Here is a 113,221-nt window from a genome sequence, read left to right as displayed (position 1 = left end):
ATACGGAGGAGCAGGTGATCGAAATGGCAAACGCCACCGAATTTGGTCTGGCGTCCTATTTCTACTCGAAGGACGTGGCGAAGGTTTTCCGGGTCGCAGAAGCGCTCGAATACGGAATGGTAGGCATCAATACCGGCCTGATCTCGACAGAAGTCGCGCCCTTCGGTGGCATCAAGCAGTCCGGGCTGGGCCGCGAAGGCTCCAAATACGGCATCGATGACTACACCGAGATCAAGTACATGTGCCTCGGCGGAATCGCATGAGCATTTGAGGCCCCCGATGAACCGGGGGCCTCGCCTTGCCGATCGTCAAGACGCGGGTAACGTATCCGCTATCTGTTGCCCAAGATCGGCGAGTGTTCGGAAATGGGCGGCCCGCGCGCTGGAATTACGCCAGAAGAAGCCAATGTCGCGCTCGCCCTGCCAATCCTCGAGATCGATCAGAGCCACCCCTTCGTCCTTGGCAAATTCCGAACGAACGTAGAGTTCCGGAAATAGGGAAATTCCCATCTCGATCGACACCATCTGGCGCAGAGCGTCCAGACTTGAGCCTTCGTAGTCCTCGGCGATGAAGGCCCCGGAAATGACCGCGAGATTTCGGGCATCGTCCAAGAGCCGGTGACCGGGTCCGAGACTGAGAAGCTTCTGCCCCTTGAGTTCCGAGACCCTCACGCCCGAGCGCGAGGCAAGATGATGTCCTCTCGGCACGCCGACAAAGATCCGCTCTCGGTGAATGATCTTGAAGTCAAGCCCGCTTTCCAGTCCCTGCACCGGTCCCAGGCCACAATCGATCTCTCCTTGGAGGACCGCCTTCTCCAGGAGGCGAGGCCGCTCTTCCCGGATGTAGATTTTCAGATCCTTGTAGCGTGCATGCAAGCGCGGTAGCAGATAAGGCAGGAAATACGGACCGAAGGAAGGCGCGACGCCAAGTCGAACAGCGCCCCCAAGATTGTTCTTTGAACTGGACGCCAGCGCCCGAAGCTCGTCCAGGCCGTTCAATATGACCTTGGCCGCGGCGATCACCTCCGCGCCAACAGGAGTGGGCATCATTTGCCCCGGCAACCTCTCGATCAATGTCACCCCCAGTTGCTTTTCGAGCTGAGCGACCTGAACCGACAATGTGGGCTGTGAAACGTGGCATTTGCGCGCCGCGTCACCAAAGTGCCCGGTCTCGCCGAGGGCTACCAGATATTCAAGCTGCCGAGGCGTGGGTCGGTAAACCATGATAGATGAAAGCTATCACAATGGTTAAATCAATCAATTGGAACAATACGCCGAATCTCCCCATGTTGGAGGAACAAGAAAGGAGCTAGGCATGAAACCACTTCTAAAGGCTCTGATGAGCCGCCACGCAATTCTCGCAACCAAGATCGCCGAAGAGCAGCGACGCCCCCTGCCGGACACGATCCGCATTCAGTCGCTCAAGCGGATGAAGTTGCGCCTCAAGGAGCAGATCGCGATGCTCGAGCGTGCTGGCGACTTCGGCGCCTCGTCCAGAGCCGTTTCATCGGTGCGATAAAGCAACGAGGTCGGCCTGTCGTCATTCCGCCGCAGAGATCAGGCCTGACCATCCAAAGCCGGTGGCCATGACGGTCACCGGCTTCATCTCTTACCTTCGGACCGAGACGACAAAGCCCGCCACCGGGACGGGCCTTGCTGAAACTGAACTGCTGATGTCAGTTCTTGGCGCGCTCGACGTACGAGTTGTCCTCGGTCGCGATCACCACACGTGTTCCGGCATCGATATGCGGCGGAACCATCGTACGGATACCATTGGAGAGGATCGCGGGCTTGTAGGACGAGGATGCCGTCTGACCCTTGACGACGGGTTCTGTCTCGACGATTTCCAGCGTTACGTGGCGCGGCAGTTCGATCGCCAGCGGAACGCCCTCGTGGATGGAAAGCACGCAGGTCATGCCTTCCTGGAGATAGGCCTTCTGGTCCCCCATCGTTTCCACGTCAACGACCACCTGATCGTAGCTTTCGGGGTTCATGAAGTGGAAGCCTTCACCGTCTTCGTAGAGGAACTGGAAATTGAGGTCCTCGACAAAGGCGCGTTCGACCTGTTCGGTCGTGCGCCAGCGTTCGGACACCTTCACGCCATCGACGATGCGACGCATGTCGACCTGGGTCACAGGCGTACCCTTGCCTGGATGAAAGTTCTGGGCGGTGAGAACGACGTAAAGCTTGCCCTCGACTTCGAGAACATTGCCCTTGCGGACCGACGAGGCGATGACCTTGACCATTGGAATTCCTTGTATATGTGCAAAAGCCGTCGTAAAGGACGACCCACCGCCCCAGACGTCTGAGATTTTCATGGGCGCACCTAACCTAAATTTGTCGAAATAGCCAGCCCCGAAGCTGTTTGCGCCCGGAGAGCCGTCGCCATGAACTCAGCCCAGCCCGCTTCGCCCTGGTGGTCACCTGAGGTTCACGCCGATCGACGCCCGTTCCTTCTCGGCAGAAATGCGATCAAGGCTGAATTTCGCGCCTATTTCGCCAGGAGGGACTTTATCGAGGTCGAGACGGCAGCGCTTCAGATATCTCCGGGCAACGAAGCGCATCTGCACGGCTTTGCCACCAAACTGATAGGCAACGACGCGGTACCACATGCTCTCTATCTGCACACCTCTCCGGAATTTGCCTGCAAGAAGCTTCTCGCCGCCGGCGAAACGCGCATCTCGTGCTTTGCTCAGGTTTACCGCAATCGCGAACGCGGCCCACTGCATCATCCAGAATTCACGATGCTGGAGTGGTATCGCACCAGGGAGAGCTACGAACGCCTGATGAAAGATTGCGCCGAGCTGTTGGGACTCGCCGCGGAAACCGCTGGCGCCAAGACCTTCGTTTTTCGTGGGAAATCGATCGATCCGTTCGCCGAGCCCGAACGCGTTGCTGTCGCCGAGGCATTCGAGCGTTTCGCCGGCATCGACCTGCTGTCATCCATCAGCAGGGACGGCTCGACGGACCGGGATCGGCTGGCCGATGATCTACTGCGCGCCGGCATACGTCTGGCGGACGACGATAGCTGGGCGGATCTCTTCAGCCGTGTCATGGTGGAGAAGATAGAGCCGCGTCTGGGACAAGGTCGCGCCACGATCCTCGATGAATATCCTGTAAGCGAAGCAGCTCTAGCGCGGCCGTCGTCGGCCGACCCGCGTGTTGCGGAACGCTTCGAGCTCTATGCGTGCGGCGTCGAACTGGCCAACGCGTTTGGCGAGCTTACAAACCCGGATGAACAGAGGCGTCGATTCAAGGTCGAGATGGCCGAGAAACTGCGTATCTACGGCGAAAGCTATCCCATAGACGAGGATTTGCTGACGGCACTGTCGCTGATGCCGGAAACATCCGGCATTGCACTAGGCTTCGACCGGCTGGTGATGCTGGCGACAGGCGCCCGCCGTATCGACGAGGTCATATGGACGCCGGTTGCGGAGATCGGCGTTTGAAACGTGATCTTAAATCGGTGGAAGATCTGGTTTCCGCGGGCTTGGTGCATGCCGAACGCAGCGAGGTGTTGCAGGCCGTTGCCCGACGTTATGCGGTCGCAATAACGGCAACCGTGGCGTCGCAGATAAGTGGCGATGATCCCTCCGATCCGATCGCTGCTCAATATATACCATCGGATCTCGAGCTTCGGGAGATGCCTGACGAGTTGACCGATCCCATCGGCGATCATGCCCATAGCCCGGTTCCGGGAATCGTCCATCGCTATCCGGATCGCGTTCTGCTGAAGATCGTCGGCGTTTGCCCGGTCTACTGCCGCTTCTGCTTCAGGCGCGAAATGGTCGGGCCACAGGGCGATGGAAATCTGTCAGGGCACGAACTCGCTGACGCCATCGCCTATATCGCGGAAACACCGGAAATCTGGGAAGTCATCCTGACCGGCGGCGATCCGCTGATCCTTTCGCCCCGACGGCTGAGGGAAGTTGCTGTCGCGCTGTCCGGGATAGCGCATGTCAAAATCCTTCGAATTCACACCCGCGTGCCGGTGGTCGATCCCGACCGCATTACGCTGGAACTGATCGAAGCCCTCAAGGCGTCCGGAAAGACGATCTATGTCGCGCTTCATGCCAATCATCCGCGCGAGATGACGTCCGACGCCATGACCGCTCTTGCTCGGCTAGCGGATGCCGGCATTGTGCTGGTGAGCCAGTCTGTGCTTCTGAAAGGCGTGAACGACAATGCCGAGATACTGGCGGACCTCATGCGAGCCTTCGTCGCAGCGAGGGTCAAACCCTACTATCTGCATCATCCAGATCTTGCGCCGGGTACGAGCCATTTTCGCCTGAGCATCGCCGAAGGCCAGGCGATCATGCGTTCGCTGCGCAGTCAGCTATCCGGGCTATGTCTGCCGTCCTATATTCTCGATCTGCCTGGAGGGCACGGCAAAGTTGCTCTCGGCGAAGATAACGTGCTCAGGCAAGAGGATGGGACCTATCGCATCCTCGATCGTGCCGGAACTGAACACCGTTACCGTGACTCATAAGCTGAAGTGGGTCTCACTACTCTGGCCGCGCCAGCCTTGCCACGGGAGGTCATGCTTATTTAACTAAGCCATTTAGCTCAATCTTATGTTTTCCGGACTACCTATCGAAGAAATTCGAATGAAGAAGTTGGGATGGAAACCATGAACGACACAATTCGTACCCTGCTCGCCAAGCTCGGTGGTTTACCAGTTTCGGTCGATACACTCAGCGACGAGAGCGACCTTTACGTCGCTGGCCTTTCGTCTTTCGCATCGGTTCAATTGATGCTGGGTCTTGAGGACGCATTCGACATCGAGTTTCCGGATCACCTGCTGAACCGCAAGTCATTCCAGAGCGTCGCCGCGATAGAAGCCGCATTGAAATCGATCCTGGATGCCAGAAAGGTCGCGTAATGGACCTTTCCGCCGAAGCCCTCGATAAATCGCTGAAAGCACGCGTCACGCGCGTCGCGACCAAAGCCGCGGCCTATGCGGACGAGGTCGACAGGGTCGGCCGCTTCCCACGCGAGGCGGTTGACGCGATGAAAGCGGAGCGTCTGCTCTCGCTTATGATTCCGAAGAAATTTGGTGGCGAAGGTTTGTCCTATTCCGAAATCGCCGAAGTCTGCACCTTGCTCGGGCAAGCCTGTGCGGCGAGCGCGATGATCTTCGCCATGCACCAGATCAAGGTATCGAGCCTTGTCGAGCACGGCGAAGACGCGGCATGGCACGAAGACTTCATGCGTCGCGTTGCCGCCGCGCAGCTGCTTCTGGGCTCCGCGACGACCGAAGGCGGTATCGGCGGCAATCTACGCAACTCAATCTGCGCGATCGAAGTCAAGGACGGCGTCTGCCGACTGGAGAAGGACGCGACGGTAATCTCCTATGCGCGGGAATCCGACGCGATCCTGATCACATCGCGCAGCCATAAGGACGCGGCGTCTTCGGACCAGGTTATGACCGTTTTCCTGAAGGACCAGTACACGCTCGAACAGACTCATGTTTGGGATACGCTCGGAATGCGCGGAACCTGTTCCGACGGTTTCCTATTTCGCGGCGAAGCACCAGCGGAGCAGATCCTGCCGCACCCGTTCGCCGAAATTGCAGCGCAATCGATGCTGGCCGCATCTCACCTTCTCTGGAGCGCTCTCTGGTACGGCATCGCTGTCGATGCCTTCACGCGGTCGCAAAACTTTCTCCGGGCCGCGGCCCGCAAGGCGCCGGGCACACAGCCGCCCGGCCTCGTCCAACTCGCGGAAATCTCTTCCGAACTACAAACGATACGGTCTACCATTCTGACCGGGCTTTCGACCTTCGAGGACGCGCGTAAAAATTCGGATCGTCTGTCGTCTATGGGTTTTGCCGTCGCGATGAACAACATAAAGGTTGCCGCGTCGGAAAAGATCCTGACCGTCATCAATCAGGCGATGCGCATTTGCGGCATCATGGGCTACAAGAACGGCACACCCTACAGTCTTGGCCGCCATCTGCGAGATGCACATTCTGCGGAGTTGATGATCTCCAACGATCGCATTCTCGCAAACACGTCACAAATGCTCCTGGTACATAAACAGGATACGAGCTTGCTGGGGTAAGACCATGGATATGCAACGGACGTTTCTCGACCGCCTGTTCGAATCGGGCCTTCTCATCGACACCGGCGTCGAAGGGCTCTATGGCCGGAGCGGCCAGTTCGAAGATGTCATCTCCGCCTTCGAGCGCCTGATCGACGGTTTCGGTGGCGCGGACGGCGCCGAAGCGATCCGCTTTCCGCCCGGCATGAACCGCGCTTACTTCGAAAAGAGCGGTTACATGAAGAGCTTCCCTCAGCTTGCCGGTACTGTTCACAGCTTCTGTGGCTGCGAACTGGACCATGTAAGCCTGCTGAAATGTATGGAAGAAGGCGGAGACTGGACGGGCGAGCAGAAGGCGACCGACATCGTGTTGACGCCGGCAGCCTGCTACCCGCTCTATCCCACGGTCGCCAAACGCGGAGCCCTTCCGGCAAACGGCGGACTCTATGATCTCCAATCCTACTGCTTCCGGCACGAGCCATCGAACGACCCGGCCCGTCAGCAGCTGTTCCGCATGCGCGAATACGTCCGCATGGGCACACAGGCAGACGTCACCGAGTTCCGCCAGCTCTGGATGGACCGCGGCGTGAAGATGATGGCGGAAGTCGGCCTGGAAGTAACGATTGACATCGCCAACGACCCGTTCTTCGGCCGCGCCGGAAAGATGCTCGCCAACAATCAGCGGGATCAGAATCTGAAGTTTGAATTGCTGATACCGATCACCTCAACGACCAATCCGACAGCCTGCATGAGCTTCAACTATCATCAGGACGCCTTTGGACTGAAATGGGGGCTGACCTTCGAAGACGGCTCGACGGCTCACACCGCGTGCGTCGGCTTCGGCCTCGAGCGTATTGCTCTGGCACTCTTTCACCATCACGGTCTCGACGTGAATGATTGGCCGGAAAAAGTGCGTTCCGCGCTCTGGACCTGAGCGATGTCGTCAGTATTCGGCGATCTCGACCCCGCTGCCCACCAGCCGCATGCGCTTCACGCGGCTGACCGGATGTGGCCGGAGACCAACTGCTATGTAGACCTCTGGATTGAGGTGCTGGCCGCCCATGGCGTCGCCCCAGAGGCGATGCTTGCCTTCGCCCTGACACAGGACTTCGAAGGCGACCAGATGACCTTCTTCAAGGTCCCGCTCGAGGACCTTGAAGCGCTGTACGACATCCGGGTCACCGAACTTGCGATCTTCGACCGGGTGGAGTCGCATGTCCTGGAGCAGATCGGCCGGGGTCGCCTCTGCCTGGTGGAGATGGACAGCTATTTCATGCCCGACACGCGCGGCGTCGGTTATCGACAGGAGCATGGCAAGACAACGGTGGCCATCAACCGGCTGGACCTCGTATCGAAGTCGATGGATTACTTCCACAATGGCGGCTTCTTCCGCGTCGAAGGGAAGGATTTCGAAGGCCTGTTTCAGACGGACGGTCCTGACGACGGACTGCCGTTCCTGCCATACACCGAATTCGCAAAGTTTCCCGCGGCGCCTGCTTCGGCCGCGCGACAGCATTCGATCGCAGAGCGCTTGCTGGCGCATCACTACGCCAGGCGCCCGAAGAACAACCCCCTCGTCTCCTTCGCAACGGTATTTCCGGCACAGGTTGAAACCGTGGCAGAGCGACCATTCGGCTTTTTTCACAAATACGCATTCAATACGCTGCGCCAGTTCGGTGCAAACTTCGAATTGCTAGCAAGCCACCTGCTGTGGCTTGACGCGGTGAGGTACGAAGTTGAGGCACAGCAAGCGCTGAAGATATCCGAGATCGCGAAATCCTCCCAGTTTCAGCTTGCTCGCGCCGTGACACGGAAGAAGTTCGAACCGCTGGCAACGGTTCTGGACCCGGCGGCCGAAGCGTGGGAAAAGCTGATGAACGGGTTGGGCGAGAAGATCGCTTGAGGGGACGCGATGGGGGTCAGAACGATCCAGCTCGGAGCCGATGAGCGGCCGCTTGAAGGTGGCTGGGAATTGCTTGTGACCGAAGGGGGCCGCTATCAGCGACCGTCGGACATCCCACGGTCCGCAATACGCTTGGCGGCTCTGGTCCCCGGAACCGCCGCTGGCGCCCTCTCGGCAGCCGGGCTTTACGACCTCAATGAACCTGAGGGTCTTCTCGAAAAGGACATCTGGTATTTCCGCTCTCTTGAAGGAGAGGCGCCGGGGGCGGCCGTTCTTCGTTTCGAGGGACTGGCGACGGTCACGGAAATCTATGTGAACGGAGAATTGGCGCTGACATCGACAAGCATGTTTGAATGCCGCGAGTTGGCCCTTCAGCTGACCGGTCGGGACGAACTGGTTCTGTGTTTTCGCGCCCTGGCCCCGCATCTGGAGCGTCGCGGCCCGAGGGCCCGCTGGCGCCCGCAGCTGTTCGACAATCAGGGCCTCAGATCTGTGAGGACGACGCTGCTCGGCCATATGCCGGGCTGGTGTCCATCCATTCATGCAGTCGGCCCGTGGAGACCGATCAGTCTCGTGCGACCCGGCAAAAATTTCGCATCGAATTTACGCCTGTCGGCGTCCTTGGGCGACGGCGGCACTGGGCAGCTGTCGGCGTCCTTCCGACTTGCGACGCCAGCCTCATCGGTCAGGTTGACATGCGACGGCCATTCCTCGGCTCTCTCAAGCGATGACGGAACCCACTTCTCCGGTAGCCTTCTCATTCCCGACATCGAGCCGTGGTGGCCGCATACTCACGGCAAACCGGCACTCCACGACGTGCAGCTGACGATCGATGGCCAAACCCATGGCCTTGGGCTCGTCGGATTCCGAACCATCGCCGTGGAGCATGGTCCCGACGGTCGCGACTTCCGACTTTTCGTAAACGGAGAACGCATTTTTTGCCGGGGAGCGGTATGGACGACTGCGGATCTTCTGAACCTGTCGGGCTCGGCGGAAACCTACGCTCCTTGGCTCATGCAGGCTGCGGACGCTGGCATGAACATGATCCGCATCGGCGGTACGATGACATATGAGAGCGCCGACTTCTTTCGGCTTTGCGACAGGCTGGGAATCCTGATCTGGCAGGACTTCATGTTCGCCAACTTCGACTATCCCGTGGGAGAGGAAGGCTTCGCCGACCAGATCCGTCGCGAGATCGAAACCCTTCTGTTGCCGGTCCAGGTATCGCCCTCGCTGGCAGTGCTGTGTGGCGGCAGCGAGGTCTACCAGCAGGCGGCAATGCTCGGGCTTCCCGAACCAACATGGCGCGGCGCATTTTTCACTGAGACCCTGGCATCTGCTGCGAGCGAGTTCCGGCCCGACGTCATCTATGTGGAAAACTCACCAAGCGGCGGCGCCATGCCGTTCTCGCCCAACCAAGGCGTGACGCATTACTACGGCGTCGGCGCCTATTGCAGGCCTCTGGAAGACGCCCGCCGGGCAGAAGTTCGATTTGCGGCGGAGTGCCTCGCATTCGCCCACGTACCCACGCAGGCAACACTGGACGAACATCTCGCAGTGCCGGCGGTCCATGATCCACGCTGGAAATCCCGCGTCCCCCGCGACCGGAATGCATCGTGGGACTTCGAGGATGTCCGCGACCACTACCTTCAACTGCTTTATGGCTTCGACCCGACACGTCTCCGCCGCGAGGATCAGGGGCGCTATCTCGATCTCTCGCGCGCGGTCACTGCGGAGGTTGTCACCGAGACCTTCGCGGAGTGGCGCCGTCCGGGCTCCTCCTGCAATGGTGCCCTGGTCTGGACGTATCAGGATATTCTTCCAGGCGCCGGCTGGGGTGTCATCGACTCCACCGGCGAACCGAAGCCTGTCTGGTATGCGCTGAAGCGCGCCTTCAGGCCTCTGCAGCTTGTCGTCTCCGACGAGGGCACCAACGGCCTCTACGTGCACGCCCTCAACGAAAGCAGTCGCACGAGGAATGTGATCATCAGGCTTACCTGCCTCCGCGACGGGCGTCAGAAGGTCGTATCGGGCGAAAGCAGCACTGCCCTCGCACCGCGATCGACATATTCGATCGCTGCAACCGACATGTTTGGGGCGTTCTTCGACACGACCTACGCATTCCGGTTCGGTCCTGTTCCGCATCACGTAACGGTGGCAACGATGCACGACGCCGAAACCGGCGAGATGCTTTCCGATGCATTCCACTTCCCGCAAGGACGGGAAACGGCGTTCTTCGATCCCGAGATATCGATCAGCCTGCGGAAGGATGACGTCTGGACAATGACAATTGAGGCGGATCGCTTCGCGCAATCCGTCAGCGTCGATGCGCAAGGCTTCTCCATGTCTGACGATTGGTTTCATATGGGACCGGGACAAAGGACGATCCGCCTGACGCCGCGACCGGGAACATCGTCCGACCTGCTGCCGACCGGGACCCTCACAACCCTTGGGTCGCGTCGAGTATGGCGCTTCTAGCGCTTGCCGAGAGCGGCCCGATAGACCCCGGCATATTTTGCCGCCACGCCATCCCATGAGTACATCGCGGCTTCCGCCTTGAGGGTTGCCCGCACCTCGTCGGGGGCAACCGAAAGTCTCTCGAAGGCCGCGCCGATACGTGATGCCGCATCTTCAGGCTGGGAAAAGTCGGCCAGTGTGATGTCGGGGTGCTTGTCCGAAAGCGACCGATAGGCCGCGTTGGGGTGAAGCACAGGAAGAAGTCCGGCAGCCATCGCCTCGACCGCCACCAGACCGAACCCCTCATAGTCCGAGGCGGACACAAAGATGGAAGCGCGGGCAAGAAGCTCTCTTATGCGTTCGTTTTCGGGCGACAGATGGACGGCAATATGATCGGTGAGCCCGCGGCTTGCGATCAGAGCATTTATGTCTTCCGACGAAAGATCAGAGGGACTTCCGACAATGTCAAGGCGCCAGTCATCGTTCATCGCCACTAGCGATCTCATCGTGTCGAGCAGCCTGTCCAGTCGCTTGTTGACGGAGAAGCGACCGATCGTCGCCAGTCGCCGGGCCGGTTGATCAGACCTCTCGACCGCAAACTTCTGGATATCCACGCCGTTTTCCACCAGCATGCTTCTTCGCGGGGCGATCTTTCTGAACAAATCAAGATCGGACTGGCTGCAGCATACAAGCGACTGATATGCGACGGCGGACATTCGGGTCACGGTCCGAAACCACAGTTCCTTGATCGTCCGGTACTTCGGCGTGTGGAAGAATCCGCCGTGCGTCGTCGCAACCATCGGCTTCCCGTGAAACGGCCGGCTCCACGCGAGCGCATCGAAAAAGAAGTCGACGGCATGTACATGTATCAGGTCTGCATCGCCAATCTCGCCGACAATCGATGGCGCAACCGGATAGCGGCGACTGCCGTACCATGGGATGCGAACCACCTCTACTCCACCCAGGATTTCTCGCGGTGGCAGCGTCCGGTCTGGATCGGAGAAAAGTCGGTCGCATGTCACCACCCGGGTCCTGAACCCTTGGGCCGGTAGTGACGCGGCAAGGTTGGCAACGACATCCTCCAATCCGCCACGGGCCGGAGCGTACTGTCGGACAACCTGCACGACCAGAGGCAGACCGGGATCTTGTGTCGATGCAGACAACGGATTCCTCCGAACGTTCTCGCGCGCTCCGTTAACGGAGGGCGGTGAGCCTTACGTGTACTCAACTATCTCTTAAGATGGTGTGAGATTGCCAAAGCGGTTTACATCCTCCTTCCTTCAGAAGTCGTTAACCATGTTTTGCCACTGTTGACGATAAACGGACCCCTCCGTTTTGAGCCGTTCTCTCGGCCCAACTGAAATGAATGCCGCGCAGGCGGTCCTGGCGAGACTATGGACATCGACATCGTACAGCTACCGGGCATCCTGAGGCGCCGCTGGAGTTACATCGCTATTTTGGCGGGCGTTGGATTTCTGTTCGCCCTGCTCTACGCGCTGCAAATCACCCCCCTCTATTCCTCATCGACGCAACTCATCATCGACACGCGCGACCTGACGGTCGACAATACGAATGGCGCATCGGCCGCGACATCATCGCAGCAGGAGCTGTCAAACCTCGACACCCAGCTTTATGTCGTGGTGTCGAGAGCCGTGCTCGACCGGGTCGTCAACGATCTCGACCTGACAGCGGACGATTTCCTGCTTCCCCCGGCGAGCCGACAAAAACTATCGGCCGAGGAGGTGCTGGCAGCGGCGTCTGGCGCATTGAAACAGCATCTCACGGCCGAACGGGCTGGCCAGTCCCAGGTTATCGTCGTGACGGCCCAGCATCCTGTCGCGGAGAAGGCCGCCAGGATCGCGAATTCGGTCGCTGACAATTATCTGAAGCAGATTGAGGAGACACGCGCTGACGCCGCTCGGCGTGCGAGTTCCGCCTTCCAGGTGCAGGCGGATGAACTGCGTGATCGCGTCCTGAAGGCAGAAGCAGCCGTCGAACGATTCAAGGCGGAGAACGATCTCGCGAGCACCGGAGAAGGCCGGTTGGTGATCGACCAGCAACTGGCAGGCCTCAACGAACAGCTCATCACCGCCCGCGGCCTCGAGGAACAGCAGCTCACGATATACGAACAGGCAAAGCGTCTGACGATGGAGGGTATCAAATCCGGCGGAATTCCGGAGGCTCTCCAATCCCAGACCATCGAGGTCTTGCGCGATCGCTATGTCCAGTTGCTCGATCGCCAGACCCAACTTGAAGCCAATCTAGGCGCCAATCATCCGCAACTGCGCGCGATCCGCTCGCAGGTCGCCAACATGCAGAGAGCGATCGAACTTGAACTGGCGCGGCTTCGGCAGTCCATGGAAAGCAGCTACCAGCGGGCGGCCGCAAACACGGAGGCTCTGCAGCGACGACTTGAGAACCTGACGAAAAGCAGTTTCGACTCCGGGAACTCGCAGATCCGGCTGCGCCAGCTGGAGAGCGAAGCCGAAACCGTCCAGGTACTCTACAAGTCCTTCCTCAACAGGGCGGAGTCACTGGGCCAGCAGCAGAGCCTTAAGACCAACAATTCGAGGGTGATCACCGTCGCGACGCCCGGAGCGGGCACGTCCAGGCTCGTGCTTTTGATTATTGTGGTCGCGGGGCTCACGTTCGGCATCATCCTCGGCTCCGTTGTTGCGGTCGCTCATGAAATCGTGGTGCGCACTTTCGCGGACAGCAAAGACGGCGCGGAAGAAGAGGATATCCCCATCCTGGCGCAGCTTCCCGATCACAGGCCCCCATCGCAAAACGGCTTATGGTCACGAATGGTGTCGTCTCGAAGCCGGACAGAGGCGGATCGTGCAGCCGAGTGGAATAAGAAGATAACCGTGCTGGCACGCCAGCTGGCGGACGAGGTCGGGGAAGAACCGTCACCGTCGCTGGTGTTCGTTTCGAAAGACAAGCCAAGGGGCGCAGCGGCTGATCTCGTCCCCGATCTTGTCCAGGCACTCGTCGATCTGGGCTATGACGTCCGCTATGCGGCTGGCAGCTGGGAGCGTGCCGAAACGCGGCACAGGGCGGGGCGCCCGAGCTTGGTCAATGCTATCGGCAGGGATCAAATCAATATGGGAAGAAATCCTGATCAATTGAAATATCAGTACTTTTCAAGTGGCACCCAGGGCCGTCGGGTGGCTGGCCGACCGAGCGTGTCCCGCTACATAGGTGCGCCTCCAGAAGGCCCTTTCCTGACGATCGTGAATGCCTGCGGAACCGACGCCATGGCGGGTCTGGACGCTCTTTTGCCGATAGCGAGCGCGGCCATAGTCGTCCAGGAAGACCGTACGGACATCGCGCCTGTCCTCGATCGTCTTGACGGTTGGCACGACATAATCATGGGACGTATCGTCGTCGAGAACGGGGACTAACTCGGTGGCGGCGACCAAAATGGAAACTGTAAACGGAAGATCGGGCGTCGCATGGAAGGGTCGACGCGCATCGTCTACCCCGGATCATGTTTCATATACATCCCAAACAACCGCGCCCGCCTATGTGTCTCCCCTGGCGATAATGGCGGTAATGGGCTCGCTGACGCTCAACCTCTTCCTCTGTTTCGTAAACACGCGGGTCTTCGGGATCGGCCAAAGCCATCTGATGCTGGCCGAAATGGCAGTGGTGGGTACCGCTCTCGTAGCGGCCATGAGCAGGCAGATCGGACTGTATGCGGTTGCTGCTCTCTTCTGCAGCTATATCGTCTTTCTATCGGCTCTGAGGCAGGAGAATGACCTGAAGGTGCTGCGCGATGTATTGATCGCAATCGCCTTCTATTTCATGGGCCTCCGTTCGGCCAATCTGAAACTTGCGGACCGGCTTGTCGCGGCGAGCGCGGTTCTCGTGCTGCTCGTGGGCTTCTTCGAGTATTTCGCGACGGACGTCTATCTCCAGTATTTCAACATCCTCGGCTATTACATTGCCCGCGGGACCATCAAGGTTGAAGAAGCGTTCGGGGCCACGACCGGGCTTTTCGGCAGCGGAATGCGCCCCGAGGCGCGAACATTGCTGCCCTTTCTCGGCGAACACCGGGTCTCCTCCGTCTTTCTTGAACCGGTGTCGGCCGGAAACTACGGTGCGCTGATCTATTGCTGGGCTCTGACGCGCGCCGGCATGAGGTGGCGACGCTTTGTGGTCATGGCGGCTCTTGCGGTGATCATCATGGCCGACGCCCGGTTCGGCTTTTTCACCTGTATCCTGGTCACGTTGCTGCTGCCATTCTTTCGGATAATTCCCAAACTGGTCTGGTTCGTAGCACCGTTTCTTCTCCTCGCCGCCCTGGCATCCTACGGGATTATCAGTCAGACGGACGGTGGCGCCAATGACATAGCCGGGCGCTTCAATGTGACGGCACACCTGCTGGCCCAACTGTCCCCCTCCGTCGTTTTCGGATGGCAGACAACGGATCAGTTTACGGCGGACTCCGGCTTCGCCTATACCTTGACGCAATTCGGAATTGTCGGGTTCATCATGCTGTGGGGCGCAGCGGTTTATGCCCCCGCCAGGACTGCGGGCGGCTGGCGATTTCACGCAGCGGTGCTAGTCTATCTGTTGCTTCTGATGCTGATCAGTAATTCGTTCTACTCGATCAAGACCGCCGGCTTGATGTGGTTCCTCGTCGGCGTGATGGACAAGGTCGATCTCGCTGCACTGGGGCAGCGACCTAGAGCCGCCAAGGGCACCTACGGTGAGAGCTCCTTGCCTGGAACTAATGCTCCAGCGCCGCACAGATCTTTCCGGAGGAATCGGAAAGGAATGGCTGAAGCGCCGAAAGTTGGGGCCGGTCGCCTTTCCCGGTCGGCTGGATATTGAGCGGTTCGCTTTCCGGCCACCAGTCACCTGCAACCCAATAAGCCCACCCGACCCAGACATCGTCGGCGGTCTCGACGACCGCGGTGGCCTCCTCCAGCCCCGTGCGGCAGGAGGCGTCGGTCGGAACACCAAATTCTCCGAGATAGCCGCGCTTGCCGTTCTCCCGAAGCCAGGTCGTAAAGGTCTGCAAGGCAGCGATGGCGTCGTCCGCTCGGCTGCAATTGCCCTTTGTTCCGGAAAAGTCGTCGTCGAAGTACTGATGAACCTCATAGGCAAAATTGTCAGCCGGATCGACGACACCGAGCATGACCGTTGCGTGGTTCCCGCCGTCTTCATCCCGTTGCCACGCGTGTGCGCCGGTCCAATGCGTACCCGGAACCAAGACCAGATTGTTCGCATCGACGGCGCGAATGGCTGCGATCGCAGCGTTTGTCGCTGACACCCATTGGTGTGTCGGAATGTCGAATGGCTCGTTCATCAAACCGAAAGAGATGTCGTTGGCGTTGGCGAAACGCTCCGCCAGTCGCCCCCAAAAGTCCGCGAAGGCTGCATCATCAGGCAGGTCCGGCGAGCCGACCACTTTATCGCGGTATCGGGCGTAATTGTGCGGATCGAGAACGACGCTCATTCCGAACTGTCGGGCGAGCACAACCGCTTCCTCGATGAGGCGCAAATGATCGGGATCGAGCTCCTTGAACAGCTCTGGCTGCAGTCGCTCCCACCGGAACGGGAGCCGGATCGAGGTAAAACCCTTTTCGGCGAAATAGGCGACCGTGTGCTCCGACGGATAGACGTAGTCCTGGAAAACGTTGCCGCCGTCTCCTCCGAACTCGGCCCCGGAAAGGTTTATTCCCCGAAGACAGCCACTGGCGTTTGCTGGCGTCTGGCCTGCGAGGCCAAGCACGAGGAGCCCGGAAGCCAAAATCCTGTTGACCGCGTTGCCGTCTCTTCCGATCATGACCGCCCTGTCCTCTTTCCGGAAGACTAGATACCGGGCTATCACCGGTCAATGCCGCGTCGCCTTTATGGTTGACGACCGACCAACCAGATCGAGAGTTTGGCGTTCATGACCACACCGCTTGCGACGTCGCCGGAGAGCGTCGGTATCGTGCTCATCCCTGGCTTCGCGCTGATGTGCTATGCGTCCGCCGTGGAACCGCTTAGAGCCGCCAATCTGTTGGCGGGTCGGGAACTCTACCATGTCACCACGTTCGCGCCGGAGGGCGTTTCTGTCACATCCTCTTCGGGCGCGGTGGTTCCCTGCGTACCGATGGGATCGGCAAAGCAGAGGGTCGACAGCCTCTTCGTCATCGCCGGAGGGCATCCTTCCGGATGGAATTGGCCCGTCGTTCACAAGGTCTTGCGTGGAGCGGCGCGCGAAGGCGTCACCTTGGGGGGTATATCGGGAGGCCCGTATCTGCTTGCCGCGGCCGGTCTTCTGGCCGGCTATCGGTTCACGATCCATTGGGAGCATACGCCGGCGCTTCGTGAAGCCTTCCCCGATTTAAGGCCGGTCCCGGCTCGCTACGTGGTCGACCGGAACCGGTTGACATGCGGAGGCGGTATCGCCCCTCTCGACATGATGCACGCCCTGATCGCGCAGCGACACGGTGCGGCATTCGCGACGAAAATCAGCGACTGGTATCTTCATACGCACGTGGGTTCGTCCGCCGCTCCCCAGCGTGCATCGGCCGCCGAGCGTCATGGTCTGCACCATGAAGGCCTGCTTTCCGTTTTGGAGAAGATGGAGACGACGCTTGAGGCTCCACTCGACCGCTCGGCGATGGCCCGCTTTGCCGGCGTCAGCGAACGCCACCTCGACAGGCTGTTTGCGACGCACCTGTCCTCGACATTCACGGCAGAATATCGGCGATTGAGGCTTGAGCAGGCCCGAACACTGCTTCAGCAGAGTGCGCTGACGATATCGGAAATCGCGGTGGCATGCGGGTATTCTACGCCGGCCCACTTCGCGCGGTCTTATCGTCAGCAGTACGGTACCGCCCCAAGTGCGACCAGACAACGTTGAGGGGGCACTTACCGCCATTCAAGTTTAGTTTCCCCAAATGAAATTTTTTTTCCCTTAATTGATCGCGCCTACGTCGTCTGCTAAGTCGTAGAGCAAGGTTGCCGGTCCGGAACGGGAGAAGACGCGATGTGCGGAATCGTCGGGTTGTTTTTGAAGGATGAGGCGCTCGAGCCGCTTCTTGGCACGCTGCTGTCGGACATGCTGGTGACCATGACCGACCGCGGCCCCGACAGCGCAGGCATCGCCATCTATGGCAACCATTCCACAGGCAACGCCAAACTTACCGTTCAGTCTTCCAAACCTGCCGAGGACTTCGTCGGGCTCGCGGATCAGCTGTCGGTCCAGCTCGGCGTCGCCGTTGGGATTGAGCAAAAAAGCACACACGCCGTTCTCGGTCTGCCTGGGGCAAACCTGGAGGCTGCGCGCGACTGGATCACCGCAAACCGTTCTGGGATCCGGATCATGAGCGCTGGTGAAACCATAGAGATCTATAAGGAGACCGGGCTTCCGCGGGACGTCGTATCCCGCTTCGGCATCCGCGCCATGAGCGGTTCCCACGGGATAGGCCACACTCGAATGGCGACGGAGTCAGCTGTGACGACGCTCGGTGCCCACCCGTTTTCAACTGGCGCCGACCAGTGCCTGGTCCACAACGGCTCGCTGTCCAATCACAACAACCTGCGGAGGGAACTGCGAAGGATCGGGATGACCTTCGAAACGGAAAACGATTCCGAAGTCGCCGCCGCCTACCTGACGGCAGAAATGGCGCGCGGAAAGAACCTCGGCGAGGCGCTCGGGGGCGCCGTGGAGGACCTTGATGGTTTCTTCACCTTTGTCGTCGGAACCAAATCGGGTTTCGGGGTCTTGCGCGACCCGATCGCCTGCAAGCCGGCCGTGATGGCGGAAACCGACCAGTATGTTGCTTTCGGCTCGGAGTACCGCGCCCTGGTCGGTCTGCCCGGCATAGAGACAGCCCGCATATGGGAGCCGGAGCCCGCGACCGTCTATTTCTGGGACCACGAGAAGACCGCCTGAGGACATCATGCAGACATTTGATCTCGCCACGAGCCCGCTTCGTGAACTGAACGAGGCCCTCCACGCCGTGGCCAGCGGCAGCAACCATACCCACTTCGAAGTGTTGAACCCACGCGGCAGCCATTCGGTCGCCGTCGGTGTCGATGCCCCTGTCACGGTCGATGTGCAGGGCAATGTCGGCTACTATTGCGCCGGCATGAACGCCCAGGCGACCATCAATGTTCATGGCTCCGCCGGGCCGGGTGTCGCCGAAAACATGATGTCGGGCACCGTGGTTATCGACGGTGACGCAAGCCAGTACGCCGGCGCCACCGGCCGCGGCGGGCTCCTCGTAATCAAGGGCAATGCCGCCTCCCGCTGCGGCATCTCGATGAAGGGGATCGACATCGTCGTGCGCGGCAATATCGGCCACATGTCGGCCTTCATGGCACAGTCGGGTAACCTCGTGGTCTTGGGTGACGCCGGCGAAGCTTTGGGCGACAGCCTCTACGAGGCGAGGCTTTTCGTTCGCGGCAATGTCAGGAGCCTCGGCGCGGACTGCATCGAAAAGGAAATGAGACCGGAGCATCTCGATCTGCTGCGCTCGCTTTTGCAGCGGGCCGAAATCACGGACGCCGATCCGGCCGACTTCAAACGCTATGGCTCTGCTCGCAAGCTCTACAATTTCAACATCGACAACGCCGACGCCTATTGAGCGGGGAGAGATCAGATGAGCTATCGCAACCCGACCACCACGCCGCGCAAGTCAGCCACCTTCGATGACTATACCCTTTCCGAAATCCGGCGCGCTGCGGCAACCGGCATTTACGACATTCGCGGCGGCGGCGCCAAGCGCAAGGTCCCGCACTTCGACGACCTTTTGTTTCTCGGCGCCTCGATTTCGCGCTATCCGCTGGAAGGCTACCGCGAACGATGCGACACCAACGTCGTGCTGGGCTCTCGCTTCGCGAAAAAACCGATCGAACTGAAAATCCCGATCACCATTGCCGGCATGAGTTTCGGCTCCCTCTCGGGCCAGGCCAAGGAGGCTTTGGGCCGCGGTGCCAGCCTTTCGGGGACTTCGACGACCACTGGCGACGGCGGCATGACGGAAGAAGAACGCGGTCATTCCTCGATCCTCGTCTACCAGTATCTCCCCTCCCGCTACGGCATGAATCCGCGCGACCTGCGCCGCGCCGATGCGATCGAGGTGGTCGTCGGCCAAGGCGCGAAACCTGGCGGTGGCGGCATGCTGCTGGGCCAAAAGATTTCCGACCGCGTCGCGGAGATGCGAACCCTCCCCAAGGGCATCGACCAGCGCTCGGCCTGCCGGCATCCCGACTGGACCGGGCCGGATGATTTGGAGATCAAGATCAATGAACTGCGTGAGATAACCGACTGGGAAAAGCCGATCTATGTGAAGGTCGGCGGCGCCCGCCCCTATTATGACACGGCTCTCGCCGTGAAGTCGGGTGCCGACGTCGTTGTTCTCGACGGCATGCAGGGCGGCACGGCCGCGACCCAGGAAGTGTTTATCGAGCATGTCGGCATGCCGACCCTCGCCTGCATACGCCCGGCCGTGCAGGCGCTGCAGGACCTCGGCATGCACCGGAAAGTCCAGCTCATCGTCTCCGGCGGCATCCGCAACGGTGCCGATGTCGCGAAGGCGCTGGCGCTCGGCGCGGACGCAGTCTCGATCGGCACCGCTGCGCTTGTCGCGATCGGCGACAACGATCCTCGCTGGGAGGCGGACTACAACGCCCTTGGCACCACCGCCGGCGCCTATGACGATTGGCATGAGGGCAAGGATCCCGCCGGCATCACGACGCAGGATCCTGAACTCTCCAAACGTCTCGATCCTGTCGCCGCCGGTCGTCGCCTCGCAAACTATCTCAAGGTCATGACGCTGGAGGCGCAGACGATCGCGCGCGCCTGCGGCAAGAACCACGTTCACAATCTCGAACCGGAAGATCTCTGCGCCCTTACCATCGAGGCCGCCGCGATGGCCCAGGTACCGCTTGCCGGCACCGGCTGGATACCCGGCAAGGGAGGCTTCTGACCAATCTTCAGTCTCACCATCAAAGTGTCGTCCATAAAATCCATAAGGGGAACGAAATGACACTGGATCTCGAAAGCTATGCAAAGGCGCATGGCGTCAAATATTTTATGATCAGTTACACGGATCTCTTCGGCGGACAGCGCGCCAAGCTTGTACCCGCCGCAGCGATCAAGGCCATGCAGGAGGAAGGCGCGGGTTTCGCGGGTTTTGCGACATGGCTCGACATGACGCCGGCTCACCCGGATCTCTTCGCCTTGCCGGACGCGTCGTCCGTCATCCAGCTTCCGTGGAAGAAGGAGGTCGCCTGGGTCGCCGCCGACTGCTGGATGGAGGGAAAACCGGTGGAACAGGCTCCGCGCAACGTGCTGAAGAAGCTGATAGCGGAAGCAGCCGAAAACGGAATGCGTGTGAAGACCGGCGTCGAAGCGGAATTCTTCCTGATCTCGGCCGACGGCAGCGAGATTTCCGACGGTGCCGATACGGCTGAGAAACCCTGCTACGACCAGCAAGCCCTCCTGCGACGCTATGACGTGATTTCCGAAATCTGCGACTACATGCTGGAACTCGGCTGGCGCCCGTATCAAAACGATCACGAGGACGCCAACGGCCAGTTCGAAATGAACTGGGAATTCGACGACGCGTTGAAGACGGCGGACAAGCACTCCTTTTTCAAATTCATGGTGAAGTCGGTCGCGGAAAAGCACGGATTGCGGGCGACATTCATGCCGAAGCCCTTCAAGGGCCTGACGGGCAACGGCTGCCACTGCCACATCTCTGTCTGGGACAACGACGGCAAGATCAACGTCTTCGCCGACGACGGCGCGGAATTCGGGCTTTCCGAAAAGGGGAGAAACTTCCTCGGCGGCATTATGGCCCATGCCTCGGCGATCGCCGCGATCACCAATCCGACCGTCAATTCCTACAAGCGCATCAACGCCCCCCGGACCATATCCGGTGCGACCTGGTCCCCGAACACCGTTACCTGGACAGGCAACAACCGCACCCACATGGTTCGCGTGCCGGGTCCAGGGCGGTTCGAACTGCGTTTGCCGGATGGTGCCGTCAACCCCTACTTGCTCCAGGCGGTGATCATCGCCTGCGGTCTGAATGGCGTGAGAACCGTGGCGGATCCCGGACCGCACCACGACATCGACATGTACCAGGAAGGTCATCTGGTGAAGGACGCTCCCCGTCTTCCGCTCAATCTTCTCGACGCCTTGCGTGCCTACGACGGGGATACGCTGCTGAAGGACGCAATGGGAACGGAGTTTTCCGCCGCCTATCTTAAGCTCAAGCACAACGAATGGAACGCCTATGCCGGCCATTTCACCGAGTGGGAGCGTCTGACGACGCTCGACATCTAGGACGGCAACGGACGCATCCCTTCGCAACGGGCGACATCTCATCCTCGTCGGCGCCGGACCTTTCCGGCGCCTTTTGATTGGGATAGACACGGCCAGCGAGTTTTTGCGCGAGGAGAAAGCATACCGATGACCAGTTATGTATTGACGGTTTCCTGCAAGTCGACCCGGGGCATAGTCGCCGCCATTTCCGGCTATCTGGCGGAGCAGGGTTGCAACATCGTCGACTCCTCCCAGTTCGATGACCTCGACACCGGCAAGTTCTTCATGCGCGTCAGCTTCATCTCGGAGCAGGGCATCAAGCGCGACAAGCTGGACGCGGGTTTTGCACCGGTGGCGGAAAAGTTCGCCATGACCTGGGAACTCCATGACGCCGCACAGCGCATGAAAGTCCTGTTGATGGTGTCACGCTTCGGCCATTGCCTCAACGACCTGCTCTACCGCTGGAAGATCGGCGCGCTGCCGATCGACATCGTCGGTGTCGTCTCCAACCACTTCGAATACCAGAAGGTCGTCGTCAACCACGACATCCCCTTCCACCACATCAAGGTCACCAAAGACAACAAGCCGCAGGCCGAGGCGCAGCTCCTCGATCTCGTCGACCAGACCGGAACCGAGCTCATTGTGCTCGCCCGCTACATGCAGGTTCTCTCCGACAGCCTTTGTGCGAAGATGTCCGGCAAGATCATCAACATCCACCACTCCTTCCTGCCAAGCTTCAAGGGTGCAAACCCCTACAAGCAGGCCTTTGAGCGCGGCGTGAAGCTGATCGGCGCGACGGCTCACTATGTCACGGCCGATCTCGACGAAGGCCCGATCATCGAGCAGGATACGGTGCGAGTGACCCACGCGCAGTCGCCAGACGACTACGTCTCTCTGGGCCGCGATGTCGAAAGCCAGGTTCTTGCCCGCGCCATCCACGCGCATATCCATCACCGGACCTTCATTAACGGAAACCGCACCGTTGTCTTCCCGGCGAGCCCCGGCTCCTACGCATCCGAGAGAATGGGCTGAGCAGTCCCGGCCGAGGGATCGGCTTCTGCGAGGAACACCAATACATTAGCCGTGCGTTCAGCGGATGGACGCACGGCTTTCCTCTGATAATCTGGCGCGAATCGATTTCGGGAGAGATGGGTCATGCCGGATACCGCACTGCTTGAGCGAACGGCGCTGCCGCGACCATCCATCTCAGCGGACCACGCGGCGGAGATTGTCGAGCGGCATTACGGTATCCAGGGGACTATCCGGGAACTCGGCAGCCAGCAGGATCGCAACTACCTCGTCGACACCGGTGAAGACAGGTTCGTTCTCAAGATTTGTCATTCGGAATACGCGACGAGGGAACTTGAGGCGCAGAACCATGCCATGCGCCACCTCGCGCGACAAGAAAACATGCCCCGGGTGCCGCAGCCGGTGGCAAACGGCGCTGGGGCGGAAATCTTCCGCGAAACTGTCGACGGGCGTGATTATCAGTTCCGGCTGCTGACCTTCCTCGATGGTGAACCGCTGACGAGGCGCAAACACCTCGCAGAACCCGTCGTCCGGCAACTCGGCACGCTGTCCGCTCGCGTGGCGACCGGATTGGCGGAATTCCGGCATCCCGGACTGGAGAGAGACCTGCAATGGGACCTGAGAAAGGCCGGACCCATTGCGCTTTCGCTTCTTGCCGGATTAAGCGATCACCAGAAACGCGACCGCATCGCCAAGGCCATGATCGCAGCCATGCGCCGTCTGAAGCCACTGACGTCGGACCTTCGCACGCAGGCGATTCATCACGATATAACCGACGACAACGTGGTCGGGATGCTTCAAAGAGATGGGCGTGTGCATCCCGATGGGGTCATCGACTTTGGCGACGTGCTGAATGGGTGGCTCGTAGCCGATCTCGCCGTGACCTGCGCATCGCTGCTGCACCATGCCGATGGCGATCCTTTCTACATTCTTCCTGCAATCGAGGCCTATCACGCCATCTATCCTCTGAAAGAGAGCGAACTCAGGGCCTTGTGGCCGCTGGTCGTGGCGCGCGCCGGCATCCTCGTCGCAAGCAGCGAGAAGCAGCTGTCGATCGAACCGGACAACGACTATGTGCTCGGCAACATCGAGCACGAATGGACGATTTTCGATATAGCCACCTCCGTCCCATTATCGCTGATGGAAACTGCGATCCTCCGGCGCCTGGGTCTCGGGCGGGACATGACATTGCCAGCCATCGGCCGGCTGTTGCCGGATTTGCCGCCGGAGCAGTTCGGGCTCACGGATCTGTCGGTGCAAAGTCTCGACTTCATTGCGGACAATTGGGCGGACCAGGAAATCGACTGGAAGCTCCTGGCGAAGGCCGCCGCTTCGACGGGGGTCGCAACCACGCGCTATGGCGAACATAGACTCTCCTATACGAAGGTGAGAAGCGAGCGCGAACCCGCTACGTTCGCCCTGCACGTCGACGTCTGCCTGCCGGCTGCCTCGCGCGCGATTGCACCATTCGCCGCCGTTATCAGCCGCAATGGTCATCGCCTCATGCTGCGGTCGGACGACCTCGTCCTGCACGTGGACGGCCTGGATTGCCCCCTTGATGAGGGTATGACGGTCGACGCTGGACAAGACATCGGCTTGATCGCCGGCGAGCCTGGGTCCGTTGGCGGACTTCGTCTGCAGTTGTGCCGGGATCCCGACCTTGTTCCACCCTTGTTCTCGCGCCCCAGCCATGCCGGCGCATGGTCGGACCTTTGCCCCTCTCCATCCGCCCTCCTCGGGCTAGACATTGAGGCACCGCGTCTGCGTCAAGAGGAGCTGCTTGCACTGCGCCACCGGCATTTCGCGAAGCCGCAAAAGAACTATTACGCCCACCCGCCCGAGATCGAGCGCGGCTGGAAGGAGCATATGTTTGCCATCGACGGCCGGTCCTATCTTGACATGGTCAACAACGTGGCGATCCTGGGCCACGCCGACCCGAGACTCGCCCGCGCCGTGGGTCGGCAATGGGCGATGCTGAACACAAACTCCCGTTTCCACTACGCTGCCGTAGCAGAATTTTCAGCCAGGCTTGCTCAGTTGGCGCCGGACCCGCTGGATACCGTATTCCTGGTCAACAGCGGTTCGGAAGCCGTGGATCTGGCTCTGCGTCTTGCATGGGCCCATACCGGCTCACGCAACACGATCAGTCTGCTGGAGGCCTACCACGGCTGGACCGTCGCCAGCGATGCGGTATCGACTTCCATTGCCGACAACCCGCGGGCGCTCGAAACGCGACCGGACTGGGTTCATCCGGTCACGGCACCAAACACGTATCGCGGACCCTTCCGGGGGCCGCAGTCGACACGTCACTATCTCGAATCGGTCCGCGCCAAATTGGAGGAAATCGACGAGAGCGGCGGGGGTTTGGCAGGTTTCATCTGCGAAAGCGTCTATGGCAATGCCGGTGGCATACCTCTTCCGCCCGGATATCTGAAGGAAGTCTATGTCCTCGTTCGCGAGCGGGGCGGCGTCTGCATAGCCGACGAGGTACAGGTCGGATACGGTCGGCTCGGCCACCACTTCTGGGGATTCGAGCAGCAGGCAGTGGTTCCCGATATCATCACCGTCGCGAAGGGCATGGGCAATGGCCAGCCGCTCGGCGCCGTCATTACCACACGGGCGATCGCCGACAGCCTCGAACGGGAGGGCTATTTTTTCTCTTCCGCGGGAGGAAGCCCTGTCAGTTGTGTCGTGGGGATGACAATTCTCGACATCATGCGCGACGACCGCCTCCAGGAAAATGCACGGATCGTTGGCGATCACCTGAAGGCGCGACTCGAGGCCATCGTCCAGCGTTTCCCCCTCGCCGGCGCCGTTCACGGGATGGGACTGTATCTCGGACTGGAATTCGTCCGTGATCGCGAGACGCTCGAACCGGCTACGGAGGAGACAGCAGGAATCTGCGATCGTCTGCTCTCTCTCGGCGTCATCATGCAGCCCACCGGAGATCACCTGAACGTCTTGAAGATAAAACCACCGCTTTGCCTGTCGCGCGAAAGCGCCGACTTCTTCGCTGACATGCTCGAAAAGGTTCTTTCGGAGGGCTGGTAGGATATGTACGTCGCCAACCACCCACCCATTTCTTTGAGATGACATAGAATTACGGTAGCCTCGGCTATGGCCAAAATACTTTCCATCGCACTGAACCCAGCAATCGACATTTCTGGCGAGGCCGAAAAGGTCCAGCACACCCACAAGACCCGCACCCATAACCAACAGCAACATCCCGGTGGCGGTGGCGTCAATGTCGCGCGCGTGATCGCGGAACTGGGCGGCACCTGTGATCTGCTCTACCTGTCCGGAGGTGCCACGGGAACATTGTTGAATGCGATGCTCGAACCACTACCGATCGGGCTGAAGCCGCTCCCGATGCACGATCCTGTCCGTGTCGCCTACAATGTCCGCGACATGTCGACCAATCTCGAATACCGCTTCGTACCGGAAGGCCCGCTGGTCACCCAAGAGGAACTGGCGTCCGTCTTCGATGCGGTGGAGACGAGCGAGGCCGACTATGTCGTTGCCAGTGGCAGCCTGCCGCGCGGCGCGCATGAAGATACCTATGCGCGCATGGCCGACATCGTGAGTCGGCGCGGCGGACGCTTCATCCTGGATACCTCGGGAGAGGCTTTGAAGGCCACTCTACGGCAGTCTCACGTCTTCCTGGTCAAGCCAAGTTTCGGCGAACTCCAGAGTTTCGTCGGGCGCAAGTTGCACCACGGCAATTTAGGTCCCGTAGCGCAAACGCTGACCAGGGATGGCGTTGCCGACTATATTGCGGTTACCCTCGGAGGCGATGGTGCGATCCTGGCCACTGCCGACGAGATCATCCATCTGCCCGCGATCGAAGTAGCGGTGCAGTCTGCCGTCGGTGCCGGCGACAGTTTTGTCGCCGCGATGACCTGGGCGATCTCGCAAGGCTGGAATGTCGAACAGGCCTTCCGCTTCGGAGTGGCGGCTGGCGCTGCTACCGTTATGACGTCAGGCACGGAACTCTGCCGCCGTCAGGACGTCAATGACCTCTACGCGAGCCATACCGGCTGCTGACCGACACTGGATGGCATGTCCATCGGCCTGCGACGCTCGGCGGCCAAGTTATTACTTGTCATTTCAACTCAAGTTTATTATCGGAGAACCATCGCCGCATTGCTTGGCGCGCGCTGCCATGCCGCGTGTCGAACGTATCAATTTTTTGAAAGGGCGTCCCGATGATCGATCGCCGGATGGGACAGACCATCGCGTTTCTTTTCGTTCTGTGTGCCGCAGTCGCCGGACCGCGCGCTGCGTTTTCCCAGGCGGCACAGACACCCGCCACAAGTCCCGCACCGACGGAGGCAATGTCGCCACCTCAACCGATGTCCGTCGAGCAGTCGACTCCAGCCACGACCATTCCTTCCCCCACGCCGGAAAAACCGTCCGTCGCGACGGATGTGGAAGCCACCGAAGCCGGACCGGCGATCTCCACTGCGCGGGCAGACATCCCGCATGATCTGTCTCCCATGGGCATGTTTCTCGCCGCCGACTGGGTCGTGAAGTCGGTGATGATCTCGCTTGCCTTCGCATCGCTGGTCACCTGGACTGTATGGCTGGCAAAATCGCTGCAGATGGCCGGTGCGCGTGGCCGGGCGACGGGAGCGCTGAAGCGGATCGGCAGCGCCCGCACCCTCGACGCGGCACTTCAGGCGGTTGGCAAACGTCGTGGCGTCGTCCCGACAATGCTTCAGGCCGCTCACGAAGAACTCAGATACTCCGACGCCGCTATCGATCACTCTGGCAATTCCGGCGCCAAGGAGCGTGTGGGTTCGGCATTATCGCGCATAGAAATCCGCGCCGGCCGCCGCATGGCCAAGGGAACCGGCGTACTGGCAACGATCGGCTCGACCGCACCCTTTGTCGGCCTGTTCGGTACCGTCTGGGGGATCATGAACTCCTTCATCGGGATTTCCGAATCCAACACCACGAACCTCGCGGTGGTCGCACCGGGTATCGCCGAAGCTCTCCTCGCCACAGCCATCGGCCTCGTCGCGGCCATTCCGGCCGTCATCATCTACAACGTCTTCGCCCGTTCGATCACCGGGTATCGGCAACTGCTCGGCGATGCTGCCGCCGAAATCGAACGCCTGGTCAGCCGCGACCTCGATTTCCGTAAAGTTCCGGGGACGGCAGCGGCCGCCAAGATAAAACTTGTGACGGAGTAGGAGCATGGCCGGCGGAATCCGTGAAAACAATGGCGCCGACGAGCTGGTCGAGAACCATGAGATAAACGTCACACCGTTCATCGACGTCATGCTCGTTCTCCTGATCATCTTCATGGTCGCGGCACCGCTGGCGACAGTCGATGTCAACGTCGACCTGCCGGCATCGACCGCGACCCCGGCAGAGAGACCGGACGAACCCGTTTATGTCACCTTGCAGGCGGACCGGACGTTGAACCTGAACAACGATCTTGTCGCCTCCGAGGGACTGGCCCGCGAACTAGACCGGGTAACCTCCGGTAACAAGGAAACGCGTATATTCCTGCGAGCCGACAAGACGGTCGGCTACGGGGAGTTCATGGATGTGATGAACCTTCTCCGCGACGCCGGATACCTCAAGATCGCCCTGGTCGGTCTGGAAGCGATCCCGCAGCCGGTCTCGCCGGCGGAGGAGACGCCGCAGGAGGAACCGCGCTAATGCCGTCAGGTCACCTGCGTAAAAGCGCGTCATTCGGCGAACTGGCCCTGTGGACCGCCGCCGGGCTGGTGGTGTTTGCGGCGCATGCGGGTGCTGTCATGGCGGTGCTGCGTGAGCCGCCTCCGGCTGCGGCCGATTCCGCGCCTCCGGCAGCGATCATGATCGAGCTGGCAGCCGAACCGGAAGCGATCGAAACGGACGAAACCCAGCTCGTTCCGGATGAGGTCGACGCCGAAGAGATCAAGACGGAAACGATAGAGCCCCCGAAGGAACCGGTGGAAGAACCGCAGCCGGAACCGCAGCCTCTGCCCGAGCCAGTAGAGGAGCCGATACCGGAAGCGACGCCCGAACCTGAACCCGAGGTCGTCGAAAAAGTGGAAGAACCGCTGCCTGAGCCCCCAGACGAGCTTGAGCCGCTTCCGGAACCGGTGGAGGAAATCGATCCGATCGAAGAGATGGCACTCGCGCAACTCGAAAACGTCGAGGTGCCACTCCCGATGGCGCGGCCGCCGCTTCCCGAAAAGCCGAAGGACAAGCCGAAGAAGGTTGAAAAACCCGCTCCGGCAGCCTCACAGGCTGCCCGCAAGGCGAAGGCTGAGGTTAAGCAGTCAAATCGCGTGGCTGCCTCACAGACCAGCAGCACCGCAGGCAATGCGTCCGTGTCGCCGGCGAAATGGCAGTCTCGGCTGATGTCCCACCTGGAACGGCGCAAGCGGTATCCGTCCGAGGCTCGGAAGAAGAAAGAAGAAGGAACGGCCTACGTCCGCTTCACCATCGACACGTCTGGAAATGTTCTGTCGGTCTCCCTGTCTCGATCATCGGGATACCCGTCGCTGGATCAGGCCGTTGTCGACATGGTGCGGCGTGCATCCCCCGTGCCCGCCCCACCTCCGGGTGCCAACAGGACGATCGTGGCGCCGGTGCGATTTAACCTGCGCTGAGCTCCAACACCGCGTTCACAACCTGATCGATCGGACGGCTGGTATCGATACGATGCCAGCGAAGATCGCCCGGATCCCTCAGCAACTGGCGATGCAGGACGTCAAGGTTGGCATCAGACGGCCCCTTGGGACGGGAGATGACGCGGGACGCAAGCGTCTCCGCATCCGCTTCCAGCCATATACCGGTGAACGGCACGCCAAGCTTCGCCGCAAGAGCTTCCGTCGCGCTGCGCTCCTCTTCCCGATCGAAGACCGCATTGATGATCACGGTTCCGCCCGCCATCAGAAGCCGCTCCGCTTTCTCGCGCAGCGCGTCGTAGACTTTCTGCGAAACATTCTCCTGGTAGGCCGCCGACGGTAGGCGCTCGTTCGGACTTACGCCAAACATCGCCTTGCGGATGCGATCGCTTTCCTCGATCCGGACACCAGGCGCACCGCTGACAAGAGGCGCCAGCCTCTCGGAAACAGTCGATTTCCCCGTACCGCTGAGGCCACCGACCACAACGAAGTGCGGCTTCCGCGGTGCCAGTAGGCATTCGGCCAACGCGAAATAGGACCGCGCCAACCTGGCGAGTTCGCCGAGATCTCCGGCACCTTCCTCGACCTGGGTTGCCGTCACGTGGGCGCGGACGGCCGCCCGGACCGCCATGAAGAAAGGCAGCAACGGGTAGCCCACCTCGTCGGCTGTCTGGTCAAGATACCGGTTCATGACGATGCTGGCGAGGTCGGCATGTCCGCGATGCCAGAGATCCATCAGCAAGAACGCGAGGTCATAGAGAACATCGACTGTGGCGATCTGGTCGTTGAAATCAATGCAGTCGAAAAGCCGCGGCCCGGCCGGGCTCATCACGATGTTTCTGAGATGCAGATCGCCATGACACAGCCTGACCTTGCCCGTTTTTTCGCGTTCATCGAGCGTCCGGGCATGGTCTGCCCACACGCGCCTGAATGTTCCGGTCAGTTCGGTGACACTGTCGATGTCGAACACATGGGAGGTGGCGAAACCGGCCTCGTTGATCGTCAACACGCCGGCCATATTTTGCGAGCCGCTTGTCTCCCGAACGACCGGAGCCTTTGCATGAAACCCCGCGATGATGGTCGCCGTCTCCTCCATCAGGGCAGGAGTAAGTTTGCCGTCCGCAACCATCCGGTCAAAAAGATCGTGCTGGGAAAACCGGACCATCTCGACCACGACCTCCACTGGTTCTCCTGGCCCATCAAAGGCGAGACTGCCATCCGCTTGGCGCGTGATGACGCGCACGCCCCGATAAAGCTCGGGCGTCGCGCGGCGGTTCAGTTCCACCTCACGGTCGCAGTAGGTCCGGCGCAGTGCGAGGCTTGAGAAGTCGACATAGGGCAGCCTGATCGCACGTTTCAGCTTGTAGGCCCGGTCTCCTGCAAGAAACACGATCGAGATATGGGTTTCGATCCGCCTGATGTCTTCGGAAAGACCATAGGTTTCAGGCGATTGTAGAAAGGCGATGGCGTCAGACTGGTCCTCAATGTGCATTGGACGGTCCAGAAATTGCTGGGGCATCCGATACTGGCGCAAAGAATGGGCACTGACCAGAGTGGCAAACGCCGCAGGTGTGAAAAGGCCACGACCGACTGGGCGTGGCCTTTTCTTATTGCATGATCAGTCGATGTCGAACTGGACGCCCTGCGCGAGCGGCAGCGTACGACCGTAATTCAGCGTATTGGTCGCCCGGCGCATATAGGCACGCCACGCATCCGATCCGGACTCGCGCCCGCCGCCGGTTTCCTTCTCACCGCCGAAGGCGCCACCGATTTCCGCCCCGGATGGGCCGATGTTCACATTGGCAATGCCGCAGTCCGACCCCCGCGCCGATAGGAAGGTCTCAGCCTCGCGCATGTCGTTCGTGAAGATCGATGACGAAAGCCCCTGCGGCACATCATTGTTCATCGCCAGCGCCTGGTCGAATTCCGAGTACTTCACGACATAGAGGATCGGCGCGAAGGTTTCGTCCAGCATGGGACCGGCCTGCGATGGCATCTCGACGATCGCGGGGCGAACATAATAGGCATCACCCGCATCATTTTGCAGCAGACGTTCTCCACCGGAGACCTTTCCTCCGGTAGCCCGTGCCGCCTCGAGAGCGTGCTGCATGCGATCGAACGCACCCTGGTCGATCAGAGGGCCGACAAGCGTCCCGTTTTCCAGCGGATTGCCCACCGTCACCGAACCATAGGCCTGCACCAGCCTCGGCACGAGCTTGTCATAGACATCCGCATGCACGAAGAGCCGGCGCAACGTCGTGCAACGCTGTCCCGCGGTACCCATGGCCGCGAAGGCTACGCCGCGCAGCGTCAGGTCGATATCGGCACTGGAGCCGACGATCGCCGCGTTGTTGCCACCGAGCTCGAGCAGCGAACGGCCAAACCGCGCCGCCACCTTCGGCCCGACAGCGCGACCCATGGCGGTCGAACCCGTTGCCGAGACCAGCGCTACCTTCGGGTTGTCGACCAGAGCCTCGCCGACCGTTCGTCCGCCGATCAGCAGGGTCGAGAGATGCGCGGGCGCCTTGCCGCCTTCGGCGACGAAGCGGGAGATCGCTTTGTCCAGGATGGCGTGGGTTGCAATCGCAGTGAGCGGGGTCTTTTCCGAGGGCTTCCACACGATCGAGTTGCCGCAGACAAGCGCAAGCGCTGCGTTCCACGACCAGACCGCGACGGGAAAGTTGAACGCGGAGATGATGCCCGTGACGCCGAGCGGATGCCAGGTCTCCATCATCCGGTGGTCGGCGCGCTCGGTCGCGATCGTCAGGCCGTAGAGCTGCCGGGAAAGGCCAACGGCAAAGTCGCAGATGTCGATCATTTCCTGGACTTCGCCGAGGCCCTCGGACGTGACCTTGCCGACCTCGATGGAAACGAGACGCCCGAGCTCCTGCTTATGGGCGCGAAGCTCCTCGCCGAGAAGACGAACCAGTTCGCCCCGCTTCGGCGCCGGCACCATGCGCCATTCGATGAATGCCCGGTGAGCCGCTTCGATGGCCGCGTTCGTGTCGGCGGACCCGACCTCCGCGACCTTGGCGATCTGCTCGCCATTGATGGGCGACCGCACGACCAGCGTGCCACCTGTTGATGTTTCGGCCGATACGCCGAGCTTTGACAGGATCGCGCTCGCTTCAGAGGCGAGTTTCAGGTTGGCGAGGGTCATGATGTTCCTTCTGATCTTTCTTGTCTATTTTTGACGGGCCTGCCGGCTAAAGCCGGGCCCCGGTGAAATGGGCGATCTGCGCCCCGGCCTCGTAATAGGCGCCCTTGAGCTGGCGGTATTTCGCTTCGACCACATCGCTCACGGGCAGTGGAAGATCGTCCTCCCCAATCTCTCCCAGGATGAGGCGAGCAAGCGTTTTCCCGAACACTGTTCCGGGAGCGATACCACGACCGTTGTAACCCGAAAAGCCGACGACATTCCGCCCGAACCTGTGGAAGCGCGGCACCGCATCCGGCGTCATGCCGATCTGCCCATACCACTCGGACTCGAAGGAAACCTCCCCAAGCTCGGGGAAAAGCTTCCGGATCGCGCGCCTTGCCCAGTCGCGGTGGATCGTCCGGCCCGTATTGCGAAGCGCACCGACGCTGCCGAACACCAGACGACCGGCCTTATCCATCCGGAAGGAGGAAAGGACTTCGCGTGTGTCCCAGCAGCCTTCGCGCCCTGGAAGGATACGCTTCAGCTGGCTGTCGGAAAGCGGCGCTGTTGCGAAATTGAAGTAGGGAAGCAGGACCTGCTCATTGCGAACCGCCTCCCAGGGACCGGCCGAATAGTATTCGGACGCGACGATGATCCAGTTCGCCGATACGGAGCCGGCGGCGGTCTTGACTGTCCAGCGACTGCCTTTCCGCTCGGTATGGACCGCGGCACTTCCCGTATAAATCTCGGCGCCGGCGGCGATGGCAGCCCTCGCGAGACCGCGCACATAGGCGAGCGGCTGCAGCGTGCCGGCACGCATGTCGAGCAACGAACCGGCATAGGCGTTGGTCCCTATGCGCGCTGCCGTTTCGTCCGCTGACAGCAAGCGGACGTCGGCGCCTCGCGCCGACCATTCCCTGAAACGCTGCTCAAGCTCTCTCAATCCGGACGCCCCAACCGCGCAGTGCAGCGTACCGTTCGTCTCCAGCTCGCAGTCGATACCGTGCTTGCCGATGACTTCTCGCACGAGATAAGGCGCGTTGCCCAGAAGATCGAGCGCGCGCTCGCCATGAACCGGACCGAGAACGTTCGGGATTTCGGACGGCAGCACCCACATGCCGGCGTTGATCAGGCCCACATTCCGGCCGGCGCCGCCAAAGCCGATTTCGGTCGCCTCCAGCACCACCGCCTTCACGCCGCCTTGGGCGAGATGCAGGGCCGCAGATATGCCGGTATAGCCGCCCCCGACGATGACGACGTCGGCATCCACATCTGTCTTCAGCACCGCGGTTTCCGGAGCGGGTGGGGCCGTCTTTTCCCAAAGCCCGTGAGAAAGCGGATCGTTCAGCATGGCTGTCTTCCAATGAACAGGACTGCCGGATTAGGGCAGCGAAGCTGGGCCGGATCGTGGGCCATTCCGGTTCGGTCTCAGGGCGAACCCGAAATAACCTCTGGAACCCCCGGTAGGTTGAATTTAGGAGAGGATTTTTCGGGGCTCCAGCGATATTTTCTCAAGAGTTCATTCCAGTGGGGTATAACATGTTGCCTGCCCGGCGCTTCCTTCCGTCGCTTTCGCTTCTCGCCGCCTTCGAAGCTGCGGCAAGGACCGGCAGCATCACGGCGGCAGCGAAGGAACTGGATCTCACGCAAAGCGCGGTCAGTCGTCAGATAAAGGCGCTTGAGAACCAGCTCGGCATCGAACTTTTCCTGCGCGAACGACAGACGATACGCCTGACGATCGCTGGAGAGAGCTATGCCCGCGAAATCCGCGATGCGCTCCAGAGAATATCGACCGCCTCGCTCAACCTTCGCGCCAATCCGAAAGGCGGTACGCTCAACCTCGCGATCCTGCCGACCTTTGGAACGCGCTGGCTGGCACCGAGGCTCGGAGCATTTTTGTCTGCCAATCCGGGGATCACGATCAACCTCGTCACTCGTCTACGCCCCTTCGACTTCCGTCTGGAATCGATCGATGCGGCAATCCATTTCGGCCAGCCTTCGTGGCCAGGTGGCGAATTGAGCTTTCTGATGAAGGAGACCACCCTCCCTTGCTGCAGCCCCGCGTTCAAGGCAATGCACAAACTCGATCAACCGGCCGACGTGCTCGATGTCCCGCTCCTGCATCTCGCAACACGTCCCGATGCCTGGGAGCGCTGGCTGACACATTGCAACGTTCCGTTCGAAAGCGTCACGGGCATGCTCTTCGACCAGTTCGCCACCGCCGCGCAGGCTGCGATCGGCGGCATCGGCGTGGCGCTTCTGCCGGTGTTCCTCATTCAGGAGGAGCTGCGGCGCGGCCAATTGGTCCCTGCGATCGATCGGGAAATCGAGAGCCGCGAGTGTTATTACCTTGCCTACCCCAAGGAACGCATGGATTACCCGCCACTCGCGGCCTTCCGGGAATGGATCACCGCGGAAATCGGGAGCACGGAGACCGGCCGACCCGATCTCGTTTCAACGGGCTGAACTGGGTTCGCAGGCTCAGGCCCCGCTCCCGGACAGCCAGCGCGCCATGCCCTCGGCCGCAGCGCGCCCCGTAGCGAGACAGGCAGTCAGCAGGTAACCCCCCGTCGGGGCCTCCCAGTCGAGCATTTCCCCGGCAGCGAAGACGCCGGGCCACCCCTTCAGCATGAAATTCCCGTCAACGGCCTCCCAAGCCACGCCACCGGCCGTGGAAATCGCTTCGTCGATCGGCCGAGGCCTGACAAGCGGCAGGCGCAGCGATTTGATCGCGGTCGCGAGATGCTCCGGATCCCGGCGAACGTCGTCGTCGACGAACTCCCGTACCAGAGCGGCTTTTACGCCGTCGAGACCAGTCGCTTTTCGCAGCCGATTGGAGAAGCTCGCTTTGGGATCAGTCCGTCGAAGTGCGGCAGCCAGGGCGTCCGCGCTGCGATCCGGAACAAGATCGAGCACGAACTCGCCCCTCCTCCCCGCCAGAAGATCGTCCCGGAGCGCCGACGCGTGACCGTAAACAAGGCTTCCTTCGATACCGTGACGCGTGATGACGAATTCCCCCCGGCTCGTCCCCGCGCTCGACGTCGCGACCACCGATTTGACCGGCGCGCCGGCAAAGCGATCGGAGAAGTAGGGTGTCCAGTTCATATCGAAACCACAATTGGCCGGAAGCAACGGCTTCAGGACGACCCCGCGATCCGCCAGGAGCGGCACCCATGATCCATCGGAGCCAAGCTTCGGCCAACTCGCCCCACCCAGAGCAAGAAGCAGCGCGTCATGCTCCACCGCAAGCGGACCGTCAGGCGTATCGAAAACGGCAAGCCGATCGCGGAAGCCGGTCCAGCGATGTCGCACGTGAATCCGCACGCCTTGCGCCTCGAGTCTCGCCCGCCAGGCCCGAAGAAGCGGTGATGCCTTCATTGCTTTGGGAAAGACACGGCCGGACGTGCCGACAAAGGTTTCCGCGCCCAGTCCGTCGGCCCATCTTCGAACCTGGTCTGACCCGAACCGGTCAAGCGCCATCCGCAACCTTTGAGCCGACGCTCCGTATCGCTGTTCGAAACGCTCGTGGGGTTCAGAATGGGTGAGGTTCAAGCCGGATTTCCCTGCGAGCAGGAATTTCCGTCCTATCGTCGGCATCGCCTCGTGGATATCCACGTCATATCCTGACCCCGAGAGCCATTCGGCGGCCGCAAGCCCGGCAGGTCCTCCACCAACGATAACGATTTTCCGTTTCGACATCGCTCGGCTTTAGCGCAAGCCACCACCCAAACCAAGCCTATGCGTTGCAAGGACTTTCGACTATAGAAGGCCCGAAGGAGATTGACGGGATGCCGGATGCCAGTTTCGATGTGGGAGCGCGCCTGAAGGAATTGCGCCTGTCGGCAAAGCTGTCGCAGCGAGATCTCGCCGGACGCGCCGGCGTGCCGCACGCGCAGATTTCCAATATCGAGCAGAACAAGACGAGCCCGTCCGTCTCCACGCTCCGCAAGATCCTGACAGGCCTCGACATGGGGCTCGCCGATTTCTTCGAGGAAGACAGAGTCCGTCGCGAAGGCCCCTTTTTCACCGAGGATGACCTTCTGGACCTGACGTCGCGCGTACCCGCCAATGCCGAGGGTCAGGGTATGCTGCTTCTGCGGCAGATCGGCGACGCGCGCGCCTACAATCTTCAGGTATTGCACGAGCAATACGCCCCGGGCGCCGATACCGGCGAAACACGCCTCCAGCATTTCTCGACCGAGGGCGGCTTCGTCGTCGAGGGCGAAATCGAGATCACTGTCGGGGACGAGGTGCGACTCCTGAAGGCAGGGGAAGCCTATCTGTTCGACAGCCGCATCCCGCACAGGTTCCGCAATGTCTCCGACCGCAAGGCCGTGGTCATATCGGCCTGCACACCACCCTATCTCTGACGCGAAGCATCGCGTTCAACTGTGCAGCCCCGGTGCCTCGTGGCCGGTGCGCTCGACATATTCCGTGTAACCACCGCCATACTGATGGATGCCCTCAGGCGTGAGCTCCAGCACCCGATTGGACAGCGCGGCCAGGAAATGCCGGTCGTGTGACACGAAGAGCATCGTACCCTCGAAGGCCGACAGGGCCTTGATCAACATTTCCTTCGTATCGAGATCGAGGTGGTTGGTCGGCTCGTCGAGAACCAGGAAATTCGGCGGGTCGAACAGCATGGCCGCCATCACAAGCCGTGCCTTTTCGCCACCTGAAAGCACCCTGCAACGCTTCTCGACATCGTCACCGGAAAAGCCGAAGCATCCGGAGAGCGCCCGCAGGGGCGCCTGTCCCGCCTTCGGAAAGCGCTCCTCCAGCCATTCCAAGACTGTGCTGTCACCATCCAGCAGGTCCATGGAGTGCTGCGCGAAATAGCCAAGCTTGACGCTCGCACCGATATTCACGGAACCCTTGTCCGGCTCGGCCGCCCCCGCAACCAGTTTTAGGAGCGTCGACTTGCCCGCACCGTTCACGCCGAGAATGCACCACCGCTCCTTCCGGCGCACCATGAAGTCGAGCCCCTCATAGATCGTGCGGCTGCCATAGGCTTTGTGCACACCCTTGAAGCTGGCGACATCTTCACCGGACCGCGGCGCGGGAAGAAAATCGAATGCCACCGTCTGGCGCCGACGGGGCGGCTCCACCCGCTCGATCTTGTCGAGCTTCTTGACCCTGCTCTGCACCTGCGCCGCATGCGAGGCGCGCGCCTTGAACCGCTCGATGAACTTGAGTTCCTTGGCCAGCATGGCCTGCTGGCGCTCGAACTGCGCCTGTTGCTGCTTCTCGTTTTGCGCCCGCTGTCCTTCGTAGAAGGTGTAGTCACCGGAATAGCTGGTGAGCGATCCGCCGTCGATTTCAATGATCTTCGTGACGATGCGGTTCATGAACTCGCGGTCGTGCGAGGTCATCAGCAGCGCACCGTCATAGTTTTTCAGAAAATCCTCAAGCCAGATCAGGCTTTCGAGATCGAGATGGTTGCTGGGCTCGTCCAGCAGCATTACGTCCGGTCGCATCAGCAGGATGCGCGCCAGCGCCACGCGCATCTTCCAGCCGCCCGAAAGCCGGCCGACATCGCCATCCATCATCTCGGGTGAAAATGACAGGCCCGCCAGCACCTCGCGCGCACGGCCCTCGAGCCCATAACCGTCGAGTTCCTCGTAGCGCGCCTGCACTTCGCCATAGCGCTCGATGATCGCGTCCATCTCGTCCATGCGGTCCGGATCGGACATCGCCGCCTCGAGTTCGCGAAGCTCCGCCGCGATCTCGCTGACCGGACCGGCGCCATTCATCACCTCGGCCACGGCCGGGCGGCCCGACATTTCACCCACATCCTGATTGAAATAGCCGATGGTGACACCCTTATCGACCGAGACCTGCCCCTCGTCCGGCAGTTCCTCGCCGGTGATCATACGAAACAGCGTCGTCTTGCCGGCGCCATTGGGTCCGACCAGCCCGATCTTTTCACCGCGATTGAGCGCGGCGGACGCTTCGATGTAGAGGATGCGGTGACTGTTGGACTTGCTAATATTCTCGATGCGGATCATGGGAACGCCTGCCTGGTTGCCCGTCGCCTATGCCACGCGGGACCGTGAAGGTCGAGGCCTTACATCTCGTCGAGTTATCGGAAAGAGCGGATGCGTCCGCAGCGGTGTCAGCGATTGTCAATGATACGCAGAGGTCTGGAACAGCGTTCATGCTGCTCCAGACATTTTCTTGCCGCCTACAGCGTGAAATAATCCGCCGTCAAAGTGACAGCATCATCCAGATGTATGGCGAAGTCCGCTTTTTTATCACCGTTCACATCAGCGTAGATGTAGGTGTCCGACGCCATCTTCTCGACCCGAACTTCGCCGCCTTTGCCCGTGAAGGCCTTGGCACCGATAAAGGCAAATGCGTTGTTTCCGGCAACCTTGCTGTTGGCATCGATCTGCGAAAGATCGATTTTGTCCCCATCAGCTCTCGAGAAGTCGAAGATCGTATCCCGGCCGGACGCCGTGGTCGTAGAGTCCGAGAGGGCCTTGAACACAAACGTGTCCTTCCCCGCTCCGCCGTAGAGGTCGTCAGCCCCGGCCCCACCGGAAAGAGTATCGTTTCCTGCGCCACCGCTGAGCTTGTCAGCCCCGGCACCGCCCGTGAGAATATCGTTCCCAGAGCCGCCGCTGAGTGAATTGGCGTTTGCGTCGCCGTAGAGCTTGTCGGCATATTTCGACCCGACAAGGTTCTCGATCGAAACGTAAGTATCCCCTTTGGCCTCGCCGGTTCCGCTGATGCCGGCTGCCAAACTGGCTGTGACTCCGCTTGTCGCGTTTGCGTATGACGCCGTGTCACTTCCCGCGCCGCCAGACAGCTTGTCTGCGCCCAGCCCGCCGATCAGGACGTCATTTCCGGCCAGGCCGAACAAAGTGTCCGCATAGGCGGTGCCCGTGATCTTGTCGTTTCCTGATAGCAGTAGCTTCAGACCATCCGTTGCCGTGCCGTCGATAGTGTTGCTTAACGCAACAGCCGAAAGCTTCAGGTCCGTCGCGGCAAACAGAACCTTTCCGTTCGTGACCTGGGTAATCGCATTCACGCTACCGCTTTTGAGACCGACAATCTCTCCGCCGTCCATCTTGTAGGTGAGGCCTGATCCTTTGACTTCCGTATAGTTACGGCTATCTTCAAAAATCTTGAAGCCACTGGATTTCGGCGTGGAGTTGTTGTCGTAGTCAAAAAAGTCCAGCTCTCCGAACTTGCTGAAATCGAAACCCTTTTTTGCTCCTAGCGGACCAAGAGTAATATTTGCCATGTCCATTCCTATATATCTACCGCCATCGGTAATGGACGGTTGGTAGGACATGGCGACTTAATGTCGGCTAAATCGAATAGATTCAACTGTATGCTTTAACTCGTTTTTCCGGATTTGGCGACCAGGGTCGCAAAGCGATAGCGGCGTGCTTCAGGCGGTTAGCTGCACGGCCGATCTGGTCGCAATGGTCCAGGTCCGCGACTATCCTCGATGCTCTTCAAAACGACAACGCGCCAAAAGGCCCTCGGCCGTGCCGAAAGCGCCTCCCACACAAAATCTGGCTATGACACGCGGGACCGCAATTTTCGAAGCAGAGGACCTGAAGCCTTTGCACTCGGGTATCTGTCCGACCTGAGAGATAGGTGACGTTTTGTACCGAAGACATGGGTAACACTTTTTGCCTTTTGGCGGGAGGTGTTGATGCCGTGGAGAGAGATTTCGGTCTGGAGCAGAGGACTTTGCAAACCATCGACAACCCGTTCGGCACGAGGTTGTCACCCATGTCTTAGGTACACGATGTTACCTATGTCTTCGGTATGGACAATCCGAATTTGGCGGAGAGGGTGGGATTCGAACCCACGATACCCTTGCGAGTATGCCGCATTTCGAGTGCGGTGCTTTCGACCACTCAGCCACCTCTCCATTGGATCGCTGAAGGCACCATGGCGGTGCGGAGGGCTTCATAGCGACAGTTTGCATGACTGGCAAGGGCGTCGCATCACGATTTTCATGCTTTCGCCTTGACAGCTTTCCGGCCCTCGCGTATGCGGACGGGCGAATTAGACATGGGCGTACTGTGTCCTGATTTGCCTGCATACTTGCGGGTTTCGCCGACAGGGCGAGGACGGTCTTACCGCTACTTTCTCTGTCATCCCGACTGATAAAAAGACGGCCGCCACTCTAGGCAGAGCCGGAACGAACATGAAAGGAAAAAAAATGTTCGCAGTCATCAAGACCGGCGGTAAGCAGTACCGCGTAAACGCCAACGACGTGCTGACCATCGAAAAGCTGGAAGCCGACGCTGGTGCAACCATCGAATTCACCGAAGTCCTCGTTGTCGGCGAAGGTGCGGACGCCAAGTTCGGCGCTCCCTTCGTCGCTGGCGCCAAGGTCACGGCCGAAGTCGTCGAGCAGACCCGCGGCAAGAAGGTCATCGCCTTCAAGAAGCGCCGTCGCCAGAACTCCAAGCGTTCGCGCGGCCACCGCCAGCACCACACCGTGGTGCGCATCACCGACATCGTCGCCGCCTAAAGCGCACACAGGAACAAGGTTTAAAGGAGAAATCCAATGGCACACAAAAAAGCTGGCGGTTCGTCGCGCAACGGTCGCGATTCTCAGTCCAAGCGCCTTGGCGTGAAGAAGTTCGGTGGCGAGATCGTCATTCCGGGCAACATTATCGTGCGTCAGCGCGGCACCCAGTGGCATCCGGGCGCCAATGTCGGCATGGGCAAGGATCACACCCTCTTTGCGCTCACGGCTGGCAATGTCGACTACCGTACGAAGGCCAACGGTCGAGTGTACGTGTCTGTAATGCCGAAAGCCGAAGCAGCGGAATAAGCCGGTAACGCTCTAAAACAGCCGGCGTCTCATCGACCCGGCTGATGCAGACAGGCTCAGTCTAGAAAACAGGGGAGATGGGGCGCCACCCAACTCCCCTTTTTCTTTGCCTTTTCAACCAGAAGGAGACTGAGACATGCAAAGCGAAATGTTGAGGGACGGGCCATCCAGGCCCCCCGAGGAACGGCTGAGGCCGGATCGGTTACGGAGCGATTGCCCCGTCTTGTTGTCGCAGCGGCTCGTCTTGAGGGCGCCGCACGAGGAAGACATCGACGCCCTTGCCAATCTCGCCAACAATGCCGCCGTCGCGACAATGGTGTCGCGCATGCCGCATCCCTACACGATCAGGGACGCCGCCGATTTCGTGCGACGTACCAAGAATGGCGAGATCGGCAAGTGCGTCTACGCCATTACCAAAGCGGAAAACGGCGAATTCCTCGGTTGCTGCGGTCTCGAACCGCACGCCAACGATGCTGATACGCTGGAGATCGGCTACTGGCTGGGCGAACCGTACTGGAACAGAGGCTACGGGACGGAAGCCGCCCACGCGCTGATCGATATGGCCTTCCGCACCCGCGAGATCGTCCAGATCGACGCCCGCTGCCGCGTCACCAACATCGCGTCGAGACGCGTGATCCAGAAGTGCGGCTTTCAGTTCCAGGGATCAGGGATGGCCAGCAGCCTCGCCATGGGCGGCATGATGCCGGTCGAGTGGTACCGCCTTGATCGCAAGACCTGGATGTCGCTCAAGAGCTGGGGAGAAATGCGATGAACGCGATTCTCTCCCCCACGCTTCTCCGGGGACCGGGGCCCTGCCCGACCGTCCATACGACACGGCTTGTGCTCCGGCCGCATCGGACGACCGATGCCGACGCCATTGCCGAGTCGCTTGGCGATTTCGAGGTCGCGCGCATGCTGTCGAGAGTGCCCCTGCCGTACGACCGTCAGGATGCGCTCGACTGGCTTGCCACCGCAGCATCGACGTCCCTGCCCGGCTGGAACCTCGCGATCACCACCGGTGACGACGTGCATATCGGCGTCGTGGCGATCGAGCTCCGGCACGGGCAATGGCACTTGGGCTACTGGCTCAACCGCTATTTCTGGGGCCGGGGCTTCATGAGCGAGGCGACATCCGCGGTGGTGGAGCGGTTCTTCCGTCGCATGCCGGAGGAGATGCTGCACTCCGGCGCCTTCGCCGACAATGGCGCGTCGCTCAGGATTCAGGACAGGCTCGGCTTTGCGATCACGGGCCGGGGTGACCTCTACTCGCGGTCGCGCGGTGCGATGGCGCCACACATCACCACGCGTCTGGGTCAGCCGGATTTCCGTCCGATCCTAGCCGCGTGACATCGGTGACGGTACGTCAACGGCGTGCCGTCACCAGTCGATATCGACATGCACCGGAAAATGATCGGAGCCGACGGCATCGACGTCGACGAGAGCATCCACCAATTTTGGCGCCAGGCCCGGGCTGAGAAAGCAGTAGTCGAGATGTTTGCGTGCGGCGTGGTTTCTGTGATCGATCCAGCTGTAGCTTGCGGGCGTCAGCCTGCCGGCTCGTGCCAGCGCGTCGACGACCTGTCCATGACGCGCCGGTCGTCCGTAGAAATAGTCCTCGAGCCCCACCATCTCGATGTACTCCGGCGAATCCGGCACCATGTTGAAATCGCCCATGATGACGAAATCCTCAGGCAGCGGGACTTCGTCCAAGCCGAACTCCGCCGCGCCGGTCAGAGCCCCTCCTTCGGCGACGAAGTCGAAAGCCCTGTCCTTCAGGTAGCGGATCTGGGCAATTCTCTCGCTCGGCGAGACGTGATCCAGATGAACGGAATAGATGCGGATCGGACCGCCGGGCGCGGCGATCACCGCTTCGCTCGCGGCACGCTGCAGGTTGAGCTTGTCGTAGGTGCGGGCCCGCGGCAGGAGCAGCATCCGGTTCGCCAGGATAGGCCATCGGGAGAGAATCATGTTGCCGAACTGGGCGCGGCGGTCGACGAACCGGTCGGCTATGCGTTCATAAGAGCGGTGCACGTCGCATGCAGGCCCGTAAACCCAGTGAAAATCCGGCAACAGGGCGGTGATCTGCTCGACGAGGTCGACGCCCCCATTGCTCGCCCAGTTTCGCGTCACCTCCTGCAACGCGATCACGTCCGCGTCCTTGATGTTTTCGATGATCCGCTTCGGGTCGAAGATGCCGTCGAGACCGACGCCAAACTGAATGTTGTAACTTGCGAACTTCACGATACTCTTTGACCTCTGGGGCATCCGGCTATATCGATGGCGCCGATCGGCGCGCACCCTGACACAGAATTGACGGCAGCAGAATGAAATTCCTCGATGAAGCAAAAGTCTATATCCGCTCGGGCGATGGTGGCGCTGGCTCCGTCTCGTTCCGGCGCGAGAAGTTCGTCGAGTTCGGCGGTCCGGACGGCGGTGACGGCGGCCGCGGCGGTGATGTCTGGGTCGAAGCCGTCAACGGGCTGAACACGCTCATCGACTTCCGCTTCCAGCAGCATTTCAAGGCGAAGACCGGCATGCACGGCATGGGCCGCAACCGCACAGGGGCAAACGGCACGGATGTGACGCTGAAGGTTCCGGTCGGCACCCAGATTTTCGAGGAAGACAACGAGACGCTGATCGTCGATTTGACGGAGGAGGGCCAGCGCTTTCGACTCGCCAAAGGCGGCAATGGCGGCTTCGGCAATGCCTATTTCAAGTCCTCCACCAACCAGGCGCCGAACTGGGCTAATCCGGGCCTCGAGGGCGAGGAAAAGACCATCTGGCTTCGGCTGAAACTGATCGCCGATGCCGGGCTCGTCGGACTCCCGAACGCCGGCAAGTCGACCTTCCTGGCAACCGTGACCCGGGCACGGCCGAAGATCGCCAACTACCCCTTCACCACGCTGCATCCGAACCTCGGCGTGGCAACCGTCGACGGCAGGGAATTCATCCTCGCCGACATTCCGGGTCTGATCGAAGGTGCCCATGAGGGTGTCGGCATTGGCGACCGCTTTCTCGGTCATGTCGAGCGCACCCGCGTGCTCCTGCATCTGGTTTCCGCCCAGGAAGAAAATGTCGGCAAGGCCTACAAGACCGTGAAGCACGAGCTTGAGGCTTATGGCAACGGGCTGGAAGAGAAGCCGACGCTGGTCGCCCTTTCGCAGATCGACGTCCTCGACAAGGACGAGCTCAAGAAGAAGGCGAAGGAACTGAAGAAGGCCAGCGGCCAGGAACCCTTCCTGTTGTCAGCCGTCACTGGCGCCGGCATGACCGACGCCCTTCGCGCCTTGCGCGACGTTATCGTCTCCGACGGCGGAGGGCTCGACGACGAGCTTCCCGAGCGCACGCGCAAGCCCCGCCACCGCGACCTCCACGACGACGATGGAGACAACGACGAATGACCGTTGATCGCAAATTGCTGTCGACCTACCGCCGCATCGTCATCAAGATCGGCTCCGCCCTCCTCGTTGACCGAAGCACCGGTCTGAAGAAGGCCTGGCTCGACGCGATCTGCGATGACATTGCCGCGTTACGCTCAAAAGGAGTCGAGGTACTGGTCGTGTCGTCGGGCGCCATCGCTCTCGGACGAACCGTGCTGTCCATGCCAAAGGGCGCTTTGAAGCTGGAGGAAAGCCAGGCGGCGGCGGCTGTCGGCCAGATCGCCCTTGCGCGCCACTGGTCGGAAAGCCTTTCGCGGCATGACATCGTCGCAGGCCAGATCCTGTTGACGCTCGGCGATACCGAGGAGCGCCGGCGCTACCTGAATGCCCGCGCGACCTTGCAGCAATTGTCGAAGATCGGCGCGATCCCGATCATCAACGAGAACGACACGGTGGCGACAACGGAGATTCGCTACGGTGATAATGATCGCCTTGCGGCGAGGGTCGCGACGATGGCGGGGGCCGACCTTTTGGTGCTCCTGTCCGACATTGACGGACTCTACACCGCCCCGCCCCATATCGATCCGGCAGCGCATTTCCTGGAGACGATCCACGAGATCACGCCTGATATAGAGGCCATGGCCGGCGGCGCCGCCTCCGAACTGTCGCGTGGCGGCATGCGTACGAAGATCGACGCGGGCAAGATCGCGACCGGTGCGGGCTGCGCGATGATCATCGCATCCGGAAAGATGGTGAACCCGCTCTCGGCCATCGAAAACGGCGCGCGCCATTCCTGGTTCGCGCCATCATCAATGCCTGTGACCGCACGGAAGACCTGGATCGCCGGACAGTTGCAGCCGGCTGGCGCCATTCACGTGGATGCCGGCGCGGAAATTGCGCTTTCTGCCGGTAAGAGCCTTCTGCCCGCCGGTGTACGTTCTGTCACCGGACAGTTCAGCCGCGGCGACACGATCGCGGTCATCGGCGGAGAGGGTCGCGAGATTGCCCGTGGCCTTGCCGGGTACGACGCGGAGGACGCGCGCAAGATCGCCGGCCGGAAATCGGCGGAGATCGCGGAAATTCTGGGCTATGCCGGCCGCACCGCGATGATTCATCGCGATGACCTCGTCATGACCGAACCCGCCCACAAGCGTCAGGGCGGGAGACTGAAGGAGGATGCAGCGCATGCTTGATCGGATTGATACCGAGAAGCGGTCCGTCGAAGAACTCATGCTGGAGATAGGACGAAAGGCACGCTCGGCCGCCCGTCCACTCGCGATCGCTTCGACGGAGCAGAAAAACGCCGCGCTGCATGCCATGGCGGACGCAATCCTCGCCGCTGAAGGCAACATACTCGCAGCGAACGCACGAGACCTGGAAAATGCAAAGACTTCTGGTGTCGCTACCTCGTTCATCGACCGCCTGACGCTAACGCCCGATCGTGTTCGCGCGATAGCCCAATCCATGCGCGAGATCGCCGATCTTCCTGATCCGGTTGGCTCCCTGATCGCCGAATGGGACCGCCCGAACGGACTTCATATCGAACGCGTCCGCACGCCTCTGGGCGTCATCGGCGTTATCTACGAAAGCCGGCCGAACGTCACCGCCGATGCCGGCGCCCTGTGTCTGAAGGCTGGCAATGCAGTCATCCTGCGCGGCGGTTCCGATTCCGCCCATTCCTCGCGGGCGATCCATTCATGTCTTGTCGAGGGCCTGCACAAAGCCGGCCTCCCGGCAGAAGCAATCCAGCTCGTGCCGGTCACCGATCGCTCCGCCGTCGGCGCCATGCTCGGCGGTCTTGACGGTGCGATCGACGTGATCGTGCCGCGCGGCGGCAAGAGCCTCGTGGCCCGCGTTCAGGCCGAGGCACGGGTCCCGGTCTTCGCGCATCTGGAAGGCCTCTGCCACGTCTACGTCGACAAGTCGGCGGAACTCGACATGGCGCGCGCGATTGTCGTGAATGCCAAGATGCGCCGCACCGGCATCTGCGGGGCAGCCGAGACGCTGCTGGTCGACAGGGCAGCCGTGAAGACGCATCTGCTACCCCTGCTGGAGGCGCTGAAGGCCGCCGGATGCGAGATCCGTGCATCCCGTTCCGTCCTTGATCTGGCGCCCGGATTCAATCCGGCAACCGAGGACGACTGGCGCACCGAATATCTGGACGCGATCATCGCCGTCGATCTGGTCGACGGTATCAGCGGCGCCATCGAACACATCATCAGATATTCATCGAACCACACGGAGGCAGTCATCGCCGAAGATCCGGTGGTTGTCGAACGCTTCTTCAACGAAATCGACTCCGCCATTCTTCTACACAACGCCTCTACGCAGTTCGCCGATGGCGGCGAGTTCGGCATGGGCGCGGAGATTGGCATTGCCACCGGGAAGATGCACGCTCGTGGTCCCGTCGGCGTCGAGCAACTGACTTCTTTCAAGTACAGGGTGCGCGGCAACGGGCAGATCCGGGCCTGACGTGACCGAAGCAGAAATCCCCGCGTCCTATCTGAAGATGCCACATGCCGAACGGGGCATGGTGGTGGGATTGTTCGGCGGCTCGTTTAACCCGCCGCACCAGGGCCATGCGCTCGTCGCGGAGATAGCTCTGCGTCGCCTTGGACTAGATCAACTGTGGTGGATCGTAACGCCCGGCAACCCGTTGAAGAGCCGCGCCGCCCTCGCGCCTCTTGGCGAACGGCTGGCCCTCAGCGAGGGTTTGGTAAAAGATCCTCGCATCAAGGTAACAGCGTTCGAAAAAAACCTTGGAACGAGCTATACGGCGAGCACTCTGGCCACTGTAAAGGCTCGAAACCCGCATGTCCGGTTCATCTGGGTAATGGGCGCGGACAACCTGAAGAGCTTTCATCAATGGCAGCACTGGCAGAGGATCGCCAACACCTTCCCGATCGCCGTTATCGATCGCCCGGGCTCGACACTGTCATATCTCTCCTCGAAGATGGCACGCACCTTCGATTTCGCCCGCATCGACGAAGAAGACGCCGGCGTGCTCTGGAAGAAACCTGCGCCCGCATGGACATTCATTCATGGCCCCCGCTCTACGCTGAGCTCGACGGCGCTCAGGCAGCAACGATGAACCGTACGGACCGTTGCAATTCGCAATGGTTTCAACCCGGCATCTTGAAACATTAACACAACGATGCCACCTTTCATAAGCGAGCCATCGAATGGAATCGCGAAGTGCTGTTCTGTGAAGGAAAGGGAAAACTCTGACGACAGTGCACACGAAGGGAAAGACCTCCAGGGTCGTCCCGAAAAGCCCGGAACGCGGTGCTGATGCCGCCTCCCGCGCGCTTGAACTGGTCCTCGCAAGCCTCGAGGACTCCAAGGCAGAAGACATCGTCACCATCGACATCGCCGGTAAATCCGCTCTCGGAGACTTCATGGTCGTCGTCTCCGGTCGGTCGAGCAGGCATGTGTCAGCGATCTGCGACCACCTGATTACCGATCTGAAGGATGAAGATTTCGGCTCCGCCAGGGTCGAAGGCCTGGAGACCGGCGACTGGGTGCTGATCGACACCGGTGACATTATCGTGCATGTGTTCCGACCCGAGATACGAGAGTTCTACAACATCGAAAGGATGTGGGCGGCTCCCGATATCGAGGAAGGCACCTTGCATTGATCGATGGCCGCTGGCAGCGGCCTGACAAACCGGACCCGTATGCCTCGGCGCCGCTCGGCGGCGGGGTGAGTGTCGGGTTGAATGGAGAGCGCGCATGCGCATTGGTATTCTGGCGGTCGGCAAACTGAAGGCCGGGCCGGAAAAGGAACTTGCGGCGCGTTATTTCGACCGGTTTGCAAAGGCGGGGCCTGCTATCGGTCTGGAGCTCGGACGCCTCGTGGAGCTGCCGGAAAGCCGGGCTTCGGCCGCTGACGGCAGGAAACGCGAGGAAGCTGCCCTTCTGGAGAAGGCGGCACCCGAGGGGGCGGTTCTTGTTGCCCTCGACGAGCGCGGCAAGGCCTGGAACAGCCAGGAACTCTCTACCTATATCGGCAATATCAGGGACCAGGGGCAGCGCGACCTGGTGTTTGTCATCGGCGGCGCGGATGGTCTCGATCCGGACCTGCGCCAGCGGGCCGGGCTGATTCTCAATCTCGGGCGTCTCACCTGGCCGCATCAATTGGTGCGCATCTTGATCGCCGAGCAGCTGTACCGCAGCGTCACGATCCTCTCGGGCCATCCCTACCACCGGGCATGACCGGTCCCGACAAGCAGAGATATCAAACGCGTTGGCGGCCTTTGTTTCGCCGGAGTCCGAACCTGTATTGCGTCATCGGCGCAATATGCGGCAATTGGCGTATGAACCAGCGATTCGGGAGCTCGGGGAAAACCCGTCTCACCGGCGGCGTGCTGATGGCACTGCTGCTGGGCGGTGCGTCGTCGGTGGCCCAGCAGCCGCCAACACCGGCTGCCACAACCTCTCCCGCGACTGCCTCTAGCCCCGGTCCCGACGCGCCGGCCGCAGTCGATCCGACGGACACTCTTCAGAAAAAACGCGAAGAGGTCGCCAGGGAGTTGAAGCAGCTTTCCGACACGATGGAGCTTTCAGCGACAAAGTCTGCGGAACTTGAGCAGAAGATCGCCGCGCTCGACAAGACCTCCGAGACCCTGCGAACCGCCCTGATCGAATCGGCGGCGCGCCGAAAGGAGCTCGAAAGGCAGGTAGCAGAGAGCGAGGAAAAGCTCGCTGGCTATCGGGTCAGGGAGGACGAGATCAGGCTTTCGTTCCGTGAAAGGCGTGCCGTGCTTGCCGAAGTACTCGCGGCGCTGCAGCGCATGGGACGCAACCCGCCGCCGGCCCTGCTTGTGACGCCAGAGGACGCACTATCGTCGGTTCGCACGGCAATCCTTCTCGGCGCGGTTGTTCCTGGCATCCGCCAGGAGACCGAAAGACTTGCGGGAGACCTGCAGGAACTGGTCAACCTGCGCAAGAGCGTCGACGAAGAAAAGACGGCCTATCTTGCCACCATGACCAACAGGCAGGAGGAGGAGCGCCGCATGGATCTCCTGCTGGCGGAAAACGACCGTCTGGCGAAAATCAACGCGGCGGAGCTGGAACGGCAGCGCCGCCGCTCGGAAGAACTTGCCGCCAAGGCAACGGGTCTGGAAGGACTGATCACGTCCCTCGAGAGCGAGATCGCCTCAGTACGCGACGCCATGCGGAAAGCGAGGGACGAGGAGGAGCGCCTTCGAACAGAGGCCGAGACACAGGGACGTGATTCCGGACAGCAGACCCTGCCCGACAAAAACCGCATTACGCCCGCATATCTTTTTTCCGAATTACAGGGCAAACTGGAACTGCCGGCGACGGGCGAGGTATTGCGCCGTTTCGGCGATCCTGATGGCACCGGACACGAAGCCAGGGGCATGGTCGTAGCGTCCATGCCGGGGGCGGTCGTGACGGCACCTGCGGATGCCTGGGTTGTATTCGCCGGCGAGTTCCGTAGCTATGGACAGATGGTGATTCTGAATGCGGGCGACGGCTACCATATTGTGCTGTCCGGCATGGATCGGGTGAACACGCGACAGGGAAGTTTCGTGCTCTCGGGCGAGCCCTTGGCCACCATGGGCGAAAAAAGAGTGGCAAGCGCAACGGCATTGGCGCTGGAAACGGACCGGCCGACGCTTTACATTGAGTTCCGCAAAGACGGAGTACCGGTTGATTCACGCCCATGGTGGGCCGAGAAAGACGCTGGAAAGGCAGGGAATGATACCTAGAGTTTCTTTTGTCCTCATCGGCGCCCTCATGGGCGCGACGGCGATGAGCCTCGTTTATTCGGCTGGAATTCCGGCCCAGGCCGCCGGCGCTTCCACCTATCGGGAGCTGTCGATCTTCGGTGACGTCTTTGAGCGCGTGCGCGCGCAGTACGTGACCGCACCCGACGAAGGCAAGCTCGTTGAGAATGCCATCAACGGCATGCTCACTTCGCTCGATCCGCATTCGAGCTATCTGAATCCGGAAGCCGCCGCCGACATGCAGACCCAGACAAAGGGCGAGTTCGGCGGCATCGGCATCGAAGTGACGATGGAAAACGAGCTGGTCAAGGTGATCGCGCCGATCGACGATACACCCGGGTCGCGCGCCGGCATCCTTGCAGGCGACTTCATCTCCGAGATCAACGGCGAACAGGTTCAGGGCTTGAGCCTGCAACAGGCCGTTGAGAAGATGCGCGGCGCCGTCGGAACGCCGATTAAGCTGACCATCCTTCGCCAGGGTGCAGACAAGCCGATCGACATTTCCGTCACCAGAGAGATCATTGCCGTTCGTGCGGTCAAGTCGCGCGTCGAAGGCGATGTCGGCTACGTTCGCGTCATCTCGTTCACCGAGAAGACCTATGACGACCTCGAGGCAGCGATCAACAAGATCAAGGCCGAGGTCCCCGCCGACAAGCTGAAGGGCTATGTTCTCGATCTTCGCCTCAATCCGGGTGGGCTGCTCGATCAGGCCATCTACGTATCGGATGCATTCCTCGAGCGCGGCGAAGTCGTTTCGACCCGTAGCCGCAATCCCGACGACACGCGCCGCTTCAATGCCACCGCCGGCGACATCACCGACGGCAAGCCTGTTATCGTCCTCGTGAACGGAGGCTCCGCCTCGGCGTCGGAAATCGTGGCGGGTGCCCTTCAGGATCTGCGGCGTGCGACGGTTCTCGGGACCCGCTCGTTCGGCAAGGGCTCGGTACAGACGATCATACCGATGGGCGACCGCGGTTCTCTCCGACTGACGACGGCGCTCTATTACACGCCGTCGGGCAAGTCGATCCAGGGCACCGGCATCGAGCCGGACATCAAGGTCGAGCAGCCGCTTCCAGAAGAGCTGCAGGGCCGGGTCCGCAGTGAGGGCGAGTCTGCATTGCCGGGTCATATCCAGGGCCAGAACGAGACCGACGAAGGGTCGGGTTCCATCGCCTATGTTCCGGAAGAACCGAAGGACGACGTCCAGCTGAACTATGCGCTTGATCTCTTGCGCGGGAACAAGACCGATCCGTCCTTCCCGCCCGACCCGAACAAGCCGGTCGCGTCCAAGTGATGACGTCTGGAGAAAACCAGATGAAGATGGATGAGGGAAGCTGAGGCTTGGGCTCCGACCTCCACCGTCCGTTGGGTCAGGATATCAAGGGCCGCCGCAAATCTCGCGGCGGCCTCTTTCGTCGCGTTGGCGGTATCGCAACGGTGATGACAATAACGGCGGCCTCCCTCTATGTGTCGGTGAGCCCGCTTCCTCTGCAGGATCCACCGGTTTCTGTATCGCAGGTTTCAAACCCCGTTGACGTGGCCGCGCGTGGGTCGACGTCCTCCACGCCATCGCAACCGCCCTCGGGGATCGCCACGGCGCGACCGGATTCGGCCGCCAACGTCACGCGCCAAACCATGCCCGACGGCAGTGTCGTCACAACCTATTCCCCTCGGCCACGCGATGGCGGCGGACCCGTTCTCATCGACGCGCAGCGCATCGGACAGGACCCACGCGCCGCAACCATGCCGAACGAACTCCTCCTCGAAGACAGCTCCTACGGCCGCCTTCCGACCGTAGGTCCCGATGGCCTGCGTCCGGTCGAACAATATGCCCGGCCCTGGTCCGGCGCGCGCGGCACCCGTATCGCGATCGTCATCGGAGGACTTGGCCTGAGCCAGACCGGCACGCAATATGCCATTCGCGAACTGCCGGAAGAGGTGACGCTTGGATTCGCCTCAACCGGCAACAGCCTGCAGAGATGGATGCAGGAGGCCCGCCGCACCGGCCACGAGATCATCCTGCAGGTTCCCATGGAGCCCTTTGATTATCCGGCTAACAACCCAGGTCGCGGCACCTTGCTGTCGTCAAATTCCGAGAAGCAGAACCTGGCAAACCTGCGTGAAGCCATGGCGCTGATCACGAACTACACGGGCGTCATGAACTACATGGGCGGTCGCTTTCTCTCCGACGCGAACGCGCTGGAGCCTATGATGCGGGAGATAACAAACCGGGGACTGCTTTTCCTCGACGATGGTTCCTCCGCAAGCTCGCTCACGGGCGAATTCGCCAAGGCGCTGTCGACGCCGCATGCTTTCGTCGATCTGCAAATCGATCAACAGATCGACGAGGCGTCGATCTTGAAGCGGCTGGATGATGCCGAGCGCATTGCCAGACGCAACGGGTTTGCCGTGGTGCTCGGCTCCGCCTTCGAGGAGACGGTGCGCGCTGTGGCGAAATGGAGCGACGAAGCGCGGCTGCGCGGTATAGAAGTCGTGGGAGTGTCCGCCATTGCACTGGAGAACCAGCCATGAAATCCGAAACGACGCATAAAGACCGACCGAAACTGCGGGCCGAAGACCTGCCATACCGGCCCTGCGTCGGTATCATGGTGCTCAACCGCGAGGGCCTGGTCTGGGCGGGGCGGCGGATTCCGGAAGGCAACTCGGAATATGACGGCTCGCCGAAGCTCTGGCAGATGCCGCAAGGTGGGATAGACGAAGGGGAGGACCCTTTCGCCGCGGCGACCCGAGAACTCTATGAGGAGACCGGCATGCGCTCGGTCACTCTTCTGGCCGAAGCCGGGCGATGGATAAACTATGATCTGCCACCAGAACTGATCGGGATCGGCTTGAAGGGACGCTATCGCGGACAGACGCAGCGCTGGTTTGCCTTCCGCTTCGACGGCGACGAAAGCGAAATCGCGATCAACCCGCCACCCGGAGGCCATGAAGCGGAATTCGATACCTGGGCCTGGAAACCGATGCGCGAACTGCCGGACCTGATCGTTCCGTTCAAGCGAACGGTCTATGACGCGGTCGTGGCCGAATTCAGCCACTTGGCCGACTGATCCGGGACCGGCGGCCAGCCGAGAGCGGCTTTGCGAGGTCGTCCAACAAGACAATGAAAAAGCCGCGGCATAGCCGCGGCTTTGCTACGTCGCCGAAGGCTGGGCGCTGCTATTCGGCCTGGTCGGCCGAGTCGGCGTTGAGCAGGCCGTATTTCTCTTCGCCGAGCTTCGACAGCAATTCGAGCTGCGTTTCGAGGAAGTCGATATGACCTTCTTCGTCGATCAGCAGTTCCTCGAACAGCTTCATCGACACATAGTCGCCGGCGTCGTGACAGATATCGCGGGATTTCTTGTAGGCGGTGCGGGCATCGTATTCGCCGGCGAGATCGGCCTCCAGCACTTCCTTGACGTTCTGGCCGATGCGCAGCGGAGCGACCGTCTGCAGGTTCGGATGACCTTCAAGGAAGATGATCCGGCCAACCAGCTTGTCGGCGTGCTGCATCTCCTCGATCGACTCGGCGCGCTCCTTCTTCGCAAGCTTGGTGTAGCCCCAGTCTTCCAGCAGGCGATAATGCAGCCAGTATTGGTTCACCGCGCCCAGCTCGAGAAACAGGGCCTCGTTCAAACGCTCGATTACCTTCGGATCACCCTTCATGGCCTCGTCTTCTCCTTGGTGTGTTCACCGGATGCATGGTCGCAACCAGTCTTTAGAATTATTATAAACTACACTACGTGATTTTTTCGGGAGCGTAAATCCGGTTTCGCCGGTCGCTGGTTCGTCACGCAGTTTTCCCCATGGCAAGCACCGGATCAAGCCGGCCTGCGCAAGGAGTGATCCTTGATACTTGGAAATGGCGAAGAGAAAGAGGTTGCGAATACACAAGATCCGAGGATTGCCGGATCGATGTCGTGAAAAATCGCGCGATATCGGGCAACGGCAGGAGTCGATGTCGGTCCCGACAATCAGGCGATGCGCCCCATTTTCTGGCGGCGCTCGGCCAGATGGGCCTGCTGCTCCTCATGAAACCGTTTCAGGCGCTCGATGAAATCGACGACGTTCGCGTCATCGGAGCGACGCTGCACATGATAGTCTTCGGTGGTCTGGATGATCAGATCGACAACGTTCGGGAAGCATCCGCAGCAACGGCCGCGCTTGCCCATCGCATGATAGACTTTGGCGGGGACGATCAGCTGCCAACAGTCCTCATCGAGCAATTCGGTGATGACGGACCTGATCTCTTTGTCGGTAATGTAGTTGCAGCTGCAGACCAGCATCGACAAGCCTATCGGCAAACATGAGTTTAGACCTCCCCTTTTTGTATATCCGGATGAGCTTTGTCAAGAAAATTTCCGGGCTGCCGATGCGGCTCAATGGAAGTTTCGCCCCTTGGGCATCACCTGAACCGCTTCGCGCACCGCCTCGTTCCGGGCATGTTTTTTCTGCCGCTGGTCCACCGGCGACCTGAGCGCTTCGTCGGCGCGATCGGTGCCGGCAAATCGCCTCTGCTCGCGTTTGAGAACCGCAAGACGCGCGCTCATGTCCTCAAGATGGGTGGCGACAACGTGGATGACACCATCCTGCTTTTGCAGCCGGCCGTGGACGGCGACGAGACGCGCGCCCATCACCACGGGCCGATATTTCTGGAAGATTTTGGGCCAGACGATCGCATTCGCAACGCCGGTCTCATCTTCCAGCGTCATGAAGATCACGCCCTTGGCCGAGCCCGGCTGCTGGCGCACCAGAACGAGACCGGCGATTTTTATCCTGCGGCCATCGGGTACATCCGGGAGCCGGTTGCTGGGCGTGATGCCAAGGGCGGTCATGTCGGCCCGCATGAAGGAAACCGGATGAGCTTTGAGGGATAAGCTGAGCGTCCGGTAATCGTTCAGCACATGCTCCTGGACCGGCATGAGCGGCAGGGTCACGCTCGCTTCGCGCTGCCATTCCCCACCCGTCATGAGGGAGGAAAACAGCGGCATGGCCTCGCTGGCCCGACTCGTCTCAAGCGCCTTCACCTGCCAAAGGGCCGCGCGGCGATCGAGACCCATCGAGCGAAACGCATCCGCATCGGCCAGCTTTTCGATTGTCGCACGGTCGAGACCGGACCGCTCCCAGAGATCGCGCACCGAGACATAAGGCCCGGTCTCGCGCCGCGAAACCAGCCTGTCGATGTCCGCCTCCGAAAGACCCTTGACCAGCGAAAAGCCGAGACGGACGGCATGTCGACTTTTCATGATGCCGATCATGCGTGCATGACGTCTCTCAACGGCTTCCCGCCTGATACCGGTACCCTCGGTGCTCCCCAGCACCTCCAGCGTCGAGTTCCAGCAGGACGAGTTCACGTCGACCGGGCGCACCTCCACGCCATGCTCGCGCGCATCCCTGACGAGCTGGGCCGGCGCATAAAAACCCATCGGCTGGGAATTCAGGATCGCCGCGCAGAACACATCGGGATAGAAGGCCTTGAACCAGCAGGACACATAAACCAGGAGAGCGAAGGAGGCGGCATGGCTTTCCGGAAAACCGTATTCGCCGAAACCTTCGATCTGGCTGAAACAGCGCTCTGCGAAATCGCGCTCATATCCCTTCGACAGCATGCCGTTGACGAAACGGTCCTTGAAGTCGGCGACTTGTCCGGTGCGCCGGAACGTCGCCATCGCGCGCCGCAGCCGGTCAGCCTCCGCCGGGGTAAAACCGGCCGCCGTGATCGCGATCTGCATCGCCTGTTCCTGGAACAGCGGCACACCGAGCGTGCGGCTCAGAACCGGGATCAGCTCTGGATTCGGATAAGCGGGTTCACGCCCGAATTCCCGCTTTTCCTGTCGCCGCTTCAGATATGGATGCACCATGTCCCCCTGGATCGGACCCGGACGAACGATTGCCACCTCGATCACAAGGTCGTAGAAAGCCCGGGGCTGCAGTCGCGGCAGCATGCTCATCTGCGCCCGGCTTTCGATCTGGAACACGCCGAGCGTATCGGCCCGGCAGATCATATCGTAGACTTCGTCCCGCTGGTCATTAATGACCGAAGCGAGCGTCATCCGCCGATCGTAGTGGACCTCCAGCAACTTCAGGGCCCGCGCCAGGCAGCTCAGCATGCCGAGCGCCAGCACGTCCACCTTGAGGATTTTAAGCGTATCGAGATCGTCCTTGTCCCATTCGATCATGTAGCGGCCATCGGCCGTGTTCATGATCGGCACGATCTCGTCCAGCCGGTCCCGCGTCATAACGAACCCGCCGACATGCTGGGAAAGATGCCGCGGAAAACGCTGCAACAGGCTGCCATATTCCATGACGCGCTGCGTCGTCTTGTCCGAAGCATCAAGCCCTGCCGACTTGATCTGGTCCTCGCCGAGCGCCGCCTGCGACCATCCCCAGATCGAACCCGCCATGGCGGATTGCACATCCTCGGAGAGACCGAAGGCCTTCGCCACCTCCCGGCCGGCAGACCGCGCCCGGTAACAGATCACCGCCGCTGTCAGCGCCGCATGCTCGCGGCCATAGGTCCGGTAGATGAACTGGATCACCTCCTCGCGCCTTTCATGCTCGAAATCCACGTCGATGTCCGGCGGCTCCTCCCGCTCGGTCGAGAGGAACCGGTCGAACAGCAATGTCGTCGTTTCCGGATTCACGTCGGTGATGCGAAGGCAGAAGCAGACGGCCGAATTGGCCGCCGACCCCCGCCCCTGGCAGAGGATGCCTTCCGCCCGCGCATGCTGCATGATCTTGTAGACGGTCAGGAAGTAGGGCTCGTATGCCTTGCGCGATATCAGGTCGAGTTCGTACTCGATGAGATTCCTGACCTTCTCAGGTATGCCTTCGGGGCCCGCAAATCGTTCCGCCGCCCCCTCATAGGCAAGTCGCCGCAAGGTTAGGCTCGGAGGCTCGCCCTCCACGCTTTCGTCAGGATATTGATGCCGGCTCAGTTCATCGAGCGAGAAGTTGAGACGATTGAAGAACGCCGCCGTCCGGGCGATCGCCTCGGGATAGTCGGACAGCATGGGTTGCAACTCCTCCGCCGTCTTCAGATGCCTCTCGGCATTGGGAGGAAGCCTGAAGCCAGCGTCGGCGACCGTCACATGCTCGCGGATGGCGGTCATGACATCGGACAGCGGCTTCCGGTCGGGCAGGTGATAGGCCGGCAGGTTGGTGGCGATCAAAGACAGGCCCTGCTTTTGCGCAAGACGGGAGATTTCCCGGAAGCGCTGCCGGTCGAGGCCGTTGTAAAGGGGGGCAAGGGCCATATGCAGCCGCTCACCGAAACAGAGGCGGAGCCCTGTCAGCCGCTCCGCGAAATCCGCACTCCTCACTTCGTCGATCGCATCTGGCGGCAGGACCACGGCCAGCAGGTCTCCGTTCCATTGCTGAAGATCCGCGTCGTAAAGAGTGCAGGCGCCTTTCTCCGAACGCAGGTTTCCGGCGCTCAGCAGCCGGCACAGATTGCCCCAGCCCCGACGGTTCATCGGATAGACGAGAAGGTCCGGCGTACCATCGGAAAAAACGAGACGCGCACCCGGTTGATACGGATAGGGTTTCGTCCTCCTGTCCGGCCTGGCCTTGGCGGCGGCATGCATCCGCACCACGCCGGCCACCGTATTGCGATCGGCAAGCCCGAGACCGGCTATCCCCAGGGCTTCGGCGGCCAGAACCATCTCTTCGGGATGGGACGCGCCACGCAAAAACGAAAAATTGCTTTGCGCGCCAATCTCGAAAAAACCGGGCGTCATGCGAATATGCCTTGCATGAACCAGCCGGGGTCGGTCGCCCCGCGTTCGTAAAGCCCTTGCCGATAGATCCAGTAGCGACGACCCTCGGCGTCCTCGACCCGGAAATAATCGCGTTCCGAGGTGTTGGCGTCCTCGAGCCACCATTCCGGCGTCAGGCGTTCGGGACCTTCGGAGCGCACGACGCGGTGACGTATCCGGCGCCACTGGAAACTCGCCGGCGGTCCATGCGGAATTTCCGCCAGAACTGTGACGGGTTCGGCTCTCGAAAGCAGCCTCAGCGGGCGTTCGAGACGGGCGGGAGCGTCGACAGGGGATCCGACGCTCTGAACATGATCCGTCAGCGACACGGCCCCGCTGGCTCGCTCGGGCCAGTGACTGGCAAGCGAAACCGGAACCTTGAGACAACCCGGACCAAGCCTTGCCGACACCAGATCGATGAAGTCAGGAAGGGAATCGTTCGGCGCGCTTTGCTCCGTCAACAGTTGCGGCATGCCGTCCCGAAAGGCCTCGCTTGCCAGAACATTGAGGCGAACGAACTCGAAGCCGAAGCCGGCATCCATGTCGTCAGCGGCCACCTCGAGCCTTTCCCTGTAAAGGGCTGCGATGCGTTTCGGCTCGCGTAGCGGCGCAGCGGTACCCACCTCGATCCGGAAGACGCGTCCGTCGACGCGGAACAGGAGAAGCTCGAAAAGCCGCCCTCCCTCGCCGCGAGCCTCCAGCCCGGGCTTCAGGCCCGCCGCCAGTCCCTCCGCCAGATCGAGGATCATGTCACGATCACGGATCGGCTCGACCAGATGCCGTTCGACCGACAACATCGCGAGCGATCGTCTGGGCGATATGGGCTCCCCGACCCGGCCCAGCGCCTGGTCGAGACGCAGGAGAACGGCGGCACCGAAGCGGCGCGCCAGCGGCGCGCGCGGCAGGTCAATGAGGTCGCCGACCTGCTTCAGGCCCATGCGGACCAGGCCTGCCACCACCTCGCCGTCGAGCCTGAGGCTCGCGACCGGCAGCGATGTCAATGCCGCTTGCGTATCCCGCTGCTCGACGACACGGACAGCGCCAAACCGCGAGAGAGCCCATGACAGGCCGGCGGTGGACGAAATCGCCCCCTTCGCGTCAAGCCCCATCGACCTCAGTCGCGCAAGAACATCGTCCAGCATTTTCGCCTCGCCGCCAAAGAGGTGGGCGCAGCCCGTGATATCCAGCAAAAGGCCGTCCCTGCCATCGAGTGCCACCAGCGGGGTATACCGGTCGCACCAGTTGGCCAGGGCATCCAGCAGCCGCTGATCCGCCTCCGCATCGGCTTCGGATACGTCGAGATCCGGGCGGATCGCCCTTGCCTCGGCCAATCCCTGGCCGATACGCAAACCGATGCCTTCCGCAAGCGTGTCGATGGCGGTCAGTTGCCTGGCGTTACCGACCTGTCCCGAGCAAACGATCGGAGGCGCGTCAGGACGCCCGGTCGAGCGCCAGGAGGCGCCCCATTTCCCCCTTGCGATCCGATCTGTCGCCAGCCGCGGAAAGCTGATCGACAGGATGCGGCGATCGCTGGAAGACAGCGGATGGCAGGTAGGCAAGGCGACGTTCATGGCTGCTCCACTCCAGTAGAAATTCGGAAAAGACAGCCGATCGGCTCTTTTCCACGGTCAGTCGAAAGAGAGGGTTGCCGAGGGCCATCGGCATCGGCTGTTCAAGGGAGTTGCGGATCGCCGAAGGCGCGGCTTCCACGCGCAGCCGCAGCGAGGCGCTCGACGCCTCCTCCTCGCCAGCCTGGCGCATCAGAAGCAGCGTCCCTCCGGCACTCCGTGCCTTGAGGCCGAGGCGTCGACTTTCCGTCAGGCCGAATTGCCGGACATTGCCGTGCACCTCGAGAATGACGGTCGCAAAAGCGCCGCAGGCCAGCGCTTCGTCGGCAAGCCACAGCGCATCCTCGATCCGTCTGGGCAGGGCGTAAACCAGCTCACCGCGGCGATGCCCGAAATCGTCCAGTCCCGGCGCGTAAGGCAGACCCGCCTCTCGCGCCACATGACGGTCGCCGATCAGAAGGATCTTGCCATCAGGCCTCACCGAACGACAGCATGACAGCGCCAATGCAAACCCACTCGCCGCCCCAGCATCCGCCAGGCGGGCGCTTCGGATTTCGATAAAGGCGCCGCCCTGCTCCACCTCCTCCATGATCATCGACAGGGGATCGCCCGACTGTCCCGCCGCACCGCGCTTAGCTTGGACCAGGAGGGCGTCATCGCCGTCCCGCATCGCCACCTCGCGCGCCATTTGGGCCGGCTTGCCCTCGATCCGGGCAACCGCTTCACGAAGCGCAAAAAGGGTCTCTCGCGTCATGGCACGCTCTGCCATGGCGTTCACTCCTGTCGGTTTGTTCTCTATATGTTCCTATGGATTCCAGAGCTCTCTAAAAGAGTCAACTACCGAAAATGTGAAATTATTCCTTGCCCCGATTCTTCACTCGTAAAGATCGGGCAAAAAGCCTATATGAGGCGCCAGAAGGAGTTTGCATGGCGCGTATAGACCACACGTCGGACTGGCGAGAACGCCACGCCCCGACGATCAGCACGTTCGAATCCCTGGCGATCGAGGCCTACGGCCACTTGCCGGAGGAATTCCGTGCTTTGACGACGGATCTGATCATCGAGATCGCCGACTTTCCGACGGATGACGTCTTCGAGGACATGGCCCTCGAAACCCCGTTTGACCTGCTGGGTCTGTTCGAGGGACGAGGCATTTCGGAACGCTTCACCATGGAAACCGGCGAGATGCCCAATCGCATCACGCTCTATCGGCGTCCGATCCTCGACTACTGGGCCGAGAACGAGGAAACGCTGGGCGACATCATCACCCACGTCCTCATCCACGAGATCGGCCATCATTTCGGCCTGTCGGACGACGACATGGAGCGGATAGAGGAAAGCGCCGAGCAGGCCGCCGCCGAACGATAGGATAGACTGTCCGCCGGTGCCTTCATCGCATCCGGGAAAGCTTACTGCTCGCCCAGTTTCATGCTCGGATCGTAATCCTTGCCGTGCACCGTCTTCACCACGGCCTGCCCGCAATAGAGACGGTTTTCGGCCGCATTGAACGTATGCTGCGGCGAACCGTGCAGTTCCCAGCCCTTGTTCAGCGCATCGGTGACGCGATGGCAGAAGGATGCGTCATCCGGACCGGTCAGGAAGCGATAGAGTTTCATTGTTCGGTGCCTTTTCTGTCATTGATGAGAGCGGCCTTCATCACAACCCGCTCAGCCTGTTCGAGATGGAGGCGCTCGATCATGCGCCCGCCGCTGTTGATAACGTTGAGTCCGGCGGCGGCCGGATCGGCAAATGCGGCGACGATCATCCGCGCCTCGTCGAGGTCCTGATCCGTCGGCCCGAACCCGGCGTTGGCAGCGGCGATCTGCGCCGGATGAATGAGCATCTTGCCATCGAAGCCCATGGCGCGCCCCTGGGCGCATTCCCGGGCATAGGCATCGAGATCGTGAAAATCGTTGCAGACGCTGTCGATAATCTCGATTCCGTAGGCCCGGCCGGCCAGAACGACCTGCATCAGCCAGGGGACGAGATAGGTCCGCTGCCGATCCGGAAGAACCCCGGTCTCCTTGCGCAGATCGTTCAGCCCCACCACGAAGCATTCCAGTCGTCCGCCCGCGGTTCGTCCGTATTTCGCGATCGCGGCGGCGTTGAGAATGCCGTGCGGCGTCTCCATCATCGCCCAGATCTTCAGGCTATCCGGCACATCCGCTTCCGCCAGCAGATCCGCCACCGTCTGCACGTCTTCGGGCTCGTTGACCTTGGGAAGCAGAACCGCATCGGGCTTCAAGGCAACGACAGCCGCCATGTCGGCGTCGAAGAAAGGGCTGTCGGCGGCATTCACCCGGATGACGGTTTCCCGTTTTTCGGGCAAACCCTGGGTGAAGAAGGCGCGCAAATTGTCGCGGGCTTCCGCCTTCCTGTCCGGCGCGACGGAGTCCTCCAGATCGAGGATCACCCCATCGCAATCCAGGCCCCTGCTCTTGTCCAGCGCCCGCATATTGATCGCCGGCACGCTCAACAGGGAGCGGCGCAATCGGATGGGATGGGGGCGGTCGGTGGCGAACATGTCCTTCTTCTGCCAAGCTTGTGATGCCGGTGCAAGCGGCTTGTCGGGCGAAAACCCTTGCAATCATGGCCGACAGGGGTCACTTTAGTGGGCGTGAAAGGAATCCGCACAATGAACAATCTTCGCTCCATAGCCCTTGCAGCAGGCGGAATCGTCATTCTGGCTCTCGCGGCCGCATTCACCCTGTCGCTGACCCTCGTGCTCGGAGCCGTCCTGACGGCCGTCATCGGCATTCGCATGCTGGCGCTACGCTTCAGGGAAGCACGGGTTCCCGTACGGGCCAAGTCCGGCAAGACCGATATGCGCGTGTGGAACGACGGTCGCGGCACGATCATCGACCTCTGATCGCGATCGTCCTGGCAGCAGGGACACGATCTCCTTGGCGGAGCGTACCCGTTTGGCCAAGTTAGGCCTTCAAATCCGCCGAAATTTGCTCTAAGTGCAGCGCAATTGGCCGAAATGAATTCCGAAGGCGGGATCTGATGGAAAAGTTCACAAAGCTCACCGGCGTCGCTGCGCCGCTCCCGGTCGTCAACATCGACACCGACATGATCATTCCGAAGGACTACCTGAAGACGATCAAGCGGACGGGTCTGGGTACCGGCCTTTTCGCCGAAGCCCGCTACAAGGAAGACGGCACGGAAAATCCGGATTTCGTGCTCAACAAGCCCGCCTACCGCGAGGCGAAGATTCTCGTTGCCGGCGATAATTTCGGCTGCGGCTCCTCGCGCGAACATGCGCCATGGGCGCTTCTCGACTTCGGCATCCGCTGCGTGATCTCCACCTCCTTCGCCGACATCTTCTACAACAACTGCTTCAAGAACGGCATCCTGCCGATCGTCGTCAGCCAGGAAGACCTCGACAAGTTGATGGATGACGCCAGCCGCGGCTCCAACGCCGTGATCTCCGTCGATCTCGAAAATCAGCAGATCACCGGTCCGGACGGCGGCACGATTTCCTTCGAAATCGACGCATTCAAGCGGCATTGTCTGCTGAATGGCCTCGACGACATCGGCCTCACGCTGGAAAAGGCATCGTCCATCGCGGCCTTTGAAAAATCCAACGCGGCCTCACGCCCCTGGGCATAACGCCCTGCCGACGGGGATCCCGCCATAAAACCGTTTCTTCCCAGACGATATGAGCCGGTCGCGTTCGGCCTCCTCCTGTCGGGCATGATGTCCTGCATCGTGTCCGGCCTTGCGACCGCGCTCGGTGCGGGCATCGATGGCGCCTTTCCGCTGTTGTGGCTGCGGGCCTGGGTAGCCTCATGGGCGATCGCCTTTCCGTCCGTGCTGCTGGTGGCGCCCCTGGTGCGGCGCATTCTTGCCAGGGTTGTCGTACGCGACTGAAAAACCTTTGCCGACATCTGTACCGTTAGGCCTTCCGGCGTCCTTGAAAAGCCTTGGCTTGACCGTTAGAAGGCGGCAACTCGTTTCAGATTTTTGGGAGGCCTCGCCTTGACAGTGCGCAATCTTTTTCTCCTTCCAGGTGACGGCATCGGCCCGGAAGCCATGGCCGAGGTCCGCAAGATCATCGCTTTCATGAACGCCGAGCGTGGCGCCGGTTTCGAGACCGACGAAGGTCTCGTCGGCGGTTCGGCCTATGATGCGCATGGTGCGGCGATTTCCGAAGAGGACATGGCGAAGGCGATGAAGGCGGATGCCGTCCTGTTCGGCGCCGTCGGCGGCCCGAAGTGGGACGACGTGCCCTATGACGTGCGCCCGGAAGCCGGTCTTCTGCGTTTGCGCAAGGATCTCGAGCTTTTCGCCAACCTGCGTCCGGCGATCTGCTATCCGGCTCTCGCCTCCGCCTCCTCGCTGAAGCCGGAACTCGTCGAAGGCCTCGACATCCTGATCATCCGCGAGCTCACCGGCGGCGTCTATTTCGGCGAGCCCAAGACCATCACCGATCTCGGCAACGGCCAGAAGCGCGCCATCGATACCCAGGTCTACGACACCTACGAAATCGAGCGCATCGCCTCCGTCGCCTTCGAAATGGCCCGCACCCGCAACAACCGGGTCTGCTCCATGGAGAAGCGCAACGTCATGAAGTCGGGTGTTCTCTGGAACCAGGTCGTCACCGCCACCCACAAGGACAAATATTCCGACGTCAAGCTGGAGCACATGCTGGCCGATGCCGGCGGCATGCAGCTGGTGCGCGCACCGAAGCAGTTCGACGTCATCGTCACTGACAACCTGTTCGGCGACATGCTCTCCGACGTCGCCGCCATGCTGACAGGATCGCTGGGCATGCTGCCGTCCGCCTCGCTTGGCGCGCCGGATGCGAAGACCGGCAAGCGCAAGGCGCTCTACGAGCCGGTCCACGGCTCCGCTCCGGATATTGCCGGCCAGGGCATCGCCAACCCGATCGCGATGATTGCCTCCTTCGCCATGTGCCTGCGCTACTCGTTCAACATGGTCGACGAAGCGGACAAGCTGGAAAAGGCCATCGCCAATGTCCTGGAAAAGGGCATCCGCACCGGCGACATCATGGCCGATGGCTGCACCAAGGTCGGTACTGTGGAGATGGGCGACGCCATCCTCGCGGAATTCCGCGCGCTTCTCGGTTAATTCCAGGGCAACGGCCGGTTTTCCGGTCGTCCACCTGTTTTAAATCCTCGTTTGCCGCACCCGCCTCCCTTTCGAGGCTTTCTCCAGTGCGGCAAACAATCACTTTGCCGTGATCCGACGCGCTGTAGGAGCCGACAAACTCCGAACATGGATCCCTCGGTACACGAAAACCTCGATCCTTCATGATCCGAAATCGCTTTTGAAGCGTTAGAGCCATTGACACCAGCAAATGGCGTCGCACCACGCATCGTACGGCAAGGCCGCACGGTGCGTGTTGCGAGAGAGTTCATGGAGACCGACATGAAATCGACAGCAGCCGAAAAGCAGCTTTTCCGTGCCGCGCAGAACGCGCCTTATCTCGCGCGAGAAGAGGAACGCGATCTCGCCTTGCGATGGAAGAACGCCCAGGACAACGAGGCCCGTAACAAGATCGCCCACGCCCACATGCGGCTGGTCATTGCCATGGCCTCGAAATTTCGCGGCTTCGGCCTTCCATTGGGCGACCTCGTACAAGAAGGCTACATAGGGTTGCTCGAAGCGGCGGCAAGGTTTGAACCGGAACGCGAGGTCCGTTTTTCAACCTATGCCGGCTGGTGGATCAGAGCCTCCATGCAGGATTATATCCTCCGCAACTGGTCGATCGTTCGCGGTGGCACGAGCTCCACCCAGAAGGCGCTGTTCTTTAACCTAAGGCGGCTCCGCGCCAAGCTCGCCCAGGGCGACAATCGTCTGACGGATCTGGCCATCCATCAGGAAATCGCCGCCGCTCTTGGCGTCAGCCTTGCCGATGTCCAGGCAATGGATGCGAGGCTGTCAGCCAATGACGCCTCGCTTCAGGCTCCGGTGGCCGATGGCGACAGCAAGACCGAAAAGCTGGAAATGTTGCCAAGCGAGGAACCCCTTCCCGACGAACAGGTCACCAGCATGATCGATGGTCAACGCTGGAGTGGCTGGCTGAAGGATGCGATGCTGGAATTGAACGAACGGGAAAGCCGCATCATCAATGCCCGCCGCCTGTCCGAGGATGGCGCGACGCTCGAGGAACTTGGTGTCGAGTTCGGCATCTCCAAGGAGCGCGTCAGGCAGATCGAAACACGGGCAATGGAAAAACTGCGCGCCGCCCTGATTCACAAGGCCCCGACCGAGCGCGAACTGGTGTCCTGACGCCAGTCGCGCATCATTCCGAGATAATCTTGACCTTGCTGCCGACGGCGGGCACGTCGGTGGACTTTAGCGCATTGATCATGCGAAACAGTTCGAGCTTCCGCTCCGTGCCCATCATCCGACCGGCAAGCGATGCCAGCGTATCGCGCGGCCCGACCGTCACCACTCGCACCCGCAAGGGCTTCAGAGAGGCAGCCTCCTGAGGCGTGATCCGGCGGAAGCTCGATCGCAGCACCTCCGCCGTCGCGTCGAGCGCCGGGCTGCCCTTAGGCACCGCTGTCAGGAAGCGGAATATCTGTGAGCCGATACGGATGACGGTAATGTCGAAATCCCAACGGTCTGCCGAGGCGCGTGCTTTTGCCGCCTCAAGCCCATTCACGCGGATCGATTGGATGGTATCGGGGAGAAGCCCCGTCACCCAGCCACTGGAAATGTAATTGGTGAGACTGCCCCGCTGACTGTCCGCCACGCCATCGAAGCGGATGGCCACATCTCCGGCTCCGGTGGCGAGCACGGCCTCGACCTTGTTGTCGATCTGGAAGCCTTGCGGCACATCGAAACGGATGCCCAGGCTACCGTGTAGGAAGGTCTGGCCGCGAACATAACCCTCCTGCGGACTGTCGCCGTAGAGCAGGCCGTCGATGCCCTGCAGATAGTAGTCGCGCCCGCTCTCCCCGTGCGTTCCCTCGGGTCCGAATGCCCGCGCATGGCGACGGGCGAGTTCGACGCGCTGCGGCGCATTCGGGTGGCTGGACAGGAAGTCGAGGCTCTGGTCCGCCGCCGGATCGACAGAGGTGAACTGGCTGTAGCTGGCCATCGATTCCAGGAAGCGTGCCGCCGCGTAGGGGTCGTAGCCGGCTTCGCCCAATGTCCGCACGCCGATCACGTCGGCCTGCAATTCCTGCTGACGGGAGAAGGCCGCCAGGCGCAGCTTGCCACGCGCCAGCGCCTGTTTGCCGGCCAGATCGCTCGACAGGACCTCGGCCACGACGCGGCTGGCGATGACCTCGGCCTCCTCTCGCCGCTGCCGTTCAATCCCGTGATTGGCGGTTACGTGGGCCATCTCGTGGCTCAGCACGGCGGCGACCTCGGAAGCGTCGTTGGCGAGTGCGAGCAGCCCCCGCGTCACGTAGAGATAGCCGCCGGGCAAGGCAAACGCGTTGATCGCAGGGGAATTGAGGATGGTGATGCGATAGGATTGCGCCGGATTCTCGGAAACGGCCGTCAGTGCGCCCGCGATCCGGGCGACCAGACGTTCGGTCTTCTCGTCATGATACTCGCCGCCATAGCTCGCGACGATCCGCGGATGTTCGCGCGCTCCCATCTGCGCGCGCGGGTCATCCTTCTGCACCTGTTCCACGATCTGCGGCGTGGACGAAGGACCGATACTGGATTCGTAGGATTGGTCGAACAGCGACTGGCAACCGGCAAGGGCGGTTCCGAGCAGGAAGACGGCTGTGCCCCGGCGAAGCACGGAAAGGAGGTCGAATGGCCGCGCACCACGGAGGGTCGGTGCGCTCGTACGGATCATGATCTGCATCTCGACCGAATCACCTGCTCCCACAAGAGGACGTCCCCACGCACGCGTCCCCGACCGCCAATATTCTTCAAAGGGAGCCCTGCCCTTTTTCGGCATTCCATTCCCGCAACGCCGCAAACAAGCATAACGCAAGCTGCTCAATAAGATAGTTTCGATTCTGAAGAATCAAAGAGTGCCCGTGACGGGATGCCGACATGCAACACTGCCGCCACGCGCGTCCATTGCACCGGCGCACGTCCAAAATATGGCACAGACTGGGAAGAGACCGGTCAGCCGCGTAAAAACCGCTCTATCGCGGGAGAACCGGTCTTCTCCTGAAACACGGATGTCGGGCCGCTGAACAGTACATGTCCCTCCTCCAGGAAGAGCACGTGTTCGGAGAGCCGCAGCACCTCGTCACGGTCATGGCTGATCATTAGCACCGTATTGCCGGTTTCTGTATGAAGATCCCCGAGAAGCCGTGCCATGTCCGACCGGAGACCCGGGTCGAGCGCCGCGAAAGGCTCGTCCAGAAACAGCACCGGCTTCCTGCGAACCAGCGCCCTCGCAAAGGCGGCTCTTTGCCGCTCGCCCCCCGATAGCGTCGGCGGTTTGCGCTTTTCGAACCCGCCAAGACCCACCGTTCCCAGGGAACGGGAAATTTCTTCCCGCTGCTCAGGATTGAGTCTGAGGGAGGGATCAATCCCCAGTCCTACGTTCGTGAAGAGATCGAGATGGGCAAACAGGTTGTGGTCCTGGAAGACGATCGACACCGGCCGGTCCGCAGGATGATGGACCGTGACATCCTGTCCGCCGATCAGAATCCGTCCCCTGTCCGGCTGCTCGAACCCGGCGATCAGATTGAGAAGCGTGCTTTTGCCTGCCCCGGACGGACCTGCGATCGCCGTGACCCTGCCGCCTGGGATGACGCAGTCGAAGGCGAAGTCCATCCGACCCAGACGCAGTGCGACGGTCTCAATAACGATGTCGGTCTCAGACATGGGCCACCGCCTCCCTTGAACGTTTGGCGCCTGCGGTCCCGAGCATGGTGAGAGCTAGGCAAATGACACCGAGAATGAGCGCCAGCCCGTCCGCGTCATTGGTGCGGTAGCTGCCGAGGCGACTGTAGATCAGCCACGGCAGCGTGGTGACGTCCTCCGCGCCAAACAGCGCCACCGCCCCCATGTCGCCAAGCGACAGGGCCATGGCGAAGGATACCGCCATGGCCAGCGGTCGCGCCAGCACCGGCAGATCGATACGCCACAGTTTCACGAAGCCTGAAATTCCGAGGCTCGCCACGAGCCGTCCGGATATGCGCCTGTGATCCTCGACCGCGGGCGTCAGGATACGCAGGACGAACGGCAGTGCCATCAGGGCATTGATCCCGATGACGATAGCGGGCGCGAAGCGTGAGATCTCGCCGAGCGGCCGAAGAATGAGGAACCAGCCGGTCGCCAGCACGATGGCGGGCACCAAAAGCACCAGCGACCCTGCCGCCGACAGCGAACCGGATAGCAGACGGGACGCCAGTCCGGACCCGCGCACCCGCAAAGCGATGATGGCGCGCACGAGGAGCAGAGCGAGCCCGGTCGACAACAGAGCGGCGCTGCCGGCGATCGAGAGGCTGGTCACTGCAGCGGACAGGAACGCCGGCTCGATCAGGAGAGCGAAGAGATCGGCCCGCAGTCCCGACACAAGGATCGACATCAGCGGCAGGCCGAGGAAAAGCGCCGCGGCAAGAATCAGCAACCCGTCCTGCAGGCGGACCAGACCGGATCCCGCGTCAAACCGCCGTACCGGCCGCTCGCTTCCGGCAATCGCCTCGTCGGGCGCCGGCAGCAGGCTGATTACCGCAAGCAGCGCGCCCGTCACGCCGATCTGCAAAACGGCCAGCGAGACCGCGCGCGCCGGATCGAAATCGAAGCGCAGCGCCTGGTAGATCGCCACCTCCAACGTCGTCGCTGCGGGTCCCCCGCCGAGCACGAGGACAAGCGTGAAGCTCGTGGCGCAGAGCATGAACACCAGCCCCGCGACCTCTGGCAGCAGCCGCGCGACGACAGGCCACTCGACGAAACGGAATGTCGCGGAACGGCCCATGCCGAGTTCCGCCGAAAGCATCCAGTATTCGGCGGGAACCCGCTCCAGCCCGGCCAGAAGAAGCCGGGCGGCGAGCGGCATGTTGAAGAACACGTGGGCGAGAAGAATGCCCGACAGCCCGTAGATGGAGAGCGGCTCGTCCACGCCGATCCCCAAAAGCAGCGCGCTGACAAGTCCGGTCCGGCCCCAGATGCCGATCAGCCCCAGCGCGCCGATCAGCACCGGCAGCCCCATCGGCACCGCCATCAGACGGATCAGCCAGATCCGGCCGGGAAACTGCCTTTGCCGCGCGAGCGCGAGCGCGACGGGAATGCCGAAGAGAAGCGACAGAAGCGTCGACAGACCCGCCTGCAACAGGGTGAAGCGCAAGGCCGGCAGGATGACGGGATCGGCGACGAGCGAGGCAAAACCCTGTCCCGATCCGATGGCGAGCAGAGCCGCGACCGCAGCCAGGATGAACGCCAGGATCGCGACGAGGCCAAAGGCCCCGCCGGCGACATGCGTCATCGTCTGCCTGCGGCTCAGCACGGCGTCACTTGGCCATGGCGGCGAGCCACTCGTCGACCCAGGCTTTCCGGTTAGCCGCGACCTCGTCGGAGCTGAACAGCAGCGTCTTCTCCGGCTGCACGAGCTTGCCGAAGGCGTCTGGCAACGGCTCGGAGGTGGAGGTGACAGGCATCATCCAGTTGTTGGTGGGGATCGCATCTTGGAAGCCGGGCGTGATCATGAAGGACAGGAACTGCCGCGCCAGTTCCTTCTGCGGCGCAGTCTTCAAAAGACCGGCGACCTCGATCTGGATGTAGTGCCCCTCCGAAAACGCCGCCGCCTGATACCGGTCCGTGTCCTCGGCCACCATGTGGTAAGCCGGCGAGGTCGTGTAGGACAGGACCATCGGCACCTCGCCCTTCGTGAACAGCCCATAGGCCTCCGACCAGCCCGGCGTCACCGTCAGCACGCGATCCTTGAGCTTCGCCCAGGCGGCAGGCGCCTCGTCGCCGTAGACGGCCTTGACCCAGAGAAGCAGTCCGAGCCCGGGCGTCGAGGTGCGCGGATCCTGGATCGCGATCTTCACGGAAGGGTCGCCATCGACCAGCTCCTTGAGGCTTGCAGGCGGCGTCTTCAGTACCTCTGTGTCATAGACGAAGGCAAAATGCCCGTAGTCGTAAGGCACGAACACGTCGTCTGAGTAGTCACCCGGCACCTTGACACCCGAAGTATCGATGCCGTGCGGCTCGAACAGTCCGGTATCCTTGGCCTCGGTCACGAGGTTGGTATCGAGCCCGAGAACGATATCGGCCTGGCTCGTCTCGCCCTCAAGCTTCAGCCGTGTCAGAAGCGCCACTCCATCGGCCACGCCGACGAAATCGACCGTGCAGTCGCATGTCTTCTCGAACTCTTCCTTCACCTTCGGACCAGGACCCCACTCCGCAATGAAGCTCTCATAGGTATAGACGGTCAGCTTCCGTTCCGCCGAAAGGGCGGCAGCCTGCTGCGTAAAGGCAAGAACGAGTGACGCGGCAAGGCCGCAAATGGCAGGATATGAACGACGGTTCGGCATGACGCCCTCCTCTTGTTGACAAAATCGGGGATAGGGCGTCGCTTGGGATACGCGTCTAATCCCTCCGCCGGTGTTAACCGGATCAGGTTCCGCGGGTTGGCGATGAAGCCTCTCAGCCAATCGTCCGAAAAGGACGAGGGGCACCCCGTTAGAGCAAGCGAAGAGATAACGCGATGGGTCCCGCCTGGCAAGCCTCCGCGACGCCCGGCTCAAGCGCCCGTGACCCACGGTTCGACGACCGCGCGCTATCCCATGGCGGCTTCCGGATCGTCATGTGGCGGTATAGGAAATAGGCTACGCGGGGCATCATCACCGAGACGGGACGCATGCGGATTTCAGACCTTGCAGCAGTGACAGCCACCACAGATACGACAGCGGCCAGCATGGAGCTGAGCTTTGGCCGCCAGTTGAAAATAGCCGCCGACAGTTTCTGGCAATCGGCCTCCCGCAACCGGATCATCGGCTTCGCGATCGCCCTCCTCGGCGTCATTCTGCTGACCGCCTATGGCACGGTGCTGCTGAACCAGTGGAACGCGCCTTTCTACAATGCGCTCGAACGACGCGATCTTCCCGCCTTCATCAAGGAACTGCAGAATTTCGCGGTGATCGCCGGCTGCCTCCTGCTGCTCAACGTCATCCAGACCTGGCTCAATCAAATGACGGCGCTGTCCATGCGTGAAGGTCTTTCCCGCGATGTCGTCGACCAGTGGCTGACCGACAGGCGCGCCTACCGCCTTTCTGTCTCAAGCCCGCTCGGCATCAATCCGGATCAGCGACTGCACGAGGACGCGCGCAAGTTGGCCGAGATGACCGCATCGCTGGCGATCGGCCTCGTGCAGTCGACGATCCTGCTCGCCTCCTTCGTCGGCGTCCTGTGGACGCTGTCCAACGACTTCGTCTTCCACGTCGACGGCCGCAGCTTTGCTATTCCCGGCTATCTCGTGTGGGGTGCGCTGCTCTATGCCACGGCGGCCGCCCTTCTCAGCCAACTCGTCGGCCGCAGCCTGTCGCGGCTCAACGCCGAGCGATATGCGAAAGAAGCAGATCTGCGTTTCGCCCTGATGCGCGCCAACGAAAATCTCGAGGCGATCACCTTGGCAAGGGCAGGCGAGACGGAGCGTCGCCATATCCACGAAACCATAGACACGGTGCTGGCCACCATTCGCCGTCTGGCGCTCGCGCTCACCAACCTTACCTGGGTAACGGCCGGCTTTGGCTGGTTGGCGATCGTGGTCCCGATCCTCATCGCCTCGCCGGCCTATTTCGCCGGCACGATCACGTTCGGCGGGCTGATGATGGCCGCGGCGGCCTTCACGCAGGTCTATTCGGCGCTGCGCTGGTATGTCGACAATTTCGGTCAGATCGCTGACTGGCAGGCCGCGCTGATGCGCGTCACGGTCTTCCGCGCCGCGTTGACGAGCCTCGACGGCGACGTCTCAGATAAGACATCAATTGTCCTTGAGACCGGTCCGACCGACAGTCTCGCCATAGAACGGCTGGAAGTCTGCGCTCGACCCACCACATCCGGCTGCGAAACCGGTTTTCGCTTGCATGAGCAAGATGCCGTGATCCGGTCCGGCGACCGCGTGATGATCAATGGCGACCACGGCATCAACCGGAAACTGCTGTTCAACGCGCTCGGCGGGCTCTGGACCGATGGCACCGGCATGATCCGCCTGCCGGAAGGGGAAGCGATCCACTTCGTTCCGCAACAGCCGTATCTGCCCGAAGGAAAACTGCGCAGTCTGCTGGTCTATCCGGCACCCTCGGCGGATTTCAGCGATACGGATATGGTCGCGGCGCTGACGCGCGTCGGCCTCGCCAATCTCTCGAGCCGTCTGGACGAGCGTAACCGCTGGGACCGGCAGCTCGACAAGGATGAACAGGCCGAACTTGCCTTTGCCGGCCTTCTGCTGCGACGTCCCCGCTGGATCGTCTTTGAGGAAGTCCTGGAAGGCTTGGAACCGGAAACGGTGGGCCGGCTCGTCGGCGTGATGCAGGACTTGTCCGACTCGACCCTGATCTATATCGGCCGTTCCGCGGCCTTCAACGAGGCGCTATCGCCGAAGCTCCTGCATCTGGAAAAACTGCCGACGGCACCGTGACCGACGGCCGGGGCCGTCAACCCTCCAACTCCTCGCGCAGCATTTCGAGCTCAAGCCATTCCTCTTCCATGCGGGTGATGTCCGCCCGCAGCTTTTCCATCTCGGCTGCAAGCCGGTTGAAGGTCGCCGGGTCCTTCGTGAAGAGGTTCGGATCGGCCATCTTCGCCTCGCGCGCGGCGATCTCGGCTTCCGCCTTTTCCATCTCCTTCGGCAGGTTTTCGAGCGCGAACTTCTGCTTGTAGGAGAGCTTACCTTTGCCCTTGTTTCCGCTCTCCGAGGTGGCGGTCGAGTTTGCGCTCGCCTTGGCTTTTTCTGCTTTCTCCACCCGCTTCCGCTCGTCCTCGGCGCCCTTGCGCTGGGCCAGCATGTCGGAATAGCCGCCGGCATATTCGATCCAGCGACCGTCCGGCTCCTCCGGATTGGCGGGCGCGATGGTCGATGTCACGGTCCGGTCGAGAAAGTCGCGGTCGTGGCTGACGAGAATGACCGTGCCCGGGTATCCGGCCACGATTTCCTGTAGAAGGTCGAGCGTCTCGATGTCGAGGTCGTTGGTCGGTTCGTCGAGGATCAAGAGGTTCGAAGGCTTCGCCATGATCCGCGCCAGCATCAGCCGGGCGCGCTCGCCGCCCGAGAGATTCTTGATTGGCGTACGGGCCTGCTCAGGCTGGAACAGAAAGTCCTTCATGTAGCCTGTCACGTGCTTCTGCTCGCCATTGACCAAGAGGTTCTCGCCGCGCCCGTCCGTCAGGTAGTGCGCCAGCGTGTCCTCGAGGTTCAGGTCCTCGCGCTTCTGGTCGAGCACGGCAATCTCAAGATTGGTGCCAAGCTTGATCGTGCCGCCGTCCGGCTCCAGTTGCCCCGTCAACATTTTCAGGAGCGTCGTCTTGCCGGCACCGTTCGGGCCGACGAGGCCGATACAGTCGCCCCGATGGACGCGGATCGAGAATGGTGCAACGATCGTCCGCTCGCCATACGCCTTGGTGATCTTGTCGGCCTCGATGACCAGCTTGCCGCTTTCCCTGCCCTCGGCAACCGAAGCCTGGATCGTGCCCTGCGGCCCCTTGTGGCCGCGATACTGGGCACGGAGATCCTGGAGGTTTCCGAGCCGGCGCATGTTGCGCTTGCGCCGCGCGGTGACGCCATAGCGCAGCCAATGTTCCTCGCGCTCGATCTGCCGCCCGAGCTTGTGCTGCTCGATTTCCTCTTCTTCCAGCACCTTGTCGCGCCATTCCTCGAAATGGCCGAACCCCTTGTCGAGCCGGCGCGACAAGCCGCGATCAAGCCACACGGTCGCCGTCGACACCTTTTCGAGGAACCGTCGGTCGTGCGAGATCAGAACGAGAGCGCTGCGGCTCTGCTGCAATTCCCCTTCCAGCCATTCGATCGTCGGCAGGTCCAGGTGGTTGGTCGGCTCGTCGAGCAGAAGAATATCCGGCTCCGGAGCCAGCACCCTCGCAAGCGCCGCCCGGCGCGCCTCGCCACCGGAAAGGCTCTTCGGGTCTTCCTCGCCGGTGAGACCCAGATGCGAGAAAAGATAAGTAACCCGGTAAGGATCGTCGCCCGGCCCGAGCCCTGCTTCCGCATAGGCCTGCACGGTCGAATACCCGTCGAAATCGGGAGCCTGCTCCAGATAGCGGATGGTGGACGACGGATGGCGGAACACCTCGCCCGACTGCGCCTCCACCATCCCGGCCGCAATCTTCATCAGCGTCGATTTGCCGGAGCCGTTACGGCCGACAAGGCAGATGCGGTCGCCCGGCTCCACCTGGAGGCCGGCGCCGGCGAGCAACGGCGTGCCGCCGAAGGAAAGCTGGATGTCGTCGAGTTTCAGGATGGGAGGTGCCAAGGGCTAGACTCCGGAAAGATCATAGGGGCGGGCGAGCAGCATGGCCCGGCCACGGGAAAGGGAAAGCGAGATCGGACCCTCTGCGACATTGGATATCGTCCGCGACGACCCGAAGGTCAGGTTGAAATCCTGAAGCGGATAACGCGCGTTGCGGATCGTCAGTCCTTCCAGCGCCGTGAAACCGAGCACTGAAAACAGGGCGCCCCGTGGCAATTCGAGAATGAGTTCGCTGCCGTCGGCAAAGGGATAGGCCTCTTCCTCGCCGGAGGTCAGCACCACTTCATACCCGTCTTCGGCGAGACCCAGAGCATTCAGATAGTGCTGCAGCGCATGATCGGAACGCTCTCCGCCGAGCGCGCCGGCGAAGATCAGCCGTGTCGCACCGGCCGCGATCGCTTCGGCGACGGCGATTTCCCCGTCGGTCGCGGCCTTGGCAGCAGGATAGGTGCGCCGCTCGACGCCCGGAAAATGCGCGATAAGGGCGGCGTCGCTGCTGTCGAAATCGCCGACCCACAACTCCGGGACCACACCCAGGCTTGCCGCATGCCGCATGCCGCTGTCGGCCGCGATCACACGGCTGCCCTCCGTCAGCGACCGGAGGCGATCGGTGACGGTGAGGTGGCCGCCGAGCAACAGGGTGAACGAAGTCGATGTCATGCGCCTGCCCTTAGCGCATCTTCGCGCAAAAGGGAAAGACGAATGCGGCGTCGCCGGCGTCGGTGACGCCCTGCTTGCGCGGAACCGGTCGCGTCACTAGGTTTCAGCCGGAAACGAACGAGGCTCGGATACAATGCAGTTTACCGGCACCGCCGACTATATCGCCGACAAGGATCTGATGATCGCCGTCAACGCCGCGATCCGGCTGGAACGGCCGCTGCTGGTGAAAGGCGAACCCGGCACCGGCAAGACCGAACTCGCCAGGCAGGTTGCAAAAGCCCTCGGCCTTGATGTCATTGAATGGAACATCAAGTCGACCACCAAGGCCCAGCAGGGTCTCTACGAATACGATGCCGTGTCGCGCCTGCGCGACAGCCAGCTGGGCGACGAGCGGGTCAACGACGTTTCGAATTATATCCGCAAGGGCAAGCTCTGGCAGGCGTTCGCGGCAGGCCGCAAGGTCGTGCTGCTGATCGACGAGATCGACAAGGCCGACATCGAGTTCCCCAACGATCTGCTCCAGGAACTCGACCGCATGGAATTCCATGTCTACGAAACCGGCGAGACCGTGAAGGCGGAAGTGCGTCCGATTGTCATCATCACCTCCAACAACGAAAAGGAACTGCCGGATGCCTTCCTGCGCCGCTGCTTCTTCCACTATATCCGCTTTCCCGATGCCGACACGCTCGCCCGTATCGTCGACGTCCATTATCCGGGCATCCGGAGCGATCTGCTGCGCAACGCGCTCACGAGGTTTTATGAAATCCGCGAAACACCCGGACTGAAGAAGCGGCCCTCGACATCGGAAGCGCTCGACTGGATCCGCCTGCTGGTCGCCGACGAGGTCGATCCCGCCGATCTTCGTGGCGACGCCAGGCAGGCCCTGCCGAAGCTCCACGGCGCACTTCTGAAGAACGAGCAGGACGTGCATCTTTTCGAGCGGCTGGCCTTCATGGCCAGGCGCGAAAACCGGTAACCACGACCGCACTGCGGCAACGTTTTTCGTTGATTCGCGCGCCGGACGGGCGTAAATCAGCCTCTCCTCGTGGTGATTTGGCCGGCCGGCTTGCAGCCACGTTAAACAAGTCGCTAAAGGGCCGAGGCAAGTTCAAAGACTTTCCGAGGACCGGTGGCGATGAAGAAGCCGCCGGTGTTTTTGTATGTGCGGTCAGCGACCGCCATGGCAAGGGAAGTCGAACAACATGCCGATCAGGATACCCGATACACTGCCCGCCTTTGAAACCCTCGTTCACGAGGGTGTGCGGGTGATGACAGAAACGGTTGCCGTCCGCCAGGACATCCGCCCGCTTCAGATCGGGCTTCTCAATCTCATGCCGAACAAGATCAAGACCGAGATCCAGTTCGCACGGCTGATCGGCGCCTCGCCGCTTCAGGTGGAGCTGTCATTGGTGCGCATCGGCGGCCACAAGGCCAAGAACACGCCCGAGGAGCACCTGTTGTCCTTCTACCAGACCTGGGACGAGGTGAAGGACCGCAAGTTCGACGGCTTCATCATCACCGGCGCGCCGGTCGAGACCTTGCCGTTCGAGGAGGTCACCTACTGGCCGGAACTCGAACAGATCCTCGACTGGACCACGACGAACGTGCATTCGACCATGAACGTCTGCTGGGGCGCCATGGCGGCGATCTATCATTTCAACGGCGTGCCGAAGCACACGCTGAAGGAAAAGGCGTTCGGTGTTTACCGGCACCGCAATCTGGCGCCGTCGTCCGTCTATCTCAACGGCTTCTCCGACGACTTCCAGGTTCCCGTCTCGCGCTGGACCGAGGTTCGGCGCGCCGACATCGAAAAGGTGCCGGACCTGAAAATCCTGCTCGAATCGGACGAGATGGGCGTCTGCCTCGTACACGAGAAGCGGGCGAACCGCCTCTATATGTTCAATCACATCGAATACGACTCGACCTCTCTGGGCGACGAGTATTTCCGCGACAAGTCGGCGGGAGTCCCGATCAAGCTGCCGCACAACTATTTCCCGCACAACGACGACACGCTGACGCCGCTCAACCGCTGGCGCGGCCATGCGCACCTGTTGTTCGGCAACTGGATCAACGAGATCTACCAGATGACACCTTACGACCTGAACGAGATCGGCAAGGAGGTTTGAGATGACAGAGCCGGTGATACGACCCCTCCAGGCGGCCGACGAAGCCGAGTGGCGTCGCCTGTGGAAGGCCTATCTCGCCTTCTACGATACCGAACTCCCCGAGGAGATCTACGCCTCCACCTTCTCCCGCCTCATCGGCGGGGGCGCCAACGAGTATCGCGGCCTTCTCGCCCTCGTCGACGGCAAGCCCGTCGGCCTCGCGCACTATCTCTTCCACCGCTCCTGCTGGCATATCGACAATGTGTGTTACCTTCAGGATCTGTTTGCCGATCCGGACGTTAGGGGCGTGGGGATCGGCCGCGCGCTGATTGAGGCCGTCTACGAGAAGGCACAGGCGGAAGGGTCGAAGGAGGTCTACTGGATGACGCAGGAATTCAATTCCACCGCCCGCCGCCTCTACGACCGCATCGCGGAAAAGACACCCTTCATCGTCTACCAGCAAAACTTTTAGGCCTCGATGTTCGTCCCGTTCTTCCTCAGGCTGAAGGAGGCAGGCGTTCCCGTAACGCTTCGCGAATTCCTCGCCTTGCTGGAAGGCATGCGCACCGGCATCGCCGATTTCGACGTCGAGGCCTTCTATTTTCTCGCCCGCGCGACGCTGGTGAAGGACGAGCGCCACATCGACCGCTTCGATCGCGTCTTCTCCGAAATCTTCGGTGGGCTCGAGGCCCTGTCCGGCACCGGCGACGGGATCGAGCCGACGGACATCCCCGAGGAGTGGCTGCGCAAGCTCGCCGAGAAACACCTCTCCGACGAGGACAAGGCGCTTATCGAGTCGCTGGGTGGCTTTGACAAGTTGATGGAAACGCTGCGCCAGCGACTCGAGGAACAGAAAGGCCGCCATCAGGGCGGCTCGAAATGGATCGGCACGGCAGGCACCTCGCCCTTCGGCGCCTATGGCTACAATCCCGAAGGTGTGCGCATCGGCCAGGAGGGCTCGCGCCACCGCCGCGCCGTGAAGGTCTGGGACAGACGCGAGTTCCGCAATCTCGACGACACGGTCGAACTCGGCACCCGCAACGTTAAGGTGGCGCTGCGTAGGCTGCGCCGTTTCGTCCGCGAAGGCGCCGCCGAGGAATTCGATCTCCAGGGCACGATCCAGGCGACCGCAGAGCACGGCTATCTCGATGTGAAGACGCGCCCCGAGCGGCGCAACGCCGTCAAGCTGCTGATGTTCTTCGACATCGGCGGCTCGATGGACGATCACGTCCGGGGCGTCGAGGAACTGTTCTCGGCCGCCCGCGCCGAATTCCGCCACATGGACTACTTCTACTTCCACAACTGTCTATACGAACGCGTCTGGACCGACGCCCGCCGCCGCCAGGTCGATACGATCGCCACCGAAGACCTCATCCGCACCCATGGCCCGGACTACCGCGTAATCCTCGTCGGCGACGCCGCCATGAGCCCTTACGAGGTCAGCCAGCCCGGCGGCTCGGTCGAGCACTGGAACATCGAACCGGGCGCGGCATGGCTGAACCGGCTGACCGGCCATTTCCGCAAATGCCTCTGGCTCAATCCGTTGCGCGAGGACTATTGGGGCTATACGGCATCGGTCGGCATGATACGGTCGCTGATGAACGGCCGCATGTTTCCCTTGACGCTCGGCGGCCTGGAAACGGCGGCGCGCGAGCTGTCGCGTTGAACAAAAATTCTGGGAGAACCCGCATGAGCAGACCCTCCATCGAAACCTTTGGCACGACGCCCTCAGGCGAATCCGTCGGGCGCGTGCGTCTCGAAGGCGGCGGGCTCACGGCATCGATCGTCACCTGGGGCGCCGTGATCCAGGATCTGCGCCTTGCCCGTCACGACGCGCCGCTTGTGCTCGGTTTCGACACGCTGGACGCCTACTTGAAGCACTCCCCCTACTTCGGCGCGACTCCCGGCCGCTGCTCGAACCGCATCGCCGGCGGACGCTTCACGCTTGACGGCAGGAGCTACCAGCTTGAACTGAACGAAGGCGCCTATGGCCACCTGCATGGCGGTAGCGACTGCATCGCGGTGCGCAACTGGACGATCGCCGACCTCGCGAAGGATCGCGTCGTCCTTGAGATCACCGATCCCGATGGCCGCGCCGGCTATCCCGGCAACTGCACGGTCCGGGCGACCTATCACCTGAAGCCGGAGGGAACGCTGTCGGTCGTCTACGAAAGCACGACCGACGCGCCGACGCTCGCCAATATCTGCCAGCACAGCTATTTCAACCTCGACGGCCAGGATGACGCGCTCGGCCACGATCTGATGATCGCCGCTGATCACTATCTCCCGGTCGATAACAGGCTCATTCCGACCGGCGAGATCAAGCCGGTGGAGGGCACCGCCTTCGACTTCCGCAAGCTCACACAGATGAAGCGCTTCGACGGCGACGCCCAGGTCCGCTACGACCACAATTTCTGCCTCTCCGCGAAGCGGCAGGCAAAGCGGAGCATCGCGCTTGCACGCAGCATCAATTCCGGCGTGTCGATGGAGGTCCGGACCACTGAACCTGGCGTGCAGTTCTACGCCGGAGTCTATCTCGACGTCCCTGTCCCCGGCCTCGAAGGCCGCAAATATGGCCCCTTTGCCGGCTTCTGCCTGGAAACCCAGACCTGGCCGGACGCCATCAATCACGAGAATTTCCCGAACGCCATCCTGCGGCCCGGCGAAGTTCTCCGCCAGGAAACCGACTACGTCTTCTCGAAGACCTGACGAACAGGCGACACCGGGGCGGAGTTAGTGCGACGGGCTGGCGAGTTTCATCAGCACCAGCCCGCTGATGATCAGGACGGCGGCGAGTATGCGGACAAGACCCGCAGGCTCGCCGAGCACCGCGATCCCGACGGTAAAGGCGCCGACGGCGCCGATGCCGGTCCAGATCGTATAGGCGGTCCCGAGCGGCAGGCTGCGCATGGAAAGCGACAGCAGCGCAAAGCTCACGATCATCGCCGCGACCGTCACCAGCGTGGGAACGACGCGCGTAAAACCGTCCGACTGTTTCATGGAGAAGGCCCACAGGATTTCGAACAGTCCTGCGGCGAAAAGATAGATCCAGGCCACGATTTTCTCCCGGTCAAGCAACCGGGCCGTCCCGGACATCTGCCCTTGAAGGGGGAGGACGTGGCCTCGCACACAACTATGTGGGGGTTTCCGGACGCGAGATCAAGAACACTTGAGACGTCGTCATCGACGCGGTTTCGATCAGAATATCGGGAGGAAAATTGGAGCGGGTGAAGCGATTCGAACGCTCGACCCCAACCTTGGCAAGGTTGTGCTCTACCCCTGAGCTACACCCGCTCACAGCGACGATCCGGGGGTAGTCGGTGGATCGAAGGTCACCGCGTTGCGGCGACGGGCGCTATATGGCTCAGTCCTTTTTCAAATGCAACAAGGAAATGACGAATCCGCGGAGAAAAAATTCATTGGTCCGAAAAGTCCCGGCAAACGCCCGGAAAACGGGGCACGCCAATGATTGCCAACCGCGCTCGCGGATCGTATCACCTCCACGCGCCTCCTTCCGGAAGCGCTGATGCAGCAGGCCGAAGGAACGAGAATGACCGACACCAGCGAAACCATCCCTCCGAAGACAGCCGAGGATCTCTTCCGCTTCCTCGACGACCTCGGGATCAGCCACAAGACGAAGTATCATCCCCCGGTCTTCACCGTCGCCGAATCGGTCTCGCTGCGCGACGAAATTCCCGGCGGCCATACGAAGAACCTGTTCGTGAAAGACAAGAAGGACAACTTCTTCCTTCTGACGGTCGAGGAAAACGCGTCCGTCGACCTGAAGACCGTGCACACGCTGATCGGCGCGGCGAGCAAGGTGTCATTCGGAAAACCGGAAAAGCTGATGGAGTATCTCGGCGTCATTCCGGGCTCTGTCACCGCCTTCGGCGCCATCAACGATACCGGCCATAACGTGACCTTCGTGCTCGATGCCGATCTGATGCGGGAGGAGATCATCAACTGCCATCCGCTCTCCAACGACGCCACCACCTCGATCGCCCGCGACGATCTTATTCGCTTCATGGAGGCGACGGGTCACACCCCGCTTGTCTTGAAAGTCACGGCCTGACATACGATCTTAGCGGCAACAGCCGGCGGCGGCCGAAAGAACACCGGGAGACCATCATGAGCGACAGCAACAACCCCTACGGCGGCGGCTACGGCGGCCAGATGACGGCCCAGGCTCGATTCTCAGAGGCACCGGCGGCTGCTGCGGGCGCAAGCCACGTGAAGGACACCACCACGGCCGGCTTTGCCAAGGACGTGATGGAAGAATCCCGACGGCAGCCGGTTCTGGTCGATTTCTGGGCACCATGGTGCGGCCCCTGCAAGCAGCTCGCACCGGTGATCGAGAAGGTCGTGAACGAGGCCGGCGGCCGGGTGAAGCTCGTCAAGCTCAACATTGACGACCATCCCTCCATTCCAGGCCAGCTCGGCATCCAGTCGATCCCCGCAGTCGTCGCTTTCGTCGATGGCCGCCCGGTCGACGGCTTCATGGGCGCGGTTCCCGAAAGCCAGGTACGCCAATTCATCGACCGTATCGCCGGTCCCGATGCCGGTGACGCCGGCGCGGCCGAGATCGAGGGTGCGCTCGAGGAAGCCCGCACGCTTCTTGCGGAAGGTGCTGTGCAGGAGGCTGCCCAGCTTTTCGGTGCCGTCCTCCAGGCAGACCCTCAGAATGCCGGCGCCTATGCCGGCATGGCCGAATGCATGATCGCCGCCAACCAGCACGCGCGCGCCAGCGAATTGCTGGCCAACGCGCCGGAAGAGCTGGCGAACGATCCAGCCGTCCAGGCGGTCAGGAAAAAGCTCGAGCTCTATGAGGAAGCCCGCAAGCTCGGCGATCCCGCGGCTCTTGAGCACGCCCTGGCGCTGAACCCCGACGACCACGAATCGCGCATGAAACTCGCCAAGATCCGCAATGTCGAGGGCAAGCGCGACGAGGCGGCCGACCACCTCTTGCTGATTATGAAGCGTGACCGCACCTTCGACGACGACGGCGGGCGCCGCCAGTTGCTCGAATTCTTCGACGCCTGGGGACCGAAGGACCCTGCCACGATCGCGGCTCGGCGAAAGCTGTCGTCCATCCTCTTCTCGTGACGCCGCGGCACCCTATCTAGCGATGGGACCTGCGTGGTGACAGGACGATGGGACGGTACGGCTCGGTCCCCGGAGCCGAAAGGACGTAAACAGGATGCAAGTCGGAAACGCACGCTATCTGGGCGCCGATGACCTCCCGGAGACATTGCCGGTCTTTCCGCTGGGCGGTGCGCTCCTTTTGCCCGCCGGCCAGCTCCCCCTGAACATTTTCGAGCCCCGCTATCTGGCGATGATAGATGCCGCGATCGCCACGGACCGGCTGATCGGCATGGTGCAACCCTCTCTCACCGAACCGTCGGAAGGCGAGACCGCGTCGCAGCGTCCTCCGCTCGCGACCGTCGGCTGCATCGGCCGCATCACCGCGCTCTCGGAGACCGGAGATGGGCGCTACATCATCTCGCTCAGCGGCATTTGCCGTTTCCGGCTTCTCGATGAAACGACGAAAAGCGAACCCTATCGCACGTTCCGGATCGTTCCCTTCATCTCCGACCTGACCTGCGAGGACGAGGAAGCGACCGTCAACCGTACGGCGCTGCTGGCCGCTTTCAGGGCCTACCTGATGGCCAACAAGCTTGAGGCCGACTGGGAGAGCGTCGAACGGGCGAGCAACCTCACCCTCGTCAACTCCCTCTCGATGATGTCACCCTTCGGTCCGGCCGAGAAGCAGGCCCTGCTGGAGGCGCCGGACCTGAAGACCAGGGCGGAAACGCTGATCGCCATCACCGAAATCGTGCTCGCCCGCAATTTCGGCGACGCCGACAATATTCTGCAGTGAGGTAACATGGACACGGACCTCGGCAAGGGCGGCGTCGACACCAAACTGCTCGACCTGCTCGTCTGTCCGCTGACCAAGGGCCGCCTTCACCACGACCGCGAGGCCAATGAACTGGTGTCCGAGAAGGCGAGGCTCGCCTACCCTATTCGCGATGGCATCCCGATCATGCTGGTGTCGGAGGCCCGCAAGATCGACGATTGACGCGGCAGCGTCTCAGAGCACCTGGCCGGCGAGCAGCCTGGGCGCCGGGCCGGACGTTCCGGCCGCCTCCGAAATGAAGTAGGACTTCAGCGCCGGGATACGGTCGACCACACCTAGACCCATGTCGCGCAGCACCCTGAGCGGACCGAAATCGTTCGAGAACAGCCGGTTCAGCACATCGGTCGTCACACCCATCCGGAAGGTATCGAAACGGCGCCAGGTCTGGTAGCGGTCCAGCACATCCAGCGCGCCGATGTCGAGACCCAGGCGATCCGCCTCGACCACCGTTTCCGCAAGCGCCGCCACGTCCTTGAAGCCTAGGTTGAGACCCTGGCCCGAGATCGGGTGGATGCCGTGTGCCGCATCGCCGGCCAGCGCCAGGCGCGGTGCGACGAAGGCGCGCGCCAGCGTCAGCCCCAGCGGAAAGGCCTGCTTCTTGCCGACCACCTTCAGCGCGCCGAGCTTGTGGCCGAACCGACGTTCCAGTTCATCCTCGAACACGAGATCGTCGGAGGCCACCAGCCGGTCTGCATCCTCGGTCCGCTCCGTCCAGACGAGCGAGGACCGGTTGCCCTTGAGCGGCAGGATTGCGAACGGGCCGGCGGGCAGGAAGTGTTCCTCCGCCGTTCCCTCGTGCGGCCGCTCATGCTCGACCGTGGTGACGATGCCGGACTGGCCGTATTGCCATTTGACGGTCTTGATCCCTGCCATATCGCGCAGTTTCGACCGTACCCCATCGCAGGCGACCACGAGGCGTGCCTCAAGGGTTTCCCCGTCCGACAGCATGAGCTTGGCACTCGCCGACCCGGCCGAAAACTCGGTGGCGCGGACCCCGTTGCGCACGGATATGCCGAGCCGCTCGCAGGCGCCCAGCAAGGCGCCGACCATGGCGGTGTTGGGGATCATGTGGGCAAAGGGGCGGCCGTCCTCGATCGCCCCGTCGAACGTCAGGAAAAGTGGACGCACGGGATCGCCTGTCTTCGAATCGGTGACGATCATCCGGTTGATCGGCTGCGCCTCCGGTTCGATCTCGTCCCAGAGCCCGAAAACCTCGAACATGCGGGTCGCCGCGGCGATAATGGCGGACGCGCGCGGATCGTTTCGCCATACGCCGGCGGGCGCCGCCTCGATGACCTCGACGGACAGATGCGGCGCCGCCTGCTTGACGGCGACGGCGGCCGCCAGGCCCACATATCCGCCTCCGACGATGATCATGTCCGGCATGTCGCTATCCTCGTCCTTTGTTTCGACCTCTGGGCGGTATATAGAACAGTCTCAGACCACATCCTAGAACCGGAACGCCTATTAAAATGTCGCAGCAACATGCAAGGTCCGCCGCCATGGATCAGCTCCTCGTCACGCTGGACCTTGAAAAGCTTGAGGAAAATCTGTTCCGCGGAAGTAGCCCCAAGGTTGGTTGGCAGAGGGTGTTCGGTGGTCAGGTGATCGCCCAGGCACTGGTTGCCGCGCAGCGCTGCGTCGAGCCGGATCGCCTCGTTCATTCCCTGCATGCCTATTTCATGCGGCCAGGCGATCCATCTATCCCCATTGTCTATCAGGTGGAGCGCATCAGGGACGGCGCCAGCTTCACCACCCGTCGGGTTGTGGCCATCCAGCACGGCAAGGCCATCTTCTCCATGTCCGCCTCGTTCCAGCTCGACGAGCCGGGTTTCGAGCACCAGGTCGATATCCCTGAGGTCACGCCGCCCGACAGCCTGATGGACGAACAGGAATTCCAGAAGTTGTTCCTGGCCGAGGCGCCGGAGAACGTGAAGCGATATTGGGGACGCGAACGCCCGGTCGAATTCCGCCCGACATCGATGGCGCACTACATCTCCAGGGAGAAGCTGGCACCGCAAGCGAATATCTGGGTGCGGACGACTGGCCCGGTGCCCGATGATCGCCCCCTTCAAGCGGCTGTTCTGGCCTACCTTTCCGACATGACACTGCTCGACACCTCGCTCTACGCGCACGGCACGTCGATCTTCGATCCGGATCTGCAGGTCGCCAGCCTCGACCACGCGATGTGGTTTCATCGCCCCTGCAGCCTCGACGACTGGCTCCTGTACACTCAGGACAGCCCAAGCGCATCGGGGGCGCGCGGAATGACCCGGGGAAGCATCTATAGCCGCTCCGGCGTATTGATCGCTTCGGTGGCCCAGGAAGGGTTGATCCGCAAAAAGGCAAATGCGTAATTTATAGGCAGAATCGCAAAACTGCCCAAATTTCGCCCGCTTATCGCCCGTTCAACTGCCTCTTTCTTGGCAGCATCATTTATAGTCTTTACTTTTCAATAACTTATTACGCCATTCGAATCTGGCACGCCCTTTGAATGTATCTCGCCAGTCGCTGCTGAATTGATCGCCAGCGGCCGGAGAGTCGGCCCCGTGCCGAAGATAAGCAAAGGATGGGAAACCAGATGAAGATTGTGATGGCCATTATTAAGCCGTTCAAGCTCGACGAGGTGCGCGAAGCCCTCACCGCGGTTGGCATCCAGGGCCTGACCGTGACGGAGGTCAAGGGCTATGGGCGCCAGAAGGGGCACACCGAAATCTATCGCGGCACCGAATACGCCGTCAGCTTTCTGCCGAAACTGAAGATCGAGATCGCCGTCGGCGGCGAGATGGTCGACAAGGCCGTGGAAGCGATCGCCTCCGCCGCCAAGACCGGCCAGATCGGCGACGGAAAGATTTTCGTCTACTCGATCGACCAGGCCGTGCGCATCCGCACCGGCGAAACCAATTCCGAAGCTCTTTGAAGACGGCTGTAAGGGGAGTCATTTCTGATGTCATTCACCAAGTTTTCCGCAACCCTCGGCGCCGCCGGCGCTGCGCTGCTGGCCCCGGCCATCGCCTTCGCGCAGGAAGCCGCACCGGCAGCTGCTGAAGCCGTGGCCGCCGCTCCGGTTCCGGACAAGGGCGATACCGCCTTCATGTTCCTCTGCACCATCCTGGTGCTGTTCATGCTGATGCCGGGCCTCGGCCTGTTCTACGGCGGCCTGGTCCGCGCCAAGAACATGCTGTCCGTTCTGATGCAGTGCACGGTCGTCGGCGCGGCGATCATGCTCGCCTGGGTCATCTACGGTTACTCGTTCGCCTTCGGCGGCTCGACCAACGCCTTCTTCGGCGGCACGGCCAAGCTGTTCCTGTCCGGCGTCACCATGGATTCCACGGCTGCGACCTTCTCGGACGCCGTCATTCCGGAGTTCATCTTCATCCTCTTCCAGATGACCTTCGCCGCCATCACCCCGGCGCTGATCGTCGGCGCCTTCGCGGAACGCATCAAGTTCTCCGCGTCGGTTCTGTTCTGCCTGCTCTGGGTCACCTTCGTATACTTCCCGATTGCCCACATGGTCTGGGACGCAAACGGCCTTCTCTTCGGCTGGGGCGCTCTCGACTTCGCCGGCGGCACCGTCGTTCACATCAACGCAGGTGTTGCAGGTCTCATCGGCGCGATCATGGTCGGCAAGCGTACCGGCTACGGCAAGGACATGATGGCTCCGCACTCCATGACCCTCACCCTCGTCGGTGCGGCCATGCTCTGGGTCGGCTGGTTCGGCTTCAACGCCGGCTCGAACCTTGAGGCTTCCGGCGGCGCGATGCTCGCAACCGTCAACACCTTCATCGCCACGGCTGCTGCGATCGTATCGTGGGTCGTTGTCGAAAGCTTCACCCGCGGCAAGGCTTCGATGCTCGGCGCCGCTTCGGGCATGATTGCCGGCCTCGTTGCCATCACGCCCGCTGCCGGTATTGCCGGTCCGATGGGCGCGATCATCATGGGTCTGCTCGTCTCGCCGATCTGCTACTTCTTCATCTCGGTGATCAAGAACAAGTTCGGTTACGACGACACCGCTGACGTCTTCGGCGTTCATGGCGTCGGTGGCTTCTTCGGCGCGCTGGCAACCGGCATCTTCGCCTCGTCCTCGCTGGGCGGCATCGGTTACGCCGAAGGCGTCACCATGGGCGGCCAGTTCATGACCCAGCTCTACGCGGTCCTCGTCACGATCGTCTGGTGCGGCATCGGCTCGGTGATCCTCTACAAGATCACCGACATCATCGTCGGCCTGCGCGTTCCGGTCGAAGCCGAGCGCGAAGGTCTCGACCTCGCCTCCCACGGCGAAGCCGCTTACCACTCGTAATAGGCGATCGCGCCGGCTGGCCGGCGCGGCTCGACCTTCAAAGAAGCCCGGATCGCAAGGTCCGGGCTTTTTTCGTTGCCGTCGCCGCCGGACGCTCCATGGTTAATGCCACATTAACCCTGGGCGACCTAGACTACCGACCGGTTTCGGTCTGTCCGCCTTGTTCAGGCGTGCCCGAAACGCGCGCTCCGAGTACAAGTCAAGGCAGGACCATGAGCAGAAGCCATTCGGCCCACGTGGAGGATCACTCCAACCGCTTCGCGCTGAGCGCATTCGTCATCCGGCAGTTGCTGGCGCTCGGAGGCTTCGCGATCTTCCTCCTGTTGATGCTCGCCGTCGCCGCCCTTGCGACCTGGAACGTCGCGGACCCCAGCTTTTCCTACGCCACCAGCAACGAGCCGACGAATATTCTCGGACGGCCGGGTGCCGCCTTCGCCGACATCATGATGCAGTTCCTCGGCCTCGCGAGCGTTCTGTCGCTGCTGCCCGTGCTGGCCTGGTCGCTGGCGCTCATCGCCGGCCGACGCATCTACCGGCTTCCCGCCCGGGTCGGCACCTGGGTTCTGGGCTCCCTGACAGCGGCCGCCTTGGTCGGCTGCGTGCCGCCGCCGGCCACGTGGCCGATCCCCAACGGCACCGGTGGCGTTCTCGGCGACATGCTTCTGCGCTTCCCCGCCCTCTTCATCGGCGCCTATCCGACCGGCACCGCCGGTCTGGTGATCGGATCCCTGTTCGCCCTTCCGACCCTGTGGCTCATGCTGTTTGCGTCCGGCCTGATCGGCAACGAGCCGCGCGAGGAAGATCTCGTTCCCCGCCAGGCTGCGCCGAAACGCCGCGAGGAACCGCGGCTCGACGACGACGAGGCGGAAGGTTTTGCCTTCGGCTCCCTGGCGCTCGGCGCCATGACCCATGGCTGGTACACCGCTCGCGCCCGCCTGCGCCGTCTGTTCGGCATGAAGTCTCGACCTCAGGACGACTTCGACCAGCCCTACGATTTCAACGAGGACGACGCCGACCACTTCGACCCGCCGCATCGTGCCCGCATGATCCACGAGCCCTCGCTTGACTCCGGCCTCGACGTCGCGCCCGAGCCCGCCCGCGTCCGGCCGAAGCCGATCATCGCTGCACCACCGGCCGCCACCCGCGCGGCGCCGCGCTTCGATGACGATCCGCCTTTCGATGTCGATGACATGCCCCTGCCGGCCGGCATCCTCTCCGATGACGACGATGACCTCGACGAGGTAAAACCGACCATCCGCGCCAGACCCGCGGACGATCGGGCACCCCAACGCGTCGCCGCCCCCGCGGCCCGGCCGAAGCCGGGTTCCCGCCTGGAGCGCGAGGCCCAGGGTTCCCTGATCCGTCCGGAAGGCTTCCAGCTTCCCTCCGTCCACCTCCTGGCCGAACCCAAGGCCGTTGCGCGCGATGCGACGCTGTCGAAGGACGCGCTGGAGCAGAATGCGCGCATGCTGGAAGGCGTGCTGGAAGACTTCGGCGTCAAGGGCGAGATCATCCACGTCCGCCCCGGCCCGGTGGTGACGCTCTACGAATTGGAGCCCGCCCCCGGCATCAAGTCCTCCCGCGTGATCGGCCTTGCCGACGACATCGCCCGCTCCATGAGCGCGATCGCCGCGCGCGTCGCCGTGGTGCCGGGCCGCAATGCCATCGGCATCGAACTGCCGAACCAGTCGCGCGAGACCGTGTACCTGCGCGAACTCGTCGCCTCGCGCGATTTCGAGACCAACAAGGCAAAACTCGCGATGGCGCTCGGCAAGACCATCGGCGGCGAGCCCGTCATCGCCGACCTCGCCAAGATGCCGCACCTCCTCGTCGCCGGTACCACCGGCTCCGGTAAGTCGGTCGCCATCAACACCATGATCCTGTCTCTCGTCTACCGGCTTCCGCCGGAGAAGTGCCGCCTCATCATGATCGACCCGAAGATGCTGGAACTTTCCATCTACGACGGCATTCCCCACCTGCTCTCGCCGGTCGTCACCGATCCCAAAAAGGCGGTCGTCGCGCTGAAGTGGACCGTGCGCGAGATGGAGGAACGCTACAAGAAGATGTCGAAGATCGGCGTTCGCAACATCGACGGCTTCAATTCCCGCGTCGAGCAGGCCATCGCCAAGGGCGAGGTGCTGACGCGCACCGTGCAGACCGGCTTCGACCGCCAGACCGGCGAAGCCATGTACGAGACCGAGGAATTCGATCTCCAGCCGATGCCCTACATCGTCGTCATCATCGACGAAATGGCCGACCTGATGATGGTCGCCGGCAAGGATATTGAAGGTGCTGTCCAGCGTCTGGCGCAGATGGCCCGCGCCGCCGGGATCCACGTGATCATGGCGACCCAGCGTCCGTCGGTCGACGTCATTACGGGTACGATCAAGGCGAACTTCCCGACCCGCATCTCCTTCCAGGTGACGTCCAAGATCGACAGCCGCACCATCCTTGGCGAGCAGGGCGCCGAACAGCTGCTCGGCATGGGCGACATGCTCTACATGGCCGGTGGCGGCCGCATCCAGCGCGTCCACGGCCCCTTCGTCTCCGACAACGAGGTCGAGGAAATCGTCGCCTACCTCAAGACCCAGGGCGCGCCGGAATATCTCGATGCGATCACCATCGATGACGACGACGAGGATGAAGGCGGCGGCCCGGCCGGCACCTCGAACCTGTCGGAATCCGATGATCCCTACGATCAGGCAGTCGCCGTCGTCCTGCGTGACGGAAAGGCCTCGACCTCCTATATCCAGCGCAGGCTCGGCATCGGCTACAACCGTGCGGCCTCGATCATCGAGCGCATGGAGAAGGAAGGCCTCGTCGGCCCGGCCAACCACGCCGGCAAGCGGGAAATCCTCGTGCCGACCGAAAGCGACATTATCGAACGATAGGCCGCGGGCGAAAAATGCGCGTCACGAAGACGCCGCGATTTTCGCCCATGAGAGGCCAGCAAAGGAGAATCGAATGACCGCCAACAGCAAGTTCCGCCCGGGTTCAGCCCTGTCACCGATCTCGCGCCGTGCCTTTGTCGCCGGCGCGGCCGCGGCTGGTGCCTGCCTCTGGCTGAACGCGCCGATGGCGCTCGCCGCCTCGGGTCCGCCCGAAGAAGCGCAGAGGGTCGCAGACCATTTCTCCTCGGTGAAGACGATGATGGGCGAGTTCGTCCAGTTCGGCCCGCGCGGCGAGCAGACCGGCGGCAAGTTCTACATCGAGCGCCCCGGCAAGCTGCGCTTCAACTACGAGAACCCGTCGCCGATGCGCGTCATCTCGGATGGACGCAACGTCGTGATCGGCAACATGAAGCTGAAGACCTGGGACATCTATCCGCTGTCGAAGACACCGCTCAGCCTGCTTCTCTCCGACCGCATCGACCTCAATCACCAGATGGTCCGCGGCGTCAAGCAGGAGGCCGACCTGACGACGATCGTGCTCGGCGACCGGACGATCTTCGGCGATTCGACCATCACCCTGATGTTCGACCCGAAGAGCTTCGAACTGCGCCAGTGGACCATCACCGACGCGCAGGCCAAGGACACCACGGTCATGATCTTCAACGTCCAGACCGGCGTGAACTTCGATGCCCGCGTCTTCGAGGTCCCCTATGCCGACGTCCACAAGCGCGGCGGCTAACGACAAGGGATAACCAGGCGCCGGCCCGCGTTTTGCCGGCCCGGCTCTGGCTTTGCGCCGCATCCCCCGTTAAGTTCCGCCGCATCTTTGATAGCGTATGGACTGTCGGCGCATGGCCTTTTCCCTGACCACCTGGAACATCAATTCGGTACGGCTTCGCCTTCCCATCGTCGAACACTTCCTGAAACTGAAGAATCCGGACATTCTCTGCCTGCAGGAGATCAAGTGCCTGGAAGACCAGTTTCCGGCCGACGCGTTCAGGGCCCTCGGCTACGAGCACATCATCCTGCACGCCCAGAAGGGCTATCACGGTGTCGCGACCATCTCGAAGCTGCCGCTGACGGAGGACTACAGGCACAATTACTGCGGAGTCGGCGATGCGCGCCATATCTCCGCGATTTTCGAACGCGGCGGCCGGCGCATTCGGCTCCACAATTTCTATGTCCCGGCCGGCGGCGACGAGCCGGACCGGACCATCAATCCGAAATTCGGCCACAAGCTGGATTTCGTCGAGGAGATGAAGGTGCTGCGTTCGGATGCCGAGGCCGACACCTCGTCAATTCTCGTTGGCGATCTCAACATTGCGCCGCTTGAAAACGACGTCTGGTCGCACAAGCAGATGCTGAAGATCGTCTCGCACACGCCGGTCGAGACCGAGGGCATGATTGAAATCATCCGGGCTGGAAACTGGGTGGATCTCATGCGACAGAACGTCGATCCTTCCGAGAAGATCTACACCTGGTGGAGCTACCGCGCCAAGGACTGGGCCGCTGCGGACCGGGGCCGCAGGCTTGACCATATCTGGTCATCGCCGGATCTCGGACCGAGGCTGCAAGACATTGAGATCCTGCGCGAAGCGCGTGGCTGGGAGCGGCCGTCGGACCACGTCCCCGTCACCGCCACCTTCGATCTTTGAATCGGACGTTCGGCGCTACTGGAAACGATGCTGTAGCGCCGACGCCTGTTGCGCGAGTGCTGCGATCGTATCACGGATACGGTTTTCGACGGTGCGCGCCATCTCGGGATACTCCTCGATCAGGCGATGAAAGAGCGCGCGCGTGATGCGGATCACGTCGCCTTCCTCGAGCGCTACGGCCGTGAATTTCCGTTCCACCATCGTAGCAAGCGCAAGCTCGGAGAGAAGCGTTCCCTCGCCGACCACGCTCTCGATCACCTTGCCGCCATCCCGACCTTTTCTGGAAAGCTCGAAACGGCCTCCGGCGACGATATAGGCGCTCTCCGCCGGCGCGCGCTCCTGGAACAGCACCTCGCCGGCTTTGACCCGCCGGTGCTCCGCGCCAAAGGCGATCAGCCGCAACTGCTCGCGATCAAGGCCTTGAAAAAGAGGAACCGCAGCCAGCAGCGCTATGTCGTCGTTGAGCGCCATCCGGCAGCCTCCTGTCAGGGTATGATCTTATAGCCACCGTTTTCGGTGACCAGAATCTCTGCGCGCGAGGGATCGCGCTCGATCTTCTGCCGCAGACGATAGACATGCGTCTCGAGCGTGTGCGTCGTCACGCCGGAGTTATAGCCCCAGACCTCTTCCAGCAAGACGTCGCGTGTCACCACCTTCTGGCCGGCGCGATAGAGGTAACGAATGATCGCGGCCTCCTTTTCGGTGAGGCGGATCTTCTTGCCGTCTTCCGTCGTCAGCAGCTTCTGGCTGGGCTTGAAGATATATGGCCCGACGCCGAACGTCGCGTCCTCGCTGTTCTCGTGCTGGCGCAACTGCGCGCGGATGCGGGCAAGCAGCACTGCGAACCGGAAGGGTTTCGTCACATAATCGTTGGCACCCGCCTCCAGCCCCAGGATCGTGTCCGAATCGGTATCATGTCCCGTGAGCATGATCACGGGCGCCTTGAAGCCGTTCTTCCTCAGAAGCTTGACCGCCTCGCGACCGTCCATATCCGGCAGGCCCACATCCATGATCATCAGGTCGACCTGCCCGGTCCTGACCGCCTGGATCGCCTTGGTGGCGTTGGCCTCGTCCATCAGGGAAAATTCCTCATAGAGCGAGAGTTGCTCCACCAGCGTGCCGCGGAGATCGTCATCGTCATCGACCAGAAGAATGGTACGCGCGGTCATCTCGTTTAACTCCCTTGTCTGCCCGGCCGGACTTCGCATGCCGTTCCGTGGCACGACCAGAACACAATAGCGTGTTGCTCTTGGTGCGGTGCTATGAATACACTCCAATTCACAGGCAAAGCAAAATCTCGTGAGCGAAATGGGGCGGAAACCGCGCGGTATCAAGGGCAAGACGACGCCGATCGTCGTCAGGACGGCCCCGCGTGACAGGTGCCGCGCGATTTTGCAGTTCGGCAGCCTCCGTTTGCCGGCGGCGCTTGGCCGCTCAGGCATCACCAGCCGCAAGCGCGAAGGAGATGGCGCTACGCCGAGGGCGGTCATGCCGGTTCTGGATTCCTATCGCCGCGGCGAGCGACGCCTCGCCCTGCTGTCGCAACTCCCTGTGAAACGCATCCGCCCCGATATGCTGTGGTGCGACGATCAACGTCATCCTGCCTACAATCGGCCGGTCAAAGCGCCTTTTCCCGCCGGTCATGAGAAGCTCCGGCGTTCCGATCATCTCTATGACATCTGCATCGTGCTTGACTGGAACATCCGAAGCCGCCGGCGCGGTTGCGGCTCTGCCATCTTCTTCCATATCGCCCGCCCGAACTATTCTCCGACAGAAGGATGCGTCGCAATCTCGTTCAGGGACATGCAGCGCCTGCTGCCGAAACTGACGAAGGGCACGCGGCTGATCGTCCGGTAATGCCCTTCCATGCCCGCCCGGACTACCTATGTAGGGAATGCAGAATTGCCGGCCGCCCGGCCCGGCCTTTGTTCTTTTCCGTTTCACGAAGGATGTTTCACATGACCGATCAACCCATGATCACCCTTAATGACGGCAACGCCATCCCGCAGGTCGGCCTCGGCGTCTGGCAGACGCCGAACAACGAGGCGGCGCCTGCCGTGAAGGCGGCACTCGATGCCGGTTACCGCCACGTCGATACCGCCGCCGTCTACGAAAACGAGGAAGGCGTCGGCGAAGGCATCCGCCAGTCGGGCGTTTCCCGCGGCGATATCTTTCTCACCACCAAGCTCTGGAACGGCGACCAGGGCTACGACCAGACGCTGAAGGCCTTCGATGCCAGCCTGAAGCGGCTTGGCACCGACTATGTCGATCTCTACCTGATCCACTGGCCGTCACCGAACCGCGGCCTGTTCGTCGATACCTGGAAGGCCTTCGTGAAGCTCAAGGAGGAAGGCCGCGTCAAGTCGATCGGCGTATCAAACTTCTATCCCGAGCACATCGAGAAGATCGTTGGCGAAACCGGCGTCGTGCCTGTCATCAACCAGATCGAGCTGCATCCGGATTTCCAGCAGAAGACCGCACGCGCTTTCCACGAGAAGCACGCGATCGCCACCCAGTCCTGGAGCCCGCTCGGCCAGGGCAAGCTCCTGAACAACCCGGTCATCGGCAAGATCGCCACGCGCCTCGGCCGCACGCCGGCGCAGGTGATCATCCGCTGGCACATAGAGAAGGGCCTCGTGGTGATCCCGAAATCGGTGACGCCGTCGCGCATTCGGGAAAACTTCCAGGTCTTCGATTTCGGCCTCCCGGCCGCCGACATCGCAGCGCTGGATGCTCTGGACAGCAAGGACGCCCGCATCGGCCCGGATCCGAAGACGGCAACCTTCTGATTCACGCGAGACAGGATCGGGCGAGCGTAGGATCGCCCGATCCGTGTCAGAGACTGACCAGAATGGCGCCTGCGGCAACGACGATGCAGGAGAACAGTCGTCTCGGAGTCAGCCGTTCGCCGAGGAATAGCGTCCCAATAAGCACGGCGAAGACGACGCTCGTCTCCCGTACAGCGGTCACGAGGCCGGCCGGGGCGAAGGAATAGGCCGCGACCACGAGGCCATAGGCCGCCATGGCCACGACCCCTCCCGCCACGGCCTTCCAGGTCAGGGGCGAGGACAGGTCGATCCTGAGCCGCCGTCTGGCGACCAGATAGCTCAGAGCCAGCATCACACCAAAAAGGAAAAGCACCCACATGGCGTAGGCAACGGGGTTATTGACTTCGCCCACGCCCCTGGAATCGACCGTCGAGTAGCAGGCGATGATCAGCGCCGTCGCGAACGCAAAGGCAAGCGACGAGGTCACCGCCCGTCCCTTGCCGAACGACAGGCTCATGATACCGGCCGCCACCAGCAGCACGCCGGCACTCTGCCAGAGCCCGAGCACCTCGCCGAAAAGAACGAATCCTCCGACAGACACGAGCAGCGGTACCGTTCCCCGTACGATCGGATAGACTTGTCCGAGTTCGCCATGTCGATAGGCCGCCACCAGGAAGTGGCTGTAGGCGACCTGCAGCACCGACGAGGCGAGAATGAACGGCCACGCCGAGGCACCCGGCAGAGGGAAATAGAGAATAAACGGCAGCGCTATGACGGAGCCCGCGAGACTCATCACCGTCACCGACCACAGCCGGTCGGCGCCGGTCCGAAGGAACGCATTCCAGCTCGCATGCAGGATGGCGGCGATGAGCGCGAGAAGAACCGCGATGGTGCTCACGAGGCCACCATCGGTGGGCCGGACCGGTCGCGGTCCGCAGTCGGTATCGAGCGTATCATGAAGGCTTCGGAGGGTTTTTGTGACAGTTTTATGACGGCGCGACGATAGCCTGTTTTATGGCCTTTTCAATCGCCTGCCACACCCTTCGACACAAAAAGAAAGCCGCCCGCGAGCGGACGGCTTTCAATCAGCGAATTCCGGATTTTAGCTCCAGTCGCGAATGTCGACGAAATGGCCGGCAACCGCGGCAGCGGCAGCCATCGCCGGCGAGACGAGATGCGTGCGGCCCTTGTAGCCCTGGCGTCCCTCGAAATTGCGGTTGGAGGTCGAGGCGCAGCGCTCGCCCGGCTTCAGCCGGTCGTCGTTCATCGCCAGGCACATCGAGCAGCCCGGCTCGCGCCATTCGAAACCGGCGTCCTTGAAGATCTTGTCGAGACCTTCTGCTTCCGCCTGTTCCTTGACGAGACCGGAGCCCGGAACGACCATCGCCGATACCGTCGAGGCAACCTTCTTGCCCTCGAGCACGGCGGCGGCGGCGCGCAGGTCCTCTATGCGGCCGTTGGTGCACGAACCGATGAAGACGCGGTCGATGGCGATATCGGTGATCTTGGTGCCCGGCTTCAGGCCCATGTAGTCGAGCGCGCGCCACTTCGAGGTGCGCTTGTTCTCGTCCTGGATGTCATCCGGGTTCGGCACGACGCCCTGCACCGAGATGACGTCTTCCGGCGAGGAACCCCACGAGACGATCGGCGGCAGGTTGGCGGCGTCGAGCACGACGACGCGGTCGAAATGGGCGCCCTCGTCGGTGTGCAGCGTCTTCCAGTATTCGACCGCCTGGTCGAAGGCCGCACCCTTCGGCGCGCGCGGCTTGTCCTTGATGTATTCGAAGGTCTTTTCGTCAGGCGCGATCAGACCGGCGCGGGCGCCGCCCTCGATCGTCATGTTGCAGACGGTCATGCGGCCTTCCATCGACAGCGAGCGGATCGCCTCGCCGGCGAACTCGATCACGTGGCCGGTGCCGCCGGCCGTGCCGATCTCGCCGATGATGGCAAGAATGATGTCCTTGGCGGTCACGCCCTCGGGCAGCTGGCCGTCGACGCGCACCAGCATGTTCTTGGCCTTCTTCTGGATCAGCGTCTGGGTCGCGAGCACGTGCTCGACCTCGGACGTGCCGATGCCGTGCGCCAGAGCGCCGAACGCGCCATGCGTCGAGGTATGGCTGTCACCGCAGACGATCGTCATGCCAGGCAGGGTGAAGCCCTGTTCCGGACCGACGATGTGCACGATACCCTGGCGCTTGTCCTTCTCGGAATAGTACTCGACGCCGAAATCCGCCGCGTTCTTGGCGAGCGCCTCGACCTGGATCCGGCTTTCCTCGTTCTTGATGCCCTCGTGACGATCAGGCGTGGTCGGCACGTTATGGTCGACGACGGCGAGCGTGCGGCCCGGCTGGTGCACCTTGCGACCGGCCATGCGCAGGCCCTCGAACGCCTGCGGGCTCGTCACTTCGTGCACGAGGTGACGGTCGATGTAGAGAAGACAGGTGCCGTCCTCCTGGCGGTCGACCAGGTGATCGTCGAAAATCTTGTCGTAAAGGGTACGGGGTGCGCTCATGGGCGTTGTTCCATCCAGACTGGGAAATGACTTTTATTGTGTGACGAGAGAGACGCGATGACGGGGACAAGCCCGCCTGAGGTCAGCCTAGGCGGCTGTTGAGCGCCCCGGACACGCACGCAAAGAACCGTGCCGGCAGACGCTTGTGGTCCTGCAGCACGATGAACTGGTTCGCGAGGCATCCGAATTTCGATCCCATGAGGGGCTCAATACCAGTTTTCCGAAAAATCGGCAATGGATTCGACGCGAGCGCGGCGTGACACGTTTTTGTCATAAGGCATTCGCCAAAAAATGCTTCATCTTCCTGACCGAACGGAAGGACGACGCATGAATACCCCCATCCACGACGAGATCAGCCGCATCAAGGACGAGGTGCTCGACAGCTTCGACGAGGAGCTTGAGCAGCAGATGGACGAGGACCGCCTCGACGAGATGGTCGCCGAAGGCCTGTCCGAACCGACCATGGACCGGAGGGTCTATTTCCGCGAACTCTTCCGGCTGCAGCACGAACTCGTCCGCCTTCAGGACTGGGTCCAGTACAAGAACCTGAAGGTCGTCATCCTGTTCGAAGGCCGCGATTCGGCCGGCAAGGGCGGCGCCATCAAGCGCGTGACCCAGAGGCTGAACCCGCGTGTCGCCCGCGTTGTGGCACTTCCCGCGCCCACCGAGCGCGAGCGGAACCAGTGGTATTTCCAGCGCTACGTGCCGCATCTGCCGACAGCGGGCGAAATGGTGCTGTTCGACCGCTCCTGGTACAACCGCGCCGGCGTCGAGCGCGTCATGGGCTTCTGCACGCCGGAGCAGGTCGAGGAATTCTTCCGCGATGTGCCGGAATTCGAGCGCATGCTCGTCCGCTCCGGCATCATTCTCCTGAAATACTGGTTCTCGATCACCGACGAGGAGCAGGAGTTCCGCTTCCGCATGCGCATCAACGATCCGCTGAAGCAGTGGAAGCTCTCGCCCATGGACCTCCAGAGCCGCATCCACTGGGAAAGCTACACCCGCGCCAAGGAAGAAATGCTGGATCGTACCCACATTCCCGAAGCCCCCTGGTGGGTGGTGCAGGCCGTCGACAAGAAGAAGGCGCGCCTCAACATGATCGCGCACCTTCTCTCGCAGATCCCCTATGAGACCGTGCCCAAGGAACACATCGTCCTGCCCGAGCGCGTCCGCAACGCCGACTACATCCGCCACCCGGTCCCGCCGGAAATGTACGTGCCCGAGAAATACTGAGCGGGTCAGCCGATCCGGAACACATAGGCCTTGAGCAGCACATCCGGCTCGTCGATCGCATAGGCGCGGAAGAACGGGCTTTCCTCCACCGGGGTCCAGATGCCCCGGCTGGAGAGGCGCCCGAAAACCCCGGCGAACCCGCCGCTGTCGAACACCTTGTCGCGCACGGTAAAGATCGCATGCCCGCCGGGCCGCGTGATCCGGCAGAGCTCGTAGAGCCCGCTCGCCGGCGCATGCCCTTCCGTGAACACCCCGGTCGAGAAGAAGGCCGCGAAATGATCGTCCGCCCACGGCAGCGTCTCGCCGAGCGTCGCCCGCTTCAGAACGTCGTAGGCCTCGCGGCGGGCCGCCAGCGCCAGCATCTCCTCGGAGAAATCCAGCCCCTCGACAACGGAATAGCCGAGCGCCCGCATCGCCGGCCCCGAAAGCCCCGTACCGCATCCGGCGTCGAGCAGCGGACCGGCATCGCGGGGCACATGTCGGCTGACCCAGGCTGAGATCATGAAGGGCAGGCAATAGCCGGAGGAAAGGTTCTCGCGATCGTAATCCGTCGACCAGGTCGAATAGGCCGACGCCAGCTCATCGCCGGACTGCGCCTTGTAGACCTTCTCCAGCCCCTCGCTCCTGCGCTCGCTCATTCCCGAGTCCCCTTTTCCCGCATGCGTTTTTCTACCTGCCGCAGCAGCAGCGACAACCCGATCGTCAGCATCAGGTAGATATAGGCGACGATCGAATAGGTCTCGAAGAAGCGGAACGAGCCCGAGGCATAGATCTTGCCCGCCTGGCTGATATCCGCGACACCCAGCACCGAGACCAGCGAGCTGTCCTTGACCATGGCCACGAAATCGTTCGACAGCGGCGGGAAGATCACCTTGATCGCCTGCGGCAGCACGATCAGCCGGAACCGCTGGTAGCGGTTCAAGCCCAGCGACATCGCGGCCTCGATCTGCCCCCTGTCGACCGACTGGATGCCGGCCCGGAAGATTTCCGCGATGAAGGCGGAATAGCCGATCGTCAGCGCGATGATCGCCCGCCACATCAGCGACACGTCGCGCACCTGCAAGGGGGCCAGCCATCCGTCTGCCGTAAAGGGCGAAATCACGAAATTGTAGGCGGCCACGAAACCGGGCGCGCCGACGAAGGCGATGTAGAACAAGAGCACGAGGATCGGGATGCCGCGCACCACCTCGATATAGAACCGCGCCGCCTGCCGCAGGACGACGCTGTCGGCCATGCCGGCAAGTGCGATCATCAATCCGAGACCGGTCGCCAGCGCAAAGCCGACGACCGTGACGAACACCGTCACCCAGATGCCCCGCGCGACCGTGGTGAACACCTGCGCATAGATGTCGTTGACCGCGATGACGACGGCAAGGCCGATCGCGATGACGGCAAGCGCGACCAGCCACCAGGGCCGGTCGCCGCGTTCATCCCCCTTGGGAAGCGTCTGGAAACCCATGCGGCGACCGCCCCCGGCTCAGGCGGTCATTCGCCCATCTTGTAGTCGAGGAACCACTTCTTGTTCAGCGTGTCCAGCGTGCCATCCGCCTTCAGTTCGGCGATGGCCGCATTGATCGGCGCCACGAGATCGGACCCCTTCGGGAAGATGAAGCCGAAATCTTCCGAGCCAAGCGGACCGCCGACAACTTTCAGGCCACCGCCGGAAGCATCGACATAACCCTGCCCGGCCGTTCCGTCGGTCAGCACCATGTCGACATCGCCCGTCTTCAGCGCCTGCACCGTCGCCCCGAAGGTCTCGAACAGCTTGATGCGGGGATTGGCCTCGTCGCCATCGAGAACGCTGTAGACCGCGGTGTAGAACGGCGTCGTGCCCGGCTGGGCGCCGACCAGAAGGTCTGCATTGTCGGCAAAGCTCTTGGCGTCGGTGAACCGGCTTTCGTCGCCGCGCACCAGCATGAACTGTTCCGAGCGCATGTAGGGGTCGGAGAAATCCACCTTCGCCTTGCGCTCGTCATTGATCGTGATGCCGGTCATGCCGACCTGATACTGGCCGTCGGATACGGACTGGATCATCGCGTCCCAGGAGGTGTTCTGGTACTCGACCGTCATGTTCAGCCGTTTGGCGATCTCGTTCATCACGTCATATTCCCAGCCGATCGCCTCACCCGTCTTCGGGTCGACAAACTGCAGCGGCGGATAGGCGTTTTCCGTCACGACCACGACCGTCTTGCCGCCAAGGTCCGGCAGTTCGGCGGCAAGGGCGGATACGGGAGCAAGAGCAAGGGCGGCAAGCCCGGCGAGAAGTGTGCGCAAGTTCATCATCGTCAGCCTCCAAAAAAGCCAGATTGAGCACGCCTCGCCGATCGGTTTCAAGGAAAAACTGGAACCCCGGTGCGGTCAAACACGTTGGCGAATGAGGTAGGGGACCACCATCCAAAAAGCGGAACGGCAATTTGGCAGCAAACGGGTCATCGACGAGCGAGCAAGATCGCGGCCGGGACAGCACGGCGCCCAGCGAAATACCTGTCCGGGGTCTTCGTGACGTCTTCTGGCGGGTGGTCGAGCAGGCAGACCGCGACCGCATCGCCCTGGTCAGCGCCGGCGTCAGCTACTACCTGCTGCTGGCGCTCTTTCCCTCTCTGACCGCCCTGGTATCTCTCTACGGTTTCTTCGCGGACCCATCGACCATTTCCGGCCACATCGAATCCCTCCGCCGCATCCTGCCGCCGGGTTCCTCCGAAATGATCCAGGAACAGCTTGCCGCGCTCACCCGGCAGGGCTCGCCGTCGCTGGGCGTGGGCTTCGCCACCGGACTGGCCATCGGCATCTGGAGCGCGCGGAACGGCATCATGGCTCTGTTCGACGCCATGAACGTCGCCTACAACGAGCGCGAAAAGCGCGGGCTGCTCGAACTCAACCTCCTGGTTTTCGCCTTCACGCTCGGCCTGTTCGTCCTGCTGGGCTTCATCACCGCCGGCCTGGCCGCCCTTCCGGCCTTGTTCGCCTTCGTCATCCCGGACAGCTGGCTGGAGCCGGTGCTGATGATCCTCCGCTGGCCGATCCTCGTCCTGCTCGTCGGTTTCTCGATCAGCTGTCTCTATCGCTACGGTCCGAGCCGCGAGCCGGCGAAATTGCGCTGGTTGAGCTGGGGCGCCGTGATCTCGACCGCCGCCTGGCTGCTGGCCTCGCTCGCCTTTTCCTATTACCTGCAGAATTTCGGCAACTACAGCGCCACCTACGGCGCCTTGGGCTCCGTCGCCGGCTTCATGGTGTGGAGCTGGATGTGCGCCCTCATTTTCATTCTGGGCGCCGAGATCAACGGCGAACTCGAACATCAGACATGCCACGATACCACGACGGGAGAACCACGGCCGATGGGCGAACGCGGCGCCTTCGTCGCCGATACCGTCGGGCGTGCCGCCGACTGAACCGGCGTCACGCCGATAGATGCAATGGCCCGTGACAAGGAAAGGCCGGAACATCGTTTCTGATGTTCCGGCCTCTTGACAATCAAGGTGGCCCGAAAGCCGCCCTTCTGGTTCCCTTTCAGGAATAAAACTTATTCGGAAGCGGCGTCCGAAGCAGCAGCGGCTTCCGCTGCGGCCTTGGCTTCAGCGGCTTCGGCTGCTGCCTTTTCGGCGGCCAGTGCCTGTGCTGCTGCAACCTTTTCGGCTTCGATCCGTGCCTTTTCCTCGGCAACGGCGGCGCGCTCGGCGTCGTTCAGCTTGCGGGCGCGGGTACCGGTGTTCTCGACGATACGAGCCGACTTGCCGCGACGATCGCGCAGGTAGTAGAGCTTGGCGCGACGAACCTTACCGCGGCGAACGATCTCGACGCTTTCGACCATCGGCGAATAGACCGGGAATACGCGCTCGACGCCTTCGCCGTAGGAAATCTTGCGAACGGTGAAGCTCTCGTTGATGCCGCCGCCGGAACGAGCGATGCAAACGCCTTCATAGGCCTGCACGCGGGTACGGTTGCCTTCCTTGACGGTGACGTTAACGCGCAGCGTGTCGCCAGGCGAGAATTCCGGCAGCTTGCGCTTGGCTTCGATCTTGGCAGCCTGTTCGGCTTCCAGCTGTTCAATGATGTTCATCTGTCTAACCTTCGATTCTTCTGAAACAGCCAGAGCGCTCGACAATAATCCTTGGGCCAGGCCTCCGGATTTTGCCCTTGCGGGCGGGAGCGGGTACGCATGCTCTTTGTTTGCTGGCAGACGGGCAAAGCCCATTTCCGGGTGCGCAAATACACCACTCTCGATGCTTTGTCACCCCCTAACGCAAACCGAATCTGCCCAGAGGCCAGCGGCTTGCGAAGCCGTTTCGAACCACCTATCACCGCAGGACGTCCACTGGGAGGAAAGAAATGTCCGTCGCCACCATCATGCTTCTCTTCGTGGCAGGCTTTCTGTCCGGCGTGATCAATGCCATCGCCGGAGGCGGCACCTTCCTGACTTTCGGCGCCATGACCTTCGCAGGCCTGCCCCCGATCGCCGCCAACGCCACCTCCTCGATCACGCAGTTTCCGGGCTACATCACCTCGACGCTCGCCTACCGCAGCGAGTTGCGCAGCGCCTGGAAAGGTGCCGTCGTCCTCGCCATTGTATCCGCCGTCGGCGCTCTCGGCGGCGCGCTCTTCCTGGTTTCGCTTTCCAATCCCGCCTTCCGCAGCATGGTGCCATGGCTGCTGATCGCCGCCACGCTGGTCTTTGCCGCAGGACCGAAGCTTAGGCCGAAGACGACAGGTGAAAGCCACCCGGCAACACCGCTCGGCATCGCCATCCAGACGGTAACCTCCTTCTACGGCGGCTTCTTCGGCGCCGGCATGGGCATCATGATGCTCGCTTCGCTCGGTCTCGCAAGCGGCGGCGACTATCATCGTCTGAACGCGCTGAAGAACTTCCTGTCGATCGTCATCGCTGCTGTGGCGATCGCCGTCTTCACCTCGGCCGGCGCCGTCTCCTGGCTGCATGCGGCGATCATGGTGCCGGCCGTGGCGCTCGGTGGCTATACCGGCGTTGCCGTCGCAAGGAGGGTTCCTCAGGCGCTGCTGCGCTGGACGGTGGTCGCCTTCGGCCTGGGGCTGGCTGTCTACTATTTCATGACGGGTTGAGGCTGGAGCGGAAGGACGACCGCCGGTCGGCCGATCAGGGCGCCTTCGGCAGAAGATCCGGCCGCCGTTCCCGCGTCAGTTCCAGGGCCTGCTCGCGACGCCACGTGTCGATCGCGCCGTGATTGCCCGAAGTCAGCACCGCGGGGATTTCCCGTCCCTCGAACACCTGCGGCCGCGTATAGTGCGGATGTTCCAGAAGACCGTCCTCGAAACTCTCGTGCACGCCTGAGAGATCGTTGCCCATCACGCCCGGCAGGATGCGCACCACGGCATCCAGCAGCGTCAGCGCCGCCGGCTCGCCACCGGACAGGATGTAGTCGCCGATCGAGACCTCTTCGAGATTGCGCGCCTCGATCACCCGCTGGTCGACCCCCTCGAAGCGGCCGCAGACGATGACCGCGCCGTCACCGGCCGCGATCTCTCTCACGCGCTCCTGCGTCAGCGGTCGCCCACGCGGGCTCATCAGCAGGCGCGGCCGCGTATCGCCGTCCAGGGACACCGAATCGATCGCCCGCGCCAGTACGTCGGGCTTCAGCACCATGCCGGCGCCGCCGCCGGCGGGCGTATCGTCCACCGTCCTGTGTTTGTCCGTCGCAAAATCCCGGATCTGCACGGCCTCCATGGACCATTGCCCACGCTCCAGCGCCTTGCCGGCCAGCGATTGGCCGAGATGGCCCGGAAACATGTCGGGATAGAGTGTCAGAACGGTCGCCTTGAAGGTCATGGCCGTCGCTCAGTCGTCCGGCAGGAAGGGCGTACCCTTCTTGCCGCCGGATTTGCCGTCATCGGTATCCTTGAGGCCCGCCGCGATCGGATCAACAAGCAGCCGTCCGCCTTCGAGATCGATTTCCAGCACCGCCGCCTCCGAAAACGGAATGAGCACCGGCCGCTTTCCCGGACCTTTCAGTTCCAGGAGATCGCCGGCGCCGAAATCGTAGATGCCCGTGACCGCCCCGTAATTGTTGCCGTCGTGGTCGTAGACCTCCAGCCCTTCGAGATCGGCATAATAGAACTCGTCGTCTTCCAGTTCCTCGTCCGGCAGCGCCCCGCGATCCACGTAGAGCTCAAGACCGTTCAGCGCCTCGGCGGCATTGCGGTCGTTGACGCCGCGGAAGCGGACGATCACGACGTTCTTCGCCTCGCGGATTTCGAGGATTTCAAACACCCGTCCGTCGAGAGTGCGCAGGTTGCCGTAATCGCCGATCGATGTCGGATCGTCGGTATAGGCCTTCACGCGCACTTCGCCGCGCAAGCCCTGGGCGGCGCCGATCACGGCCATCAGAACGGGATTTTCGAGCTTCGTCATAGCAGGATTTCGTCCGGTTTGTTCGGCGCCTCTTCTAGGCCGAAACCGGCCGAATTGAAACAGAAAACGGCCGGCGGGAGACCCGGCCGGCCGTCATCACTTTGAGAGCGCGCCGGATTATTCGGCGGCGGAGGCTTCTGCTGCGGCGGCAGCGGCCTCGGCTGCCTTAGCTTCCTTTTCCTTGATGCGCTCAAGGGCCTTCTTGCCAGGCTTTGCCTTGTCCGGGTTGTTGCGAGCTTCGCGGGTGGCGAGACCGGCTTCGGCCATGAAGCGCAGAACGCGATCGGTCGGCTGTGCGCCCTTGGCGACCCAGTCCTTGATGCGCTCGACATCAAGCTCGATGCGCTTTTCGCTGTCCTTCGGAAGCATCGGGTTCCACGAACCGACCTTCTCGAGGAAGCGACCGTCGCGCGGGCTGCGGGCGTCGGCAACGACGATCTGGTAGTAGGGACGCTTCTTGGAACCGCCACGGGCGAGACGAATTTTCAGTGCCATTGTTCTAACTCCTTGGGACTGTTTGGCCGCCTGGTCTCAGGCGGTCTTTTCTGTGGTGCCGCCATGTTCGGCGGCGATGGCTTCATGATGCCGGATGACTTCCTTGATGATGAAGTTCAGGAACTTCTCGGCGAAATCCGGGTCCAGATGGGCCTCCTGCGCCAGCCGGCGCAGACGGTCGATCTGGTATTCCTCGCGCGCCGGATCGGACGGCGGCAATTCGTGTGTGGCCTTGAGCACGCCCACGGCCTTGGTGCAGCGGAAGCGCTCGGCCAGCATGTGCACAAGTGCAGCGTCGATATTGTCGATCGACTGCCGGTAGCCGGCTAACTGTTCGCGAATCGCGGGATCGATCATCGGCGCCCTCACTTCTTCTTCGGCAGGCCGGGCAGGCCGCCACCGCCAAGACCCGGCAGTTTCGGACCGCCGAGGCCAGGCAATCCACCGCCACCGAGACCCGGCAGGCCACCGCCCTTGCCGAGCCCCATGGCATCCGCCTGCTTGGCGAGCTGTTCGAGCTGCTTCGGGTCCATCGACGAGAGATCAGGCATTCCGCCCATGCCACCCATGCCGCCCAATCCCATCTTCGAGGCGAGGCCGCCCATCATCTGCTTCATCATGCCGGCGCCCTTGCCCTTGCCGCCCATGGCCTTCATCATGTCGGCCATGCCGCGATGCATCTTGAGAAGCTTGTTGATCTCGGCGGCATCCGTGCCGGAACCGGCCGCGATGCGCTTCTTGCGGGAGTGCTTCAGGATATCGGGATTGGCGCGCTCGGCCTTGGTCATCGACGAGATGATCGCGAGCTGGCGATCGAACGTCTTGTCGTTCATGCCGGTGGCCGCGAGCTTGTCCTTCATGCCGGCCATGCCGGGCATCATGCCCATGATGCCGCCCATGCCGCCCAGCGACTTCATCTGCTTGAGCTGCTCGGCCATGTCGTTGAGGTCGAACTTGCCCTTGGCCATCTTCTCGGCCATGGCCCGCGCCTTCTCGGCGTCGATGCTTTCGGCGGCCTTCTCGACCAGCGAGACGATGTCGCCCATGCCGAGGATACGGTCGGCGATGCGGCGCGGATGGAACTCCTCGAGCTCCGTCATCTTTTCGCCGACGCCGATCAGCTTGATCGGCTTGCCGGTGACCGCGCGCATCGAAAGCGCCGCGCCGCCACGGCCGTCTCCGTCCATGCGGGTGAGAACGAGGCCGGTGATGCCGACACGCTCATCGAAGTTGCGGGCGAGGTTGACGGCGTCCTGACCGGTCAGCGAGTCCGCGACCAGCAGGATTTCGTGCGGGCCGGCCTTCTTCTTGATGTCGGCCATTTCCACCATCAACGGTTCGTCGATGTGGGTACGGCCGGCGGTATCCAGGATCACGACGTCGTGGCCGCCGAGCTTCGCCGCCTGCACGGCACGCGCGGCAATATCGGTCGGCGACTGGCCGGCGATCACGGGCAGCGTGTCGATCTTGGTCTGCTCGCCGATCTGGCGCAATTGCTCCTGCGCGGCCGGACGGCGCGTGTCGAGCGAGGCCATCAGGACCTTCTTCTTCTCGCGCTCCGTCAGTCGCTTGGCGATCTTGCCCGTCGTGGTGGTCTTGCCCGAGCCCTGCAGGCCGACCATCATGATGACGACGGGTGCCGGCGCATGCAGGTCGATCGTGACGCCTTCCGAGCCCAGCATCGCGATGAGCTCGTCATGGACGATCTTGACGACCATCTGACCCGGCTTGATCGATTTCAGCACCGCCGCGCCGACGGCCTTCTCGCGCACCTTGTCGGTGAATTCGCGCACCACTTCCAGCGCGACGTCGGCTTCCAGAAGCGCACGACGAACCTCGCGCAGGGCGGCGGAGACATCCGCCTCCGACAGCGCGCCGCGGCCGGTCAATCCGTTCAGGATGGATCCAAGGCGGTCCTGGAGGTTTTCAAACATCGGCTCTTCCTTGTCGCTTCGGGGTTTTCAGGGAGTGCCCGAAACGTTGGTCTTTTCCGCGACGAAAACAAGAGACAAAGCCAAGAAGCACCCGAGGGCGCATCGCGCTGTCGGGTGTTGACCTCCGGGATCTCTTTATACCTCTAGGGGTCCCGGTCGGCGGCTCGGAGTCTTACTCTCGTCGCAGATTTCCGCCGCATAAACAGGAAGCGCCGCAAAAAGTCAACCTTTCCCGCGGAACCGGTCGTCGGGCGGATATCTCCCCCTCAAAATTCGGGATAATTTAGAGAAAATTGATTTTTTTCAGAAATCATCCGCATACCTATTTTTGGAGGCGGGGATTTTATCATGACGGACACCAATATTAAGCGGCCGCTCTGGATCAAGCTGACGGCCTACGGCTTTGCGGCCGTGTTCTTCTCGAGCATCGCCATCGGCGGCGCGGCCTGGTATCGCCAGTCGATCATGAACGAGGAGGCTCTTGCCAAGGAACTCGAGTCCGACCTGACGCTGGTCCAGTCGGACATGGACGGCCAGAAGAAGCTCGCTTCGTCCGTCGCCCTGGCACTGGCCGGTGAGCCGGAAACCGCCCCGCTCATCGAGGCCGGTTCGCGCGAGGAGATCCTCAAGCGTTTCGACAACAGCCTGCCGCAGATCGTAGAGGCCGGTGGCGTCCAGCTCATCACCTTCGTCAGCGCCAAGGGCGAGGCCGTCGCCCGCATCCATGCGCCTGACAAGTTCGGCGACGATATGACCGGCCGCCGCAAGACCATCGTCAACGCAATCTCCTCCGGCAAGCTTGTCGCCGGTACAGAACCCGGCCGCACCGCCGTCAGCATGTTCGCCTCCGCTCCGGTCATCCGCGACGGCACCGTCGTCGGCGTCGTCGATGCCGGCACGAGCCTGACCAACGACTACTTCAAGCCGCTCGCCGAAAAGATCGAGGGTGAGATCGGCGTCTACGTCATGGTCGAGGGCAAGCTCACCCAGCAGGCCTCCACCTACGGTGACAAGCCGATGCTGAGCGAGGAAGACCTGAAGGCCGCCTTCGATGGCCAGCCAGAGCGCCGCATGATGTCCGAGGCAGGCCGACACTTCGTCGTCGAGGCCGCCCCGTTCGAAAACTTCTCCGGCGCCCGCATCGGCGTCATCGTCATCGCCTCCGACGTCACCCCGATCGTCGAGGGCAGCAGCAGCGCTGTCTGGACCACCGTGACGGTCAGCGCCGTCGTCGCGATCCTCGGCGCGCTCGGCTTCCTCTTGTTCGCCCGCTCGCTCGCCGGCGCTATTGCCCGCATGACCGCGACCATGTCGCGCCTCGCCGCCAACGACATGTCGGTCGAGGTGTCAGGTGCCGATCGCCCCGATGAACTCGGCGCCATGGCCAAGGCCCTGCAGGTCTTCAAGGACAACGCCCAGAAGACGCTCGAACTGGAAAACATGACAGCCGAGCAGCGCGCCCAGGTCGAAGCCGAACGCCGCCGCGCCTCTGATCTCGAGCACGCCCGCGCCGAAGCCATGGCAAAGGCGACCAGCACGCTCGCCAACGGCCTGTCGCATCTGGCCTCCGGCGATCTCTCCTTCCAGATCGATCAGCCGCTGCCGGAAGACTTCGAAAGCCTGCGCAACGATTTCAACCGTGCCGTCTCCCAGCTTCGCGAGACGCTTTCGGCCGTGTCCGTCTCCGCCGGCGCCATCGACGGCGGCACCCGCGAGATCAGCCAGAGCGCCGATGACCTCTCCAAGCGCACCGAGCAGCAGGCCGCCTCGCTCGAGGAGACCGCCGCAGCGCTCGACCAAATCACCGTCAACGTCACCAATTCGTCGAAGCGCGCCGAAGAAGCCCGCACGGTCGCGATCCAGGCGAACGAAAGCGCCCGTAAGTCGGGTTCGGTCGTCGCCAGCGCCGTCGACGCCATGGGCAAGATCGAGCAGTCCTCCGGCCAGATCTCGAATATCATCGGCGTCATCGACGACATTGCCTTCCAGACGAACCTGCTGGCTTTGAACGCCGGCGTCGAGGCCGCCCGTGCCGGTGAGGCCGGCAAGGGTTTTGCCGTCGTCGCCCAGGAAGTCCGCGAACTCGCGCAGCGCTCCGCCAAGGCCGCGAAGGAGATCAAGGACCTCATCCGCAATTCGAGCGAAGAGGTCGAAAGCGGGGTCCGTCTCGTCAGCGAGACCGGACAGGTGCTGAAGACCATCGAGGACTATATCGTCACAATCAACCAGCACATGGATTCGATCGCCACCTCGGCTCGCGAACAGTCTGTCGGCCTCTCGGAAGTCAACACAGCCGTCAACCAGATGGACCAGGTGACCCAGCAGAACGCGGCCATGGTCGAGGAAGCCAATGCCGCGAGCGCGACGCTCGCAAGCGAAGCCAATCGCCTGCGCGATCTGATCAACCGCTTCCAGCTCGGCCACGTCTCGACCGGCGCCGGCGCGCTCCGCGCCACTGCCGCGATGATGGCAGCCCCGTCCCGGTCCGCCACGCCTGCGCAGGCCCGTCCGGCGCCGCGCCAGGTCGCCTCTGGCAGCGCCGCTGCTGCCGCGGCCTCCAAGGACTGGGAAGAGTTCTGATCCAAATGTCATCAATCCCGAAGGGGCCGCCGCATCGGCGGCCTTTTCTTTTGCCGGATACCCCACCACCTATGACGGCATCGCGCAAATGTGTTCCGCCTCTGCAAGCACGCCGCTTCTCAGGGTGCCGGTTCCGCTGCTAAGGAAGCACCATGAACCGTCGCAATTTTCTGAAATGGCTGTCGCTCGGCGCCGTCGCCACGATCGCGGCCGGTGTCACCGCACGCACGGCCTTCGCCGGCAACCGCTATTACACCGGCCCGGTCTCCGACCATTTCAACGGCACCCATTTCTTCAATCCGGGCGGCGAGGAGCCGCGCGGCCCCTTCGACCTGCTGCGTTGGAAATTCGGCGGCGACAGCAAGGACTGGCCGGATACCTATCCGAGCCCCTTTCCGTCGGCCTTTCCCGAGACCCGTCTTGATGGTGGACGGCTGGTGGTGACCATGGTCGGCCACGCCTCCATGCTCATCCAGGCCGGCAATCTCAACATCCTCACCGATCCGGTCTGGTCGGAACGCGCCAGCCCCGTCACCTTCGCCGGTCCGAAGCGGGTCAACCCGCCGGGCATCGCCATGGCGGACCTGCCGCCGATCGATATCGTGATCGTCACCCACAATCACTACGACCACCTCGATCTGGCGACGCTGTACACGCTGCAGAGCCGCGACAGGCCCCATTTCATCACGCCGCTCGGCAACGACACCATCATCCGCGCCGAAGTGCCGGATGCGCGGATCACCGCTGTCGACTGGGCCGACCGGATCGAGATCGCTCCGGGTGTCGCGATCCATTGCGAGCCGTGCCATCATTGGTCGGCCCGCGGGCTCGGCGACCGCCGCATGGCGCTGTGGGCCGCCTTCGTCATCGAAACGCCAGCCGGCAAGATTTACCACATCGGAGATACCGGCTTTGCCGAGGGCAAACACTACGCCGCCGCGCGTGAGAAACATGGCGGCTTCCGCCTCGCCATCCTGCCGGTCGGCGCCTACGAGCCGCGCTGGTTCATGAAGGGCCAGCACCAGAACCCGGAGGAGGCCGTCGAAGGCTTCCGCCTTGCGGGCGCCGCCTATGCCATCGGCCACCACTGGGGCACGGTGAAGCTCACCGATGAGGCGATCGACGAACCGGTGATCGCGCTCAACAAGGCGCTGGACGAGCGCGGCATCGCCCGCGACCGGTTCCGTCCCATGCGCCCCGGCGAGGTGTTCGAGGTTCCGCCGGCCATCACCTGACACCGGGCGGAAAACATCGACATGGCATGATTGCCTCTGGAACGGACCGTCCGGCGCGCCCATATGGTGACGGACGCCGAAGAGGGAAGATATCAGCAGTGCCGAGAAAACCTGCCAATCCATATTATTTCGGCCCGCCCACCGACCATTTCGACGGCGTGCGCTTCTTCAATCCGGGCGGCGTTGAACCAGGGACGCTCAAGGATGTCTGGAAATGGCAGACCAACGGCCAGAAGTCGCGCTGGCCAAAGAAAGTGGAATTGCCAAACCCGGCCCGGCCCGCCGACCACGTCAAGGGCGCCGATCTGCGGGTTACCATGGTGGGTCACGCCTCGATGCTGATCCAGGTCGCCGGCATCAACATTCTGACCGATCCCGTCTGGTCGACGCGTGCCAGCCCGCTCTCCTTCGCCGGGCCAAAGCGCGTCATCCGCCCCGGCATTGAATTCGACGACCTGCCGCCGATCGATGTCGTGCTCGTCACGCACAATCACTACGATCATCTGGACATGAAGACTCTCGTCCGCCTCAACGAGGAGCACGGCCCGCATTTCGTCACCCCGCTCGGCAACGACACGATCATCCACAACGTCATCCCGGAAGCGAAGATGTCGGCCGTCGACTGGGGCGACAGGCTCGACTACTGGGACGGGCTGTCGATCATTGCGGAGCCCTGCCACCATTGGTCGGCGCGCGGCATGAACGACCGGCGCATGGCGCTCTGGGCCGCCTTCGTCCTCGAGACCCCGGCCGGCCGCATCTACCATATCGGCGACACCGGCTTTCACGACGGCATCAACTATCGCGCGGCGGCTGAAAAATACGGCGATTTCCGCCTCGCGATCCTGCCCGTTGGCGCCTACGAGCCACGCTGGTTCATGAAGGGCCAGCACCAGAACCCGCAGGAAGCCGTCCAAGGCTTCCGCATCGTCAACGCCGCCTACGCCATCGGCCACCATTTCGGCACCTTCCAGCTCACCGACGAGGCGATCGAAACCCCCGTCCACGACCTGGCCATCGCCCTCGAAGCCGCGGAAATCGCTCCTACCCGCTTCCTGCCGCTCCGCGCCGGCGAGATGTTCGACGTCCCGGACAGGTAGCCCCCGAAGCCTGCGCACGTCGTGCCCTCCCTCCAGCCTCATGCTGACGCGCGCCGAAGGCGCCTCGAAGCACGAGGCTGGCCACTGGGGGTGCCCTCTCTTGCAAAATCTGAGGCTTGGCCCTGAGCGACGTTGGTTGGCGTGGCTTTGGATCCTCGGGTCATCCTCGGGTTTAATGTTCGGCCCTGATACATAGCTGACAGGTGTTCATAGACATGCCTGACACTTTCCGGATCGATTCTGGGAGGTGGCGATGACTTGGGAGACGAAGTCCGTGGTGGATCAACGGTTAGAGTTCTGCCGCCTTGCCGAGCTTGAAGGGGCGAATGTCTCGCAG

Annotated in this window: 107 protein-coding genes, 2 tRNA genes and 2 riboswitches (1 of these 111 only partly in view); of the genes, 68 read left to right on the top strand and 41 right to left on the bottom strand. The window is 61.9% G+C overall.

Going from position 1 to position 113,221, the window contains the following annotated elements; genetic code table 11:
• On the top strand, positions 1-263 hold the 3' portion of the coding sequence (locus tag J5J10_RS19095) for an NAD-dependent succinate-semialdehyde dehydrogenase (RefSeq protein WP_211931080.1). The gene continues 1,222 nt to the left of window position 1, outside the view; only the last 263 of its 1,485 coding nucleotides appear in the window; its start codon lies beyond the left edge, outside the window; it ends in the stop codon at positions 261-263.
• A 45-nt stretch (positions 264-308) separates the two neighbouring features.
• Here J5J10_RS19095 and J5J10_RS19090 read toward each other — a convergent pair whose 3' ends face one another.
• Positions 309-1,223 carry a hydrogen peroxide-inducible genes activator gene (locus J5J10_RS19090; RefSeq protein ID WP_211931079.1) on the bottom strand — a complete coding sequence of 305 codons (915 nt, stop codon included), beginning with the start codon at positions 1,221-1,223 and terminating at the stop codon, positions 309-311.
• A 91-nt stretch (positions 1,224-1,314) separates the two neighbouring features.
• On the opposite strand from J5J10_RS19090, the gene J5J10_RS19085 reads away from it, so the two are divergent.
• A complete protein-coding gene (locus tag J5J10_RS19085) occupies positions 1,315-1,518 on the top strand; it encodes a YdcH family protein (RefSeq protein WP_211931078.1) in 204 nt (67 codons plus the stop codon).
• Positions 1,519-1,675: 157 nt separating this feature from the next.
• Here J5J10_RS19085 and efp read toward each other — a convergent pair whose 3' ends face one another.
• Positions 1,676-2,245 carry an elongation factor P gene (gene efp / locus J5J10_RS19080; protein WP_208547693.1) on the bottom strand — a complete coding sequence of 190 codons (570 nt, stop codon included), beginning with the start codon at positions 2,243-2,245 and terminating at the stop codon, positions 1,676-1,678.
• Positions 2,246-2,386: 141 nt separating this feature from the next.
• Between efp and epmA the strand changes: the two genes are divergently transcribed.
• The 7 genes from epmA (at position 2,387) to J5J10_RS19045 (ending at position 10,422) form a co-directional block, all read left to right on the top strand.
• Positions 2,387-3,448 (top strand): EF-P lysine aminoacylase EpmA, encoded by a 1,062-nt coding sequence (gene epmA, locus J5J10_RS19075; protein WP_211931077.1) that lies wholly within the window; start codon positions 2,387-2,389, stop codon positions 3,446-3,448.
• Positions 3,445-4,488, top strand: coding sequence for a lysine-2,3-aminomutase-like protein (locus tag J5J10_RS19070; RefSeq protein ID WP_249116776.1), 1,044 nt, complete (start codon positions 3,445-3,447; stop codon positions 4,486-4,488). The genes epmA and J5J10_RS19070 overlap by 4 nt, the downstream gene beginning before the upstream one ends.
• Positions 4,489-4,629: 141 nt before the next feature.
• Positions 4,630-4,881: an acyl carrier protein gene (locus J5J10_RS19065; RefSeq protein WP_211931075.1), complete on the top strand. Its 252-nt coding sequence runs from the start codon at positions 4,630-4,632 to the stop codon at positions 4,879-4,881.
• Positions 4,881-6,062, top strand: coding sequence for an acyl-CoA dehydrogenase family protein (locus J5J10_RS19060; RefSeq protein ID WP_211931074.1), 1,182 nt, complete (start codon positions 4,881-4,883; stop codon positions 6,060-6,062). The genes J5J10_RS19065 and J5J10_RS19060 overlap by 1 nt, the downstream gene beginning before the upstream one ends.
• Positions 6,063-6,066: 4 nt before the next feature.
• Complete coding sequence (locus J5J10_RS19055; RefSeq protein WP_211931073.1) at positions 6,067-6,975, top strand: amino acid--[acyl-carrier-protein] ligase; 909 nt, start codon at positions 6,067-6,069, stop codon at positions 6,973-6,975.
• Between the two features lie 3 nt (positions 6,976-6,978).
• On the top strand, positions 6,979-7,944 hold the full coding sequence (locus J5J10_RS19050) for a DUF1839 family protein (RefSeq protein WP_211931072.1): 966 nt from the start codon (positions 6,979-6,981) through the stop codon (positions 7,942-7,944).
• Between the two features lie 9 nt (positions 7,945-7,953).
• A complete protein-coding gene (locus J5J10_RS19045) occupies positions 7,954-10,422 on the top strand; it encodes a glycoside hydrolase family 2 protein (RefSeq protein ID WP_211931071.1) in 2,469 nt (822 codons plus the stop codon).
• On the opposite strand, the gene J5J10_RS19040 is transcribed toward J5J10_RS19045, so the two are convergent.
• Positions 10,419-11,564, bottom strand: coding sequence for a glycosyltransferase family 4 protein (locus tag J5J10_RS19040; RefSeq protein WP_211931070.1), 1,146 nt, complete (start codon positions 11,562-11,564; stop codon positions 10,419-10,421). The two genes, J5J10_RS19045 and J5J10_RS19040, sit on opposite strands and share 4 nt — an antisense overlap.
• A gap of 231 nt (positions 11,565-11,795) precedes the next feature.
• Between J5J10_RS19040 and J5J10_RS19035 the strand changes: the two genes are divergently transcribed.
• Together J5J10_RS19035 and J5J10_RS19030 are read left to right on the top strand one after the other, a co-directional pair.
• Positions 11,796-13,805, top strand: a complete 2,010-nt coding sequence (locus tag J5J10_RS19035; protein WP_211931069.1) for a GumC family protein — start codon at positions 11,796-11,798, stop codon at positions 13,803-13,805.
• A gap of 151 nt (positions 13,806-13,956) precedes the next feature.
• Positions 13,957-15,240, top strand: a complete 1,284-nt coding sequence (locus tag J5J10_RS19030; RefSeq protein WP_211931068.1) for a hypothetical protein — start codon at positions 13,957-13,959, stop codon at positions 15,238-15,240.
• Here the strand turns inward: J5J10_RS19030 and J5J10_RS19025 are convergent.
• Positions 15,137-16,198, bottom strand: coding sequence for a glycoside hydrolase family 5 protein (locus J5J10_RS19025; RefSeq protein ID WP_211931067.1), 1,062 nt, complete (start codon positions 16,196-16,198; stop codon positions 15,137-15,139). The genes J5J10_RS19030 and J5J10_RS19025 overlap by 104 nt on opposite strands.
• 108 nt (positions 16,199-16,306) lie before the next feature.
• Here J5J10_RS19025 and J5J10_RS19020 point away from each other — a divergent pair, with 108 nt between their 5' ends.
• The 11 genes from J5J10_RS19020 to J5J10_RS18970 all read left to right on the top strand — a co-directional run bounded on the left by J5J10_RS19020 (position 16,307) and on the right by J5J10_RS18970 (position 29,322).
• Positions 16,307-17,266, top strand: coding sequence for a GlxA family transcriptional regulator (locus tag J5J10_RS19020; protein ID WP_211931066.1), 960 nt, complete (start codon positions 16,307-16,309; stop codon positions 17,264-17,266).
• A gap of 126 nt (positions 17,267-17,392) precedes the next feature.
• Positions 17,393-18,301 carry a glutamine amidotransferase family protein gene (locus tag J5J10_RS19015; RefSeq protein ID WP_211931065.1) on the top strand — a complete coding sequence of 303 codons (909 nt, stop codon included), beginning with the start codon at positions 17,393-17,395 and terminating at the stop codon, positions 18,299-18,301.
• A gap of 7 nt (positions 18,302-18,308) precedes the next feature.
• On the top strand, positions 18,309-18,995 hold the full coding sequence (locus tag J5J10_RS19010; RefSeq protein WP_211931064.1) for a GXGXG domain-containing protein: 687 nt from the start codon (positions 18,309-18,311) through the stop codon (positions 18,993-18,995).
• Between the two features lie 15 nt (positions 18,996-19,010).
• Positions 19,011-20,339 carry an FMN-binding glutamate synthase family protein gene (locus J5J10_RS19005; RefSeq protein ID WP_208547707.1) on the top strand — a complete coding sequence of 443 codons (1,329 nt, stop codon included), beginning with the start codon at positions 19,011-19,013 and terminating at the stop codon, positions 20,337-20,339.
• Between the two features lie 56 nt (positions 20,340-20,395).
• Positions 20,396-21,703 (top strand): type III glutamate--ammonia ligase, encoded by a 1,308-nt coding sequence (glnT, locus tag J5J10_RS19000; protein WP_211931063.1) that lies wholly within the window; start codon positions 20,396-20,398, stop codon positions 21,701-21,703.
• 126 nt (positions 21,704-21,829) lie between these two features.
• Entirely contained in the window at positions 21,830-22,714 is an 885-nt protein-coding gene (purU, locus tag J5J10_RS18995) for a formyltetrahydrofolate deformylase (protein ID WP_208547709.1), read from the top strand.
• A 123-nt stretch (positions 22,715-22,837) separates the two neighbouring features.
• The gene (locus J5J10_RS18990) at positions 22,838-25,762 is read left to right on the top strand and encodes an aminotransferase (RefSeq protein ID WP_211931062.1); all 2,925 of its coding nucleotides are present in this window, start codon (positions 22,838-22,840) and stop codon (positions 25,760-25,762) included.
• Positions 25,763-25,828: 66 nt separating this feature from the next.
• Entirely contained in the window at positions 25,829-26,755 is a 927-nt protein-coding gene (locus J5J10_RS18985) for a 1-phosphofructokinase family hexose kinase (protein WP_211931061.1), read from the top strand.
• A gap of 161 nt (positions 26,756-26,916) precedes the next feature.
• Positions 26,917-27,906, top strand: a complete 990-nt coding sequence (gene exbB / locus J5J10_RS18980; RefSeq protein ID WP_211931060.1) for a tonB-system energizer ExbB — start codon at positions 26,917-26,919, stop codon at positions 27,904-27,906.
• A 4-nt stretch (positions 27,907-27,910) separates the two neighbouring features.
• Positions 27,911-28,381 carry a TonB system transport protein ExbD gene (exbD, locus tag J5J10_RS18975; RefSeq protein ID WP_211931059.1) on the top strand — a complete coding sequence of 157 codons (471 nt, stop codon included), beginning with the start codon at positions 27,911-27,913 and terminating at the stop codon, positions 28,379-28,381.
• Positions 28,381-29,322 carry an energy transducer TonB gene (locus J5J10_RS18970; protein ID WP_211931058.1) on the top strand — a complete coding sequence of 314 codons (942 nt, stop codon included), beginning with the start codon at positions 28,381-28,383 and terminating at the stop codon, positions 29,320-29,322. The genes exbD and J5J10_RS18970 overlap by 1 nt, the downstream gene beginning before the upstream one ends.
• Here J5J10_RS18970 and J5J10_RS18965 read toward each other — a convergent pair.
• The 3 genes from J5J10_RS18965 to J5J10_RS18955 all read right to left on the bottom strand — a co-directional run bounded on the left by J5J10_RS18965 (position 29,309) and on the right by J5J10_RS18955 (position 33,830).
• Positions 29,309-30,832, bottom strand: a complete 1,524-nt coding sequence (locus J5J10_RS18965) for a bifunctional aminoglycoside phosphotransferase/ATP-binding protein (protein ID WP_211931057.1) — start codon at positions 30,830-30,832, stop codon at positions 29,309-29,311. The two genes, J5J10_RS18970 and J5J10_RS18965, sit on opposite strands and share 14 nt — an antisense overlap.
• Positions 30,833-30,958: 126 nt before the next feature.
• Positions 30,959-32,500 carry an aldehyde dehydrogenase family protein gene (locus J5J10_RS18960; protein WP_211931056.1) on the bottom strand — a complete coding sequence of 514 codons (1,542 nt, stop codon included), beginning with the start codon at positions 32,498-32,500 and terminating at the stop codon, positions 30,959-30,961.
• Positions 32,501-32,546: 46 nt separating this feature from the next.
• Positions 32,547-33,830, bottom strand: a complete 1,284-nt coding sequence (locus J5J10_RS18955) for an FAD-binding oxidoreductase (protein WP_211931055.1) — start codon at positions 33,828-33,830, stop codon at positions 32,547-32,549.
• A 188-nt stretch (positions 33,831-34,018) separates the two neighbouring features.
• Here J5J10_RS18955 and J5J10_RS18950 point away from each other — a divergent pair, with 188 nt between their 5' ends.
• On the top strand, positions 34,019-34,945 hold the full coding sequence (locus J5J10_RS18950) for a LysR family transcriptional regulator (RefSeq protein ID WP_211931054.1): 927 nt from the start codon (positions 34,019-34,021) through the stop codon (positions 34,943-34,945).
• Between the two features lie 15 nt (positions 34,946-34,960).
• On the opposite strand, the gene J5J10_RS18945 is transcribed toward J5J10_RS18950, so the two are convergent.
• Positions 34,961-36,178: a TIGR03862 family flavoprotein gene (locus tag J5J10_RS18945; protein WP_211931053.1), complete on the bottom strand. Its 1,218-nt coding sequence runs from the start codon at positions 36,176-36,178 to the stop codon at positions 34,961-34,963.
• Positions 36,179-36,267: 89 nt separating this feature from the next.
• Between J5J10_RS18945 and J5J10_RS18940 the strand changes: the two genes are divergently transcribed.
• Positions 36,268-36,849 carry a cupin domain-containing protein gene (locus J5J10_RS18940; protein ID WP_211931052.1) on the top strand — a complete coding sequence of 194 codons (582 nt, stop codon included), beginning with the start codon at positions 36,268-36,270 and terminating at the stop codon, positions 36,847-36,849.
• A 15-nt stretch (positions 36,850-36,864) separates the two neighbouring features.
• On the opposite strand, the gene abc-f is transcribed toward J5J10_RS18940, so the two are convergent.
• The 3 genes from abc-f to J5J10_RS18925 all read right to left on the bottom strand — a co-directional run bounded on the left by abc-f (position 36,865) and on the right by J5J10_RS18925 (position 40,370).
• Positions 36,865-38,487 (bottom strand): ribosomal protection-like ABC-F family protein, encoded by a 1,623-nt coding sequence (gene abc-f, locus J5J10_RS18935; protein ID WP_211931051.1) that lies wholly within the window; start codon positions 38,485-38,487, stop codon positions 36,865-36,867.
• Positions 38,488-38,663: 176 nt separating this feature from the next.
• Positions 38,664-39,728, bottom strand: coding sequence for a calcium-binding protein (locus J5J10_RS22555; protein WP_281436197.1), 1,065 nt, complete (start codon positions 39,726-39,728; stop codon positions 38,664-38,666).
• Positions 39,729-40,280: 552 nt separating this feature from the next.
• Positions 40,281-40,370 (bottom strand) — tRNA-Ser (locus J5J10_RS18925).
• Between the two features lie 294 nt (positions 40,371-40,664).
• On the opposite strand from J5J10_RS18925, the gene rplU reads away from it, so the two are divergent.
• The 4 genes from rplU (at position 40,665) to J5J10_RS18905 (ending at position 42,632) form a co-directional block, all read left to right on the top strand.
• Complete coding sequence (gene rplU / locus J5J10_RS18920; protein WP_208547723.1) at positions 40,665-40,979, top strand: 50S ribosomal protein L21; 315 nt, start codon at positions 40,665-40,667, stop codon at positions 40,977-40,979.
• A 36-nt stretch (positions 40,980-41,015) separates the two neighbouring features.
• Positions 41,016-41,285: a 50S ribosomal protein L27 gene (rpmA, locus tag J5J10_RS18915; protein WP_208547724.1), complete on the top strand. Its 270-nt coding sequence runs from the start codon at positions 41,016-41,018 to the stop codon at positions 41,283-41,285.
• 136 nt (positions 41,286-41,421) lie between these two features.
• Complete coding sequence (locus J5J10_RS18910) at positions 41,422-42,057, top strand: GNAT family protein (RefSeq protein WP_211931049.1); 636 nt, start codon at positions 41,422-41,424, stop codon at positions 42,055-42,057.
• Positions 42,054-42,632, top strand: coding sequence for a GNAT family N-acetyltransferase (locus tag J5J10_RS18905; RefSeq protein ID WP_211931048.1), 579 nt, complete (start codon positions 42,054-42,056; stop codon positions 42,630-42,632). Before J5J10_RS18910 ends, J5J10_RS18905 begins: the two co-directional genes overlap by 4 nt.
• A 30-nt stretch (positions 42,633-42,662) precedes the next feature.
• Here the strand turns inward: J5J10_RS18905 and J5J10_RS18900 are convergent, their stop codons facing one another.
• Entirely contained in the window at positions 42,663-43,526 is an 864-nt protein-coding gene (locus J5J10_RS18900; protein WP_211931047.1) for an endonuclease/exonuclease/phosphatase family protein, read from the bottom strand.
• A gap of 83 nt (positions 43,527-43,609) precedes the next feature.
• Here J5J10_RS18900 and obgE point away from each other — a divergent pair, with 83 nt between their 5' ends.
• The 10 genes from obgE (at position 43,610) to J5J10_RS18850 (ending at position 53,486) form a co-directional block, all read left to right on the top strand.
• Complete coding sequence (gene obgE / locus J5J10_RS18895; protein ID WP_211931046.1) at positions 43,610-44,686, top strand: GTPase ObgE; 1,077 nt, start codon at positions 43,610-43,612, stop codon at positions 44,684-44,686.
• Entirely contained in the window at positions 44,683-45,858 is a 1,176-nt protein-coding gene (gene proB / locus J5J10_RS18890; protein WP_211931045.1) for a glutamate 5-kinase, read from the top strand. Before obgE ends, proB begins: the two co-directional genes overlap by 4 nt.
• Positions 45,851-47,137, top strand: a complete 1,287-nt coding sequence (locus J5J10_RS18885; protein ID WP_211931044.1) for a glutamate-5-semialdehyde dehydrogenase — start codon at positions 45,851-45,853, stop codon at positions 47,135-47,137. The genes proB and J5J10_RS18885 overlap by 8 nt, the downstream gene beginning before the upstream one ends.
• A 37-nt stretch (positions 47,138-47,174) precedes the next feature.
• On the top strand, positions 47,175-47,756 hold the full coding sequence (locus tag J5J10_RS18880; RefSeq protein ID WP_211931303.1) for a nicotinate-nucleotide adenylyltransferase: 582 nt from the start codon (positions 47,175-47,177) through the stop codon (positions 47,754-47,756).
• Between the two features lie 133 nt (positions 47,757-47,889).
• Complete coding sequence (gene rsfS, locus J5J10_RS18875) at positions 47,890-48,303, top strand: ribosome silencing factor (RefSeq protein WP_211931302.1); 414 nt, start codon at positions 47,890-47,892, stop codon at positions 48,301-48,303.
• 94 nt (positions 48,304-48,397) lie between these two features.
• Positions 48,398-48,880, top strand: coding sequence for a 23S rRNA (pseudouridine(1915)-N(3))-methyltransferase RlmH (gene rlmH, locus J5J10_RS18870; RefSeq protein WP_211931043.1), 483 nt, complete (start codon positions 48,398-48,400; stop codon positions 48,878-48,880).
• A gap of 155 nt (positions 48,881-49,035) precedes the next feature.
• Positions 49,036-50,400 carry a murein hydrolase activator EnvC gene (locus J5J10_RS18865; protein WP_211931301.1) on the top strand — a complete coding sequence of 455 codons (1,365 nt, stop codon included), beginning with the start codon at positions 49,036-49,038 and terminating at the stop codon, positions 50,398-50,400.
• On the top strand, positions 50,390-51,712 hold the full coding sequence (locus tag J5J10_RS18860) for a S41 family peptidase (protein WP_208547733.1): 1,323 nt from the start codon (positions 50,390-50,392) through the stop codon (positions 51,710-51,712). Before J5J10_RS18865 ends, J5J10_RS18860 begins: the two co-directional genes overlap by 11 nt.
• A 47-nt stretch (positions 51,713-51,759) precedes the next feature.
• A complete protein-coding gene (locus J5J10_RS18855) occupies positions 51,760-52,950 on the top strand; it encodes a divergent polysaccharide deacetylase family protein (protein ID WP_211931042.1) in 1,191 nt (396 codons plus the stop codon).
• Entirely contained in the window at positions 52,947-53,486 is a 540-nt protein-coding gene (locus J5J10_RS18850; protein ID WP_211931041.1) for an RNA pyrophosphohydrolase, read from the top strand. Before J5J10_RS18855 ends, J5J10_RS18850 begins: the two co-directional genes overlap by 4 nt.
• Positions 53,487-53,595: 109 nt before the next feature.
• Here J5J10_RS18850 and bfr read toward each other — a convergent pair whose 3' ends face one another.
• From bfr to J5J10_RS22550, 5 genes are all read right to left on the bottom strand, one after another.
• Positions 53,596-54,081, bottom strand: coding sequence for a bacterioferritin (gene bfr / locus J5J10_RS18845; protein ID WP_208547736.1), 486 nt, complete (start codon positions 54,079-54,081; stop codon positions 53,596-53,598).
• Between the two features lie 308 nt (positions 54,082-54,389).
• Positions 54,390-54,701, bottom strand: coding sequence for a (2Fe-2S)-binding protein (locus J5J10_RS18840; RefSeq protein WP_208552929.1), 312 nt, complete (start codon positions 54,699-54,701; stop codon positions 54,390-54,392).
• A gap of 93 nt (positions 54,702-54,794) precedes the next feature.
• A complete protein-coding gene (locus J5J10_RS18835) occupies positions 54,795-58,154 on the bottom strand; it encodes an error-prone DNA polymerase (RefSeq protein ID WP_211931040.1) in 3,360 nt (1,119 codons plus the stop codon).
• A complete protein-coding gene (locus J5J10_RS18830; protein WP_349252097.1) occupies positions 58,151-59,653 on the bottom strand; it encodes a DNA polymerase Y family protein in 1,503 nt (500 codons plus the stop codon). Before J5J10_RS18830 ends, J5J10_RS18835 begins: the two co-directional genes overlap by 4 nt.
• Positions 59,604-60,509: a hypothetical protein gene (locus tag J5J10_RS22550; protein WP_249116775.1), complete on the bottom strand. Its 906-nt coding sequence runs from the start codon at positions 60,507-60,509 to the stop codon at positions 59,604-59,606. Before J5J10_RS22550 ends, J5J10_RS18830 begins: the two co-directional genes overlap by 50 nt.
• Positions 60,510-60,667: 158 nt before the next feature.
• On the opposite strand from J5J10_RS22550, the gene J5J10_RS18825 reads away from it, so the two are divergent.
• The gene (locus J5J10_RS18825; RefSeq protein WP_208547739.1) at positions 60,668-61,108 is read left to right on the top strand and encodes a metallopeptidase family protein; all 441 of its coding nucleotides are present in this window, start codon (positions 60,668-60,670) and stop codon (positions 61,106-61,108) included.
• A gap of 41 nt (positions 61,109-61,149) precedes the next feature.
• Here the strand turns inward: J5J10_RS18825 and J5J10_RS18820 are convergent, their stop codons facing one another.
• Complete coding sequence (locus tag J5J10_RS18820) at positions 61,150-61,356, bottom strand: DUF1737 domain-containing protein (RefSeq protein ID WP_208547740.1); 207 nt, start codon at positions 61,354-61,356, stop codon at positions 61,150-61,152.
• Entirely contained in the window at positions 61,353-62,264 is a 912-nt protein-coding gene (locus J5J10_RS18815) for a CoA ester lyase (protein ID WP_211931038.1), read from the bottom strand. Before J5J10_RS18815 ends, J5J10_RS18820 begins: the two co-directional genes overlap by 4 nt.
• 111 nt (positions 62,265-62,375) lie before the next feature.
• Here J5J10_RS18815 and J5J10_RS18810 point away from each other — a divergent pair, with 111 nt between their 5' ends.
• From J5J10_RS18810 to J5J10_RS18790, 5 genes are all read left to right on the top strand, one after another.
• Positions 62,376-62,609 (top strand): hypothetical protein, encoded by a 234-nt coding sequence (locus J5J10_RS18810; RefSeq protein ID WP_208547742.1) that lies wholly within the window; start codon positions 62,376-62,378, stop codon positions 62,607-62,609.
• A gap of 137 nt (positions 62,610-62,746) precedes the next feature.
• Positions 62,747-63,352 carry a 3-isopropylmalate dehydratase small subunit gene (leuD, locus tag J5J10_RS18805; RefSeq protein WP_208547743.1) on the top strand — a complete coding sequence of 202 codons (606 nt, stop codon included), beginning with the start codon at positions 62,747-62,749 and terminating at the stop codon, positions 63,350-63,352.
• 24 nt (positions 63,353-63,376) lie between these two features.
• Positions 63,377-63,613, top strand: a complete 237-nt coding sequence (locus tag J5J10_RS18800) for a DUF2798 domain-containing protein (protein ID WP_349252096.1) — start codon at positions 63,377-63,379, stop codon at positions 63,611-63,613.
• Between the two features lie 108 nt (positions 63,614-63,721).
• Positions 63,722-64,834 carry a 3-isopropylmalate dehydrogenase gene (leuB, locus tag J5J10_RS18795; protein ID WP_211931037.1) on the top strand — a complete coding sequence of 371 codons (1,113 nt, stop codon included), beginning with the start codon at positions 63,722-63,724 and terminating at the stop codon, positions 64,832-64,834.
• A 300-nt stretch (positions 64,835-65,134) separates the two neighbouring features.
• Positions 65,135-65,998: an RNA polymerase factor sigma-32 gene (locus J5J10_RS18790; RefSeq protein WP_211931036.1), complete on the top strand. Its 864-nt coding sequence runs from the start codon at positions 65,135-65,137 to the stop codon at positions 65,996-65,998.
• A gap of 13 nt (positions 65,999-66,011) precedes the next feature.
• Here the strand turns inward: J5J10_RS18790 and J5J10_RS18785 are convergent, their stop codons facing one another.
• The 4 genes from J5J10_RS18785 to thiB form a co-directional block, all read right to left on the bottom strand.
• On the bottom strand, positions 66,012-67,529 hold the full coding sequence (locus J5J10_RS18785) for a M48 family metalloprotease (RefSeq protein WP_208547747.1): 1,518 nt from the start codon (positions 67,527-67,529) through the stop codon (positions 66,012-66,014).
• A gap of 278 nt (positions 67,530-67,807) precedes the next feature.
• Entirely contained in the window at positions 67,808-68,518 is a 711-nt protein-coding gene (locus J5J10_RS18780; protein ID WP_211931035.1) for an ATP-binding cassette domain-containing protein, read from the bottom strand.
• Complete coding sequence (gene thiP, locus J5J10_RS18775; RefSeq protein WP_211931034.1) at positions 68,511-70,121, bottom strand: thiamine/thiamine pyrophosphate ABC transporter permease; 1,611 nt, start codon at positions 70,119-70,121, stop codon at positions 68,511-68,513. The genes J5J10_RS18780 and thiP overlap by 8 nt, the downstream gene beginning before the upstream one ends.
• Positions 70,122-70,146: 25 nt before the next feature.
• The gene (thiB, locus tag J5J10_RS18770; RefSeq protein WP_211931033.1) at positions 70,147-71,172 is read right to left on the bottom strand and encodes a thiamine ABC transporter substrate binding subunit; all 1,026 of its coding nucleotides are present in this window, start codon (positions 71,170-71,172) and stop codon (positions 70,147-70,149) included.
• A 42-nt stretch (positions 71,173-71,214) separates the two neighbouring features.
• A riboswitch (TPP riboswitch) is annotated at positions 71,215-71,330 on the bottom strand.
• A gap of 168 nt (positions 71,331-71,498) precedes the next feature.
• Here thiB and J5J10_RS18765 point away from each other — a divergent pair.
• On the top strand, positions 71,499-73,277 hold the full coding sequence (locus tag J5J10_RS18765; protein ID WP_211931032.1) for an ABC transporter ATP-binding protein/permease: 1,779 nt from the start codon (positions 71,499-71,501) through the stop codon (positions 73,275-73,277).
• Positions 73,278-73,293: 16 nt separating this feature from the next.
• Here the strand turns inward: J5J10_RS18765 and J5J10_RS18760 are convergent, their stop codons facing one another.
• Both J5J10_RS18760 and J5J10_RS18755 read right to left on the bottom strand, forming a co-directional pair.
• Positions 73,294-75,123 (bottom strand): ABC-F family ATP-binding cassette domain-containing protein, encoded by a 1,830-nt coding sequence (locus J5J10_RS18760; protein ID WP_211931031.1) that lies wholly within the window; start codon positions 75,121-75,123, stop codon positions 73,294-73,296.
• Positions 75,124-75,126: 3 nt separating this feature from the next.
• Positions 75,127-75,780, bottom strand: a complete 654-nt coding sequence (locus tag J5J10_RS18755) for a thiamine diphosphokinase (RefSeq protein ID WP_211931030.1) — start codon at positions 75,778-75,780, stop codon at positions 75,127-75,129.
• Positions 75,781-75,913: 133 nt separating this feature from the next.
• Here J5J10_RS18755 and J5J10_RS18750 point away from each other — a divergent pair, with 133 nt between their 5' ends.
• The 5 genes from J5J10_RS18750 (at position 75,914) to J5J10_RS18730 (ending at position 80,594) form a co-directional block, all read left to right on the top strand.
• Positions 75,914-76,756 carry a MoxR family ATPase gene (locus tag J5J10_RS18750; protein ID WP_211931029.1) on the top strand — a complete coding sequence of 281 codons (843 nt, stop codon included), beginning with the start codon at positions 75,914-75,916 and terminating at the stop codon, positions 76,754-76,756.
• 59 nt (positions 76,757-76,815) lie between these two features.
• Positions 76,816-76,893: riboswitch (SAM riboswitch) on the top strand.
• An 89-nt stretch (positions 76,894-76,982) separates the two neighbouring features.
• A complete protein-coding gene (gene metA, locus J5J10_RS18745) occupies positions 76,983-77,906 on the top strand; it encodes a homoserine O-succinyltransferase (protein ID WP_211931028.1) in 924 nt (307 codons plus the stop codon).
• Between the two features lies 1 nt (position 77,907).
• Positions 77,908-78,357, top strand: a complete 450-nt coding sequence (locus J5J10_RS18740; RefSeq protein WP_211931027.1) for a GNAT family N-acetyltransferase — start codon at positions 77,908-77,910, stop codon at positions 78,355-78,357.
• A 6-nt stretch (positions 78,358-78,363) separates the two neighbouring features.
• Positions 78,364-79,551 carry a VWA domain-containing protein gene (locus J5J10_RS18735; protein ID WP_211931026.1) on the top strand — a complete coding sequence of 396 codons (1,188 nt, stop codon included), beginning with the start codon at positions 78,364-78,366 and terminating at the stop codon, positions 79,549-79,551.
• A 23-nt stretch (positions 79,552-79,574) separates the two neighbouring features.
• Complete coding sequence (locus J5J10_RS18730) at positions 79,575-80,594, top strand: aldose epimerase family protein (protein WP_211931025.1); 1,020 nt, start codon at positions 79,575-79,577, stop codon at positions 80,592-80,594.
• A 24-nt stretch (positions 80,595-80,618) separates the two neighbouring features.
• Here the strand turns inward: J5J10_RS18730 and J5J10_RS18725 are convergent, their stop codons facing one another.
• Positions 80,619-80,942, bottom strand: coding sequence for a multidrug efflux SMR transporter (locus J5J10_RS18725; RefSeq protein ID WP_211931024.1), 324 nt, complete (start codon positions 80,940-80,942; stop codon positions 80,619-80,621).
• A gap of 162 nt (positions 80,943-81,104) precedes the next feature.
• Positions 81,105-81,179: transfer RNA gene (locus J5J10_RS18720), tRNA-Gly, on the bottom strand.
• Between the two features lie 256 nt (positions 81,180-81,435).
• On the opposite strand from J5J10_RS18720, the gene J5J10_RS18715 reads away from it, so the two are divergent.
• The 4 genes from J5J10_RS18715 to J5J10_RS18700 all read left to right on the top strand — a co-directional run bounded on the left by J5J10_RS18715 (position 81,436) and on the right by J5J10_RS18700 (position 83,964).
• Positions 81,436-81,957: a prolyl-tRNA synthetase associated domain-containing protein gene (locus J5J10_RS18715; protein ID WP_211931023.1), complete on the top strand. Its 522-nt coding sequence runs from the start codon at positions 81,436-81,438 to the stop codon at positions 81,955-81,957.
• Positions 81,958-82,013: 56 nt separating this feature from the next.
• Positions 82,014-82,988 (top strand): thioredoxin, encoded by a 975-nt coding sequence (trxA, locus tag J5J10_RS18710; protein ID WP_211931022.1) that lies wholly within the window; start codon positions 82,014-82,016, stop codon positions 82,986-82,988.
• Positions 82,989-83,082: 94 nt separating this feature from the next.
• Positions 83,083-83,763 (top strand): LON peptidase substrate-binding domain-containing protein, encoded by a 681-nt coding sequence (locus J5J10_RS18705; RefSeq protein ID WP_211931021.1) that lies wholly within the window; start codon positions 83,083-83,085, stop codon positions 83,761-83,763.
• 6 nt (positions 83,764-83,769) lie between these two features.
• Positions 83,770-83,964: a Trm112 family protein gene (locus J5J10_RS18700; protein WP_208547763.1), complete on the top strand. Its 195-nt coding sequence runs from the start codon at positions 83,770-83,772 to the stop codon at positions 83,962-83,964.
• A gap of 12 nt (positions 83,965-83,976) precedes the next feature.
• On the opposite strand, the gene J5J10_RS18695 is transcribed toward J5J10_RS18700, so the two are convergent.
• The gene (locus tag J5J10_RS18695) at positions 83,977-85,230 is read right to left on the bottom strand and encodes a ubiquinone biosynthesis hydroxylase (protein WP_349252095.1); all 1,254 of its coding nucleotides are present in this window, start codon (positions 85,228-85,230) and stop codon (positions 83,977-83,979) included.
• Between the two features lie 44 nt (positions 85,231-85,274).
• Between J5J10_RS18695 and tesB the strand changes: the two genes are divergently transcribed.
• The 6 genes from tesB (at position 85,275) to J5J10_RS18665 (ending at position 92,648) form a co-directional block, all read left to right on the top strand.
• On the top strand, positions 85,275-86,159 hold the full coding sequence (gene tesB, locus J5J10_RS18690; RefSeq protein ID WP_211931019.1) for an acyl-CoA thioesterase II: 885 nt from the start codon (positions 85,275-85,277) through the stop codon (positions 86,157-86,159).
• A 212-nt stretch (positions 86,160-86,371) separates the two neighbouring features.
• Positions 86,372-86,722 (top strand): P-II family nitrogen regulator, encoded by a 351-nt coding sequence (locus J5J10_RS18685; RefSeq protein ID WP_281436198.1) that lies wholly within the window; start codon positions 86,372-86,374, stop codon positions 86,720-86,722.
• 27 nt (positions 86,723-86,749) lie between these two features.
• Complete coding sequence (locus tag J5J10_RS18680) at positions 86,750-88,102, top strand: ammonium transporter (RefSeq protein WP_208547767.1); 1,353 nt, start codon at positions 86,750-86,752, stop codon at positions 88,100-88,102.
• A 212-nt stretch (positions 88,103-88,314) separates the two neighbouring features.
• Positions 88,315-90,993 (top strand): DNA translocase FtsK, encoded by a 2,679-nt coding sequence (locus J5J10_RS18675; protein WP_211931018.1) that lies wholly within the window; start codon positions 88,315-88,317, stop codon positions 90,991-90,993.
• A gap of 73 nt (positions 90,994-91,066) precedes the next feature.
• Positions 91,067-91,732, top strand: coding sequence for an outer membrane lipoprotein carrier protein LolA (locus tag J5J10_RS18670; RefSeq protein ID WP_211931017.1), 666 nt, complete (start codon positions 91,067-91,069; stop codon positions 91,730-91,732).
• A gap of 112 nt (positions 91,733-91,844) precedes the next feature.
• Complete coding sequence (locus tag J5J10_RS18665; protein WP_211931016.1) at positions 91,845-92,648, top strand: exodeoxyribonuclease III; 804 nt, start codon at positions 91,845-91,847, stop codon at positions 92,646-92,648.
• A gap of 15 nt (positions 92,649-92,663) precedes the next feature.
• Here J5J10_RS18665 and J5J10_RS18660 read toward each other — a convergent pair whose 3' ends face one another.
• Together J5J10_RS18660 and J5J10_RS18655 are read right to left on the bottom strand one after the other, a co-directional pair.
• Positions 92,664-93,119: a cyclic nucleotide-binding domain-containing protein gene (locus tag J5J10_RS18660; RefSeq protein ID WP_211931015.1), complete on the bottom strand. Its 456-nt coding sequence runs from the start codon at positions 93,117-93,119 to the stop codon at positions 92,664-92,666.
• 14 nt (positions 93,120-93,133) lie between these two features.
• On the bottom strand, positions 93,134-93,817 hold the full coding sequence (locus J5J10_RS18655; protein ID WP_208547772.1) for a response regulator transcription factor: 684 nt from the start codon (positions 93,815-93,817) through the stop codon (positions 93,134-93,136).
• Positions 93,818-93,956: 139 nt separating this feature from the next.
• On the opposite strand from J5J10_RS18655, the gene J5J10_RS18650 reads away from it, so the two are divergent.
• Entirely contained in the window at positions 93,957-94,505 is a 549-nt protein-coding gene (locus tag J5J10_RS18650; RefSeq protein ID WP_211931014.1) for a L,D-transpeptidase family protein, read from the top strand.
• 101 nt (positions 94,506-94,606) lie between these two features.
• Complete coding sequence (locus J5J10_RS18645; RefSeq protein WP_211931013.1) at positions 94,607-95,437, top strand: aldo/keto reductase; 831 nt, start codon at positions 94,607-94,609, stop codon at positions 95,435-95,437.
• Between the two features lie 46 nt (positions 95,438-95,483).
• On the opposite strand, the gene J5J10_RS18640 is transcribed toward J5J10_RS18645, so the two are convergent.
• Together J5J10_RS18640 and leuC are read right to left on the bottom strand one after the other, a co-directional pair.
• Positions 95,484-96,314: an EamA family transporter gene (locus tag J5J10_RS18640; RefSeq protein ID WP_208547775.1), complete on the bottom strand. Its 831-nt coding sequence runs from the start codon at positions 96,312-96,314 to the stop codon at positions 95,484-95,486.
• A gap of 204 nt (positions 96,315-96,518) precedes the next feature.
• Entirely contained in the window at positions 96,519-97,928 is a 1,410-nt protein-coding gene (gene leuC / locus J5J10_RS18635; RefSeq protein WP_211931012.1) for a 3-isopropylmalate dehydratase large subunit, read from the bottom strand.
• Positions 97,929-98,255: 327 nt separating this feature from the next.
• Between leuC and ppk2 the strand changes: the two genes are divergently transcribed.
• Entirely contained in the window at positions 98,256-99,161 is a 906-nt protein-coding gene (gene ppk2 / locus J5J10_RS18630; protein ID WP_211931011.1) for a polyphosphate kinase 2, read from the top strand.
• A gap of 5 nt (positions 99,162-99,166) precedes the next feature.
• Here ppk2 and J5J10_RS18625 read toward each other — a convergent pair whose 3' ends face one another.
• From J5J10_RS18625 to J5J10_RS18615, 3 genes are read right to left on the bottom strand one after another with little or no spacing between them, the layout of a single operon-like run.
• Positions 99,167-99,799 (bottom strand): class I SAM-dependent methyltransferase, encoded by a 633-nt coding sequence (locus tag J5J10_RS18625; protein WP_211931010.1) that lies wholly within the window; start codon positions 99,797-99,799, stop codon positions 99,167-99,169.
• Complete coding sequence (locus tag J5J10_RS18620) at positions 99,796-100,620, bottom strand: amino acid ABC transporter permease (RefSeq protein WP_211931009.1); 825 nt, start codon at positions 100,618-100,620, stop codon at positions 99,796-99,798. Before J5J10_RS18620 ends, J5J10_RS18625 begins: the two co-directional genes overlap by 4 nt.
• Positions 100,621-100,646: 26 nt before the next feature.
• Positions 100,647-101,444 (bottom strand): basic amino acid ABC transporter substrate-binding protein, encoded by a 798-nt coding sequence (locus J5J10_RS18615; RefSeq protein WP_211931008.1) that lies wholly within the window; start codon positions 101,442-101,444, stop codon positions 100,647-100,649.
• A 131-nt stretch (positions 101,445-101,575) separates the two neighbouring features.
• On the opposite strand from J5J10_RS18615, the gene J5J10_RS18610 reads away from it, so the two are divergent.
• Positions 101,576-102,550, top strand: coding sequence for a YihY/virulence factor BrkB family protein (locus tag J5J10_RS18610; RefSeq protein WP_211931007.1), 975 nt, complete (start codon positions 101,576-101,578; stop codon positions 102,548-102,550).
• A gap of 131 nt (positions 102,551-102,681) precedes the next feature.
• On the opposite strand, the gene rplS is transcribed toward J5J10_RS18610, so the two are convergent.
• Entirely contained in the window at positions 102,682-103,218 is a 537-nt protein-coding gene (gene rplS / locus J5J10_RS18605; protein WP_208547782.1) for a 50S ribosomal protein L19, read from the bottom strand.
• A gap of 269 nt (positions 103,219-103,487) precedes the next feature.
• On the opposite strand from rplS, the gene J5J10_RS18600 reads away from it, so the two are divergent.
• The gene (locus tag J5J10_RS18600) at positions 103,488-104,234 is read left to right on the top strand and encodes a sulfite exporter TauE/SafE family protein (protein WP_211931006.1); all 747 of its coding nucleotides are present in this window, start codon (positions 103,488-103,490) and stop codon (positions 104,232-104,234) included.
• Between the two features lie 34 nt (positions 104,235-104,268).
• Here the strand turns inward: J5J10_RS18600 and trmD are convergent, their stop codons facing one another.
• From trmD to ffh, 5 genes are all read right to left on the bottom strand, one after another.
• Positions 104,269-104,958 (bottom strand): tRNA (guanosine(37)-N1)-methyltransferase TrmD, encoded by a 690-nt coding sequence (trmD, locus tag J5J10_RS18595; RefSeq protein WP_211931005.1) that lies wholly within the window; start codon positions 104,956-104,958, stop codon positions 104,269-104,271.
• A gap of 9 nt (positions 104,959-104,967) precedes the next feature.
• A complete protein-coding gene (gene rimM, locus J5J10_RS18590) occupies positions 104,968-105,540 on the bottom strand; it encodes a ribosome maturation factor RimM (protein ID WP_208547785.1) in 573 nt (190 codons plus the stop codon).
• Between the two features lie 117 nt (positions 105,541-105,657).
• The gene (gene rpsP, locus J5J10_RS18585; RefSeq protein ID WP_208547786.1) at positions 105,658-106,035 is read right to left on the bottom strand and encodes a 30S ribosomal protein S16; all 378 of its coding nucleotides are present in this window, start codon (positions 106,033-106,035) and stop codon (positions 105,658-105,660) included.
• A 36-nt stretch (positions 106,036-106,071) separates the two neighbouring features.
• Entirely contained in the window at positions 106,072-106,392 is a 321-nt protein-coding gene (locus J5J10_RS18580; RefSeq protein WP_208547787.1) for a chorismate mutase, read from the bottom strand.
• A gap of 8 nt (positions 106,393-106,400) precedes the next feature.
• Entirely contained in the window at positions 106,401-107,969 is a 1,569-nt protein-coding gene (gene ffh / locus J5J10_RS18575) for a signal recognition particle protein (protein WP_211931004.1), read from the bottom strand.
• A 348-nt stretch (positions 107,970-108,317) separates the two neighbouring features.
• Here ffh and J5J10_RS18570 point away from each other — a divergent pair, with 348 nt between their 5' ends.
• From J5J10_RS18570 to J5J10_RS18560, 3 genes are all read left to right on the top strand, one after another.
• A complete protein-coding gene (locus J5J10_RS18570; protein ID WP_211931003.1) occupies positions 108,318-110,549 on the top strand; it encodes a methyl-accepting chemotaxis protein in 2,232 nt (743 codons plus the stop codon).
• A gap of 152 nt (positions 110,550-110,701) precedes the next feature.
• Positions 110,702-111,784, top strand: a complete 1,083-nt coding sequence (locus tag J5J10_RS18565) for an MBL fold metallo-hydrolase (RefSeq protein WP_211931002.1) — start codon at positions 110,702-110,704, stop codon at positions 111,782-111,784.
• Between the two features lie 89 nt (positions 111,785-111,873).
• Positions 111,874-112,884, top strand: coding sequence for an MBL fold metallo-hydrolase (locus J5J10_RS18560; protein ID WP_349252094.1), 1,011 nt, complete (start codon positions 111,874-111,876; stop codon positions 112,882-112,884).
• Positions 112,885-113,221 lie beyond the last annotated feature (337 nt).

The sequence above is a fragment of the Ciceribacter sp. L1K23 genome, assembly GCF_018122705.1.
GTDB lineage: Bacteria > Pseudomonadota > Alphaproteobacteria > Rhizobiales > Rhizobiaceae > Allorhizobium.
The sequence above is the reverse complement of the archived record's forward strand: the minus strand, read 5'-3'. Positions and strand labels throughout refer to the sequence as shown.

What these genes read in the sequence shown, in the direction of transcription:
- J5J10_RS19025 (WP_211931067.1), bottom strand. Translation starts at nt 16,198, where the DNA reads ATGATCGGAAGAGACGGCAACGCGGTCAACAGGATTTTGGCTTCCGGG.
- J5J10_RS18965 (WP_211931057.1), bottom strand. Translation starts at nt 30,832, where the DNA reads ATGCACATTGAGGACCAGTCTGACGCCATCGCCTTTCTACAATCGCCT.
- J5J10_RS18750 (WP_211931029.1), top strand. Translation starts at nt 75,914, where the DNA reads ATGCAGTTTACCGGCACCGCCGACTATATCGCCGACAAGGATCTGATG.
- leuC (WP_211931012.1), bottom strand. Translation starts at nt 97,928, where the DNA reads ATGAGCGCACCCCGTACCCTTTACGACAAGATTTTCGACGATCACCTG.
- tesB (WP_211931019.1), top strand. Translation starts at nt 85,275, where the DNA reads ATGTCGCAGCAACATGCAAGGTCCGCCGCCATGGATCAGCTCCTCGTC.
- J5J10_RS18985 (WP_211931061.1), top strand. Translation starts at nt 25,829, where the DNA reads ATGGCCAAAATACTTTCCATCGCACTGAACCCAGCAATCGACATTTCT.
- trmD (WP_211931005.1), bottom strand. Translation starts at nt 104,958, where the DNA reads ATGACCTTCAAGGCGACCGTTCTGACACTCTATCCCGACATGTTTCCG.
- J5J10_RS19055 (WP_211931073.1), top strand. Translation starts at nt 6,067, where the DNA reads ATGGATATGCAACGGACGTTTCTCGACCGCCTGTTCGAATCGGGCCTT.
- thiB (WP_211931033.1), bottom strand. Translation starts at nt 71,172, where the DNA reads ATGCCGAACCGTCGTTCATATCCTGCCATTTGCGGCCTTGCCGCGTCA.
- J5J10_RS19090 (WP_211931079.1), bottom strand. Translation starts at nt 1,223, where the DNA reads ATGGTTTACCGACCCACGCCTCGGCAGCTTGAATATCTGGTAGCCCTC.
- J5J10_RS19045 (WP_211931071.1), top strand. Translation starts at nt 7,954, where the DNA reads ATGGGGGTCAGAACGATCCAGCTCGGAGCCGATGAGCGGCCGCTTGAA.
- obgE (WP_211931046.1), top strand. Translation starts at nt 43,610, where the DNA reads ATGAAATTCCTCGATGAAGCAAAAGTCTATATCCGCTCGGGCGATGGT.
- J5J10_RS18785 (WP_208547747.1), bottom strand. Translation starts at nt 67,529, where the DNA reads ATGATCCGTACGAGCGCACCGACCCTCCGTGGTGCGCGGCCATTCGAC.
- J5J10_RS22550 (WP_249116775.1), bottom strand. Translation starts at nt 60,509, where the DNA reads ATGGCAGAGCGTGCCATGACGCGAGAGACCCTTTTTGCGCTTCGTGAA.
- J5J10_RS18815 (WP_211931038.1), bottom strand. Translation starts at nt 62,264, where the DNA reads ATGTTCGCCACCGACCGCCCCCATCCCATCCGATTGCGCCGCTCCCTG.
- J5J10_RS18655 (WP_208547772.1), bottom strand. Translation starts at nt 93,817, where the DNA reads ATGACCGCGCGTACCATTCTTCTGGTCGATGACGATGACGATCTCCGC.
- J5J10_RS19010 (WP_211931064.1), top strand. Translation starts at nt 18,309, where the DNA reads ATGCAGACATTTGATCTCGCCACGAGCCCGCTTCGTGAACTGAACGAG.
- J5J10_RS18790 (WP_211931036.1), top strand. Translation starts at nt 65,135, where the DNA reads ATGAAATCGACAGCAGCCGAAAAGCAGCTTTTCCGTGCCGCGCAGAAC.
- J5J10_RS18615 (WP_211931008.1), bottom strand. Translation starts at nt 101,444, where the DNA reads ATGATGAACTTGCGCACACTTCTCGCCGGGCTTGCCGCCCTTGCTCTT.
- J5J10_RS18565 (WP_211931002.1), top strand. Translation starts at nt 110,702, where the DNA reads ATGAACCGTCGCAATTTTCTGAAATGGCTGTCGCTCGGCGCCGTCGCC.
- rplU (WP_208547723.1), top strand. Translation starts at nt 40,665, where the DNA reads ATGTTCGCAGTCATCAAGACCGGCGGTAAGCAGTACCGCGTAAACGCC.
- J5J10_RS18755 (WP_211931030.1), bottom strand. Translation starts at nt 75,780, where the DNA reads ATGACATCGACTTCGTTCACCCTGTTGCTCGGCGGCCACCTCACCGTC.
- bfr (WP_208547736.1), bottom strand. Translation starts at nt 54,081, where the DNA reads ATGAAGGGTGATCCGAAGGTAATCGAGCGTTTGAACGAGGCCCTGTTT.
- J5J10_RS18810 (WP_208547742.1), top strand. Translation starts at nt 62,376, where the DNA reads ATGAACAATCTTCGCTCCATAGCCCTTGCAGCAGGCGGAATCGTCATT.
- J5J10_RS18645 (WP_211931013.1), top strand. Translation starts at nt 94,607, where the DNA reads ATGACCGATCAACCCATGATCACCCTTAATGACGGCAACGCCATCCCG.
- J5J10_RS18865 (WP_211931301.1), top strand. Translation starts at nt 49,036, where the DNA reads ATGGCACTGCTGCTGGGCGGTGCGTCGTCGGTGGCCCAGCAGCCGCCA.
- J5J10_RS18955 (WP_211931055.1), bottom strand. Translation starts at nt 33,830, where the DNA reads ATGCTGAACGATCCGCTTTCTCACGGGCTTTGGGAAAAGACGGCCCCA.
- J5J10_RS18905 (WP_211931048.1), top strand. Translation starts at nt 42,054, where the DNA reads ATGAACGCGATTCTCTCCCCCACGCTTCTCCGGGGACCGGGGCCCTGC.
- rimM (WP_208547785.1), bottom strand. Translation starts at nt 105,540, where the DNA reads ATGACGAAGCTCGAAAATCCCGTTCTGATGGCCGTGATCGGCGCCGCC.
- J5J10_RS18910 (WP_211931049.1), top strand. Translation starts at nt 41,422, where the DNA reads ATGCAAAGCGAAATGTTGAGGGACGGGCCATCCAGGCCCCCCGAGGAA.
- J5J10_RS18600 (WP_211931006.1), top strand. Translation starts at nt 103,488, where the DNA reads ATGTCCGTCGCCACCATCATGCTTCTCTTCGTGGCAGGCTTTCTGTCC.
- purU (WP_208547709.1), top strand. Translation starts at nt 21,830, where the DNA reads ATGACCAGTTATGTATTGACGGTTTCCTGCAAGTCGACCCGGGGCATA.
- J5J10_RS18825 (WP_208547739.1), top strand. Translation starts at nt 60,668, where the DNA reads ATGGCGCGTATAGACCACACGTCGGACTGGCGAGAACGCCACGCCCCG.
- J5J10_RS18860 (WP_208547733.1), top strand. Translation starts at nt 50,390, where the DNA reads ATGATACCTAGAGTTTCTTTTGTCCTCATCGGCGCCCTCATGGGCGCG.
- rlmH (WP_211931043.1), top strand. Translation starts at nt 48,398, where the DNA reads ATGCGCATTGGTATTCTGGCGGTCGGCAAACTGAAGGCCGGGCCGGAA.
- J5J10_RS18700 (WP_208547763.1), top strand. Translation starts at nt 83,770, where the DNA reads ATGGACACGGACCTCGGCAAGGGCGGCGTCGACACCAAACTGCTCGAC.
- proB (WP_211931045.1), top strand. Translation starts at nt 44,683, where the DNA reads ATGACCGTTGATCGCAAATTGCTGTCGACCTACCGCCGCATCGTCATC.
- J5J10_RS18940 (WP_211931052.1), top strand. Translation starts at nt 36,268, where the DNA reads ATGCCGGATGCCAGTTTCGATGTGGGAGCGCGCCTGAAGGAATTGCGC.
- J5J10_RS18735 (WP_211931026.1), top strand. Translation starts at nt 78,364, where the DNA reads ATGTTCGTCCCGTTCTTCCTCAGGCTGAAGGAGGCAGGCGTTCCCGTA.
- J5J10_RS18835 (WP_211931040.1), bottom strand. Translation starts at nt 58,154, where the DNA reads ATGACGCCCGGTTTTTTCGAGATTGGCGCGCAAAGCAATTTTTCGTTT.
- J5J10_RS18970 (WP_211931058.1), top strand. Translation starts at nt 28,381, where the DNA reads ATGCCGTCAGGTCACCTGCGTAAAAGCGCGTCATTCGGCGAACTGGCC.
- thiP (WP_211931034.1), bottom strand. Translation starts at nt 70,121, where the DNA reads ATGACGCATGTCGCCGGCGGGGCCTTTGGCCTCGTCGCGATCCTGGCG.
- J5J10_RS18880 (WP_211931303.1), top strand. Translation starts at nt 47,175, where the DNA reads ATGCCACATGCCGAACGGGGCATGGTGGTGGGATTGTTCGGCGGCTCG.
- J5J10_RS19005 (WP_208547707.1), top strand. Translation starts at nt 19,011, where the DNA reads ATGAGCTATCGCAACCCGACCACCACGCCGCGCAAGTCAGCCACCTTC.
- J5J10_RS18765 (WP_211931032.1), top strand. Translation starts at nt 71,499, where the DNA reads ATGCGGATTTCAGACCTTGCAGCAGTGACAGCCACCACAGATACGACA.
- J5J10_RS19020 (WP_211931066.1), top strand. Translation starts at nt 16,307, where the DNA reads ATGACCACACCGCTTGCGACGTCGCCGGAGAGCGTCGGTATCGTGCTC.
- J5J10_RS18950 (WP_211931054.1), top strand. Translation starts at nt 34,019, where the DNA reads ATGTTGCCTGCCCGGCGCTTCCTTCCGTCGCTTTCGCTTCTCGCCGCC.
- J5J10_RS18730 (WP_211931025.1), top strand. Translation starts at nt 79,575, where the DNA reads ATGAGCAGACCCTCCATCGAAACCTTTGGCACGACGCCCTCAGGCGAA.
- J5J10_RS18670 (WP_211931017.1), top strand. Translation starts at nt 91,067, where the DNA reads ATGACCGCCAACAGCAAGTTCCGCCCGGGTTCAGCCCTGTCACCGATC.
- J5J10_RS18885 (WP_211931044.1), top strand. Translation starts at nt 45,851, where the DNA reads ATGCTTGATCGGATTGATACCGAGAAGCGGTCCGTCGAAGAACTCATG.
- J5J10_RS18680 (WP_208547767.1), top strand. Translation starts at nt 86,750, where the DNA reads ATGTCATTCACCAAGTTTTCCGCAACCCTCGGCGCCGCCGGCGCTGCG.
- J5J10_RS18685 (WP_281436198.1), top strand. Translation starts at nt 86,372, where the DNA reads ATGGGAAACCAGATGAAGATTGTGATGGCCATTATTAAGCCGTTCAAG.
- J5J10_RS18990 (WP_211931062.1), top strand. Translation starts at nt 22,838, where the DNA reads ATGCCGGATACCGCACTGCTTGAGCGAACGGCGCTGCCGCGACCATCC.
- ppk2 (WP_211931011.1), top strand. Translation starts at nt 98,256, where the DNA reads ATGAATACCCCCATCCACGACGAGATCAGCCGCATCAAGGACGAGGTG.
- metA (WP_211931028.1), top strand. Translation starts at nt 76,983, where the DNA reads ATGCCGATCAGGATACCCGATACACTGCCCGCCTTTGAAACCCTCGTT.
- ffh (WP_211931004.1), bottom strand. Translation starts at nt 107,969, where the DNA reads ATGTTTGAAAACCTCCAGGACCGCCTTGGATCCATCCTGAACGGATTG.
- J5J10_RS18705 (WP_211931021.1), top strand. Translation starts at nt 83,083, where the DNA reads ATGCAAGTCGGAAACGCACGCTATCTGGGCGCCGATGACCTCCCGGAG.
- trxA (WP_211931022.1), top strand. Translation starts at nt 82,014, where the DNA reads ATGAGCGACAGCAACAACCCCTACGGCGGCGGCTACGGCGGCCAGATG.
- leuD (WP_208547743.1), top strand. Translation starts at nt 62,747, where the DNA reads ATGGAAAAGTTCACAAAGCTCACCGGCGTCGCTGCGCCGCTCCCGGTC.
- J5J10_RS18665 (WP_211931016.1), top strand. Translation starts at nt 91,845, where the DNA reads ATGGCCTTTTCCCTGACCACCTGGAACATCAATTCGGTACGGCTTCGC.
- rpmA (WP_208547724.1), top strand. Translation starts at nt 41,016, where the DNA reads ATGGCACACAAAAAAGCTGGCGGTTCGTCGCGCAACGGTCGCGATTCT.
- J5J10_RS18740 (WP_211931027.1), top strand. Translation starts at nt 77,908, where the DNA reads ATGACAGAGCCGGTGATACGACCCCTCCAGGCGGCCGACGAAGCCGAG.
- J5J10_RS18850 (WP_211931041.1), top strand. Translation starts at nt 52,947, where the DNA reads ATGAAATCCGAAACGACGCATAAAGACCGACCGAAACTGCGGGCCGAA.
- epmA (WP_211931077.1), top strand. Translation starts at nt 2,387, where the DNA reads ATGAACTCAGCCCAGCCCGCTTCGCCCTGGTGGTCACCTGAGGTTCAC.
- J5J10_RS18840 (WP_208552929.1), bottom strand. Translation starts at nt 54,701, where the DNA reads ATGCTGGTCTGCAGCTGCAACTACATTACCGACAAAGAGATCAGGTCC.
- exbB (WP_211931060.1), top strand. Translation starts at nt 26,917, where the DNA reads ATGATCGATCGCCGGATGGGACAGACCATCGCGTTTCTTTTCGTTCTG.
- exbD (WP_211931059.1), top strand. Translation starts at nt 27,911, where the DNA reads ATGGCCGGCGGAATCCGTGAAAACAATGGCGCCGACGAGCTGGTCGAG.
- J5J10_RS19065 (WP_211931075.1), top strand. Translation starts at nt 4,630, where the DNA reads ATGAACGACACAATTCGTACCCTGCTCGCCAAGCTCGGTGGTTTACCA.
- J5J10_RS19050 (WP_211931072.1), top strand. Translation starts at nt 6,979, where the DNA reads ATGTCGTCAGTATTCGGCGATCTCGACCCCGCTGCCCACCAGCCGCAT.
- J5J10_RS19015 (WP_211931065.1), top strand. Translation starts at nt 17,393, where the DNA reads ATGTGCGGAATCGTCGGGTTGTTTTTGAAGGATGAGGCGCTCGAGCCG.
- J5J10_RS18675 (WP_211931018.1), top strand. Translation starts at nt 88,315, where the DNA reads ATGAGCAGAAGCCATTCGGCCCACGTGGAGGATCACTCCAACCGCTTC.
- J5J10_RS19085 (WP_211931078.1), top strand. Translation starts at nt 1,315, where the DNA reads ATGAAACCACTTCTAAAGGCTCTGATGAGCCGCCACGCAATTCTCGCA.
- rpsP (WP_208547786.1), bottom strand. Translation starts at nt 106,035, where the DNA reads ATGGCACTGAAAATTCGTCTCGCCCGTGGCGGTTCCAAGAAGCGTCCC.
- rplS (WP_208547782.1), bottom strand. Translation starts at nt 103,218, where the DNA reads ATGAACATCATTGAACAGCTGGAAGCCGAACAGGCTGCCAAGATCGAA.
- J5J10_RS19060 (WP_211931074.1), top strand. Translation starts at nt 4,881, where the DNA reads ATGGACCTTTCCGCCGAAGCCCTCGATAAATCGCTGAAAGCACGCGTC.
- J5J10_RS18625 (WP_211931010.1), bottom strand. Translation starts at nt 99,799, where the DNA reads ATGAGCGAGCGCAGGAGCGAGGGGCTGGAGAAGGTCTACAAGGCGCAG.
- J5J10_RS18780 (WP_211931035.1), bottom strand. Translation starts at nt 68,518, where the DNA reads ATGTCTGAGACCGACATCGTTATTGAGACCGTCGCACTGCGTCTGGGT.
- J5J10_RS19030 (WP_211931068.1), top strand. Translation starts at nt 13,957, where the DNA reads ATGGGCTCGCTGACGCTCAACCTCTTCCTCTGTTTCGTAAACACGCGG.
- efp (WP_208547693.1), bottom strand. Translation starts at nt 2,245, where the DNA reads ATGGTCAAGGTCATCGCCTCGTCGGTCCGCAAGGGCAATGTTCTCGAA.
- J5J10_RS18820 (WP_208547740.1), bottom strand. Translation starts at nt 61,356, where the DNA reads ATGAAACTCTATCGCTTCCTGACCGGTCCGGATGACGCATCCTTCTGC.
- J5J10_RS18660 (WP_211931015.1), bottom strand. Translation starts at nt 93,119, where the DNA reads ATGGCGCTCAACGACGACATAGCGCTGCTGGCTGCGGTTCCTCTTTTT.
- J5J10_RS18715 (WP_211931023.1), top strand. Translation starts at nt 81,436, where the DNA reads ATGACCGACACCAGCGAAACCATCCCTCCGAAGACAGCCGAGGATCTC.
- J5J10_RS18620 (WP_211931009.1), bottom strand. Translation starts at nt 100,620, where the DNA reads ATGGGTTTCCAGACGCTTCCCAAGGGGGATGAACGCGGCGACCGGCCC.
- J5J10_RS18960 (WP_211931056.1), bottom strand. Translation starts at nt 32,500, where the DNA reads ATGACCCTCGCCAACCTGAAACTCGCCTCTGAAGCGAGCGCGATCCTG.
- glnT (WP_211931063.1), top strand. Translation starts at nt 20,396, where the DNA reads ATGACACTGGATCTCGAAAGCTATGCAAAGGCGCATGGCGTCAAATAT.
- J5J10_RS22555 (WP_281436197.1), bottom strand. Translation starts at nt 39,728, where the DNA reads ATGGCAAATATTACTCTTGGTCCGCTAGGAGCAAAAAAGGGTTTCGAT.
- abc-f (WP_211931051.1), bottom strand. Translation starts at nt 38,487, where the DNA reads ATGATCCGCATCGAGAATATTAGCAAGTCCAACAGTCACCGCATCCTC.
- J5J10_RS18945 (WP_211931053.1), bottom strand. Translation starts at nt 36,178, where the DNA reads ATGTCGAAACGGAAAATCGTTATCGTTGGTGGAGGACCTGCCGGGCTT.
- J5J10_RS18650 (WP_211931014.1), top strand. Translation starts at nt 93,957, where the DNA reads ATGGGGCGGAAACCGCGCGGTATCAAGGGCAAGACGACGCCGATCGTC.
- J5J10_RS19035 (WP_211931069.1), top strand. Translation starts at nt 11,796, where the DNA reads ATGGACATCGACATCGTACAGCTACCGGGCATCCTGAGGCGCCGCTGG.
- J5J10_RS18580 (WP_208547787.1), bottom strand. Translation starts at nt 106,392, where the DNA reads ATGATCGATCCCGCGATTCGCGAACAGTTAGCCGGCTACCGGCAGTCG.
- J5J10_RS18570 (WP_211931003.1), top strand. Translation starts at nt 108,318, where the DNA reads ATGACGGACACCAATATTAAGCGGCCGCTCTGGATCAAGCTGACGGCC.